At 65.5% G+C, this 112642-nt stretch carries 108 protein-coding genes (2 of these 108 cut by a window edge); 77 read left to right on the top strand and 31 right to left on the bottom strand.

The annotated features are described in order from the left end of the window. The 8 genes from QTI24_RS03250 to QTI24_RS03285 form a co-directional block, all read left to right on the top strand. Nucleotides 1–64 carry the final stretch of an aliphatic sulfonate ABC transporter substrate-binding protein gene (locus QTI24_RS03250; RefSeq protein WP_286598285.1) on the top strand. The gene continues 902 nt to the left of window position 1, outside the view, so the window shows 64 of its 966 coding nt (coding positions 903–966); the start codon falls outside the window, past its left edge; the stop codon is at nt 62–64. Nucleotides 65–69: 5 nt separating this feature from the next. After that, nucleotides 70–894 (top strand): ATP-binding cassette domain-containing protein, encoded by an 825-nt coding sequence (locus QTI24_RS03255; protein WP_286598286.1) that lies wholly within the window; start codon nt 70–72, stop codon nt 892–894. A gap of 45 nt (nt 895–939) precedes the next feature. Continuing rightward, nucleotides 940–1155 carry a TOBE domain-containing protein gene (locus QTI24_RS03260; protein WP_028250350.1) on the top strand — a complete coding sequence of 72 codons (216 nt, stop codon included), beginning with the start codon at nt 940–942 and terminating at the stop codon, nt 1153–1155. Nucleotides 1156–1162: 7 nt separating this feature from the next. Further along, the gene (locus tag QTI24_RS03265) at nt 1163–2209 is read left to right on the top strand and encodes a methionine ABC transporter ATP-binding protein (protein ID WP_286598288.1); all 1047 of its coding nucleotides are present in this window, start codon (nt 1163–1165) and stop codon (nt 2207–2209) included. Further along, a complete protein-coding gene (locus QTI24_RS03270; RefSeq protein ID WP_286598289.1) occupies nt 2202–2867 on the top strand; it encodes a methionine ABC transporter permease in 666 nt (221 codons plus the stop codon). Before QTI24_RS03265 ends, QTI24_RS03270 begins: the two co-directional genes overlap by 8 nt. Before the next feature lie 54 nt (nt 2868–2921). Further along, nucleotides 2922–3728 (top strand): MetQ/NlpA family ABC transporter substrate-binding protein, encoded by an 807-nt coding sequence (locus QTI24_RS03275; RefSeq protein ID WP_286598290.1) that lies wholly within the window; start codon nt 2922–2924, stop codon nt 3726–3728. Nucleotides 3729–3824: 96 nt separating this feature from the next. Next, entirely contained in the window at nt 3825–4739 is a 915-nt protein-coding gene (gene epsC, locus QTI24_RS03280; RefSeq protein WP_286598292.1) for a serine O-acetyltransferase EpsC, read from the top strand. Between the two features lie 44 nt (nt 4740–4783). Then, a complete protein-coding gene (locus QTI24_RS03285; protein WP_286598294.1) occupies nt 4784–5335 on the top strand; it encodes an NADPH-dependent FMN reductase in 552 nt (183 codons plus the stop codon). A gap of 36 nt (nt 5336–5371) precedes the next feature. On the opposite strand, the gene QTI24_RS03290 is transcribed toward QTI24_RS03285, so the two are convergent. After that, nucleotides 5372–6019 carry an FMN-dependent NADH-azoreductase gene (locus tag QTI24_RS03290; protein ID WP_286598295.1) on the bottom strand — a complete coding sequence of 216 codons (648 nt, stop codon included), beginning with the start codon at nt 6017–6019 and terminating at the stop codon, nt 5372–5374. Nucleotides 6020–6144: 125 nt separating this feature from the next. On the opposite strand from QTI24_RS03290, the gene QTI24_RS03295 reads away from it, so the two are divergent. From QTI24_RS03295 to QTI24_RS03325, 7 genes are all read left to right on the top strand, one after another. Further along, a complete protein-coding gene (locus QTI24_RS03295; RefSeq protein WP_286598296.1) occupies nt 6145–7062 on the top strand; it encodes a LysR family transcriptional regulator in 918 nt (305 codons plus the stop codon). Nucleotides 7063–7214: 152 nt separating this feature from the next. After that, nucleotides 7215–7793, top strand: a complete 579-nt coding sequence (locus QTI24_RS03300) for an RBBP9/YdeN family alpha/beta hydrolase (RefSeq protein ID WP_286598299.1) — start codon at nt 7215–7217, stop codon at nt 7791–7793. Next, nucleotides 7790–8791, top strand: coding sequence for a sulfate ABC transporter substrate-binding protein (locus QTI24_RS03305; protein WP_286598300.1), 1002 nt, complete (start codon nt 7790–7792; stop codon nt 8789–8791). Before QTI24_RS03300 ends, QTI24_RS03305 begins: the two co-directional genes overlap by 4 nt. Continuing rightward, the gene (cysT, locus tag QTI24_RS03310) at nt 8792–9685 is read left to right on the top strand and encodes a sulfate ABC transporter permease subunit CysT (protein WP_286598301.1); all 894 of its coding nucleotides are present in this window, start codon (nt 8792–8794) and stop codon (nt 9683–9685) included. Next, nucleotides 9682–10581 (top strand): sulfate ABC transporter permease subunit CysW, encoded by a 900-nt coding sequence (gene cysW / locus QTI24_RS03315; protein ID WP_286598303.1) that lies wholly within the window; start codon nt 9682–9684, stop codon nt 10579–10581. The genes cysT and cysW overlap by 4 nt, the downstream gene beginning before the upstream one ends. 12 nt (nt 10582–10593) lie before the next feature. After that, a complete protein-coding gene (locus tag QTI24_RS03320; protein WP_286598304.1) occupies nt 10594–11685 on the top strand; it encodes a sulfate/molybdate ABC transporter ATP-binding protein in 1092 nt (363 codons plus the stop codon). Then, a complete protein-coding gene (locus QTI24_RS03325; RefSeq protein WP_286598305.1) occupies nt 11670–12200 on the top strand; it encodes a disulfide bond formation protein B in 531 nt (176 codons plus the stop codon). Before QTI24_RS03320 ends, QTI24_RS03325 begins: the two co-directional genes overlap by 16 nt. Here QTI24_RS03325 and QTI24_RS03330 read toward each other — a convergent pair. Next, nucleotides 12170–12862 carry a P-loop NTPase family protein gene (locus QTI24_RS03330; RefSeq protein WP_286598307.1) on the bottom strand — a complete coding sequence of 231 codons (693 nt, stop codon included), beginning with the start codon at nt 12860–12862 and terminating at the stop codon, nt 12170–12172. The two genes, QTI24_RS03325 and QTI24_RS03330, sit on opposite strands and share 31 nt — an antisense overlap. Nucleotides 12863–13060: 198 nt before the next feature. Between QTI24_RS03330 and QTI24_RS03335 the strand changes: the two genes are divergently transcribed. Beyond that, nucleotides 13061–13378 (top strand): helix-turn-helix transcriptional regulator, encoded by a 318-nt coding sequence (locus tag QTI24_RS03335; protein ID WP_286598308.1) that lies wholly within the window; start codon nt 13061–13063, stop codon nt 13376–13378. Further along, nucleotides 13375–14745 carry a type II toxin-antitoxin system HipA family toxin gene (locus tag QTI24_RS03340; RefSeq protein ID WP_286598309.1) on the top strand — a complete coding sequence of 457 codons (1371 nt, stop codon included), beginning with the start codon at nt 13375–13377 and terminating at the stop codon, nt 14743–14745. The genes QTI24_RS03335 and QTI24_RS03340 overlap by 4 nt, the downstream gene beginning before the upstream one ends. Nucleotides 14746–14748: 3 nt before the next feature. On the opposite strand, the gene QTI24_RS03345 is transcribed toward QTI24_RS03340, so the two are convergent. Together QTI24_RS03345 and QTI24_RS03350 are read right to left on the bottom strand one after the other, a co-directional pair. Then, nucleotides 14749–16041 (bottom strand): esterase/lipase family protein, encoded by a 1293-nt coding sequence (locus QTI24_RS03345; protein WP_286598310.1) that lies wholly within the window; start codon nt 16039–16041, stop codon nt 14749–14751. 8 nt (nt 16042–16049) lie between these two features. Beyond that, nucleotides 16050–16679, bottom strand: a complete 630-nt coding sequence (locus tag QTI24_RS03350; RefSeq protein ID WP_286598311.1) for a hypothetical protein — start codon at nt 16677–16679, stop codon at nt 16050–16052. Between the two features lie 229 nt (nt 16680–16908). Here QTI24_RS03350 and smc point away from each other — a divergent pair, with 229 nt between their 5' ends. The 5 genes from smc to def all read left to right on the top strand — a co-directional run bounded on the left by smc (nt 16909) and on the right by def (nt 24709). Further along, entirely contained in the window at nt 16909–20424 is a 3516-nt protein-coding gene (gene smc / locus QTI24_RS03355) for a chromosome segregation protein SMC (protein ID WP_286598312.1), read from the top strand. 13 nt (nt 20425–20437) lie between these two features. Then, nucleotides 20438–21535 (top strand): cell division protein ZipA C-terminal FtsZ-binding domain-containing protein, encoded by a 1098-nt coding sequence (locus tag QTI24_RS03360; protein ID WP_286598313.1) that lies wholly within the window; start codon nt 20438–20440, stop codon nt 21533–21535. Between the two features lie 8 nt (nt 21536–21543). Then, entirely contained in the window at nt 21544–23637 is a 2094-nt protein-coding gene (gene ligA, locus QTI24_RS03365; protein ID WP_286598315.1) for an NAD-dependent DNA ligase LigA, read from the top strand. A gap of 74 nt (nt 23638–23711) precedes the next feature. Next, nucleotides 23712–24110: a hypothetical protein gene (locus QTI24_RS03370; protein WP_286598316.1), complete on the top strand. Its 399-nt coding sequence runs from the start codon at nt 23712–23714 to the stop codon at nt 24108–24110. 59 nt (nt 24111–24169) lie between these two features. After that, on the top strand, nt 24170–24709 hold the full coding sequence (def, locus tag QTI24_RS03375; protein WP_286598317.1) for a peptide deformylase: 540 nt from the start codon (nt 24170–24172) through the stop codon (nt 24707–24709). A gap of 21 nt (nt 24710–24730) precedes the next feature. On the opposite strand, the gene QTI24_RS03380 is transcribed toward def, so the two are convergent. After that, a complete protein-coding gene (locus QTI24_RS03380; protein ID WP_286598318.1) occupies nt 24731–25135 on the bottom strand; it encodes a DoxX family protein in 405 nt (134 codons plus the stop codon). A gap of 158 nt (nt 25136–25293) precedes the next feature. On the opposite strand from QTI24_RS03380, the gene QTI24_RS03385 reads away from it, so the two are divergent. The 3 genes from QTI24_RS03385 to QTI24_RS03395 are packed head-to-tail and all read left to right on the top strand — an operon-like array spanning nt 25294 to nt 28405. Further along, nucleotides 25294–26325: an amino acid ABC transporter substrate-binding protein gene (locus tag QTI24_RS03385; RefSeq protein WP_286598320.1), complete on the top strand. Its 1032-nt coding sequence runs from the start codon at nt 25294–25296 to the stop codon at nt 26323–26325. Beyond that, a complete protein-coding gene (locus QTI24_RS03390; RefSeq protein ID WP_286598321.1) occupies nt 26322–27350 on the top strand; it encodes an amino acid ABC transporter permease in 1029 nt (342 codons plus the stop codon). Before QTI24_RS03385 ends, QTI24_RS03390 begins: the two co-directional genes overlap by 4 nt. Next, nucleotides 27341–28405, top strand: coding sequence for an amino acid ABC transporter permease (locus tag QTI24_RS03395; RefSeq protein WP_286598322.1), 1065 nt, complete (start codon nt 27341–27343; stop codon nt 28403–28405). The genes QTI24_RS03390 and QTI24_RS03395 overlap by 10 nt, the downstream gene beginning before the upstream one ends. Here QTI24_RS03395 and QTI24_RS03400 read toward each other — a convergent pair. From QTI24_RS03400 to map, 3 genes are read right to left on the bottom strand one after another with little or no spacing between them, the layout of a single operon-like run. Further along, complete coding sequence (locus QTI24_RS03400; RefSeq protein WP_286598323.1) at nt 28402–28806, bottom strand: PPC domain-containing DNA-binding protein; 405 nt, start codon at nt 28804–28806, stop codon at nt 28402–28404. The two genes, QTI24_RS03395 and QTI24_RS03400, sit on opposite strands and share 4 nt — an antisense overlap. A gap of 10 nt (nt 28807–28816) precedes the next feature. Further along, complete coding sequence (locus tag QTI24_RS03405; RefSeq protein ID WP_286598324.1) at nt 28817–31405, bottom strand: [protein-PII] uridylyltransferase; 2589 nt, start codon at nt 31403–31405, stop codon at nt 28817–28819. 26 nt (nt 31406–31431) lie between these two features. Beyond that, nucleotides 31432–32256 (bottom strand): type I methionyl aminopeptidase, encoded by an 825-nt coding sequence (gene map, locus QTI24_RS03410; RefSeq protein ID WP_286598326.1) that lies wholly within the window; start codon nt 32254–32256, stop codon nt 31432–31434. 127 nt (nt 32257–32383) lie between these two features. Between map and purL the strand changes: the two genes are divergently transcribed. After that, a complete protein-coding gene (gene purL / locus QTI24_RS03415; RefSeq protein WP_286598328.1) occupies nt 32384–36412 on the top strand; it encodes a phosphoribosylformylglycinamidine synthase in 4029 nt (1342 codons plus the stop codon). Nucleotides 36413–36559: 147 nt separating this feature from the next. Here the strand turns inward: purL and QTI24_RS03420 are convergent, their stop codons facing one another. The 5 genes from QTI24_RS03420 to QTI24_RS03440 all read right to left on the bottom strand — a co-directional run bounded on the left by QTI24_RS03420 (nt 36560) and on the right by QTI24_RS03440 (nt 40163). Continuing rightward, nucleotides 36560–37345: a peptidylprolyl isomerase gene (locus QTI24_RS03420; RefSeq protein ID WP_286598329.1), complete on the bottom strand. Its 786-nt coding sequence runs from the start codon at nt 37343–37345 to the stop codon at nt 36560–36562. A gap of 112 nt (nt 37346–37457) precedes the next feature. Then, on the bottom strand, nt 37458–37721 hold the full coding sequence (locus QTI24_RS03425; RefSeq protein WP_286598330.1) for a BolA family protein: 264 nt from the start codon (nt 37719–37721) through the stop codon (nt 37458–37460). After that, a complete protein-coding gene (locus QTI24_RS03430; RefSeq protein WP_286598331.1) occupies nt 37718–38257 on the bottom strand; it encodes a septation protein A in 540 nt (179 codons plus the stop codon). Before QTI24_RS03430 ends, QTI24_RS03425 begins: the two co-directional genes overlap by 4 nt. A gap of 8 nt (nt 38258–38265) precedes the next feature. Next, nucleotides 38266–38685: a peptide-methionine (R)-S-oxide reductase MsrB gene (gene msrB / locus QTI24_RS03435; RefSeq protein WP_286598333.1), complete on the bottom strand. Its 420-nt coding sequence runs from the start codon at nt 38683–38685 to the stop codon at nt 38266–38268. Next, nucleotides 38682–40163: a protein adenylyltransferase SelO gene (locus QTI24_RS03440; RefSeq protein ID WP_286598334.1), complete on the bottom strand. Its 1482-nt coding sequence runs from the start codon at nt 40161–40163 to the stop codon at nt 38682–38684. Before QTI24_RS03440 ends, msrB begins: the two co-directional genes overlap by 4 nt. Before the next feature lie 195 nt (nt 40164–40358). Here QTI24_RS03440 and QTI24_RS03445 point away from each other — a divergent pair, with 195 nt between their 5' ends. The 20 genes from QTI24_RS03445 to QTI24_RS03540 all read left to right on the top strand — a co-directional run bounded on the left by QTI24_RS03445 (nt 40359) and on the right by QTI24_RS03540 (nt 61538). Continuing rightward, on the top strand, nt 40359–42002 hold the full coding sequence (locus QTI24_RS03445; protein WP_286598335.1) for a 3-(methylthio)propionyl-CoA ligase: 1644 nt from the start codon (nt 40359–40361) through the stop codon (nt 42000–42002). 171 nt (nt 42003–42173) lie between these two features. Beyond that, complete coding sequence (locus tag QTI24_RS03450; protein ID WP_286598336.1) at nt 42174–43412, top strand: branched-chain amino acid ABC transporter substrate-binding protein; 1239 nt, start codon at nt 42174–42176, stop codon at nt 43410–43412. An 81-nt stretch (nt 43413–43493) separates the two neighbouring features. Beyond that, complete coding sequence (locus tag QTI24_RS03455; protein ID WP_286598337.1) at nt 43494–44447, top strand: branched-chain amino acid ABC transporter permease; 954 nt, start codon at nt 43494–43496, stop codon at nt 44445–44447. 2 nt (nt 44448–44449) lie between these two features. After that, nucleotides 44450–45745, top strand: a complete 1296-nt coding sequence (locus tag QTI24_RS03460) for a branched-chain amino acid ABC transporter permease (protein WP_286598338.1) — start codon at nt 44450–44452, stop codon at nt 45743–45745. After that, on the top strand, nt 45742–46512 hold the full coding sequence (locus QTI24_RS03465; RefSeq protein ID WP_286598339.1) for an ABC transporter ATP-binding protein: 771 nt from the start codon (nt 45742–45744) through the stop codon (nt 46510–46512). Before QTI24_RS03460 ends, QTI24_RS03465 begins: the two co-directional genes overlap by 4 nt. A gap of 1 nt (nt 46513) precedes the next feature. Then, complete coding sequence (locus QTI24_RS03470; RefSeq protein ID WP_286598341.1) at nt 46514–47209, top strand: ABC transporter ATP-binding protein; 696 nt, start codon at nt 46514–46516, stop codon at nt 47207–47209. A 188-nt stretch (nt 47210–47397) separates the two neighbouring features. Further along, complete coding sequence (locus QTI24_RS03475; RefSeq protein ID WP_286598343.1) at nt 47398–49503, top strand: 3-hydroxyacyl-CoA dehydrogenase NAD-binding domain-containing protein; 2106 nt, start codon at nt 47398–47400, stop codon at nt 49501–49503. Between the two features lie 19 nt (nt 49504–49522). Next, nucleotides 49523–50992, top strand: coding sequence for a M20 family peptidase (locus tag QTI24_RS03480; RefSeq protein WP_286598345.1), 1470 nt, complete (start codon nt 49523–49525; stop codon nt 50990–50992). Nucleotides 50993–51023: 31 nt separating this feature from the next. Continuing rightward, on the top strand, nt 51024–52199 hold the full coding sequence (locus QTI24_RS03485) for an acetyl-CoA C-acyltransferase (RefSeq protein ID WP_286598347.1): 1176 nt from the start codon (nt 51024–51026) through the stop codon (nt 52197–52199). Nucleotides 52200–52348: 149 nt separating this feature from the next. Then, nucleotides 52349–52789, top strand: coding sequence for a PaaI family thioesterase (locus QTI24_RS03490; protein ID WP_286598349.1), 441 nt, complete (start codon nt 52349–52351; stop codon nt 52787–52789). A gap of 29 nt (nt 52790–52818) precedes the next feature. Then, a complete protein-coding gene (locus tag QTI24_RS03495) occupies nt 52819–54651 on the top strand; it encodes an acyl-CoA dehydrogenase (protein ID WP_286598350.1) in 1833 nt (610 codons plus the stop codon). Next, entirely contained in the window at nt 54651–54848 is a 198-nt protein-coding gene (locus QTI24_RS03500; protein WP_286598352.1) for a hypothetical protein, read from the top strand. Before QTI24_RS03495 ends, QTI24_RS03500 begins: the two co-directional genes overlap by 1 nt. A 10-nt stretch (nt 54849–54858) precedes the next feature. Then, a complete protein-coding gene (locus tag QTI24_RS03505; RefSeq protein ID WP_286598354.1) occupies nt 54859–55143 on the top strand; it encodes a Dabb family protein in 285 nt (94 codons plus the stop codon). 13 nt (nt 55144–55156) lie between these two features. Beyond that, complete coding sequence (locus tag QTI24_RS03510; RefSeq protein ID WP_286598355.1) at nt 55157–55951, top strand: SDR family oxidoreductase; 795 nt, start codon at nt 55157–55159, stop codon at nt 55949–55951. After that, nucleotides 55948–56406 carry a PaaI family thioesterase gene (locus QTI24_RS03515; RefSeq protein WP_286598356.1) on the top strand — a complete coding sequence of 153 codons (459 nt, stop codon included), beginning with the start codon at nt 55948–55950 and terminating at the stop codon, nt 56404–56406. The genes QTI24_RS03510 and QTI24_RS03515 overlap by 4 nt, the downstream gene beginning before the upstream one ends. Nucleotides 56407–56428: 22 nt before the next feature. Beyond that, entirely contained in the window at nt 56429–57445 is a 1017-nt protein-coding gene (locus QTI24_RS03520; RefSeq protein WP_286598357.1) for an NADP-dependent oxidoreductase, read from the top strand. A 22-nt stretch (nt 57446–57467) separates the two neighbouring features. Further along, nucleotides 57468–59108: an isovaleryl-CoA dehydrogenase gene (locus QTI24_RS03525; protein WP_286598358.1), complete on the top strand. Its 1641-nt coding sequence runs from the start codon at nt 57468–57470 to the stop codon at nt 59106–59108. A 23-nt stretch (nt 59109–59131) separates the two neighbouring features. Next, entirely contained in the window at nt 59132–60070 is a 939-nt protein-coding gene (locus QTI24_RS03530) for a glutathione S-transferase family protein (RefSeq protein ID WP_286598360.1), read from the top strand. A 100-nt stretch (nt 60071–60170) separates the two neighbouring features. Beyond that, nucleotides 60171–61073, top strand: a complete 903-nt coding sequence (locus QTI24_RS03535; protein ID WP_286598362.1) for an SDR family oxidoreductase — start codon at nt 60171–60173, stop codon at nt 61071–61073. A 105-nt stretch (nt 61074–61178) separates the two neighbouring features. After that, nucleotides 61179–61538 (top strand): DUF1428 domain-containing protein, encoded by a 360-nt coding sequence (locus tag QTI24_RS03540; protein ID WP_286598363.1) that lies wholly within the window; start codon nt 61179–61181, stop codon nt 61536–61538. Between the two features lie 12 nt (nt 61539–61550). Here QTI24_RS03540 and QTI24_RS03545 read toward each other — a convergent pair whose 3' ends face one another. Together QTI24_RS03545 and QTI24_RS03550 are read right to left on the bottom strand one after the other, a co-directional pair. Then, on the bottom strand, nt 61551–62582 hold the full coding sequence (locus QTI24_RS03545; RefSeq protein WP_286598364.1) for an aldo/keto reductase: 1032 nt from the start codon (nt 62580–62582) through the stop codon (nt 61551–61553). Between the two features lie 39 nt (nt 62583–62621). After that, nucleotides 62622–63803, bottom strand: coding sequence for an MFS transporter (locus QTI24_RS03550; RefSeq protein WP_286598366.1), 1182 nt, complete (start codon nt 63801–63803; stop codon nt 62622–62624). A 79-nt stretch (nt 63804–63882) separates the two neighbouring features. Here QTI24_RS03550 and QTI24_RS03555 point away from each other — a divergent pair, with 79 nt between their 5' ends. The 8 genes from QTI24_RS03555 to QTI24_RS03590 all read left to right on the top strand — a co-directional run bounded on the left by QTI24_RS03555 (nt 63883) and on the right by QTI24_RS03590 (nt 71666). Next, nucleotides 63883–64803, top strand: a complete 921-nt coding sequence (locus tag QTI24_RS03555) for a LysR family transcriptional regulator (RefSeq protein ID WP_286598368.1) — start codon at nt 63883–63885, stop codon at nt 64801–64803. Continuing rightward, on the top strand, nt 64800–65423 hold the full coding sequence (locus QTI24_RS03560; protein ID WP_286598370.1) for a paraquat-inducible protein A: 624 nt from the start codon (nt 64800–64802) through the stop codon (nt 65421–65423). The genes QTI24_RS03555 and QTI24_RS03560 overlap by 4 nt, the downstream gene beginning before the upstream one ends. Nucleotides 65424–65452: 29 nt before the next feature. After that, nucleotides 65453–66127 carry a paraquat-inducible protein A gene (locus QTI24_RS03565; RefSeq protein WP_286598371.1) on the top strand — a complete coding sequence of 225 codons (675 nt, stop codon included), beginning with the start codon at nt 65453–65455 and terminating at the stop codon, nt 66125–66127. After that, nucleotides 66124–67758 carry a PqiB family protein gene (locus QTI24_RS03570; protein WP_286598372.1) on the top strand — a complete coding sequence of 545 codons (1635 nt, stop codon included), beginning with the start codon at nt 66124–66126 and terminating at the stop codon, nt 67756–67758. The genes QTI24_RS03565 and QTI24_RS03570 overlap by 4 nt, the downstream gene beginning before the upstream one ends. Before the next feature lie 5 nt (nt 67759–67763). Then, nucleotides 67764–68390 carry a PqiC family protein gene (locus QTI24_RS03575; protein WP_286598373.1) on the top strand — a complete coding sequence of 209 codons (627 nt, stop codon included), beginning with the start codon at nt 67764–67766 and terminating at the stop codon, nt 68388–68390. Nucleotides 68391–68410: 20 nt separating this feature from the next. Then, nucleotides 68411–68953 carry a methylated-DNA--[protein]-cysteine S-methyltransferase gene (locus QTI24_RS03580; protein ID WP_286598374.1) on the top strand — a complete coding sequence of 181 codons (543 nt, stop codon included), beginning with the start codon at nt 68411–68413 and terminating at the stop codon, nt 68951–68953. 84 nt (nt 68954–69037) lie between these two features. Further along, nucleotides 69038–70243, top strand: a complete 1206-nt coding sequence (locus QTI24_RS03585) for a multidrug effflux MFS transporter (protein ID WP_286598375.1) — start codon at nt 69038–69040, stop codon at nt 70241–70243. Between the two features lies 1 nt (nt 70244). Further along, the gene (locus tag QTI24_RS03590; protein ID WP_286598376.1) at nt 70245–71666 is read left to right on the top strand and encodes an MFS transporter; all 1422 of its coding nucleotides are present in this window, start codon (nt 70245–70247) and stop codon (nt 71664–71666) included. Nucleotides 71667–71690: 24 nt separating this feature from the next. Here the strand turns inward: QTI24_RS03590 and QTI24_RS03595 are convergent, their stop codons facing one another. Then, on the bottom strand, nt 71691–73145 hold the full coding sequence (locus QTI24_RS03595; protein WP_286598377.1) for an alpha/beta hydrolase: 1455 nt from the start codon (nt 73143–73145) through the stop codon (nt 71691–71693). A 66-nt stretch (nt 73146–73211) separates the two neighbouring features. Then, nucleotides 73212–74654 carry an aminotransferase-like domain-containing protein gene (locus tag QTI24_RS03600; protein WP_286598378.1) on the bottom strand — a complete coding sequence of 481 codons (1443 nt, stop codon included), beginning with the start codon at nt 74652–74654 and terminating at the stop codon, nt 73212–73214. A gap of 45 nt (nt 74655–74699) precedes the next feature. Between QTI24_RS03600 and QTI24_RS03605 the strand changes: the two genes are divergently transcribed. Then, nucleotides 74700–76298: an MFS transporter gene (locus QTI24_RS03605; protein WP_286598380.1), complete on the top strand. Its 1599-nt coding sequence runs from the start codon at nt 74700–74702 to the stop codon at nt 76296–76298. A gap of 5 nt (nt 76299–76303) precedes the next feature. Here QTI24_RS03605 and QTI24_RS03610 read toward each other — a convergent pair whose 3' ends face one another. Then, nucleotides 76304–77407, bottom strand: a complete 1104-nt coding sequence (locus tag QTI24_RS03610) for an SMP-30/gluconolactonase/LRE family protein (protein WP_286598382.1) — start codon at nt 77405–77407, stop codon at nt 76304–76306. A 193-nt stretch (nt 77408–77600) separates the two neighbouring features. Here QTI24_RS03610 and QTI24_RS03615 point away from each other — a divergent pair, with 193 nt between their 5' ends. From QTI24_RS03615 to QTI24_RS03640, 6 genes are all read left to right on the top strand, one after another. After that, nucleotides 77601–80132 carry a hypothetical protein gene (locus QTI24_RS03615; RefSeq protein ID WP_286598383.1) on the top strand — a complete coding sequence of 844 codons (2532 nt, stop codon included), beginning with the start codon at nt 77601–77603 and terminating at the stop codon, nt 80130–80132. A gap of 19 nt (nt 80133–80151) precedes the next feature. Continuing rightward, nucleotides 80152–82023: a GMC family oxidoreductase gene (locus QTI24_RS03620; protein WP_286598384.1), complete on the top strand. Its 1872-nt coding sequence runs from the start codon at nt 80152–80154 to the stop codon at nt 82021–82023. Nucleotides 82024–82084: 61 nt separating this feature from the next. After that, a complete protein-coding gene (locus QTI24_RS03625) occupies nt 82085–82516 on the top strand; it encodes a hypothetical protein (protein ID WP_286598385.1) in 432 nt (143 codons plus the stop codon). A 4-nt stretch (nt 82517–82520) separates the two neighbouring features. After that, nucleotides 82521–83819, top strand: coding sequence for a hypothetical protein (locus tag QTI24_RS03630; RefSeq protein WP_286598386.1), 1299 nt, complete (start codon nt 82521–82523; stop codon nt 83817–83819). Next, nucleotides 83801–85279 (top strand): Dyp-type peroxidase, encoded by a 1479-nt coding sequence (locus QTI24_RS03635; protein ID WP_286598387.1) that lies wholly within the window; start codon nt 83801–83803, stop codon nt 85277–85279. Before QTI24_RS03630 ends, QTI24_RS03635 begins: the two co-directional genes overlap by 19 nt. Next, nucleotides 85276–86502 carry a catalase family protein gene (locus QTI24_RS03640; RefSeq protein ID WP_286598388.1) on the top strand — a complete coding sequence of 409 codons (1227 nt, stop codon included), beginning with the start codon at nt 85276–85278 and terminating at the stop codon, nt 86500–86502. The genes QTI24_RS03635 and QTI24_RS03640 overlap by 4 nt, the downstream gene beginning before the upstream one ends. 82 nt (nt 86503–86584) lie before the next feature. Here the strand turns inward: QTI24_RS03640 and QTI24_RS03645 are convergent, their stop codons facing one another. The 4 genes from QTI24_RS03645 to QTI24_RS03660 form a co-directional block, all read right to left on the bottom strand. After that, on the bottom strand, nt 86585–87259 hold the full coding sequence (locus QTI24_RS03645) for a glutathione S-transferase (RefSeq protein WP_286599256.1): 675 nt from the start codon (nt 87257–87259) through the stop codon (nt 86585–86587). Further along, a complete protein-coding gene (locus QTI24_RS03650) occupies nt 87226–88572 on the bottom strand; it encodes an MATE family efflux transporter (protein WP_286599258.1) in 1347 nt (448 codons plus the stop codon). The genes QTI24_RS03645 and QTI24_RS03650 overlap by 34 nt, the downstream gene beginning before the upstream one ends. A 143-nt stretch (nt 88573–88715) precedes the next feature. After that, nucleotides 88716–89294: a DUF2239 family protein gene (locus tag QTI24_RS03655; RefSeq protein WP_286598389.1), complete on the bottom strand. Its 579-nt coding sequence runs from the start codon at nt 89292–89294 to the stop codon at nt 88716–88718. A gap of 61 nt (nt 89295–89355) precedes the next feature. Continuing rightward, nucleotides 89356–89853 carry a hypothetical protein gene (locus tag QTI24_RS03660; RefSeq protein WP_286598391.1) on the bottom strand — a complete coding sequence of 166 codons (498 nt, stop codon included), beginning with the start codon at nt 89851–89853 and terminating at the stop codon, nt 89356–89358. Between the two features lie 100 nt (nt 89854–89953). Here QTI24_RS03660 and QTI24_RS03665 point away from each other — a divergent pair, with 100 nt between their 5' ends. From QTI24_RS03665 to QTI24_RS03675, 3 genes are read left to right on the top strand one after another with little or no spacing between them, the layout of a single operon-like run. Then, nucleotides 89954–92308, top strand: a complete 2355-nt coding sequence (locus QTI24_RS03665; protein ID WP_286598392.1) for a Tex family protein — start codon at nt 89954–89956, stop codon at nt 92306–92308. Between the two features lie 47 nt (nt 92309–92355). Further along, nucleotides 92356–93426, top strand: a complete 1071-nt coding sequence (locus tag QTI24_RS03670) for a patatin-like phospholipase domain-containing protein (protein WP_286598393.1) — start codon at nt 92356–92358, stop codon at nt 93424–93426. Nucleotides 93427–93469: 43 nt separating this feature from the next. Then, nucleotides 93470–93691 (top strand): hypothetical protein, encoded by a 222-nt coding sequence (locus QTI24_RS03675; protein WP_286598394.1) that lies wholly within the window; start codon nt 93470–93472, stop codon nt 93689–93691. A 9-nt stretch (nt 93692–93700) separates the two neighbouring features. Here QTI24_RS03675 and QTI24_RS03680 read toward each other — a convergent pair whose 3' ends face one another. Genes QTI24_RS03680 through nthA form a run of 3 tightly spaced genes read right to left on the bottom strand, consistent with a single transcriptional unit; the run spans nt 93701 to nt 95357 of the window. Beyond that, the gene (locus QTI24_RS03680; protein WP_286598395.1) at nt 93701–94066 is read right to left on the bottom strand and encodes a nitrile hydratase accessory protein; all 366 of its coding nucleotides are present in this window, start codon (nt 94064–94066) and stop codon (nt 93701–93703) included. Further along, complete coding sequence (gene nthB, locus QTI24_RS03685; RefSeq protein WP_286598396.1) at nt 94063–94725, bottom strand: nitrile hydratase subunit beta; 663 nt, start codon at nt 94723–94725, stop codon at nt 94063–94065. Before nthB ends, QTI24_RS03680 begins: the two co-directional genes overlap by 4 nt. After that, nucleotides 94725–95357 (bottom strand): nitrile hydratase subunit alpha, encoded by a 633-nt coding sequence (gene nthA, locus QTI24_RS03690; RefSeq protein ID WP_286598397.1) that lies wholly within the window; start codon nt 95355–95357, stop codon nt 94725–94727. The genes nthB and nthA overlap by 1 nt, the downstream gene beginning before the upstream one ends. Nucleotides 95358–95444: 87 nt before the next feature. On the opposite strand from nthA, the gene QTI24_RS03695 reads away from it, so the two are divergent. Next, complete coding sequence (locus QTI24_RS03695) at nt 95445–96431, top strand: tripartite tricarboxylate transporter substrate binding protein (protein ID WP_286598398.1); 987 nt, start codon at nt 95445–95447, stop codon at nt 96429–96431. A gap of 9 nt (nt 96432–96440) precedes the next feature. Here QTI24_RS03695 and bla read toward each other — a convergent pair whose 3' ends face one another. Beyond that, nucleotides 96441–97307: a class A beta-lactamase gene (gene bla / locus QTI24_RS03700; protein ID WP_286598399.1), complete on the bottom strand. Its 867-nt coding sequence runs from the start codon at nt 97305–97307 to the stop codon at nt 96441–96443. 98 nt (nt 97308–97405) lie between these two features. Between bla and QTI24_RS03705 the strand changes: the two genes are divergently transcribed. Further along, nucleotides 97406–98281 carry a LysR family transcriptional regulator gene (locus QTI24_RS03705; RefSeq protein ID WP_286598400.1) on the top strand — a complete coding sequence of 292 codons (876 nt, stop codon included), beginning with the start codon at nt 97406–97408 and terminating at the stop codon, nt 98279–98281. A 7-nt stretch (nt 98282–98288) separates the two neighbouring features. Here the strand turns inward: QTI24_RS03705 and gbd are convergent, their stop codons facing one another. Beyond that, on the bottom strand, nt 98289–99425 hold the full coding sequence (gene gbd, locus QTI24_RS03710; protein WP_286598401.1) for a 4-hydroxybutyrate dehydrogenase: 1137 nt from the start codon (nt 99423–99425) through the stop codon (nt 98289–98291). 157 nt (nt 99426–99582) lie between these two features. Here gbd and QTI24_RS03715 point away from each other — a divergent pair, with 157 nt between their 5' ends. Continuing rightward, nucleotides 99583–100518: an alpha/beta hydrolase gene (locus QTI24_RS03715; RefSeq protein WP_286598402.1), complete on the top strand. Its 936-nt coding sequence runs from the start codon at nt 99583–99585 to the stop codon at nt 100516–100518. Further along, nucleotides 100515–101384, top strand: coding sequence for a YbgC/FadM family acyl-CoA thioesterase (locus tag QTI24_RS03720; protein ID WP_286598403.1), 870 nt, complete (start codon nt 100515–100517; stop codon nt 101382–101384). Before QTI24_RS03715 ends, QTI24_RS03720 begins: the two co-directional genes overlap by 4 nt. Nucleotides 101385–101417: 33 nt before the next feature. Here the strand turns inward: QTI24_RS03720 and QTI24_RS03725 are convergent, their stop codons facing one another. The 3 genes from QTI24_RS03725 to ygfZ all read right to left on the bottom strand — a co-directional run bounded on the left by QTI24_RS03725 (nt 101418) and on the right by ygfZ (nt 104631). Continuing rightward, entirely contained in the window at nt 101418–102524 is a 1107-nt protein-coding gene (locus QTI24_RS03725) for an OmpA family protein (protein ID WP_286598405.1), read from the bottom strand. Between the two features lie 666 nt (nt 102525–103190). After that, on the bottom strand, nt 103191–103706 hold the full coding sequence (locus QTI24_RS03730) for a DUF1697 domain-containing protein (RefSeq protein WP_286598407.1): 516 nt from the start codon (nt 103704–103706) through the stop codon (nt 103191–103193). Nucleotide 103707: 1 nt separating this feature from the next. Next, on the bottom strand, nt 103708–104631 hold the full coding sequence (ygfZ, locus tag QTI24_RS03735; protein ID WP_286598409.1) for a CAF17-like 4Fe-4S cluster assembly/insertion protein YgfZ: 924 nt from the start codon (nt 104629–104631) through the stop codon (nt 103708–103710). A gap of 86 nt (nt 104632–104717) precedes the next feature. On the opposite strand from ygfZ, the gene mltG reads away from it, so the two are divergent. The 6 genes from mltG to QTI24_RS03765 all read left to right on the top strand — a co-directional run bounded on the left by mltG (nt 104718) and on the right by QTI24_RS03765 (nt 109305). Further along, entirely contained in the window at nt 104718–105737 is a 1020-nt protein-coding gene (gene mltG, locus QTI24_RS03740; RefSeq protein ID WP_286598410.1) for an endolytic transglycosylase MltG, read from the top strand. Then, nucleotides 105734–106393, top strand: coding sequence for a dTMP kinase (tmk, locus tag QTI24_RS03745; RefSeq protein ID WP_286598412.1), 660 nt, complete (start codon nt 105734–105736; stop codon nt 106391–106393). The genes mltG and tmk overlap by 4 nt, the downstream gene beginning before the upstream one ends. Then, the gene (locus QTI24_RS03750; RefSeq protein WP_286598413.1) at nt 106390–107403 is read left to right on the top strand and encodes a DNA polymerase III delta subunit-related protein; all 1014 of its coding nucleotides are present in this window, start codon (nt 106390–106392) and stop codon (nt 107401–107403) included. Before tmk ends, QTI24_RS03750 begins: the two co-directional genes overlap by 4 nt. Then, nucleotides 107400–107774 (top strand): PilZ domain-containing protein, encoded by a 375-nt coding sequence (locus QTI24_RS03755; RefSeq protein WP_214685382.1) that lies wholly within the window; start codon nt 107400–107402, stop codon nt 107772–107774. Before QTI24_RS03750 ends, QTI24_RS03755 begins: the two co-directional genes overlap by 4 nt. Nucleotides 107775–107839: 65 nt before the next feature. Next, on the top strand, nt 107840–108646 hold the full coding sequence (locus tag QTI24_RS03760) for a TatD family hydrolase (protein ID WP_286598415.1): 807 nt from the start codon (nt 107840–107842) through the stop codon (nt 108644–108646). Beyond that, nucleotides 108643–109305, top strand: a complete 663-nt coding sequence (locus QTI24_RS03765) for an ankyrin repeat domain-containing protein (RefSeq protein WP_286598416.1) — start codon at nt 108643–108645, stop codon at nt 109303–109305. Before QTI24_RS03760 ends, QTI24_RS03765 begins: the two co-directional genes overlap by 4 nt. Nucleotides 109306–109332: 27 nt before the next feature. Here QTI24_RS03765 and QTI24_RS03770 read toward each other — a convergent pair whose 3' ends face one another. Further along, complete coding sequence (locus tag QTI24_RS03770) at nt 109333–110691, bottom strand: class II 3-deoxy-7-phosphoheptulonate synthase (protein ID WP_286598418.1); 1359 nt, start codon at nt 110689–110691, stop codon at nt 109333–109335. Nucleotides 110692–110839: 148 nt separating this feature from the next. Between QTI24_RS03770 and QTI24_RS03775 the strand changes: the two genes are divergently transcribed. The 3 genes in view from QTI24_RS03775 to QTI24_RS03785 are tightly spaced (at most 26 nt apart) and all read left to right on the top strand, a layout consistent with a single transcriptional unit that may run on beyond the window. After that, nucleotides 110840–112084: a glycerophosphodiester phosphodiesterase gene (locus QTI24_RS03775; RefSeq protein ID WP_286598419.1), complete on the top strand. Its 1245-nt coding sequence runs from the start codon at nt 110840–110842 to the stop codon at nt 112082–112084. Continuing rightward, nucleotides 112063–112590: a hypothetical protein gene (locus tag QTI24_RS03780; protein WP_286598420.1), complete on the top strand. Its 528-nt coding sequence runs from the start codon at nt 112063–112065 to the stop codon at nt 112588–112590. The genes QTI24_RS03775 and QTI24_RS03780 overlap by 22 nt, the downstream gene beginning before the upstream one ends. 26 nt (nt 112591–112616) lie before the next feature. Beyond that, nucleotides 112617–112642, top strand: partial view of a hypothetical protein gene (locus tag QTI24_RS03785; RefSeq protein WP_286598421.1) — the 5' end (the start) only. The gene runs 106 nt beyond the window's last position; the window shows 26 of its 132 coding nt (coding positions 1–26); the start codon lies at nt 112617–112619; its stop codon lies beyond the right edge, outside the window.

Genomic DNA, 112642 nt, shown 5'->3' on the forward strand with positions numbered 1-112642 from the left:
CGAGAAGCTGCTGCCCAGAAAAATCGATGCGCTCGACGTAGCGCTGTTCACCCCGGGAGCCTGAAGACCATGAGCGCCATCCTCCAGCAAAGCAACGAAGAGGGACCGGGCGGTGTCCGCCTCGATATTCGCGGCCTGTCCAAGTCCTACGGCGAACGCGAGGTGCTGCGCAACACGCAGCTCTCGATCGAGCCTGGTCAGTTCATCGCCATCGTGGGTCGCAGCGGTTGCGGCAAGAGCACCTTGCTGCGGCTGATCGCAGGTCTCGAAGAGGCTTCCGACGGCACGCTTTACACCGACGGCAAGGCCATCGACGGTCTGCATGACGACACGCGGATCATGTTTCAGGAGGCGCGCCTGCTGCCGTGGCGACGCGTGCTCGACAACGTGACGCTGGGCCTGCCCTCGGAGAGTCGCCCGCGTGGCGAGGAAGTGCTGGCGCAGGTCGGACTCGCGGAGCGATCGGGCGAATGGCCGGCGCGACTGTCGGGCGGACAGCGGCAGCGCGTGTCGCTGGCACGGGCGCTGGTGCATCACCCGAGATTGCTGCTGCTCGACGAGCCGCTCGGCGCGCTCGACGCGCTCACGCGGATCGAGATGCACCGGCTGATCGAGAGGCTCTGGCAGCGCCATCGCTTCACCGCGCTGCTGGTCACGCACGACGTGCAGGAGGCCGTGGCGCTGGCCGACCGCGTGATCCTGATCGAAGACGGCCGCATCGCATTGGACGAAACCATCTCGCTGGCACGGCCGCGCTCGCAGGGAGATCCGGCTTTCGCGGCCATCGAGAAGCGCATCCTCGACCGCGTGTTGCAGAAGCCTGAGAACCCGGAACCCGCGAACGACACTCGCTGGGCCGATGGGCCGGCACACGTCCTTCGCTGGGCGGTGTGAGAGCCACCGATTACTGACCGTTCTTTTTCAACCAAGGAGTTTTCCATGTCCATCCAAGCCATCAACGTCCGCAACCAGTTCAAGGGCAAGGTGCGCGAAATCATCCGCGGCGACGTCGTCTCCGAAGTCGACGTCGAGACCGCATGGGGCATCGTGACCTCGGTCATCACCACGCGCTCGGTCGACGAGCTGCAGCTCAAGCCCGGGTCCGACGTGGTTGCATTGGTGAAGTCGACCGAGGTGTCGATCGCCAAGCTTTAAAATGGGGATGATCCAACTCTCAGATATTCACCAGATTTACGACGGCCCGAGCGGGCCGGTCGAAGCCCTCAAGGGCATCGATCTCAAGGTGGCGCCGGGCGAAGTGTTCGGCGTGATCGGGCGCAGCGGGGCGGGCAAGAGCTCGCTGGTGCGCACCATCAATCTTCTCAACCGGCCCGTGCGCGGGAGTGTCCGCGTCGATGGGCGTGAGCTCACCGCGCTGGACGACGCCGAGCTGCGTACCGCGCGCCAGGGCATCGGCATGATCTTCCAGCACTTCAATCTGCTGGCTTCGCGCACCGTCTACGACAACGTGGCCTTGCCGCTCGAACTCGCAGGCCTGCGCCCGTCGGACATCCAGGCCCGCGTCGAGCCCTTGCTGGAACTGGTGGGCCTCACCGGCTTGCGCGACCGTTACCCTGCGCAGATCAGCGGCGGCCAGAAGCAGCGCGTGGGTATCGCGCGTGCGCTGGCGAACCGGCCGAAGGTGCTGTTGTCGGATGAGGCCACCTCGGCGCTCGACCCCGAGACCACGCGTTCGATTCTCGCGCTGCTGCAGCAGATCAACCGCGAGTTCGGCCTGACCATCGTGCTCATCACGCACGAGATGCAGGTCATCAAGCAGCTCGCGCAGCAGGTCGCCGTGATCGACCATGGCCGCATCGTGGAGCAGGGCGCCGTGCTCGATGTCTTCACGCGCCCCCAACATGAAACCACGCGCAGCCTGCTCGACGACATCGCACCGCAGGCTCTTCCTGAAAGCGTGCTGGCGCGGATCCGCACCTTGATGCTCGACGGCGGCGGCAGCGAGGCGCCGCAGCTGTTGCGCCTGGCTTTCGCGGGCGACGATGCGGCCGACCAGCCGCTGCTGTCGCAGGTGATCCGCCGTTTCGGCGTCGACCTGTCGATCGTGCATGGTCAGGTCGACGAAATCCAGGGGCGGCCTTTCGGCTCTCTGGCCGTGCTCGCACGCGGCGCGGGTGAATCGGTGGCAGCGGCCGTCGCGTATCTGCGCGGCGCCGGCGTGGTGGTGCAGGAGGTGGCGCATGTTTGACGTCTTCACCGGCCCCATGCTGGAACTCTTCGCGACCTCGCTGTGGGAAACCACCGTGATGGTCGGCATCTCGGGCCTGATCGGCGCGGCAGTGGGTGTGCCGCTCGGCGTGTACCTGCATCTCACGGATGCGGGCGGCGTGCTGGAGAATCGGCCAGCCAATCGCATCGTCGGCGCCATCGTCAACGCGGTGCGCTCCACGCCTTTCATCATCCTGCTGGTGGCGATCATTCCGCTCACGCGCCTGTTGACGGGCTCATCGATCGGCACGGCCGCAGCGGTGGTGCCCCTGAGCATCGCGGCAGCGCCTTTCGTGGCGCGGCTGGTCGAGACCTCGCTGCGCGAAGTCGATCGCGGCTTGGTCGAAGCCGCGCAGGCCATGGGCGCGACCACACGCCAGATCGTCTGGAAGGTGCTGCTGCCCGAAGCCTTGCCCGGCATCGTGGCCGGCGTGACGATCTCCTTCGTGAGTCTCACCGGCTATTCGGCGATGGCGGGTGCGATCGGCGGCGGCGGCCTGGGCGACCTCGGCATCCGCTACGGTTACCAGCGCTTCCTGCCCGAGGTGATGCTGGCCGTGGTGATCGTGCTGATCTTCTTCGTGCAGGCGCTGCAGAGCGGTGGCGACTGGCTGGTGCGCAGGCTCAGCCACAAGTAGTTTTTCTCCACAGACCTACAGGTCTTTTTCTCTCTCCCACAAGGAACACGTTTCATGAGTCAATCCAAACGCAAGCTTCTCCAGTCGGTCGTCGCACTGGCGATCGCGTCGGGCTTTGCGGCCGTGCCGGCCTTCGCGCAGGACAAGCCGATCAAGATCGGCGTCACCGGCGGCCCGCACGCTCAGATCTTCGAGCAGGTCAAGAAGGTCGCCGAGAAGGACGGCCTCAAGATCCAGGTCGTCGAGTTCAGCGACTACGTGCAGCCGAACGCCGCCCTGGCCGCGGGCGATCTCGATGCCAACAGCTACCAGCACAAGCCGTACCTCGACCAGCAGGTCAAGGACCGCAACTACAAGCTCGTGGACGTGGCCTACACGGTCAACTTCCCGATCGGCATCTACTCGAAGAAGGTCAAGAACCTGAAGGACCTGAAGGAGGGCGCGCGCGTCGGCATCCCCAACGACCCGACCAATGGCGGCCGTGTGTTGCTGGTGTTCCAGGACCAGGGCCTGATCAAGCTCAAGCCAGAGGCCGGCCTCAAGGCCACGCCACTCGACGTGATCGAGAACCCGAAGAAGATCAAGTTCGTCGAAGTCGATGCTGCCCAGTTGCCGCGCTCGCTGGACGACCTGGATGCCGCGGGCATCAACACGAACTACGCGCTCTCGGCTGGCCTCAACCCGGGCAAGGACGCGATCGCGAAGGAAGGCGCGAAGAGCCCCTACGTGAACATCCTGGTCGTGCGTGATGCGGACAAGGGCAAGCCCTGGGTCGCCAAGCTGGTGAAGGCCTATCACTCGGACGAAGTGCGCAACTTCATCCAGAACGAGTTCAAGGGCTCGGTGCTCGCGAGCTGGTAAGACTGTGCACGGTAGGGAAACCTGCCGTCCGACCCGGTCGTAGAGGGTTTTGTGCGATGCTGCGCGGTCGAACCCCCACTCACCGGAGGACATCGCATGTCTCAATTCGACGTCAGCGACATCGTCACCGCGCTGCACGCCGCACGCGACGAATGGCGCGATTCGCAGAAGCGCTCGCGCGAGCCCGGCAGCCGCGAATTTCCCTCGCGCGACGCGCTGGCAGGCATCGTGGAGTCGCTGAAGGGCGCGCTCTTTCCGATGCGCCTCGGCCCGCCTGACCTGCGGCACGAAAGCGAGGATTTTTTCGTCGGCTATACGCTGGATTCGGCACTGCAGTCCCTATGGGTGCAAGCCTCCCTCGAACTTCGCTACACGGCGCGCCATCAGCCGCGCGCTGCCGAGGAGATCGATGCGCAGGCCACTGCCGCGGTGCGTGAATTCGCGGCCGCGCTGCCGGGCATCCGGCGCCTCCTCGATGGCGATGTGCTCGCGGCTTTCCAGGGAGACCCGGCGGCACGCAGCGTCGATGAAGTGCTGCTGTGCTATCCCGGCATCCTCGCGATGATTCACCATCGCCTGGCACATCGGCTCTACGGGCTCGGGATGCCGCTGCTGGCACGCATCACGGCCGAACTGGCGCACAGTCAGACCGGCATCGACATCCATCCGGGGGCACAGATCGATGCCGGGTTCTTCATCGATCACGGCACGGGCGTCGTGATCGGCGAGACCGCGGTGATCGGCAAGCGCGTGCGCATCTACCAGGCCGTGACGCTGGGCGCGAAGCGTTTTCCCACCGACGTCGAAGGCAATCTGCAGAAGGGCCAGGCCCGCCATCCTGTGGTGCAGGACGACGTGGTGATCTATGCCGGCGCGACCATCCTCGGCCGCGTCACGCTGGGCAAGGGCGCGACGATTGGCGGCAACGTGTGGATCACCGACGACGTGCCGCCGGGCGCGAGCGTGTCCCAGGCCAGCCTGCAGAACGCGCCACTGCGTCGGACGACATGATCGAGCTTTGCTAGCCTCTCCAACCCCGCTTCCAAGGAGTTTCCATGAGCCAGACCAAGATTGCTGTCGTCATCGGCAGCCTGCGCAAGGATTCGTTCAATCGCAAGCTCGCACTCGCGATTGCGCATCTCGCTCCCAAGGATTTCACTTTCGAGCATGTGCGCATCGACGACCTGCCGCTCTATGACCAGGACCAGGACGGCAACCAGGCGCCGCCGGTCAAGCGTCTCAAGACGGAGATCGCGGCCGCCGATGGCCTGCTGTTCGTCACGCCCGAGTACAACCGCTCGATTCCGGGCGTGCTCAAGAACGCGCTCGACAATGCATCGCGGCCTTACGGCCAGAGCGCATGGGCCGGCAAGCCGGCGGGCGTGGTGGGGATTTCGGTTGGCGCCGTGGGCACCGCGGTAGCGCAGCAGCATCTGCGCACCATCCTGGCCTACCTCGATGTGCCGACGCTGGGCCAGCCGGAGGTCTTCCTTCAGAACAAGGAAGGGCTGTTCGACGACAAGGGGCATGTCGCCGAAGGCAGCAAGCAGTTCCTGCAGGGTTGGGTGGACAAATACGTGGCCTGGGTCAAGAGTCACAAGGGGTGAGCCCTCGCCGGAATCGGCAAAGGCTCACCTGGAGGGTCAGGCTGCCAGGATGGCTTGATCCTGGTTCGCTGCCTGGCCAATGGCTGCGGCAATGTCGGCACGGGCCGAGCCAATCGCAGCGGCCTTAGGCGCATCGCCCATCGCCACGCCTTCGGCGCGCACGAAGCGCACGTCGGTCACGCCGAAGAAGCCGAAGACCACCTTCAAGTAGCTCTCCTGGTGTTCCATCGCCTGACCGCCTTCGCTGGTCGAGTAGATGCCGCCGCGGGTCGACGCGACGATCAGGGTCTTGCCGGTAGCCAGGCCGACCGGGCCCTTGTCGGTGTACGTGAAGGTGCGGCCGGCTTGTGCGAGACGGTCGATCCAGGCCTTGAGCTGGGTCGGCACCGTGAAGTTGTAGAGCGGGGCGCCGACAACGATCACGTCCGCGGCCAGGAACTGGCTCACCAGGCGTTCGGAGACTTCGTTTTCGCGACGCTGGGCTTCGGTCGGCTCGGCTTGCACGCCGACCTTGATGCCGAGGGCGTCGGCATTGAAGTGATTGGGGGTGTCCACCGCGAGGTCGAGGTATTCGACGGTCGTGTTGGGGTGGCTTTTGCGCCATTCGGCCACCACTTCGGCGGTGAGCTGGCGGGAAACGGAGTTGGTTCCCAGGACGCTGGAATCGACGTGCAGCAGTTTCATGATCAACTTTCTTGAAAAGTGCCGGCACTAATCGGTCGGCGTGGGAAGAATTCTATTTTTGTAGCGATTCTTTGATAAGTCGGCAAAAATGGCCTAATTCGTTCCATGAATAGGACAATGAGGCGATGCAAGACCTGAACGACATGGTGTTTTTCGCCGAGGTGGCTGAGCGAGGCGGCTTTGCCGCGGCCAGTCGGGCCTTGGGTATCCCGAAATCACGACTCTCGCGGCGCGTGGCCGAACTGGAGGCCGAACTCGGGGTGCAACTGATGCAGCGCAGCACCCGGCGCTTGTCTCTGACACCCGCCGGCGAGATTTACTTGCGGCATTGCGCCGCGATGCGCGATGCGGCGCAGGCGGCGGCCGAAGCGGTCGCGCAGGTGCAGACCGAACCGAGCGGCACGGTGCGCCTGAGTTGCCCCGTGACGTTGGCGCAAAGCAGTGTCGGCCCGCTCATGCCACGGTTCATGGCGCGCTATCCGGCAGTGCGCGTCGAGATGCGCGTACTGAACCGGCCGGTCGATCCGGTCGAGGAGGGCGTGGATCTCGCGCTGCGCGTGCGGCCCGAGATCGAGGACAGCGCCACACTGGTTGCAAAGACCTTTGGCATCAGCCGGGGAATCCTGGTCGGCAATCCCGAACAGCTGCAGCGCCAGGGGCCGGTGCTGGTACCGGCGGACCTGCACAAGATCGACACAGTGGCGATGTCCACGGGCGACGGCCGGGCCAACTGGCGGCTGGAAGGCCCGGCGGGCAAGGTGATCGTGCATACCCACACGCCGCGATATATCGCCGACGACCTGCTGACGCTCAAGTTCGCGGTCGTTCAGGGGACTGGCGCTTCGGTGCTCCCCGACTACATGTGCCGCAGCGAACTCAAATCCGGAGTGCTGGTGGAGGTGCTGCCGGGCTGGGGGCCCGCACCGGGCATCACCCACGTCATGTTTCCGGCCCGCCGCGCGCTGGTACCGGCGGTGCGGCGTCTGATCGACTTTCTGGTGGAAAACCTGGACAGCGATGAGCCTCACGACCTTGCCGGCTGAGTCCTTATGCGAAAAACACCATATTCAAACAAGTAGATATTCGTTTGTCATTGAAGCAATGCTTTGGAGAATCGCCGGTCCCCCTCCTATCCAAGAGCGACCATGGCGACCCTGCGATTCGGCGACATCGCCCCCAACTTCATCCTTCCCGCGTGACACGACCGACCATCGTCATCGTGCCGGGCTGGCGCGACTCCGGTCCGGGTCATTGGCAAAGCCTGTGGGCCGAGCGGATGCAGGGCGCGGTGCGCGTGGAGCAGGACGACTGGATCACACCGGTTCGCGCGGCGTGGGTCGCCTCGCTCGAAAAGCTGGTGCTCGAAAGCCCAGGCCCTGTGGTGATCGCCGCCCACAGTCTGGGTTGCATCGCGACCACGCACCTGTCCGAAGCCGCTGCGGCGCGCATCAGTGGCGCACTGCTGGTGGCGCCGGCCGACCCTGAACGCCGTGCCGTCCTGACCGATTTCGCACCCGTGCCCTATGCGAAGCTGCCGTACCGGAGCATCGTCGTGGCGAGCAGCAACGACCCCTATTGCCCCGTGCGCCTGGCCGGCGCGTATGCCCGCGCCTGGGGAAGCGAATTCGTTCGGATGCAGAATGCCGGCCACATCAACATCGATTCCGGGCATGGCGACTGGCCTCTGGGCCTGGCACTGCTCCAATCCTTGACGGACGAGCCGACCACACTCCTGGACGGCCGTCGCAATTTCGAACCTTTGGCAACTCTATGACTTCCAGAATCAAGACGATCCTCGGCGCTTTGGTGCTCGCTGCCAGCAGCGCCGCTTCGGCCCAGACCAGCCTCCTCAACGTCTCCTACGACGTGGCACGCGAGTTCTACAAGGACTACAACGCCGCTTTCGTGGCCCACTACAAGAAGACCACGGGCAAGGACGTCAAGATCGACCAGTCGCACGCCGGCTCCAGCGCCCAGGCGCGCGCCGTGGCGGACGGCCTGGAAGCCGACGTGGTGACGATGAACACCACCACCGACATCGAATTCCTCGCCAATGCCGGCGTCGTTGCCAAGGATTGGGCCAAGCGGTTTCCGTACAACGCCGCGCCCACCACCTCGACCATGCTGTTCCTGACGCGCAACGGCAACCCGAAGAGCATCAAGGACTGGGACGACCTGATCAAGCCCGGCGTGCAGGTCGTTATCGTCAACCCGAAGACGGGTGGAAACGGGCGCTACGCCTACCTCGCGGCCTGGGGTTACGTGAAGAAGAAGGGCGGCACCGACGCGCAGGCGGCGGAGTTCGTCGGCAAGCTGTTCAAGAACGTGCCGATCCTCGCTCGGGGTGGCCGCGATGCGACGACGGCCTTCTTGCAGCGCAACATCGGCGACGTGCTGATCACCTTCGAATCCGAAGTGGTCTCCATCGATCGCGAGTTCGGCGCGGGCAAGGTCGATGCCGTGTACCCGTCGATCAGCATCCTGGCCGAAAACCCGGTCGCGGTGGTCGATCGCACGGTCGCCAAGAAGGGCACCGGCGACCTCGCCAAGGCCTACCTCGACTACCTCTACTCCGATGAAGCGCAGGAGATTGCCGCCAAGCACGCGCTGCGCCCGCGTTCGGAAGCCGTGCTCAAGAAGTTCGCTTCGACCTTCAAGCCGGTGCAGCTCTTCACGGTGCAGGAACTGTTCGGCAGCCTGAGCGAAGCGCAGAAGGTGCACTTCAACGACGGCGGCCAGTTCGACAAGCTCTACACGCCTGGCGCGAAGTAAATGAGCGGTGCCATTTCCACGGCGCTGCCGTCCTCGGCGGCGCCGCTTGCGCGCGCGGGGACCAAAGGTGTGTCCCGGCGCGTGCTTCCGGGCTTTCACCTGACGCTCGGCTACTCGCTGCTGTACCTCAGCCTGATCGTCCTGATCCCCTTGTCGGCGCTGGTCTTCAAGACCTTCACGATGAGCTGGGAGCACTTCTGGGTGGCAGTAACTGCGCCGCGCGTCATGGCGTCCTATCGGCTGACCTTCGGTGCCTCGCTGTTCGCTGCGCTGGTCAACCTCGTGTTCGGCCTGCTCGTCGCGTGGGTGCTGGTGCGCTACAAGTTTCCGGGCAAGCGCATCGTCGATGCGCTGGTGGACCTGCCGTTCGCACTGCCCACCGCGGTGGCCGGCATCTCGCTGACCGCACTGCTCGCCGGCAACGGCTGGGTGGGTCAGTTCCTCGAACCGCTGGGCATCAAGCTAGCCTTCACGCCGGCGGGCGTAGTGATTGCGCTGATCTTCATCGGCCTGCCCTTCGTGGTGCGCACGGTGCAGCCGGTGCTTGAAGATACCGAGAAAGAACTCGAGGAAGCCGCGACAAGCCTCGGCGCGACGCGCCTTCAGACCTTCATGAAGGTGATCCTGCCGTCGATCATGCCGGCGTTGCTGACCGGCTTCGCGATGGCTTTCGCACGTGCGATCGGCGAGTACGGTTCGGTGATCTTCATTGCCGGCAACATGCCGATGATCTCGGAGATCACGCCGCTGATCATCATCGGCAAGCTCGAACAGTACGACTACGCGGGTGCGACGGCCGTGGCGCTGGTGATGCTGGTGATCTCCTTCGTCCTGCTGCTGGTTATCAACGGGCTGCAGGCATGGCAGCGCCGTCGCTCGGGAGCCTCGACATGAGCGCGAACGCCAGGACCATTCGCCGAGAAAAGGCGGGGACGACAGAGTCGGCATGGGTGCGCTGGACGCTGATCGGCATCGCGATGGCCTTCATGTTCCTGTTCCTGGTGCTGCCGCTGGCTGCCGTCGCAGCCGAGGCGTTGCGCAAGGGCTTCGGCGCCTACGTCGATGCGTTGAAGGAACCCGATGCGTGGAGCGCCATCCGCCTGACCCTGCTGACGGCAGCGATCGCGGTGCCCATGAACCTCGTCTTCGGCATCGCGGCCGCCTGGGCGATCGCGAAGTTCGAATTCCGCGGCAAGGCCTTTCTCACGACCTTGGTGGATTTGCCCTTCGCGGTGTCGCCGGTGGTGGCGGGCTTGATCTACGTGCTGGTGTTCGGCGCGCAGGGCTGGTTCGGGCCGTGGCTCGCGGCGCATGACATCAAGATCATCTTCGCCGTGCCAGGCATCGTGCTCGCGACCGTGTTCGTGACCTTTCCCTTCATCGCGCGAGAGCTGATTCCGCTGATGCAGGCGCAAGGCACCGAGGAGGAGCAGGCAGCGATCGTGCTGGGCGCGACCGGATGGCAGACCTTCTGGCGCGTGACGCTGCCCAACATCAAGTGGGGGCTGATCTACGGCGTGATCCTCTGCAACGCGCGCGCCATGGGCGAGTTCGGTGCGGTGTCGGTCGTGTCGGGCCATATCCGCGGGCAGACCAACACCATGCCGCTGCATGTGGAAGTGCTTTACAACGAATACCAGTCCGTCGCCGCCTTCGCGGTGGCCTCGCTGCTCGCGATCCTGGCGCTGGTCACGCTCGTCATCAAGTCCTTCGTCGAATGGCGCCACGAGCGCGAGATGAAGGCCATCGCCGACCTGCCGCCCGAACGACCGACGGCCGTCGCGACCTGAAAGAGAGAAATCATGAGTATCGAAATCCGCAACGTCAGCAAGCAGTTCGGCGACTTCCACGCGCTGCGCGATGTGAGCCTCGACGTCTCGTCGGGTGAGTTGGTCGCGCTGCTCGGCCCCTCGGGCTGCGGCAAGACCACGCTGCTGCGCATCATCGCGGGGCTGGAGACTGCCGACACCGGCAGCATCCTGTTCTCGGGCGAGGACACTACCGACGTGCATGTGCGCGAACGCCAGGTGGGCTTCGTCTTCCAGCACTACGCGCTGTTCCGCCACATGACCGTGTTCGAGAACGTGGCTTTCGGCCTGCGCGTCAAGCCACGCAGCGCGCGGCCGAGCGAGGCGCAGATCAAGTCCAAGGTTCACGACCTGCTCAAGCTGGTCCAACTCGACTGGCTGGCCGACCGCTATCCGTCGCAGTTGTCCGGTGGCCAGCGTCAGCGCATCGCGTTGGCGCGTGCGCTGGCGGTGGAGCCGAAAGTGCTGCTGCTCGACGAGCCTTTCGGCGCTCTCGACGCCAAGGTGCGCAAGGAACTGCGCCGCTGGCTGCGTCGCCTGCATGACGAACTGCACGTGACCAGCATCTTTGTCACGCACGACCAGGAAGAGGCGCTCGAAGTCGCCGACCGCGTGGTGCTGATGAACAGCGGCAAGGTCGAACAGGTCGGATCTCCGCAGGACGTGTGGGACCATCCCGCGAGCCCCTTCGTCTACGGCTTCCTCGGCGACGTGAACCTGTTCCACGGCCGCGCCCACGAGGGCGAAGTGCACGTCGAGGGCATCCGCATCGAGACGCAGGAGAGCGCGTTTGGAGATGGCAAGGCGCTGGCCTATGTGCGTCCGCACGACCTGCACATCGAACGCTACACGGCGGGCGCGACCGGCATCGTCGCGACCTTGAGCCGCGCCATCGTCGTCGGCCCCATCGCGCGGCTGGAACTCGAACCGGTCGAATCGAATCCAGATAATCCGGGCTCCGGAACCATCATCGAAGCGCAACTCCCTGCGCAACAGTTCCGGGACCTGGGCCTGAAGGAAGGCGACACCGTCGTCGCCACGCCGCGCAAGGCCCGGGTGTTCGTTGAAGAATGGGTTTCGCCTTGATCGATTGGTATTTTGGTGCGCCTCGGCGCGCGTTCGCTCTGATATTCGCTGCCTGCGTGGCGATGCTCGCCTTCGGGATGTACTTGCAGCATGTTGTCGGCCTCGAGCCGTGCCCGATGTGCATCGTGCAGCGTTACGCGTTGGTGTTGGTCGCGATCTTCGCGGGCCTCGCGGCTGCCAGCAATCGCAGGGGACTGCAGGTGACCGGATCGCTGCTGGGGCTCATCATGGCCGTCGGCGGCGCCTACACCGCCGCGCGCCAGAGTTGGCTGCAATGGCACCCGCCGGAAGTCGTGTCCTGCGGACGCGACATCTACGGAATGATCGAGACTTTCCCGCTGCAGCGCGCCCTGCCGATGATTTTCCGCGGCGCCGGCGATTGCTCTCAGATCGACTGGACCTTCCTCGGGCTGTCGATCGCGAACTGGTCCTTCATAGCCTTCACCGTGTTCGCGGTGTTGTTGCTGGCTCTGCTGTTCCGTCGTCAGAGCGGAAGCGTGTCGAAGGCCGCGTAGGCGGTTGCGAGCCAGGTCTTCACGCGCTGGCGTTCCAGCAGTCCCAGCGCGTGCGGTCCTTCGCGGTCGTTGACCGCCTTCCAGAAACTCGTGTTGCGCGCATCGATCTTGCGCATGCTGGCGTCGTGCAGCCGGGGCAGGGCAATCACGCGAGCGCCGTTCGCCGTCGCCTTGCTGAGCGACTGCGATCCGAGCAGCAGACCGAAGTCGCTTCCTCGGCCGTAGTTCTGCACGACGATGTAGTTCGGTCGATCGCCGAAGGTGTCGATCAGCACGCCCAGCAGGTCGCTCGAATCCTTGCCGTCGTCGAGCACGTGCCAGAAGTTGACCGCCACGCCAAGTTCGGCGAACACGTCGAACAGGTCGGACTCCTTGATCCAGCGCGACAGCGGCGCCAGCGTCTGCGCTGCCAGGTCGACGATCACGCTTTGCTGCGGATTGGTTTCGAAACCGTTCACGACCGTGTCGAGGCCCTCGAAGCTGTCCACCACCACCGGCGAGGCGAAGCCTTCATAGAAGCGGGTGAAGGAACTGTGCGAGCGATCGGTGTCGAAGCCGACGAAGGGCCGGCTGTGATCGATGAAATACTGCGCCAGAACCCGTGCCGTGACCGACTTGCCGACACCGCCCTTTTCGCCGCCGATGAAATTGATGGAGCTCATGAGGTTCCTGGGTGAATGGGTTGGAATGTGCGAATCATTCTAGGGGCCGAGTTATCGAGACAGCGCTCGTTGCGCACTTTGCCCATTAAAATATGCGAAATTCGAATGTGGGCATCGTGATACGCAAACAGTCTTGACTTGATCCCTCTATCTGCGCAACATGATTTACATAATTAATACTTGCACAATGTAATGGGCATGACCAATCTCGCCGAAATCGGCCGCTTCTTGCGACAGGCGCGCAAGGAGCGGGCCATGACGGCGTCCGAACTGGCGCTGAAAGCCGGCGTTTCCCGAAACACCCTCGGCGCGCTGGAGGCCGGGCGCGGCAATGTCGAACTGAACACCTTGCTGGCGCTGCTCAGGACGCTCGAGCTGGAAATGCAATTCGTGCCCCAGGCGGTCGCAGCCTTGACCCGCGGCGACATCGACACCAGATTCACGGGCCTGCAGGAGGAGGTCGACAGCCTGATGCCAAGGTCTCGGAGAAGCCCGCAGGCCAGGCCGATCCGATGAGCGTCGTACGGTCGCTGCGCATCCGGCGGGGCAGGACGGATGTCGGCTCTCTGTTCGGGCTGGACGATGGGCGGGTGTACTTCAGGTTCGACGACGAGTACGCGAAGAACCCGAAGCGTCCCGTCCTGTCGCAGCTTTACGTGGTTGCGCCGGCCATTGCGGGCAGCAGCGAAAGAATGGCGCAGGCGATCGCCGAGGCCGAGGCCGCCACCGTCGCGCAATTGCTGGACCCGGCCCTTGACGTGAACCGCGGCGACGGCAAGTTCGGCCTGCCGCCCTTCTTCCAGAATCTGCTTCCCGAGGGGCCGCTGCGCAAGCAACTCGTCGGAGACATCGGTCTGGAACCGAATGACGAGCTCGGCCTCCTGGCCGCCTGCGGAGGCGATCTTCCCGGCGATGTCTGGGCGGACGCGGAGACGCTGGAGGAGAGCGCACTCGGGCGCCTGATCGGCCAGAGCCGCGACAGCTACGAAATGAGTTCGGGGCAGGTGCCGACGCCGCAACAGACCTCGATCTCGGGCGTGCAACCCAAGATGGCGCTGGTGCACGGCGGGCCGGGGCGCTATGTGATGCGCTCCAGGCAATCGGACGAAAAGCATTTCATCGGCAAGCTGCCGACGGCCGAATACGACCGGCTGCCCGAGGTCGAATACAGCTCACTGAAGCTGGCTGCGGCAGCCGGCGTGAACACCTGCGAGGCCTCTCTGCAACCGCTGTCGGCCATCGCGGACCAGTTGCCCTATGCACTCCAGAAAGACGAACGCAACTTCCTGCTGGTGTCCCGTTTCGATCGCGACGTCGACACCGAGACCCGGCGCCTGCACATGGAGGATTTCGCGCAGGTCACGGGCACGCCGTCCGAGTACAAGTATTCGGGCACCTACGCAGCCATCGGCCTGCTGCTCAAGCGTCGCTCGGCCAAGGGGGAGGCCGACGTGGCCGAACTGCTGAGGCGCATCAAGGTCTCGGAGCTGCTCGGCAATTACGACGCGCACCTGAAGAACTTCAGCCTGATCTACCCGCCGGGCCAGATCTGGCCCGAACTGTCGAAGGCCTACGACATCGTTGCCTATGGCGTGTACTTCAAGGGTTCGGGGCACGGCCTGCAGTTCTTCCCCGGCCAGAAGGACCGGACCCTGTTGACGCCTGCAACGCTGCGCCAACTTGCCAACGCGTGGGACATCCCTGAAAAGCGGCTTTCCGAGGTTGTCGCGAACTGCGTCGATCAGGCCATGAGGACATGGCCCGTCCTGTCGAAGGAACTGCCGCTCACGCCTGCTCACCGGGCGCGACTGGCCGAGCACATCGAATCCAATGCCAGCGTCGTGTCATGGCGCAGGCGCCATCCCGACGCGGTGTGGTTCTAGGCTTCAGTGGGTGGCCGGGAGCCGGTTCGCCTCATCGCGCATGCGCTGCATGAGTTTGTCGATCATCTCGCTCGACCGAAGAATCGAGACGTGACCCTCGTCGAAGCCGAAGACGTAGTTCGCGCGGGCCTGAATGTCGGGCGCCAGCACGCTGTCCAGCGATACGGAGCCGTCGTTGTTGCCGGCGACGAAGCGCGAAGGGCCGCCGAAGCCGAAGAACAGCGTGTACCGGATGTCGGCAGGCCGTGGATTGACCATCAGTTCGCTCAGGTATGGCGAGTTCGGGGCCATGTCGAGCCATGAGCCGGGAACGCGCGTCGGCCCGATGTCCGCCCACCGTGCGGCCGAATGGCCCAACCACGGCGTGGAGATCGTCACCACGTGATGCACCGGCGGCGTGCGGCCTTCGCGCACGATGATGTTCAACGCCCCACGGGCCACCAGCCCTCCCATGCTGTGCGCGACGACGATGCTGGTGGGGAAGCCATATCGGTAGTGAAGTTCGTCGACGGCGTTGTTCAGGAACAAGGCTGAAAGGCCGATGGAAAAGCCCGACGGATAGAAGAAGACCCACGGCTGGAAGCGCGTTCGATCCAGCTTGTCGATGACGTATTCCCAGTTGCGGGGCGATCCGCCGACCCCGTGCACGAAGATCACTGGAATCCGCTTCGGGTCGTAGGGTTCGAGCATGAAGAGGCCGGCGCGGCCTTCCTCGATGAATCGCAGGGGCTGGAACAGGCCTTCGCGCACCCGGTTCGGTGCGAATCGGCCTTCGTCGATGGTGGCCTGTGCGCCGAATCCCTCGTTGCGCCGACGCACGAGTGCGGCATAGGCCTCGTCGAAGACGGGGGGCAGGGTTTTGGCGGTTGCTGTGGCTGGAATCCGGATGCGGCCAAGGCCCTTCGCCGAGGTGGGCGGATCGTCGACCGCCTCAATGCCCAGCGCGGTGCCTTCGTAGAGCACCGCGGGCTCGCCGGCTGCGTAGACCATGTCGCGATCGACGTCCTCGAAGGCGAGGATCCCGTACTGCGCTGGCGGGCCTGCGAGGTGATAGACACCCCGGCTTCTCGGAATCACGTCGAGGAAGACGGGTTCCGGCTTGGCACCGAGCCGGTACAGCACGACCACGATGGGGCCGCGAGCCTCTTTCTCGGTCTCGACGATTCCGGTGAAGTACATCGCGTCGCCCAGCCGCCTCATTTGCTGGTCGGCCTGGAGGAGCCCGCAACCGCTCGCCATGACGCAAAGCGCCATCAGCGCGATACGCAGTGCACGCGAAAGGGCTTGGGCTGGCATCGTCGGCATCAGTTCTTGGGCACCATCGAGAAGAACGGCCCGAGACTACCCAGAAACCAGTTCTGGCTGAAGTCGAGCGCGGCGCGGCGGTATTTTTCGTCTGCCTGTGCGGCGAGCAGGTCAAGTCGTGCGACCACCTTGGACAACTCTCGATCCACCACCAGGTTGCGCCCGCGTTCGCTGATCTCGGTCGCCAGCAGCAGGGGCTGTCCGTCGGGACCGGTCTTGGAGCCGATGAGCCAGAGAGAGATTTCCACATTGCGTGCGGCACGAAAGCTGTTCTCGGCGTTCACCCCATCGAGCATGGTCTGGTCCCAGGTGTTGCCATTGGCCTGCTTGAGCAGGGACGCCCAGCCCACCACCAGTGCCGCGACGCGGTCACCCTCATAGGCCTTCGGTACGGTCGTCTCGAAGGCCAGCCGGATGGCGTCGATGCCCGTCGCGCCTCGCAGTTGGGGCAGGGCGGTTTCCTGCGAGATCGAATCCCAGGTTCGTTGGACGGCGTCGTCCGAACTGGCGGCCCACTTTCGCCATTCGCGCGGATTGCGCCGGTACAGCGACACCTGTACCCGGCGGACGGACTGGAGGTTGTCGCGCAGCGCGAGGTGGCGATGCGATTGCTGCCCGTCTGCAGCCATTCGTTGTTGGCGTAGGGTTCGGCGCGTTCGGTGGATGCGCATCCGGCCCCGCCCATCGCCGCGACGGCCGCGGCAAGCAGCAGGCCACGGCGTCGGAAGGCAGGGAAAACGGGGGTCTCGCTCATGGCTCGCACGTTATCATCCTCGCCTCAGGTGGCGGCCGATCTTCCGGGTCCAGGCCAGCGAAATCTCCTTACAAATCAACACCTTGCCTTAGGGCTGACCCGCCGTGCGTCTTAATTCCATCAAGCTTTCCGGCTTCAAGTCGTTCGCCGAACCCACCAATTTCCTGTTGCCGGGCCAACTCGTGGGTGTGGTTGGCCCCAACGGTTGCGGCAAGTCGAACATCATGGACGCCGTGCGCTGGGTGCTCGGCGAATCGCGCGCCTCCGAGTTGCGCGGCGAGTCGATGCAGGACGTCATCTTCAACGGCACGACCACGCGCAAGCAGGCGAGCCGTTCGAGTGTGGAACTGGTGTTCGACAATGCCGACCATCGCGCTGGCGGCCAGTGGGCCCAGTTCGCGGAAATCGCGGTCAAGCGCGTGCTGACCCGCGACGGCAACTCCAGCTACTACATCAACAACCAGCCGGTGCGCCGGCGCGACGTGCAGGACGTGTTCCTCGGCACCGGCCTCGGCCCCCGCGCCTACGCGATCATCGGCCAGGGCACGATCAGCCGGATCATCGAATCCAAGCCCGAGGAACTGCGGCTCTTCCTCGAAGAGGCTGCCGGCGTCTCGAAATACAAGGAGCGCCGCCGCGAAACCGAGAACCGCCTCGGCGACACGCGCGAGAACCTCACGCGCGTCGAAGACATCCTGCGCGAACTCAACAGCAACCTCGAAAGGCTGGAAAAGCAGGCCGAGGTCGCCGCGCGCTACAACTCGCTGACCGGCGATGCCACGCGCAAGCAGCACCAGCTGTGGTTCCTGAAGCGCACCGAAAGCGAATCCGACCAGAGCCGCATCAAGGCGGACGCCGAGAAGGCCATCAACGACCTCGAATCGCGCACGGCCGACCTGCGCCATATCGAGGCCGAACTCGAAACCGTCCGGCAGGCGCACTACGCGGCCGGCGACCAGGTCAACCAGGCGCAGGGCAAGCTGTACGAGGCCAGCGCGGAGGTCGGCCGACTCGAAGGCGAGATCCGCTTCGTGGTCGAAGGTCGCCAGCGTGTCGAACAGCGCCTCGTGCAATTGCGCGAACAGATCGCGCAGTGGAGCGCCCGCCGCGAGGATGCCGAGGCCGAGATAGAGACCCTGGCCGGCCAGGGCGTGAACGCCGAAGAGCAGGCCGAATTGCTGGCCGCCCAGCTCGAAGAGCACGACGCGCGCATGCCCGAGCTGGAGGACGCGCAACAGCGCGCGCAAGATGAGGCCAACGCCCAGCGCACGACGGTCGCTCAGGTGCAGCAGCAGATCCAGGTGCTCGCGGCCGACCAGCGCAACATCGAAGAGCAAAGCCGTCAGCTCAATCAGCGCGCAGAGCGTCTGCGCAGCGACCAGAACGCGCTGGCCGCGCCCGACGAAGCGCGCTTGCGAGATCTCCAGGAGCAACTCGCCGCAGCGCAGGAGGCGTCCGCCGAAGCCGACGCGCGATTGCAGGACTTGCAGGAAGCGGTGCCGCAACTCGATGACGATCGCCGCACGCGCCAGCAGGCCGTCAATACCGAGGGCGCCCGCCATGCGGAGCTCTCGGCACGGCTCGAAGCACTCAAGGCACTCCAGGAAAAGGTCAAGACCGACGGCAAGCTCGCGCCCTGGCTTGCCAAGCATGGACTCGAAAGCCTGCAAGGCCTCTGGAGCCGCATCCACATCGAGCAGGGCTGGGAAAACGCCCTCGAAGCCGCATTGCGCGAGCGACTGGGCGCGCTCGAAGTCAGCCGCCTCGACATGGTCCGCGCGTTTGGTGGTGACGCGCCGCCGGCCAAGCTGGCCTTCTACACTCCGCCAGTGGCTGGCGTGCCGCCGGGCGCGGCCACGATGCCGCGTCTGTCGGAACTGCTGCGTCTCAGCGATGCCGGCCAGCAGGCCTTGCTGGGCGAATGGCTGCATGGCTGCTTCACGGCGGAGACGCTGGAGGATGCACTCGCGCAGCGTGAGAAGCTTCAGCCCGGCGAGGTGATGTACGTCAAGAGCGGGCATGCGGTCACTGCGCACAGCGTGAGCTTCTATGCCCAGGACTCCGAGCAGGCCGGTCTGCTGGCCCGCCAGCAGGAGATGGAGAACCTGGAGCGCCAGTTGCGCGCCCAGACGCTCATCGCCGATGAGTCGCGTACCGCGCTCGCGCGCGCCGAGGCGGCCTACGGTGACGCCACACAGCGCCTCGTCACGGCGCGCCGCGAAGCCGCCGACACGCAGTCGCGCGCGCACGAGCTTCAGGTCGAGACACTGCGCCTGTCCCAACTGGCCGAGCAGACGCGGGCGCGCAGCGAGCAGTTGTCGAATGACCTCGGCGAGGTCAACGCACAACTCGAGGAACTGCAGGAACGGCGCATCGCCGCCGAGTCGCGTTTCGAAGAGCTGGACATGCAGCTCGCCGACAGCCAGGAGCGCCACGCGCAGCTGGACGAGCGCGTGATCGAGGCAGGCCGCGCTCTGGCCGCGAGCCGCGAGCAGCATCGCAGCCTGGAGCGCCAGGCACAGGAAGCGACTTTCTCGCAGCGCACGCTCGAAGCGCGCCGCGGCGAACTCAGCCGCGCCATCGAAACGGCCACGCAGCAGACCGTCTCGCTGAACGAGGAAGACGAACGCGCCCGCGCCGAACTCGGTCGCCTGTCCGACGCGGCGGCGCAGGCCGGTCTGCAGGATGCTCTGTCGCTCAAGCTCGAACGCGAATCCGCGCTCGGCGCCTCCCGCAGCCAGTACGACGACCTTACGCTCAAGCTGCGCGCCAGCGACGAGCGCCGCCTCCAGCTCGAACGCGAACTCGACCCGCTGCGTCAGCGCATCACCGAGTTCCAACTCAAGGAGCAGGCGGCGCGCCTGGGCTTCGAGCAGTACCAGCAATTGCTGACCGATGCAGAGGCCGATCTCGAAGCGGTTGCGCTGTCGATCGAAACCGACAAGGTGCGGCTCACCGGCCTGCAAAGCGAGATCGATCGCCTGAACCGCGAAGTGGCATCGCTCGGCGCCGTCAACCTCGCGGCGCTCGACGAACTGAACGTGGCGCGCGAGCGCAAGACCTTCCTCGACTCGCAGTCGGCCGACCTGAACGAAGCCATTGGCACTCTGGAAGATGCGATCCGCAAGATCGACGCCGAGACGCGCGATCTGCTCGGCGGCACCTTCAAGATCGTCAACGAGCACTTCAGCCGCATGTTCCCCGAGCTGTTCGGTGGCGGTAACGCCAAGCTCATGATGACCGGCGACGAAATCCTCGACTCCGGCGTGCAGGTGATGGCGCAGCCTCCGGGCAAAAAGAACCAGACCATCCATCTGCTGTCGGGCGGCGAGAAGGCGCTGACCGCCATCGCGCTGGTGTTCGCGATCTTCCAGCTCAACCCCGCGCCGTTCTGTTTGCTGGACGAAGTGGATGCGCCGCTGGACGACGCCAATACCGAGCGCTACGCGAAGCTCGTGACGGCCATGAGCCGCGAAACCCAGTTTCTCTTCATCAGCCACAACAAGATCGCGATGGAAATGGCCGAACAACTCATTGGCGTGACCATGCAAGAGCAGGGCGTGTCGCGCATCGTCGCCGTGGACATGGAATCGGCCGTCTCGATGGTCGAAGCAGCCTGAGTCGACGCGATCCATGAGCAGCCTCACCGTCGCCCTCGCCATTCTTGGCGGACTTGTCCTTGCCACCGTGGTCGGCTACAACGCCTGGACCTCGCATCGCAATGCACCGCGTCAGCCGGATGCCAAGGACAGCGAGCCGCCCGACTCCGAAATCCCGCAGCAAAAGGGCGACCATGAGCCAGTGCTCCACGTCGACCCGCACCAGGTGCCCGGCAACGAGCGGCACGAGCCGCTGTTCGACCCCGACCTGCCTGCGCCGACAGCGCTGGCAGTGCCCGCGGCAGACCGCCGCGGCGGCCTCGATCCGTTGATCGACGTGATCGCACCGGTGTCGCTCGACGGGCTTGCCTCGGGTGATGCCGCGATCGCCGCCATGCCCGCCACGCGCCGCGCCGGCAGCAAGCCGGTCGCGGTCGAAGGCCTCAACGAACACACGGGCGAATGGGAGCCGGCGGTGCCCGGCCAGCGCTACGGTGCCTTCCAGGTGGGCGTGCAGTTGGCCAATCGCACGGGCGCGCTCAACGAGATCGAATACTCCGAATTCGTCGTCAAGGCGCAGGCCTTTGCCGATGCAGTTAACGGAGCGCCGGAATTTCCGGAAATGCTCGACGAAGTGGGGCGGGCCCGCGAACTCGACCAGTTCGCGAGTTCGCACGATGCGCAGCTGGGTTTCGTGCTGCGTGCGCGGCATGCCGCGTGGAGCCCGGGCTACGTTCAGCAGAACGCCGCGCGGCTGGGGTTCGTGGCCGGCATCATTCCGGGGCGCATGGTGCTTCCAGCGGGCGAAGTGGGACTGCCACCGATCCTGGGCCTGTCTTTCGACACGCAGGCCGCGTTGGCCGACGACCCGGCGCAATCCGCCATCCGCGAACTGACGCTGAGCCTCGACGTGCCGCAGGTGGACCGCAGCGAGCGGCCCTTCGAGCGCATGCGCGAAGCCGCCGCCACGCTCGCGCGCGAGATGGATGGCGTCGTCACCGACAGCGATGGCCAGCCCTTGCGAGACGAGACCATGGATGCGATCGGCGGCGACCTCGAACAGCTTTACGACACGCTGGATTCGCGCGATCTTTCCGCTGGTTCTCCGCTGGCACGTCGACTCTTCAGCTAGAGGTTCCCATGACGACGAAGCACGAAGACGCGGCTCGCGAGGCTGCCGCATTGAGCGACCAGCTGCATCGCCACGCTCATCTCTACTACGTGCTCGATGCGCCGGAATTGCCGGACGCGGAGTACGACAAGCTCTTCCAGCGCCTGCAGGCGATCGAGGCCGAATACCCCGACCTGCGTACGCCCGATTCGCCGACACACCGCGTGGGCGGCAAACCGCTCGATGGATTCATCAAGGTGCGCCACAAGGTGCCGATGCTGTCGATCCGTACCGAGACCGACATCACGCCCGCCGGCGCCAGCGCCTTCGACGCGCGCGTGCGCAAGGAGCTTGGCCTGGCCGAGGACGCCCCCAAGGTCGAATACGTCTGCGAGCTCAAATTCGACGGGCTGGCCCTCAACCTTCGCTACGAGAACGGCGTTCTGGTGCAGGCTGCGACGCGTGGGGACGGCGAGATCGGCGAGGAGGTCACGCAGAACATCCGCACGGTCCAGCAGATTCCGCTGCGCCTGCAGGGCAAGGCGTCGGAGATTCCGCCGGTGGTGGAAGTGCGCGGCGAGGTCTACATGCGGCGCGACGACTTCGATTCCCTCAACGAGCGCCAGCGCGAGAAGATCGCGGCAGGCCAGAAGAACGAGAAGGTGTTCGTGAACCCGCGCAACGCAGCGGCCGGCGCGGTTCGCCAATTGGACCCTGCGATCGCGGCCAGCCGGCCGCTCAGCTTCTTCGCCTATGGTCTCGGCGAAGTCACGCCGCCCGATCAGGGCGGCCCCGATTGCCCGACGCAGTTCGACTGGCTCCAGCAGTTCCACGCCTGGGGCTTTCCGGTTGCGACACAGACCACGCGTGCCCGCGGTGCGATCGAGTTGATCGCATTCCACGAGACGACAGGGCGCCAGCGCGATGCGCTGCCCTATGACATCGACGGCGTGGTCTACAAGGTGGACAGCCTCGAGCTGCAGCGGCAACTCGGCTTTGTCTCGCGCGAGCCGCGCTGGGCCGTGGCGCACAAGTACCCGGCGCAAGAACAGCTCACGGAGGTGCTGGCGATCGAGGTGCAGGTGGGCCGCACCGGCAAGCTCACGCCGGTCGCCAAGCTGGCGCCGGTGTTCGTGGGCGGCGTCACGGTGACCAATGCCACGCTGCACAACGAGGACGAGGCGCGGCGCAAGGATGTGCGCGTCGGTGACACGGTCATCGTGCGGCGCGCGGGCGACGTCATTCCCGAAGTGGTCGGCGTGCTGCCCGAAAGTGCGGCCAGGCCCGACGACCAGCGCGGCGCGGCCTTCACCATGCCTCGCCAGTGCCCGGTGTGCGGCTCCGATGCCTTGCGCGAGGAGGGCGAAGTCGACTACCGCTGCACCGGCGGCCTGTTCTGCGGCGCGCAGCGCAAGGAAGCCATCCTCCATTTCGCGGCGCGACGCGCGCTCGACATCGAGGGCCTCGGCGACAAACTGGTCGAGCAACTCGTCGATACCAGTCTGATCCGCACGCTGCCCGACCTGTACAAACTCGGCTTCAGCACGCTGGCCGGCCTGGACCGCATGGCGGACAAGTCGGCGAAAAACATCATCGATGCGCTGGAGGCCTCGAAGAAGACCACGCTGCCGCGCTTCCTGTTCGGCCTGGGCATCCGGCACATCGGCGAGAGCACCGCCAAGGATCTCGCCAAGCATTTCGGCAAGCTCGACGCGATCATGGACGCGACCGAGGAGCAGCTTCTTGAAGTCAACGATGTGGGGCCTGTGGTCGCGACCAGCCTGCGCACCTTCTTCGACCAGGCGCACAACCGGGAAGTCGTCGAGCAGCTCCGGGCCTGCGGAGTGCATTGGGAAGAGGGCGAGCCCGCCGCGCGCGCGCCGAAGCCGCTGGCGGGCAAGACCTTCGTGATCACCGGTTCGCTTCCTACGCTGAGCCGTGACGAGGCCAAGGACAAACTGGAGTCCGCCGGCGCGAAGGTGGCCGGCTCCGTGAGCAAGAAGACCGACTACGTGGTGGCAGGCACCGAGGCCGGCAGCAAGCTCGACAAGGCGCGCGACCTGGGCGTGGCGGTGATCGACGAGGCGCAGATGCTCGAGATCCTCGAAAAGGGTCTACCGTAGGGCCTTTGGGATTTGCCCTGTCAACAGCGGCGCTCGCGGTCCGTTGAACGGCTGGATGACCCCAGGAGGCTCGAATGGTCCGAATTCGCTCTCTGTCCGCCGGCATCGCCATCGGTGCCGCCGCTTTTCTGGGCGGCTGTGTGGCCCCTGGCCCGTACTACGCCGCCGGCGGCTATCCGTACTACGTCGAACCGGGACCGGTGGTCGTGTCGCCCTCGGTCTATGTCGGCGCGGGCTGCTGCTGGGGCAACTACTGGGGGGGCGGCTATTGGGGGCGCCCGGCCTATTGGGGTGGTTACTATGGGCGGCCTTACTACGGCTACTACGGGCGCGGGGGCTACTACGGGCGTGGGGGCTACTACGGGCATCCGGGCTACTACGGGCATCCGGGCTATTACGGCCGGGGCGGTTACTACGGCGGTAACTATGCGCGCGGCGGGGGCTACTACGGAGGCCGCGGCGGAAGGCGGTAGCGGCGCGCGGCAGACTGCCGCCCCGGTCCTCGGAGCCGCGCCACCGCGATAATCCCGCGATGGCCATTCGTGAAATCCTCAAGATGGGCGACCCCCGCCTGCTGCGCGTTGCGCGGCCGGTTGCTGCCTTCGATACCGACGAACTGCACCTGCTGGTGCGCGACATGTTCGAGACCATGCATGTCGTCAATGGCGCCGGTCTGGCCGCGCCCCAGATAGGGGTCGACCAGCAGGTCGTGATCTTCGGGACCGACACAGTCAATCCGCGCTATCCGGACGCGCCGGTCGTGCCGCGAACGGTGCTCGTGAACCCCATCATCACACCGATCGGCGTCGAGGAAGAAGAGGGCTGGGAAGGGTGTCTGTCGGTGCCGGGCCTGCGCGGCGTGGTGCCGCGCTTTGCCAACATCCGGTACACGGGCTTCGACCCGTTTGGCGACCCGATCGACCGCACCGTGAGCGGGTTCCACGCCCGGGTCGTTCAACACGAGGTGGACCACCTGCTGGGCAAGCTCTACCCGATGCGGATGCGCGATTTCTCGCGCTTTGGCTACACCGAGGTCCTGTTTCCAGGACTCGATGCGGGCGAGGACGACTGACGCCCCCCGCCGCCAGTCCCTTCAGTTGTACTTGCCGCTGGTGCCGCCGACGCTAAAGCGACCGGCGCCGAGGAGGGCGACTGCCAAGGCGGCAAACAGGAACAATCCCTGCAACTCCAGGGCCCAGCCGCCAGACTTGCCGAGCGATCCGATGTCCTTGAGGTGCACGAGCCAGATGGCGACCAGCATGTTGATGACCGTGATCCACGCCGCCGGACGCGTGTAGATGCCTACGATCATCAGGACCGGTGCAACGATTTCGCCGATAAAGACCAGATAGGCCAGCGCAGCGGGCAGCCCATGTGAAGTGAGCATGCCTGCGATGCCGCCGACCCCGCCTGTGATCTTGGCGATGCCGTGCAGCAGGATCAGGATGCCGAGGGCGAGGCGCAGAACGAGTTTGCCGGTGTCGTCGGAACGGATCATGAGAAAGCCTTTCAGTTGAAAAATCAGGCGCGATTGTGGTCGATAAGGAGGGCGTTCCGGCGAATTTGCTTCCGACCGAAGGTTCTTTGGCAGACTCCGGCGGCCGCCCGTAAACTGCCCGCTGCTTCCATTTCGAAGAGAGAGAAGAGGATCCCCGAATGAATCAATGCTTCCGTCCGGCACTTGCCGCTGCCGCCGCCGCCCTGGCCTTCGTGGCCGCACCGGCCTTTGCGGGCAAGACACTCGACGCGGTCAAGCAACGCGGCACGGTCAAGTGCGGCGTGACCAACGGCGTGGCCGGTTTCTCGGCGCCCGACACGCAGGGCAACTGGTCGGGGCTGGATGTCGACACCTGCCGCGCCATCGCGGCAGCAGTGCTGGGCGATGGCAAGAAGGTGGAGTTCGTGCCGCTGAACTCGCAGCAGCGCTTCTCGGCCCTGCAGGCCGGCGAGATCGACATCCTGGCGCGCAACACCACCTGGACGCTGACGCGCGACGCATCGCTCGGCTTTCATTTCACGACCATCACTTACTACGACGGCCAAGGCTTCCTGGTGCCGAAGAAGATCAAGGTGACGAGCGCCAAGCAACTCAAGAACGCCACCATCTGCACCCAGTCGGGCACCACCAACGAGAAAAATGTCGCCGACTATTTCAAGGCACAGAACATCCCGGTCAAGACGGTCGTGTTCGAGAGCTTCGAAGCCTCGTTCAAGGCCTTCTTCGCCGGCCGTTGCCAGGCCTTCACCACGGACACCTCGGCGCTCGCGGGCCTGCGCAACAAGGAGGCGCCCAACCCGGACGACTACGTCATCCTTCCCGAACTCATCTCGAAGGAGCCCCTCGCACCGCTGGTGCGCCGTGGCGACGACGAATGGTTCGCCATTGCCAAGTGGGTGCCCAATGCGCTGATCGAGGCCGAGGAGTACGGCGTCACCCAGGCCAACATCGACGAGCTCAAGGCAGGCAGCAAGGACCCTGCGCAACAGCGCCTGGTCGGCACCGGCGATGACCTGGGCAAGCTGCTGGGCCTGGACAAGGATTGGTCCTACCGCGCGATCAAGGCGGTGGGCAACTACGGTGAAATCTTCGAGCGCAATGTCGGACCGAAGTCGGTGCTCAAGCTGCCGCGCGGAACGAACAATCTGTGGAACAAGGGCGGGCTGATGTACGGATTGCCGGTGCGATGAGCGCGGCGCCGGGCCGCTCGGACATCGGTCCGGCGCCCGATGGGCGCCGCGGCGTCTGGCTGGCCTGGGCGGCACAGGCGTTGCTGATTGCGGTGGTGGCGGGCGGCGCTTTCTGGCTCGTGCACCATGCGCTCGAAGTGCTGCGCGCGCGCGGTGTGCGATCCGGGTTCGACTTTCTCCTGCAGCCTGCCGGATTCGAGATCTCCGAAGGCTGGCTCGACTTCCACGCGGGCCAGCCCTTCTGGCGAGCCTTTCTTGCCGGACTGATCAATACCATTCGCGCGGCGGTTCCCGCAGCCGTCATTGCGGTCCTGCTGGGGACGCTGATCGGCATCGGCCGTCTCGCTCCGCATGTGCTCGTGCGGGGCCTGTGCGGTGCCTACGTCGAGACGGTGCGCAATGTTCCGCTGCTGGTGCAATTGCTGATGCTGTACTTCGCGCTGACGCAGCTGCTGCCTGATTCGACGGAGCCGCTCGAACTGTTGCCGGGCTTCTGGCTCAGCAAGGGAGGGCTCTCGATGCCGTGGCCGGTCGCGGATGAGGGCGCCGTGTGGCCCAGCCACTTCGAATGGCCCGAGCGCGGCAGCTTCAACGTGAGCGGCGGCGCGGCATTGAGTCCGGAATACCTCGCGGTCGTGATCGCGCTGGCGCTCTACACCGCGGCCTTCGTTGCAGAGATCGTGCGTGCCGGGATCACCTCCGTGTCGCAGGGCCAGAAGCTCGCGGCGCAGGCGCTCGGCCTGTCGTCGTGGCAGCAACTGCGGCTGGTGGTGATGCCGCAGGCCTTGCGCGTGATCGTGCCGGCGCTGACCAATCAGTTGTTGAGCCTGACGAAGAACTCGTCGCTGGCCGTGGCGGTGGGCTATCCGGAGCTGGTATCGATCGCCAACACCTCGCTCAACTCGACGGGTCGCGCCTTTGAATGCATTGCCGTGATCATGGTGGTGTATCTCGCGCTGTCGCTTGTCATCTCGGCCGGAATGAATCGCTACAACACGCGCGTCGCGCTGAGAGGATGGCGTTGATCGGCGCGACACGCCCGGCCATCGCATGGCGCAAGGAGCTGTGGGGCTCGCCAGTTCGCGGGGTTTCGACGATCGTGCTGATGCTCCTGTTCGCCTGGGCCGGCTATCACGCGGTGGACTGGGCGGTGTTGCACGCCGTGTTCCGTCCCGACGCGGAAGCCTGCCGCGCGGTGCAGCATGGCGCCTGTTGGGGTGTGATCGCCGAAAAGTGGCGGCCGATCCTGTTCGGCCGCTATCCCTATGAGGACCAGTGGCGACCGGCGATCGCCGTCACCGTGCTGTCGCTGACCACCATACTCAGCGCCTGGCCGCGTACTTGGCGGTGGTGGTTGTTTCCGTTGTGGGTCGTGGTGCTCGCGTTCTTCGTCGCGATGATGCGTGGCGGCGTCCTCGGCCTGGAGCCGGTGCCCACCAATCGCTGGGGCGGCTTGCCGCTGACCATCGGGCTGGCGGTGGTCGGGCTTGCCCTTGCCTTTCCGCTGGCGCTGCTGCTGGCGCTGGGCCGGCGGTCGCAATGGCCGGTGGTGCGCACCCTTTGCGCGACGTACATCGAGCTGGTGCGCGGCGTGCCGCTGATCTCGGTCCTGTTCATGGCCTCGTTCCTCCTGCCGCTGTTGTGGCCCGCGGGATGGCAGCCCGACGTGCTGCTGCGTGTGCTCGCGGGACTTTCGCTGTTCGTCGCGGCCTATCTGGCCGAGATCATCCGCGGCGGCCTGCAGGCGGTGCCGCGCGGACAGACGGAGGTCGCGATGGCGCTCGGCTTCGGCCGCTGGCCGGTGCAGCGCGACATCGTGCTGCCGCAAGCGCTGCGCCTCGTCGTGCCGGCGCTGACCAACAACGTGGTCGGCACGCTGAAGGACACCTCGCTCGTCACGGTGGTGGGCCTGTTCGAGCTGACGGGCGCGCTGGGCCTCGCGCTCGGTGGCGACCCGACGTGGCGGCCCTTCTACCTCGAGGGCTACCTGTTCATCGCGCTGGTCTACTGGGTGCTTTGTTTCGGGTTGTCGCGCTACAGCGTGTGGCTGGAGCGGCGGCTGGCGGCAGGGCGCGACTAGCGATCTTCGGCTTTGCGGATGGTCAGTTCGGCGTAGCCGGTGGCCGCATCAAACTCTCGAGTCAATCGCCATTCCGGCAGCCACGCCACCAGCACTTCGGCGGTCGTTCGCACCACGCAGCCGGGCGCGACATGGCCGCCGAATATCTGGCCTTGCGCGTCGGCGACGCTCATGTGCAGGTGCGATCCGTCGGGAGACAGGGTGCCGGAGAGTGTGAGGATTTCCAGGTCACCCGCGAGCGCCTCCGGCGTCTCGACGCCGGCAAAGCGCAGGCGTGCGGCGCTCAGGCTGCCAATGCCCGCAACGACGAATGCGGCTGCACAGCCGTGCAATGCCAGCGCTGCATCGAGCGTGCGGCGCAGGTCGTCGCCGGGATTCAGGCGCAGCGGCGTCGCGTCCAAGTCCTGCTCCTCAGGCTGCCAGCGCGTCGAGCAACTCCGTCTCGATCGCCAGTTGGGCCCGCTGCCCTTGCAGCTCGGGCCCGCTGATCAAGAACGTGTCCTCGACACGCTCGCCGAGCGTCGTGATCTTGGCGAGTTGCAGGTTCAGATGGTGGCGCGCCAGCACGCGCGCCACTGAATACAGCAGGCCCGCCCGGTCGCTCGCCGAGATGTTGAGCAGCCAGCGCTGCGCCTTCTCGTCGGGCAGCAGGCTGATGCGAGGCTTGATCGGGAAGCTGCGCACCCGGCGGGATACGCGGCCCTTGCTCGGTGCGGGCAGGGGGCCCGCTTCGGTCAGCGTCTTGGTCAGGCCGGCCTCGACCATGTTGATCAGGTCGCGATAGTGCTCGGGGATGAAGGTGGTAACCACCTGGAAGGTATCGAGCGCGAAGCCGTTGGTCGCCGTGTGCACCTTGGCATCCAGAATGCTGAACGACGACTGGTCGAAATAGCCACAGATGCGCACGAACAGGTCGGGTTGGTCGGGCGTGTAGACCACCACCTGCAACCCTTCGCCCACCGGCGAAAGCCGGGCGCGCACGATGGGCGGGGTCTGGGGGTCGATCGGCACGCCCGGATGCGGCACGTGGCGAGACAGCTGCTTGGCGTGCCAGGCGATCTCCGACGCGTCGTGACGCATGAAGTAGCCGACGTCGAGCGTCTCCCACAGCGCCTTGTGCGCATCCAGCGGCTCGGCATGCAGCGCGAGTTGGACCAGGGCCTCGCGCTTGCGCGACTCGGTCTCCGCGCCGGGGTCGGGCATGCGCCCGCCGAAGGCGCGCAGGGTGTAGCGGTAGAGGTCTTCGAGGAGCTTGCCCTTCCACGCGTTCCACACGCGCGGCGAGGTGCCCCGGATGTCGGCGATGGTGAGCAGGTAGAGGGCCGTCAGGTAGCGCTCGTTGCCGACCCGCTTGGCGAAGGCGCCGATCACCTCCGGGTCGCCCAAGTCCTGCTTCTGCGCGACCTGGCTCATCACCAGGTGCTCCAAGACCAGGAACTCGATGAGCTTGGCGTCTTCGCGCGGAATCTCGTGCTGCCGGCAAAAGCGCCGCACGTCGCGTGCGCCCAGCGTCGAATGGTCGCCGCCGCGGCCTTTGGCGATGTCATGGAAGAGCGCCGCGATGTACAGGATCCAAGGCTTGTCCCAGCCGGCGGCGAGCTGCGAGCAGAAGGGGTACTCGTGCGCATGCTCGGCAATGAAGAAGCGGCGCACGTTGCGCACCACCATCAGGATGTGCTGGTCGACCGTGTAGACATGGAACAGGTCATGCTGCATCTGCCCCACGATGCTGCGGAACACGCGCAGGTAGCGGCCGAGCACCGATGTCTGGTTCATGAGCCGGAGTGCATGCGTGATGCCGCGTGGCTCCAGCAGCATGCGCATGAAGGTCATGTGGTTCACGCGGTCGTTGCGGAACTTGCTGTCCATGACATGGCGCGCGTTGTAGAGGGCGCGCAGCGTCCGGGCCGACAGGCCGTTGACGCCGATGGTCTTCTGGTAGAGCAGGAAGGTTTCGAGGATCGCGTGCGGATCCTTCAGGTAGAGGTCGTCGCTCGCGACCTCGATCAGTCCGGCCTTTTCGAAGAAGCGCTCGTTGATGGGCGTCGGCTCCTCGGCCTGCGGCTGCAGCCGATCGGCGATGTTGAGCAGCAGGATCTGGTTGAGCTGCGTGACCGCCTTGGCCGCCCAGTAGTAGCGGCGCATCAGCGCCTCGCTCGCCTTGCGCTGCGATTCGCCGACGTACCCGAAGGTGGCGGCCACGGCGGTCTGCAGGTCGAACACCAGACGGTCTTCGCGCCGGTTGGCCGTGACGTGCAGACGCGCGCGGATCAGGCACAGCAGCGCCTCGTTGCGCTTGATCTGCTGGATCTCGAAGGTGGTGGCCAGGCCGTTCTTGGCGAGGTCGTCCCATCGGTTGCCGAAGCCAGCGGCCTTGGTCATCCACAGGATGGTCTGCAGGTCGCGCAGGCCGCCGGGAGATTCCTTGCAATTGGGTTCGAGTGCGTACGGCGTGTTCTCGAACTTCTGGTGCCGGTGCCGCATCTCCTGCGACTTGGCGGTGAAGAAGGCCTGCGGGTCCATGGCCGCAAGGAAGTTCTTGCGAAACGCGGTGTAGAGCTTCTTGTCGCCGACGACCAGGCGCGATTCGAGCAGCGAGGTCTGTACCGTCACGTCCTTGGCGGCCTCGGCCAGGCATTCGGCGACCGTGCGGACGCTGGAGCCGATCTCGAGTCCCGCATCCCAGCAGTGGCCGATGAAGGCTTCGAGCCGCGCAGGGTCGATGTCCGCCCCGTGTCCCTCGGGCAACAGCAGCAGCACGTCGACGTCCGAGTAGGGGAAGAGTTCGCCCCGTCCGAAACCGCCGACCGCGACCAGCGCAAGCTGGTTGCCGAATCCGGCGTCCGACCACAGCGCGCTCAGGGTCTCGTCGGCCAGGGCGGCGAGTTGGCGCAGCACCGTGTGGACGCTGCGCGCGGGCGCACGCGCGCTGCGCAGCTGATCGAACAGGGCCAGCTTGTGCGTCCGGTAGGCGTCACGCAACGATGGGATGTCCACCATGAGCGCCCTGAAAGGCCGGCGCTGCGTCAAGCCGCGGCGCTGACGAACGCGGGGGTCGGCGGGCTGCCTGCCGACAGCGTGAGGACTTCGTAGCCGGTGTCGGTGACCAGCACCGTGTGTTCCCACTGCGCCGACAGCGAATGGTCGCGTGTGACGATGGTCCAGCCGTCGTACTGACCGCCCTTGGCGTCTTCCTTGATGTCGCGCTTGCCGGCGTTGATCATCGGCTCGATGGTGAAGGTCATGCCGGGCTTGAGTTCCTCGAGCGTGCCGGGCTTGCCGTAGTGCAGCACCTGCGGCTCTTCATGGAAGCCGCGGCCGATGCCGTGGCCGCAGAACTCGCGCACCACCGAGAAACCGTTGCTCTCGGCAAAACGCTGGATCGCGAAGCCGATGTCGCCCAGGCGCACGCCCGGTTTGACCTTGACGATGCCGTGCCACATTGCCTCGTAGGTGAAGGCGCACAGGCGCTTGGCCGCGATGGAAGCGTCGCCGACGATGAACATGCGGCTGGTGTCGCCGTGCCAGCCGTCCTTGATGACGGTGATGTCGCAATTGACGATGTCGCCCTTCTTGAGCGGCTTGTCGTTCGGGATGCCGTGGCACACCACGTGGTTGACCGAGGTGCAGATCGACTTGGGGTAGGGCACGCTGCTGGCGCCCATGTAGTTGAGGGGGGCCGGGATCGCGCCCTGGACCTGTGTGATGTAGTCGTGGGCGAGCTTGTCGATTTCGTTGGTGGTCACGCCGGGCTTGATGTGCGGAGTGATGTAGTCCAGCACTTCGGAGGCGAGGCGGCAGGCCACGCGCATGCCGGCCACGCCTTCGGCGTCTTTGTAGGTAATGCTCATGCCGGGAATTATCCCATTGGAGCCGTTAAAATTCAGGGTTAGCGCGGATGGCCCCAGTCAGCGGCCGCCGCCTCGATTTCTTCATTCTCAACGCGGCCGCCCGGCCGATCCGACTGTGACGTTGCCCGTGAATCCGCTTTCCCATTCCGCGCCCCCTGTGGTGACTTTCTTCGAGGGCGGCAGCGCGCTCAGCGAGTTCCGGGCCCGCCAGCTCCTGCCCCGGCTGCAGGCCGTCGATCCGCGCATCGAGGGCCTGAGCGCCCGCTTCGTGCATCTGGTCGTCACCGAGACGGCATTGGACGCGGCCGGACGCGAGCGTTTCGCCGCGCTGCTGGGTTATGGCGAGCCCTTCGTCGCCCCGGCCAGGTCCGGGCCGACCATCGTCGTCACCCCGCGGCTGGGCACGGTGTCGCCCTGGGCCTCCAAGGCGACCGACATCGCGCACAACTGCGGACTCGCGCTGCGCCGCGTCGAGCGCGTCACCGAATACCACCTGACCCTGAAGGCGCCGCTGCTCGACAAGGCCCTGGGCAAGGCCGCCACGCTGGAAGGCGACAAGCTCGCCGCCGTTGGCGATCTGCTGCATGACCGAATGACTGAATCGGTCCTGGCCCAGCTGGACCAGGCCGCCAATCTCTTCGCCGAGTTGCCGGCCCAGCCGATGGCGCAGGTCGACGTGCAGGGTGGTGGCCGCGCCGCGCTGGTCGAGGCCAACAAGAACTTCGGACTCGCACTGGCGGAGGATGAGATCGACTATCTGGTCGACGCCTTCACCCGGCTCGGCCGCAATCCGAGCGACGTCGAGCTGATGATGTTCGCGCAGGCCAACAGCGAGCACTGCCGCCACAAGATCTTCAACGCCGACTTCATCATCGACGGTCAGTCGCAGCCGCAGAGCCTGTTCTCGATGATCCGGCACACCGAGCGCCAGAACCCGCAGCACACGGTCATCGCCTATGCCGACAACGCCTCGGTGATGGAAGGCACGCAGATCGAGCGCTTTGTAGCCGCCTCGGAGTCGGGCAGCTACGAAAAGCAGAACGCCCTGAGCCACGTGCTCATGAAGGTCGAGACGCACAACCACCCGACGGCCATCTCGCCTTTCCCGGGCGCATCGACCGGCGCAGGCGGCGAGATCCGCGACGAGGGCGCCACCGGGCGCGGCTCGAAGCCGAAGGCGGGCCTGACCGGCTTCACCGTCTCGAAGCTCTGGCCGGAAGAGGGCAGCTATGGCAAGCCGGGCCACATCGCGAGCCCGCTGCAGATCATGACCGAGGGGCCGCTGGGCGGCGCCGCTTTCAACAACGAGTTCGGCCGGCCCAATCTTCTGGGCTATTTCCGCGAGTACGAGCAGGCCATCGAGAGCGACGGCGACATCGTGCAGCGCGGCTATCACAAGCCCATCATGATCGCGGGCGGGCTCGGCAGCATCGACGCCAAGCAGACCAAAAAGATCCAGTTTCCGGCCGGTGCCTTGCTGATCCAGCTGGGCGGGCCCGGCATGCGCATCGGCATGGGCGGCAGCGCGGCGAGTTCGATGGCGACGGGCGCCAATGCGGCCGAACTGGACTTCGATTCGGTGCAACGCGGCAACCCGGAGATCGAGCGCCGTGCGCAGGAAGTCATCAACCATTGCTGGCAGCAGGGCGACGCCAACCCCATCCTCGCGATTCACGACGTGGGCGCCGGCGGCCTGAGCAATGCCTTCCCCGAGCTCACCAACGACGCCGGGAGGGGCGCACGCTTCGACCTGCGCGCCGTGCCGCTCGAGGAATCGGGCATGGCGCCGAAGGAAATCTGGTGCAACGAAAGCCAGGAGCGCTACGTGCTGGCCATCGCACCGGAATCGCTCGAGCAGTTCCGCGCCTTCTGCGAACGCGAGCGCTGCCCGTTCTCTGTGGTCGGCGTCGCGACAGAGGCTCGCCAACTGCTCGTGGCCGACGAAGGTGCCGAAGCGCAGCCAGTCGACATGCCGATGGACGTGCTGCTCGGCAAGCCGCCCAAGATGCTGCGCGACGTGAAGACCGTCGAGCGCCGCTTCAAGCCACTGAACCTCACGGGCGTCGACCTGCAGAAGGCCGCGATCGACGTGCTGTCGCATCCCACCGTCGCATCCAAGCGCTTCCTGATCACGATCGGCGACCGCACCGTGGGCGGGCTCAGCCATCGCGACCAGATGGTCGGCCCCTGGCAGGTGCCCGTGGCTGATTGCGCAGTGACGCTGGCCGACTACAAGGGCTTTGCGGGCGAGGCGATGAGCATGGGCGAGCGCACCCCGCTCGCGGCCATCGATGCACCTGCCTCTGGCCGCATGGCGGTGGGCGAGGCCATCACCAATCTGCTGTCAGCGCCCATCGAGCTGTCGAGGGTCAAGCTCTCGGCCAACTGGATGGCCGCTTGCGGCGAGCCGGGCGAGGACGCCGCGCTCTACGAGACCGTCAAGGCAGTGGGCCTTGAACTGTGCCCGGCGCTCGGCATCTCGATCCCGGTCGGCAAGGACTCGCTGTCGATGCGCACGCAATGGCAGGATGGCGGCGAGCAGAAGAAGGTCACGTCGCCGGTCAGCCTGATCGTGAGCGCCTTCGCCACGCTGGCCGATGTGCGCGGCACGCTCACGCCGCAGCTCGACGCCAACGAGCCCGATACCACGCTGGTGCTCGTCGACCTCGGCCGAGGCCAGCACCGCATGGCCGGCAGCATCCTGGCGCAGACTCTCGCGCAGAGCGGCGATACGGTGCCCGACCTGGACGATCCGCAAGATCTGGTCAAGCTGGTCGCGGCGGTCAATGCGCTGCGCGCCGAGGACAAGATCCTCGCAATGCACGACCGCAGCGACGGAGGCCTGTTCGCAGCTGCGTGCGAGATGGCCTTTGCCGGACACGTCGGCGTGGCGCTCAATGTCGACCTGCTGGTCACCGAGGGCGACGGTATCAGCGACAGCCGTGCCGAATACGGAGATGCGAAGAACTGGGCCGGCCAGGTCAGTGCCCGCCGCGAGGAACTCACGCTCAAGGCGCTCTTCAACGAAGAGCTCGGCATGCTGCTCCAGGTGCGGACGGCCGAACGCAACGAGGTCATGCAGACACTGCGTGCCCACGGCCTCAGCACGCACAGCCATTTCGTCGGCAAGACCCGCCCCGCCAGCTCGACCATGGACGCCGGCAAGGGCAAGGTGGAGGTGTGGCGCGACGCCAAGTCCGTCTTCAGCGCCAATCTCAGCGACCTGCATCAGGTCTGGGATTCGGTCAGCTGGAAGATCTGCCGCGAGCGCGACAACCCCGAATGTGCCGATGCCGAACACGCCGCGGCCGGAGATCCGCAAGACCCTGGCGCGCACGTGGTGCTGGCGGCCGGAGTGGCCGAGAACGTTGCGGCGCCCTTCCTGAATCTCGCCAGGCCCAAGGTCGCCATCCTGCGGGAGCAGGGCGTCAACTCGCACGTCGAAATGGCCTACGCCTTCACCGAAGCAGGCTTCGAGGCCTACGACGTCCACATGACGGACCTGCAGACGGGCAGGGCAGACCTGGCCGATTTCAAGGGCGTGGTCGCCTGCGGCGGCTTCAGCTACGGCGACACGCTGGGCGCCGGCATCGGCTGGGCGCGCAGCATCACTTTCAACCCGAAGCTGGCGGATCAATTCAAGGGCTTCTTCGGTCGGGCCGACACCTTCGGCCTCGGCGTCTGCAATGGCTGTCAGATGTTCGCCGAACTGGCCGACATCATCCCCGGCGCCGAAGCCTGGCCGCGCTTCACGACCAATCAGAGCGAGCGTTTCGAGGCCCGGCTGTCGATGGTCGAAGTGCTCGATTCGCCCAGCCTCTTCTTCGCCGGCATGGCCGGCAGCCGCCTGCCGATCGCAGTGGCGCACGGCGAGGGCTATGCCAACTTCAAGCACCGTGGCGACCCGGCCAAAGCGATCGCCGCGATGCGCTTCGTCGACAACCTCGGCCAGGCGACCGAGCGTTATCCGTTCAATCCGAATGGCAGCGCAGGCGGCCTCACCTCCGTGACCACCGCCGATGGACGTTTCACCGCGCTGATGCCTCACCCCGAGCGCGTGTTCCGAAACATTCAAATGAGCTGGACATCAAGCGACAAGAGCGAATTCAGCCCCTGGATGCGGATCTGGCGCAACGCGAGAAAATGGGTGGATTGAGCACCAGCGCCCAACGAAAAAGCGGCCCAAGGGCCGCCTTTTTCTTGTTCGAGAAACACCGCTGAACCGGCTTAGCCGGGCTGCTGGTGTTTCCCCCGGCGAGGGGGTGGCGGCTACACGAAGTGAGCCAACCTGGGGGAGTGCCAGTTACTCGACCTTTGCCTTCGCGCGCAGGTCTTCCTGATACTTCTGCAGGCGCTGCTGTTGCAGCTGTTGCGTGATCTGCGGCTTGACCTCTTCGACCTTCGGCAGTTGCGCCTGGCGAATGTCATCCACGCGGATGATGTGATAGCCGAACTGCGACTTGACCGGCGCGGCAGTCGTCTCGCCCTTCTTGAGCTTGATCATCGCTTCCGAGAACTCGGGGACGAAGCTCGCAGGCGCCGCCCAATCCAGGTCGCCGCCGTTCGCACCCGATCCCGGATCCTTGCTTTGCTTCTTGGCGATGTCTTCGAACTTCGCACCCTTCTTGAGTTCGGCCAGAATCTTCTTGGCTTCGTCTTCTGTGGCGACCAGGATATGGCGGGCCTTGAATTCCTTGCCGCTGTTGGCTGCGACGAACTTGTCGTATTCGGCCTGCACGTCGGCGTCGGAGACGGCGTTGGTCTTGCGGAAGTTCTCGAACAGCTGGCGGATCAGGATGGCCTGGCGGGCCAGTTCGAGCTGGTTCTTGTAGTCGTCCGTGGCGTCCAGGCCTTGCTTCTGGGCCTCTTGCATGAAGACTTCACGCGCGATCACTTCTTCGCGCAGCTGGCTCTGCATTTCCGGCGTGACCGGGCGACCCGCCGCAGCGAGTTGCTGCGCCAGCACGTCCATGCGTGCCTTCGGCACCGGCTTGCCGTTGACGATGGCCGCATTCTGCGCAAAGGCAGCGACGGGCAGGGCGCCAACGAGTACGGCGGCCGCGACGGCCTGCAAGATGTGTTTCTTCATAGAGGGAGCCTCGGTCCTGGAGGAGAAAACGCGCAGTTGTTTTGGAAAGCGCTTGTATTGAAAGGGGGGAGTTTTTCGCCGCACAGAGGAGGCGGGGAAAGATCAAAGCGCTTCAAAGCGTCTCGATGGCAATCGCGTGAAGGCCCTGTGCGATGAAAAGTTGCAGCGCATCATACACAAGCCGATGGCGCGCCACGCGGGGCTTGCCGGCGAACAGCGGGGAGGCGATGCGCACCCTGAAATGCGTGCCATAGCCCTCCGGTCCTGCACCAGCGTGACCGGCGTGCGAGGCGCTTTCGTCGATCACTTCGAGCACGGTGGGCTGAAGTGCATCGCGCAGACGCACCTCAAGATCCTTGGAGGTCGGAAGGCTCATGCTGCGGGCTTGTCAGACTTGAGGTACGGAGAGATATAGAGGCCCTGTGCGACCAGGAAGACGATAGGGAACACATAGCCCCACAGCTTGAAGTTGACCCATGCCTCGGTGCTGAAATACGCCGCCACATAACCGTTGATGACGGCCATGAAGAGGCAATACGCGATCCACGCCACGTTGAGGCGTCCCCAGATGTGCGTCGGCAACTCCAGTTGCGCGCCCAGCAGCATCTTGAGGAAGTTCTTCCTGAATCCCCACAGCGCCACGGCCAGCGCCAGCGCCATCGCGCCGTAGAGCACGGTCGGCTTCCACTTGATGAAGCGATCGTCGTGCAGCACGAGTGTGAGCGTTCCGAATAGCAGGATCAACACCAGCGTGGCCTTCTGCATTGGCAGCAACTTGCGCTCGGTGAACCAGATGATGGCCATCTGGATGACTGTGCCTGCCATCAGCACGCCGGTTGCGGTGTAGATGTCGTAGAGCTTGAAAGCGCCAAAGAACAGCAGGATCGGGAAGAAGTCGAGGATCAGTTTCATGTTTGAGTTCAGTCCGTCTCGCGCTTTTGAAAATCCAGCGAGGCCGAGTTCATGCAGTAGCGCAGGCCGGTTTCGGTCGGGCCGTCAGGGAACACATGCCCCAGATGGGCGCCGCAATTCGCGCACACATTTTCGGTGCGCACCATGCCGTGCGAACGGTCGACGATGTTTCGGATCGCGCCCGGCACGGCTTCCTGCGAAAAGCTGGGCCATCCGCAGCCGGCGTCGAACTTGGTCGCTGACTCGAACAGCTTGGCGCCGCAGCAGATGCAGTGGTAGGTGCCGTCTTCCCAGTGGGCTTCGTATTTGCCGGTAAAAGGGCGCTCCGTGGCAGCGTGGCGCGTAACCTCGAAGGCGCCGCGCTCGGCACCTTTCTCGGCGAGGATGGCATTCCATTCGGCGTCGGTCTTCTGGATGGGAGAAGTCATGATGAGCAGCTGATCTCGATGGTGGAGGCCCAGTCGGGCGGGAATCCGGCGAAGGCGTCGTGGCCGGGGTGCTCTTCAAATGGGGTTTCGAGCAGCGCAAGCAAGGTGGAGACGCCGGCAAAGTCCTTTTGCTGCGCCGCTTCGATCGCCTGCTGACCCAAGTGGTTCCGCAGCACGAATTTGGGATTGGTCTTGAGCATCAGGTCTGCCGACTGCGCCGCGGGAGTCTGCGCGCGGCGCTCTGAAAACGATTGCAGCCAGGTATCGCAGCTCGTCCGGTCGATGAAGAGATCGCGTACCGAGTCCGGATTGTCGCCTGCGACGTGCCCGGACAGACGACGCCAGAAGATCGTGTAGTCGACCTTTTCCTGTGCCAGCAGCTTGAGCACGCCCTCGATCAGTGCGCGATCGGAATCCACAGTGTCGACAAGCCCGAGCTTGGAGCGCATGCGAGCCTCGAATTCGCTGGGGAAGACGCTCTTGTACGACTCCAATGCCGCGACCGCGACTTCCTGATCGCCGATCAGCGGCAGCAGCGCCTGTGCGAGGCAGAAGAGATTCCAGTACGCCACATTGGGCTGCTGGTTGTAGGCATATCGGCCGGCCGTGTCGCTGTGGTTGCAGATATGGCGCGGATCGAAGCCGTCGAGGAACTGGAAGGGCCCGTAGTCGATGGTGAGCCCGAGGATGCTCATGTTGTCGGTGTTCATCACGCCATGGCAAAAACCGACCGCCTGCCATTGAGCGAGCAGCGCTCCCGTGCGTTCGCTCACCGCCTCCAGCAGCGCGGCGTAGGCGTTGCCATTGAAGCGTGATGTCGCGCGGCAGGCAGGGTAGTAGCGGTCGATGACGTAGTCGGCCAGGGCGCGGAGTTCGTCGTCGCGCTGGTTGGCGGCGAAGTGCTCGAAATGCCCGAAGCGAACGAAGCTGGGCGCTACGCGCGTGACGACGGCGGCAGTCTCGAGTTCCTCGCGGCGCACGCGGGCGTCCGAGCCGGTCACGCACAGCGCGCGCGTGGTCGGAATGCCCAGCGCATGCATCGCCTCGCTGCACAGGAACTCCCGGATGCTCGACCGCAGCACGGCCCGTCCGTCACCCATGCGGGAGTACGGCGTCAGGCCGCTGCCCTTGAGCTGAATTTCCAGCCCGCCGGCGGTTTCGCCCAGCAGGATGGCCCGGCCATCGCCAAGCTGGCCGGCCCAGACGCCGAATTGATGGCCGCTGTAGACGGTCGCCAGCGGCCGCACTCCAGCGATCGCCACGTTGCCCGTGAAGGCCGCCAGCCCTTCGGCCGAATACAGCCAGGATTCGTCCAGGCCGAGTTCGCGCGCGACTGCCGCGCTGCGGCCGACCCAATAGGGCTCGGGCAATGGTCTGGGGTCGAGTTCGGTGAAGAATCCAGGGCCCAGCGCTGAAAACCCCGGGGTCCAGCGCAGGCCAAGGTCAACGACATCCGCTTCGTCTGCAAGCATGCTCATGGGGGAGGATTGTCCCGCACGGGCGCCAACCCCGTCCCATACGGGCCAACTGTCGTTTTCGGACCGAGCACTCCGGGTTTCTGACATTGTGTGACGAGCCGAAACTAAGCGAACCTCATGGTCGTCACGGGGCAACCGATGGTCACATCGCATTGGCCCTCAATTTTTGAAGTCCATTTCCACAGGAGCCAATAGATGCTGGGTTTGATGCAGGACCAACCGTTGCTGATCTCGTCGCTGATCGAGTTCGTCGAACGTCACCACGGCGACGCCGAGATCGTGTCGCGGCGGGTCGAGGGCGACATCCACCGCTCGACATGGCGGGAGATCGCCGCGCGGTCGCGCCAGGTTGCCAACGCCCTGGACGACGAGCAACTGCTCTTCAGCGACCGCGTCGCCACCCTGGCCTGGAATGGCTATCGCCACCTCGAGCTCTATTACGGTGTGAGCGGATCCGGCCGCGTCCTGCACACCATCAATCCGCGGCTCCATCCCGATCAGATCGCCTGGATCGCGAACCATGCGGAAGACCAGATCCTGTGCTTCGACCTGACCTTCCTGCCGCTCGTGCAAGCGGTACACGCCAAGTGCACCACTGTCAGGAAATGGATCGCCCTGTGCGATGCCGACAAGCTGCCGGCCGACAGCGGCGTGCCCAACCTGGTGAGCTACGAAGCCTGGATGGGCCAGCGCTCCACGGAATACCCGTGGCCGAGCTTCGACGAGAACTCCGCATCGAGCATGTGCTACACGAGCGGCACCACGGGCAATCCCAAGGCGGCGCTCTACAGCCATCGCTCTACGCTGCTGCACGCCTACGCCGCCGCGCTGCCGGACGTGATGACGCTGTCGGCCCGCGACTCGGTGCTGCCGGTCGTGCCGATGTTCCACGTCAATGCCTGGGGCATTCCGTACTCGGCCGCGTTGGTCGGCGCCAAGCTGGTGTTTCCCGGCCCGGCGCTCGACGGCAAGTCGGTTTATGAGTTGCTCGAATCCGAGAAGGTGACTTTCGCGGCCGGCGTGCCGACCGTGTGGCAGATGCTGTTGGGCCACCTGCAGGCCAACGGGCTCAAGTTCTCGACGCTCAAGCGGACGGTGATCGGTGGCTCCGCCTGTCCGCCGGCCATGATCAACGCTTTCCAGCAGCAATACGGGGTGGAGGTGCTGCATGCCTGGGGCATGACCGAGATGTCGCCGCTCGGTACGCTCTGCACGCTGAAGAACAAGCACCTCGACATGTCGCCGGAGCAGCAGACCGCAATCCGCATGAAGCAGGGGCGCGCGATTTTCGGTGTGGACATGAAGATCGTCGACGGCGACGGCAAGGACTTGCCTTGGGACGGCAAAGCGTATGGCGACCTGCTGGTCAAGGGCCCGTGGGTGGTCAAGGAATACTTCAAGGGGGAGGGTGGCGACCCGTTGATCCAGGATGCGCAGGGGCGCAGCTGGTTCCCCACCGGTGACGTCGCGACCATCGATGTCGACGGCTTCCTGCAGATCACCGACCGCAGCAAGGACGTGATCAAGTCCGGCGGCGAGTGGATCAGCTCGATCGACATCGAGAACATCGCGGTGGCGCATCCGGGCGTCGCGATGGCGGCCTGCATCGGCGTCGCGCATCCCAAGTGGGATGAGCGGCCGATCGTCGCGATCGTGAAAAAGCCGGGCGCCGAGGTCTCGCGAGACGAACTGCTGGCCTTCTATCAAGGCAAGACAGCCAAGTGGCAGATTCCCGACGACGTGGTGTTCGTCGAGGCGATCCCGATCGGCGCGACCGGCAAGATCCTGAAGACCCGGCTGCGCGAGCTGCTGCGTGACTACAAGCTGCCCGGCGTCTGAGCTGGATTTCGGAAGAATCCTACCGGCCGGTAGCACCATCCAGATGCGCTCTGTCGCATGGGTGATAGAAACGGCCCTCGCGGCCGATTTCTTACGGGCAATCCCTGACGGGCGAGGTTCCAAAGGCTTGTAACCTCGCCTCGCACTGACAGTATGACCAGGAGATACGGAATGAAATTCGCTCTGAAAATTGCAACCGCCGCCGTCCTCGCAGCCACCGCCACAGGCGCTCTGGCTCAAAAGGGTGAAACCGTGAAGATCGCCTGGCTCGACCCGCTGTCGGGCTTGATGGCCGCGGTCGGAACCAACCAACTCAAGACCTTCCAGTTCCTGGCCGAAGAGTTCAACAAGAAGAACGCCGCCGGCGTCAAGTTCGAGATCATCGGCATCGACAACAAGCTCAGCCCGCAGGAAACCACCAGCGCGCTGCGCTCGGCCCAGGACCAGGGTGCGCGCTACGTCGTGCAGGGCAACGGCTCGGGCGCCGCGCTGGCGATCATCGACGCGCTCGAAAAGAACAACGCCCGCAATCCGGGCAAGGAAATGCTGTACGTCAACTACGCTGCAGTCGATCCCGACCTGACCAACAGCAAGTGCAGCTACTGGCACTTCCGCATGGATGCCGACACCTCCATGAAGATGGAAGCGCTGACAACCTTCATGAAGGACCAACCGGACGTCAAGAAGGTCTACCTGCTGAACCAGAACTACTCGCACGGCGTGCAGGTCGCGAAGTTCGCCAAGGAAAACCTGGCCCGCAAGCGTCCTGACGTGCAGATCGTCGGCGAAGACCTCCACCCCCTGGCGCAAGTGCGCGACTTCGCGCCGTACGTCGCCAAGATCAAGGCCTCGGGCGCAGATACGGTGATTACGGGCAATTGGGGTTCCGATCTGGCACTGCTGATCAAGGCGGCCAACGACGCCGGCCTCAACAACGTCAAGTTCTACACCTACTACGGCACCGTGAGCGGCACGCCGACGGCCATGGGCGCCGCCTCGGCCGGCAAGGTGTATCAGGTCGGGTACGGCCACTACAACATGGGCGGCGAAATCGAGCGCCTGGCCGTTGCCTTCAACAAGAAGTTCAAGGAAGACCTCTACACCTCGGCGGCCTACACGACGCTGCAGATGCTCACCGACGGCTTTGTCAAGGCCAAGTCGACCGATCCGGTCAAGGTGGCTGCGGCGCTGGAAGGTTTGAGGTTCAAGAGCTTCAATGGGGACGTCGAGGTGCGCAAGGCTGACCACCAGTTGCAGCAGGGTCTCTACATCACCAAGTGGGACAAGGCGGGCGGCAAGTACCCGATCGACTCAGAAGGCACGGGCTACACCTTCGTGCCGGTCAAGTACTACGAGCCCTACGTCGCCAGCACGCCCACCTCGTGCGAAATGAAGCGGCCGAGCCCCTGATTCCCCTGCGGAAAACAGACCGGTCGAGGCCCGACTTCAAAACTCGGGCCTTTTTCTTTTCTTACGTGACCTCGAGGACCGATGAACGTCGAATTCTTCGTCATCTCGCTGCTCAACGGCGTGAGCTACGGCTTGCTGTTGTTCATGCTGAGTTCTGGCCTGACACTGATCTTCAGCATGATGGGCGTGCTCAATTTCGCGCACACCAGCTTCTACATGCTCGGGGCCTACGTGGCCTACACGCTCTCCGGCATCATCGGCTTCTGGCCGGCACTGTTCATCGCGCCGCTGCTGGTGGGCGCGCTGGGCGCGGCCTTCGAACGCTACAGCCTCCGGCGCGTGCACAAGTTCGGGCATGTGCCTGAACTGCTGGTGACCTTCGGTCTGTCCTTCCTCATCCTCGAAGTGGTGCAACTGGTCTGGGGGCGCTCCACGGTGCCTTACGGGCTTCCGACGCAGCTGCAGGGTCCACTCTTCACGCTGTTCGGCACCCAGTTTCCCAAGTCGCGCTCGTTCATCATGCTGGTCGCCCTGCTGATGCTGGTGTCGGTGTGGCTGCTGCTGACGCGCACCCGCATCGGGCTGGTCATCCAGGCGGCCCTCAAGCACCCCGAGATGGTCGAAGCGCTCGGGCACAACGTGCCGCGTGTCTTTATGCTGGTGTTCGGCGGCGGCGCCGCGCTTGCCGGGCTCGCGGGTGTGGTCGGCGGCAACACCTACGTGACCGAGCCGGCGATGGCGGCATCGGTGGGCTCGATCATCTTCGTCGTGGTCGTCGTGGGCGGCCTCGGCTCGCTTGCGGGCGCTTTTCTCGCGTCGTTGTTGATCGGGATCATTCAGACCTTCGCGGTGGCGATGGACCAGTCCATGGCCTCCGGCCTGCGTGCCATCGGCGTTGCGGTGAACGAGAGCACCTTCGGCTATCCCTTGCTCAATCTCACGATCTCGCAGGTGGCGCCGATCCTTCCCTACCTGTTCCTCGTTCTGATTCTGATCTTCAGGCCCAAGGGCTTGCTCGGCACGCGGGAAGACTGACCATGACCACGCAGTACTACCGCTTCAAGCCCTGGAACATCGGGCGCTACTTCATCTGGTCGCTGTTCGCGATCGTGCTGATCGTCGCGCCGATGATCTTCAAGACCAGCCTCGCGCTGACGATGCTCTCGCAGATGGGCTATCTCATCATCATCTGCCTGAGCTACAACATCCTGCTCGGACAGGGCGGCATGCTGAGCTTCGGGCATGCCGTCTATACCGGGCTCGGCTCCTTCATCGCCATCCACGCGATGAACCTGGCGGGCAAGGGCGGCTGGCCGATTCCGCTGGTGCTGATCCCGGTGGTGGGCGGCTTGGCCGGCATGTTCTTCGCGATCCTCCTGGGCTTCGTCACCACCAAGAAGTCTGGCACCACCTTCGCCATGATCACGCTGGGCATCGGCGAACTCGTGGCCTCGATGGCACTGATGTTCCCCGGCTTCTTCGGCGGAGAGGGTGGCGTGACCACCGACCGCGTCTACGGCAGGCCCTTCTTCGGCATCACCTTCGGGCCGCAGATCCAGGTCTACTACCTGATCGCCGTGTATTGCTTCATCTGCACCGCGCTCATGTATGCCTTCACGGGCACCCCGCTCGGACGCATCCTGAACGCGGTGCGCGACAACCCGGAGCGCGTGGAGTTCATCGGCTACAACACGCAGCGCGTGCGCTACTTCGCCTTCATCATCGCCGGCTTCTTCGCGGGCATCGGCGGCGGGCTGGCAGCGATCAACTTCGAGATCGTGAATGCCGCCGACAGCCTGAACGCCATTCGCTCTGGCGGCTACCTGCTCTTCACCTTCCTTGGCGGGGCCGTGTTCTTCTTCGGTCCGATCATCGGCGCGGTGCTGCTGGTGTTCGCTTCAGTGCTGCTGTCGGAGCTTTCCAAGGCCTGGCAGCTCTACTTCGGTCTGGTGTTCGTCTTCATGGTGATGTTCGCACCCGGCGGCATCGCGAGCCTGATCATGATGAACCTGCGCGTCGCGAAGTTCGGCAAGTTCAACCGGCTCTGGAAGTTGTATATCGGCCTGCTGCTTGCGGCCATTCCGGTGGTGGTCGGTGCCGCCGCCCTGATCGAAATGATCTATCACATCCAGCTCAATTCGGCCCTGGGCCCGGAACTCAACTTCTTCGGCGTGCCGCTCGATACCTCCGGCTTCGCAAGCTGGGCCGGTGCCGTGGTGATCCTTGCCATCGGCCTTGCCGTGCTCGAGGTCGTGCGGCGCCGCTTCGTGCGCGTCTGGGGACAAGCGCAGGAAGAGATTGAAGCCGAAATCAAGCGGAGGGAGCTCGCATGACTCACGCACTTGAGCTCAAGGGACTTCGCAAGAATTTCGGAAAGACCGAAATCATTCGCGGGGTCGACCTGGCCGTCGAGGCCGGCGAGCGCATCGGCATCATCGGGCCCAACGGGGCCGGCAAGTCGACGTTGTTCAACCTCATCAGCGGGCGGCTCGCACCGACCAGCGGCGAAGTGCTGCTCAACGGGCAGCGCATCGACGGCAAGAAGCCGTTCGAGATCAACCGGATGGGGCTGTCGCGCAGCTTCCAGATCACGAACATCTTTCCGAAGCTCAGCGTCTTCGAGAACCTGCGCTGCGGCGTGCTGTGGAGCCTGGGCTATCGCTACAGCTTCCTGCGATTCCTGTCGAACCTCGACGACGCCAACGAGCGAACGGAGGAGTTGATCCACCAGGTCGGCCTCGACAAGAAGCGCGACGTCCACGCGGTGAACCTTACCTATGCCGAACAGCGCGCACTGGAAATCGGGGTGACCATCGCCGGCGGCGCCAACGTGATCCTGCTCGACGAACCGACCGCCGGCATGAGCAAATCCGAGACGGCGCACTTCATCGCGTTGATCAAGCAAGTCACCGTCGGCAAGACGCTGCTGACGGTGGAACATGACATGGGTGTGGTGTTCGGTCTCGCCGACAAGATCGCGGTGGTGGTTTACGGCGAAGTCATCGCCTTCGACACCCCCGCCGCCGTACGCGCCAACCCGCGTGTGCAGGAAGCCTATCTCGGCTCGTCAGTTGCCGACGCACAGGGCGCTGGACATTGACATGCTGAAACTTCAAGACATCCACGCCTATTACGGCAAGAGCCATGTGTTGCATGGTGTTTCGTTTGACGTCGGCCCCGGCGAAATCGTCGCCTTGCTGGGGCGCAACGGCTCGGGCCGCTCGACCACGGCCAAGGCCATCATGGGCCTGGTGCATGCCGAGGGAACGCTGCGCTGGAAGGAGCAGGACATCCTGCGCCGGAAGGCCTACGAAATCGCGCACCTCGGCATCGGCTATGTGCCCGAGAACCGGGACGTCTTCCCGAAGCTCACGGTGCACCAGAACCTGCTGCTGGGCCAGAAGGGTGGCGGGAAGGGCAGCCGCTGGTCCTTCGACGACATGTACGGCATGTTCCCGCGCCTGAAGGAGCGCCAGCACACGGAGGCCGGCGTGCTCTCCGGCGGCGAGCAGCAGATGCTGACCCTGTGCCGTACGCTGATGGGCGACCCCGACCTGATCATCATCGACGAGCCGACCGAGGGCCTCGCGCCCAAGATCGTGGAGCTGGTGGGCCAATACTTGCGCACCCTCAAAGACAAGGGCATCTCGGTGCTGCTGATCGAACAGAAGCTGACCATCGCCATGCAGATCTCCGATCGTGCGCTGGTGATGGGCCATGGCAGCATCGTGTTCGACGGAACGCCGGACAGCCTCAGGGCAGACGCCTCGACCCGCAAGGAATGGCTGGAGGTCTGACCACCTCCAACTGCTTCCTGCATTTGTCTCGACAGCGACTTGGGGCCGTTGCCTGGTCACAGGAAACGCCTAGAATTTCACAAAAAAAGAACACTCGTGCTTTTTAAGTGCGAGGGCGCCGGCGCCGAGTGTGTGCGTCGCGCCCTCGAACCCTTTTTTCGATCCTCTCCATCCCAAAGGAACGCAGCATGACGGCTGAATACAAAGTGCTCGGCGATGTCGCCGTGATCACGATGACCAATCCCCCGGTCAATGGCCTCGGTTTCTCGACGCGCATCGGCATCACCGACGGGCTCTCGAAGGCCATCGACGACCCGGCCGTCAAGTCGATCGTCATCACCGGCGCAGGCAAGGCCTTCTCCGGCGGCGCCGACATCAAGGAATTCGGCACGCCCAAGGCGCTGCAGGAGCCCAATCTGCTCAGCGTGATCCTGGCGCTCGAGGCATCGCCCAAGCCCATCGTGGCGGCGATCCACTCCGTCTGCATGGGCGGCGGCCTCGAACTCGCCCTGGGTTGCCACTACCGAGTGGCCGCACCCGGTGCCAGCGTCGCTCTGCCCGAAGTCAAGCTGGGCCTGCTGCCCGGCGCCGGCGGCACGCAGCGTCTGCCGCGTGTACTCGGCGTGGAAACCGCACTCAACATGATCGTGAGCGGCGAAGCGGTCAAGAGCGAGATGCTCGCCTCGCTGCCCGGCCAGAAGCTGTTCGACAAATTGGCCGCATCGCCCGAATCCGTGTTCGACGAGGCGATCGAATTCGCGAAGTCGGTGGCCGGCAAGACGGGCGCCGAACTGCCGCTGGTGCGCAACCTGCCGTGCAAGCACCCGCAAGGCGATGCCTACTTCCAGTTTGCCAAGAACATGGTTGGCGGCATGTCGAAGAACTACCCCGCGCCCCTCAAGTGCGTCGATGCCGTGCAGGCTGCGACCAAGATGAAGTTCGACGACGGCATGGCCGAAGAGCGCCGCCTCTTCACCGCGCTGATGTTCACGCCCGAATCGATGGCGCTGCGCCATCTGTTCATGGCCGAGCGCGCGGCCTCACGCATTCCCGATGTGGCCGACGACACGTCCCAGCGCACCATCAAGGCTGTCGGCGTGATCGGCGCCGGCACCATGGGCGGCGGCATCTCGATGAACTTCCTGAACGCGGGCATCCCCGTGAAGATCCTCGAGATGAAGCAAGACGCGCTAGATCGTGGCATCGCTACGATCAAGAAGAACTACGAAGCACAGGTCAAAAAGGGCAAGCTCAAGCAGGACAAGTACGAGCAACGCATGGCACTGTTGAGTACCACGCTGAACTACGACGACCTGAAGGACGCCGACCTCATCATCGAAGCCGTGTTCGAAGAACTCGGCGTCAAGGAAAAGGTCTTCAAGGAACTCGATCGCGTCGCCAAGGCTGGCGCCATCCTGGCTTCCAACACCTCGACGCTCGACGTCGACAAGATCGCCGCTTTCACCAAGCGTCCGCAGGACGTGGTCGGCATGCACTTCTTCAGCCCGGCCAACGTGATGAAGCTGCTCGAAGTCGTGCGCGGCAAGGAAAGCGCCAAGGACGTGCTCGCCACCGTCATGTCCACGGCCAAGAAGATCAAGAAGACCGCCGTCGTCTCCGGCGTGTGCGACGGCTTCATCGGCAATCGCATGATCGAGCAGTATTCGCGCCAGGCCGGCTTCCTGCTGGACGAAGGCGCGACGCCCCAGCAAGTGGACAAGGCGATCGAGAAGTTCGGCTTCGCGATGGGTCCGTTCCGCATGGGCGACCTCGCCGGCAACGACATCGGCTGGGCCATCCGCAAGCGTCGCGCGACCGAGATCGCCGACATGAAGTACAGCCGCACGGCTGACAAGCTCTGCGAACTGGGCCGTTTCGGCCAGAAGACCGGAGCAGGGTGGTACGACTACCAGGCGGGCAAGCGCGACGCGATTCCGTCCGATCTGGTCAACAAGATGGTCGAGGACCACCGCAAGGAAATCGGCATCACGCCGCGCAAGATTTCCGATGAGGAGATCGTTCAGCGCCTGGTGTACGCCCTGGTCAACGAAGGCGCGCGCATCCTCGAAGACGGCATTGCTTCCAAGTCCGGCGACATCGACATGGTGTACTTGACCGGCTACGGCTTCCCGATCTGGCGCGGTGGCCCGATGCACTACGCATCGCAGGTCGGCCTGTACAACGTGGCCGAGTCGATGAAGCGCTTTGCCAGGAATCCGCGCGACGACGCGAGCTTCTGGCAGCCCGCGCCGCTGATCCAGAAGCTGGTGGCCGAAGGCAAGTCGTTCAGCTGACCGGAGGCGAGACCGCTCTATGCTGAAACGCGTTTCTCTTGCGTTGCTGCTGGTGCTCCTCGCACTGGTGGCGGCGGTGGCGGTCAACACCTGGCGCACGCCGTCGCGGCAGCTCGCCGTGGCGCCCGCGCCCGCATTGCCCATTGACAAGGAGGCCGCTGCGAAGCGCCTGTCCGGTGCGATTCAGTTCCGTACGGTGTCCAGCCTCGAAGACCCGGCCGCGAACAACGTGGAGTTCGACAAGCTGCACGCCTACCTGGCGCAGCAGTTCCCCAAGGTCCATGCCACGCTCAAGAAGGAAGTGGTCGGCCAGAAGGCGCTGCTCTACACATGGGCCGGCTCGGACCCCGCGGCCAAGCCTGTCGCACTGATGGCGCACCAGGACATGGTGCCCATCGCGTCGGGCACCGAAAAAGCCTGGTCGGTCGATCCTTTCGCCGGCGAGATCAAGGATGGTTTCGTCTGGGGCCGCGGCACGCTCGACAACAAGGGCAACCTGATGGCGCAGATGGAAGCCATCGAGATGCTGATCGGCAGCGGCTTCCAGCCCGAGCAGACGGTCTACCTCGTGATGGGCGACGACGAGGAGGTGAGCGGCCTGCGTGGAGCGCTGCCCATCGCCGAACTGCTCAAGTCGCGTGGCGTGCGCCTCGATTGGGTGCTCGACGAAGGCCTGCTCGTGCTCGATGGCGTGCTGCCCGGCCTGTCGAAGCCGGCAGCGCTGATCGGCCTGGCGGAGAAGGGCTACGGCACCTTCTTCCTGTCGCTCGACACGGCGCCTGGCCACTCGTCGATGCCGCCGGCGCACAGCGCCATCGGCACCATGAGCGCGGCACTGGCGCGGTTGGAGGCGACCCCGATGCCCGGTGGAATCCAGGGCGTGGCGGGCGAGATGTTCGGCACGCTCGCGCCGGAGATGAGCGGCATCAACCGCGTGATGCTCTCCAATCTCTGGCTCACACGGCCGCTGGTCGAAAGCCAGCTCCAGAAGAGCCCGAGCAGCAACGCGATGCTGCGCACGACCACCGCGCTCACCATCGTGCGCGCCGGCAACAAGGACAACGTGCTGCCGGGACGCATCGAGGCCGCAGTCAATTTCCGCATCCTGCCGGGTGACACGATCGACAGCGTGGAGGCGCATCTCAAGCGCGCCTTGGGCAACGACGCGATCCAGGTCAAGCGCTATCCTGGCAACTCGGAGCCTTCGCCGGTCTCTCCGACCAACAGCACCGGCTACCGCTCGATCGAGCAGGCCGTGCGGCAGGTGTTTCCGGACGCCCTCGTGGCACCCGGCCTGATGACCGCTGCCACCGACTCGCGCCATTTCAGCATCGTGAGCGATGCGGTCTACCGCTTCTCGCCGTTCCGCGTGAAGAGCGAGGATCTCCCGCGTTTCCACGGTACCAACGAGCGCGTCTCGATCTCGAATTACGCCGAGATGATCCAGTTCTATCACCAGCTGCTGCGCAACACCGCACAGCCACAGTAACCGTCATTCCTCTTCTTCAAAGGACCACACCATGACCAGCGCCGTCATCGTTTCCACCGCCCGCACGCCGCTCGCCAAGAGCTGGAAGGGTGCTTTCAACATGACGCACGGCGCCACGCTCGGCGGCCATGCGGTGCAACACGCCGTGCAGCGCGCCGGCATCGATCCCGCGTCGGTGGACGACGTCATCATGGGCTGTGCCACGCCCGAGGGCGCGACCGGCTCCAACATCGCGCGCCAGATCGCATTGCGAGCCGGCCTGCCGATCACCACGTCGGGCATGACCATCAACCGCTTCTGCTCGTCGGGCCTGCAGACCATCGCGACCGCGGCGCAACGCATCATCGCGGGCGAAGGCGAGGTCTACGTGGCCGGTGGCGTCGAGAGCATTTCCTGCGTGCAGAACGAAGCCAACAAGCACATGCTGGCCGACCCTTGGCTCGTCAAGCACAAGCCAGAGATCTACTGGAACATGCTGCAGACGGCTGAACAGGTCGCCAAGCGCTACAACATCGGCCGCGACGCCATGGACGAATACGGCGCAGCCAGCCAGCAGAAGGCTACCGCCGCGCTGGAAGCCGGCCGCTTCAAGGACGAGATCGCCCCGATCACGGTGCTGGCCGGCGTAGCCGATCCGGTGATGGGCCTGCGCACCAAGGAAGTCACGATCGAGAACGACGAAGGCATCCGCGCCGGCACCACCAAGGAAGGCATCAGCGGCATCCGCTCGGCCATCCCCGGCGGCCTGATCTCGGCCGGCAATGCCAGCCAGTTCTCTGATGGTGGCGGCGCCTGCGTGCTCGTCGATGAAAAGTACGCCGAGCAGAAGAGCCTGAAGCCGATCGGCCGTTTCCTCGGCTTCGCGGTCGCGGGCTGCGAGCCTGACGAAATGGGTATCGGCCCCGTCTTCGCGATCCCGAAGGTGCTCAAGCGCCTGGGCCTCAAGGTCAGCGACATCGACCTCTGGGAACTGAACGAAGCCTTCGCGGTGCAGGTCATCTACTGCCGTGACAAGCTCGGCATCCCGGCCGAACTGCTGAACGTCGACGGCGGCGCGATCGCGGTCGGCCACCCCTACGGCGTGAGCGGCCAGCGTCTCACGGGCCACGCTCTGATCGAAGGCAAGCGCCGCGGCGCCAAGAAGGTTGTCGTCACGATGTGCATCGGCGGCGGCATGGGCGCAGCGGGCGTGTTCGAAGTCCTCTGAAATGAAGTTCTCCCTCAGGCTCGCGCACTGCGTGTCGCTCTCCACCCCCTTTCCGGGGGCAACCCCGGCGGCCCGGCAAAGCCGGCTCGGCGGAGTTTCTGGATTTGGCTGCGCCGGTTTCATTCGCGAAAGCGTGGCGGAGAACTGATATGGCGTCGCGAGCGCAGGTCACGCCCGAGCGATTTCTTTCGATGGGCAGGCAGGCGCTGGCGTCGCAGCCTTTCAGCGTGCTGATCGGCGCCGAGATGCACGCGCTGTCGCCGGGCTTCATCGATCTGCAACTGCCTGTGACCGACAAGGTCCGGCAGCAGGACGGCTTCGTCCACGGCGGCGTGGTGAGTTACCTGGCCGACAACGCGCTGACCTTCGCGGGGGGAACCGCGATGCAGGTGCCGGTGGTCACCGCCGAGTACAAGATCAACTACGTCCGGCCGGCCATCGGCGAGCGCCTGATCGCGCGCGCCAGGGCCGTGCACGTGGGCAAGTCGCAGGCCGTGTGTACCTGCGAGGTCTTCACGGTCACTGGCGGCGAGGAAAAGCTCTGCGCCATCGCGCAGGGCACCATTGCACGGTTGCCTTCCATTCCATAGATCCCACAGATCGCGCAGCGAACAGATCCATGAGCCTTCGTCCCACCCTCGATTTCCTTCTCTACGACTGGCTCCATGCCGAGTCGCTCAGCGAGCGCGAGCGCTTCGCCGACCATTCGCGCGAGACCTTCGACGCGGTGCTCGACACCTGCGAGCGCATCGCGCGCGAGAAGTACGCGCCGTACAACCGCACCGTCGACACGCAGGAGCCGCACTTCGATGGCGAAAAGGTCATCCTGCCGCGCGCCACGCACGACGCGCACAAGGCCTTCGTCGAATCCGGCATGCTGAGTGCGGCGCAGGATTACGACATCGGCGGCATGCAGTTGCCCTACACGTTGTCGGCCGCAGCCAACAGCTTCTTCGCCATGGCCTCGGTCAGCATCGGCTCGAACATGCTCACCAGCGGCAACGCCAACCTGCTCATGGTGCACGGCACCGAGATGCAGAAGGACGTGTTCGCCAAGAACGAATTCGCGGGTCGCTGGGCGGGCACGATGTGCCTGTCGGAGCCGCAGGCCGGCTCCAGCCTCAGCGACGTCGCGACGCGCGCCGTGCCCGATGGCGCCGATTTCCAAGATGACCCGCTCGGCCCGCGCTACCGCCTCACCGGCAACAAGATGTGGATTTCGTCCGGCGACCATGAGCTGACCGAAAACATCGTGCACATCGTGCTGGCGAAGATTCCCGACGAAAACGGCAAGCTGATTCCAGGCACTCGCGGCATCTCGCTCTTCATCGTGCCGAAGAAGATGGTCGACACACAAGGCCGCCTGACCGGCGAGCGCAACGATGTCGCGCTTGCGGGCCTCAATCACAAGCTCGGCTGGCGCGGCACGACCAACACGCTGCTCAATTTCGGCGAAGGCAAGTTCCCGGTGAGCGGCAAGGCCGGCGCCGTGGGCTACCTGGTCGGCCAGCCCGGCAAGGGCCTCCATTGCATGTTCCACATGATGAACGAGGCACGCATCGGCGTCGGCACCGCGGCCACGATGCTCGGCATGGCCGGCTATCACGCCTCGCTCGACTACGCGAAGAACCGCCCGCAAGGCCGGCCCGCGGGCCCTGCCGGCAAGGACTCGGCCAGACCGCAGGTCCGCATCATCGAACACGCCGACGTGCGCCGCATGCTGCTCGCGCAGAAGGCGTACTGCGAAGGCGCACTGGCACTGGAGCTCTATTGCGCGCGGCTGGTCGACGAACAGAAGACCGGCGACGCACAGGCTGCCGATGACGCACGCCTGCTGCTCGAAGTGTTGACGCCCATCGCCAAGAGCTGGCCCAGCGAATGGTGCCTCGAAGCCAACTCGCTGGCGATCCAAGTGCACGGCGGCTACGGCTACACGCGCGATTTCCCGGTGGAGCAGTACTGGCGTGACAACCGCCTCAACATGATCCACGAAGGCACGCATGGCATCCAGGCGGCCGACCTGCTGGGGCGCAAGGTGCTGATGGAAGACGGCCGCGGCCTGCAACTGCTGGCCGGACGCATGACCGACACGATGCGGCGCGCTGCTTCGGTGCCTGCGCTGGCCGGCCATGCGAAGGCGCTGGCCGAAGCCCTGCAGCGCATCGCCTACGCGACGAAGGCCGCGTGGTCCACCGGCAATCCGCAGGAGGCTCTCGCCAACGCCGTGCCCTACATGCAGGCCTTCGGCCACGTGGTGCTGGCCTGGATCTGGCTGGACGTTGCACAGCATGCGCTGGAGCGCGATGCGGCGAAGGCGTCGCCGGCCACGGCGGGGCGCGTCGCCGCGGCCGATTACTTCTTCCACTACGAACTGCCGAAAATCGGCGCCTGGCTCAACGTCGTCGAGAGTCGCGATCCGACCTGCACGGCGCTGCCCGAGGAGGCATTCTGATGGCTGAAGCCAACCCGCATGCCGCGCTGGAGAAATGGATCTGGATCCTGATCTACGGCGGGCTTTTCATGATCATCATCGGTATCGCGACCGGACGCTCCGAAGAGACCCTCGGCTGGTCGCTCGCCGTGCCCGGCGCGGCGCTCACAGCGGTCGGCATCGTGCTGATCTACGTTCGTTCCCGCCACAAGGATTGAAGGACACGCCATGATCAAGCACATCGTGATGTGGAAACTCAAGAAGGCCAGCGACGCCGCCCAGTTCAAGGCCAAGCTCGACAGCTGCAAGGGCCTCGTGCCCGGCATGCGCGAATTCGAGGCCGCTGTCCGCACCGAAGGCCTCGAAGCCAACTGCGATGTCGTGCTCGTCTCGTGCTTCGACGACAAGTCGGCATTGCAAGCCTACCTGGAGCACCCGACGCATGTCGAGGTGTCTGCAGTCCTCGGCGGCCTGCGCGAATCGCGCAGCGTGCTCGACTACGAAACCCATTGATCCCGGAGAAACCATGACTGCACGCAGCATCCAGAAACTTTTCGATCTCACCGGTAAGGTGGCGCTCGTCACCGGCGGCTCGCGCGGCCTCGGCCTGCAGATGGCGCATGCGCTCGGCGAGGCCGGCGCGAAGATCATGCTGAGCTCGCGCAAGGCCGACGACCTCGAGCAGGCTGCCGCCGAACTTCAGGCCGCGGGCATCGATGCGCGCTGGATCGCGGCCGACTGCTCGAAGGAAGAGGACACGCGCCGGCTGGCCACCGAGACGCTCGAACGCATGGGCGCCGTCGACATCCTCGTGAACAACGCCGGCGCGAGCTGGGGTGCTCCGGCCGAGGATCATCCGGTCGAGGCCTGGGACAAGGTGATGAACCTCAATGTGCGCGGCTATTTCATCCTCGCGCAGCAGGTAGCCCGCGCCTACATGATCCCGAAGAGGTCGGGGCGCATCATCAACATCGCGTCCATCGCCGGCCTCAACGGCAACCCGCCCGAGATGCAGACGCTGGCCTACAACACGTCCAAGAGCGCGGTGATCGGCTTCACGCACACGCTGGCGGCCGAATGGGGCAAGTACAACATCAACGTCAACGCGATCTGCCCCGGCTTCTTCATGACCAAGATGGCCGCCGGCCTGATCAAGTCGATCGGCGAGGAGAAGATGGCCTCGCACGCGCCGCTGGGCCGTCTGGGCGACGACGAAGATCTGAAGGGCGTCACGTTGCTTTACGCAAGCGACGCCGGCAAACACATCACGGGCCAGTGGCTGGCGATCGACGGCGGCGTCAGCGTGGTGCTCGGAGCATGACCACGCCGGACAACATCAATCTGCTGTCCTACGTGGACCGCATTCCCTTCGCGCGCCACCTGGGCTTCGAGATCGCCAAGTTCGAAGGCGGCGAGTCAGAGCTTCGCTACACCGCGAAGCCCGAGCACCTGAACACCTTCGACGTGACGCACGGCGGCGCCTGCATGACGATGCTCGACATCGCCATGGCCGCGGCCGCACGCAGCGACACGCCGGAGATCGGCGTGGTGACCATCGAGATGAAGACGACCTTCATGGCGCCTTCCGTCGGCCCGTTGGTGGCACGCGGCAAGCTGCTTCACCGCACCGCGACGCTCGCGTTCACCGAGGCGAAGATCTACGACGCACAGGAGCGCGTCTGCGCGCACGCGACCGGCACCTTCAAGTACGTGAAGCGCCGCCTGCCGACCGGCCCGGCCAGCGCCAACGAAATGCGACCCCCGTCCACCGATTGACTGCATTCATACCGAGAGCACCATGCCCACCAACAGACAACAGATCCTCGACAACCGCCCCGAGGGCGAAGCCGTCGCCAGCAACTTCAAGCTCGTGACTACCGAGACGCCCGCGCTCAAGGACAACCAAGTGCTGGTTCGCCATCACTACATGAGCCTCGACCCCTACATGCGCGGCCGCATGAACGACGCCAAGAGCTACGCGCAGCCGCAGCCCCTCGGCCAGGTGATGCAGGGCGGCACCGTCGGCGAAGTGGTCGAGAGCAAGCACCCCAAGTACGCGGTGGGCGACAAGGTCGTCGGCTTCGGCGGCTGGCAGGAATACAGCGTGGTCGATGCCTCGCAGCCAGGCGCGTTGAAGAAGGTCGATACGACCCATGTGCCGCTGTCGCACTACCTCGGCGCGGTCGGCATGCCCGGCGTCACGGCCTGGTACGGCCTGGTGAAGATCATCAACCCGAAGGCAGGCGAGACGGTGGTCATCACGGCTGCCAGTGGTGCGGTCGGCAGTGCCTTCGGTGCGCTGGCCAAGGCGCGCGGCTGCAGGGTTGTCGGCATCGCGGGTGGCCCGGACAAGTGCAAGTACGTCACCGACGAACTGGGCTTCGACGCTTGCATCGACTACCGCCAGCATCCCGACGTCAAGACCATGAGCGCGGCGCTCAAGGAAGCCTGCCCGAACGGGATCGACGGCTACTTCGAGAACGTCGGTGGCTATATCTTCGACGCGGTGCTGCTGCGCACCAACGCCTTTGCGCGCATCGCGCTGTGCGGAATGATCGCGGGCTACGACGGACAGCCGCTGCCGCTGGCCAACCCGGCGCTGTTCCTGATCAACCGGCTCAAGCTCGAAGGCTTCATCGTCAGCGAGCACATGGAAGTCTGGCCCGAGGCTTTGGCCGAACTTGGCGGCTTGGTCGCGAGCGGAAAGCTGCGGCCGCGCGAGTCGGTTGCGCAAGGCATCGAATCGGCGCCCGAAGCCTTCCTGGGCCTGCTCAAGGGCAGGAACTTCGGCAAGCAACTCGTCAAACTGATCTGACCAAGCCATACGGAGGCCGGATATGGATACGACTCACGAGGTCTTCAACCAGCCGGCTCCGCTGAGCGGCTACAACCTCTTCGAGACCAACCGGCCGCTGCGCGATGCGTTGAAGTTCAATGCGCCGCAATTGCAGCTTGCGCCGCTGGAGCATTTGGGTGCGCAGATCGGCACCGCGGAAATGCAGACGCATGCACGGCTCGCGAACACGCACACGCCGGTGCTGCACACGCACGACCGCTTCGGCCGGCGCATCGACGAGGTGGAGTTTCATCCGAGCTATCACGCGCTCATGACGACGGCTGTGGGCGCGGGCCTGCACGGCACGCCGTGGACCGGCGATTCGCCGTCGTGCCACGTACGGCGCGCGGCGGGCTTCATGCTCTTCACGGAACTCGAGCCGTCGATCCTCTGCCCGATCTCGATGAGCTACGCGGTGACGCCGGCGTTGCGCGGCAATGCGGCCATTCACGCCGACTGGGGGCCGAAGCTGGCGAGCCTCTGGTACGACCCTGTCCTGAAGCCATGGCACGAGAAACCCGGCGTGACCATGGGCATGGGCATGACAGAGAAACAGGGCGGCTCGGACGTGCGTGCCAACACGACGCGGGCCGTCCGCGCCGGCAGCGACATCTGGGGCGAGCGCTACGAGATCACCGGCCACAAGTGGTTCTTCTCCGCGCCGATGTGCGACGCCTTTCTGGTGCTCGCGCAGGCGCCGGCCGGGTTGTCGTGCTTTTTCCTGCCGCGTGTGCTGTCGGACGGGAGCCGCAACACCATCCACATCCAGCGGCTGAAGGACAAGCTCGGCAACAAGGCCAATGCGAGTTCCGAAGTCGAATTCCACGGCGCGAGTGCCTGGCTGGTCGGGGAAGAGGGCCGCGGCATTTCGCAGATCCTCGAGATGGGCACGATGACTCGGCTCGATTGCGCGCTCGGCACCAGCGGACTGATGCGGCAGGCGTTGAGCCTTGCGCTGAACCACACCACGCAACGCCAGGCCTTCGGCAAACGGCTGATCGAGCAGCCGCTGATGAAGAACGTGCTGGCCGATCTGGCGCTCGAAAGCGAAGCGGCGACCGCGCTCGCCATCCGCCTCGCACGGGCCTTCGACCATCCGGACGAGGAACACGAACGCCTCATGGCGCGGCTGCTCACGCCGGTCGCCAAGTTCTGGATCTGCAAGCGTGGCAGCCTCTTCGCGCAGGAGGCGATGGAATGCCTTGGCGGCAATGGCTATGTGGAAGAGGGCGGCGAAGGCGTGATGGCCCGCGTCTACCGCGAGATGCCGCTCAACTCCATCTGGGAAGGCGCCGGCAACATCATGGCGCTCGACCTGCTGCGCGGCCTGCGCAAGGGCGATGCCATTGCTGCGCTGGCGCGCGAACTGGCGCCGGCGCGAGGCAGCGACGCAGCGTTCGACCGTCTGGCCAAGGCGCTGCCGGCACGCATCGAGGCGATGGCGACCGAGACCGAGGCGCGCCGTCTGGCGCAGGACGTAGCGCTGGCGGTGCAGGGCGCATTGCTCGCACAGACTGCGCCGGCCGCCGTCGTCGGCGCCTTCTGCGCATCGCGCCTCGGCGGCGACTGGGGCCACGCCTTCGGCACGCTCGGCGCCGGCGTCGATTTCGATGCGATCATTGCGCGCGCGCAGCCTCATTGATCCCGCACCCGCGAAGGACTTCCATGGCAGACCTGATCCTCCACCACTACGCGACCTCGCCGTTCTCCGAAAAGATCCGGCTGATCCTCGGCTACAAGAAGCTGGCCTGGAAGTCGGTGATCATTCCGCAGATCATGCCCAAGCCCGATCTCGTCGCGCTCACGGGCGGCTACCGCAAGACGCCTGTGCTTCAGATCGGCGCCGACATCTATTGCGACACCGCGCTGATTTGCGACGTGATCGAGCACCTGGCGCCGACGCCGTCGATCTATCCCGAGCCGGGCAAGGGCCTGTCCCGGCTCGTCGCGCAATGGGCCGACACCTCCCTGTTCTGGGCCTCGATGGCCTACAGCTTCAGCGGCAAAGGCGCGGCAGACGTTTTCGGCAAGGCGCCGCCCGAACTCGCCAAGGCTTTCGGCGACGACCGCAAGGCGATGAGCGGCAACATGGTCCGGCTACGCCCCGGAGATGCCGCGGCGGCCTACAAGTCCTACCTGCGGCGCCTGTCCGACATGCTGGACGACACCGACTGCCTGCTCGGCGCGTTCCCCACAGTGGCGGACTTCGCCTGCTATCACCCGCTGTGGTTTACTCGCAAGCGCACGCCTTCGATGGCCGGCATCCTGCAGCTCACGCCGGCGGTGGTCGACTGGCTGGACCGCATGGCCGGCATCGGGCACGGCACGATGGAGACCTTCGATGGGACGCAGGCCATCGAAGTGGCGGCCGCGTCGGAACCGCACACACTGCTGTCCGACAGCACTTTCCAGGACGAGCACGGTATCGCGCTCGGATCGCGCGTCACGATCGCGGCCGAAAGCTTCGGGCCGGAGCCGACCGAGGGCGAACTGATCGCCGCCTCGCGCACGCACTACTCGCTGCGCCGTACAGGCGATCGCATCGGCACGGTGCACGTGCATTTCCCGCGAATCGGCTACGTGCTCAAGCCCGTCGAGAGTTGATGCGCGGACGACGCAGCGCGGGCACCTTTGCGACTGCATGTTTAGCGATTCCGTCATTCAATAGCGTCTCCGCAGAACAGAGACGAAAGGACACGCGCAAATGATTCAGGATTTCAAGGGCACGACGGCCGTTCTCACCGGTGCAGGCTCCGGCTTCGGCCTCGAATGCGCGCGCATCGGCGCAGCACGCGGCATGAACCTCGTGCTGGTCGACGTGCAGCAGGACGCGCTCGACAAGGCACAGGCAGAGATGGAAGCCGCCGGCGCACAGGTGCTCGCGCGCAAGGTCGACGTGGCCAATGCTGCGCAGATGGAAGCGCTGGCCAAAGACGTGCAGCAGCGTTTCGGCGCGCCGCATTTCGTCTTCAACAACGCCGGCGTGGGCGCGGGCGGCCTCGTGTGGGAGAACACAGTCGCCGATTGGGAATGGGTGCTCGGCGTCGACCTGTGGGGCGTCGTGCATGGCGTGCGCCTGTTCACTCCGATGATGCTGGAGGCCGCTGCCAAGGATCCGGCCTACCGCGGCCACATCGTCAACACCGCCAGCATGGCGGGCCTGCTGACGCCGCCCAACATGGGCATCTACAACACGGCCAAGGCGGCCGTCGTGAGCCTGACCGAGACGCTCTTCCAGGACTTGAAGCTCGTCACTGACCAGGTCGGCGCCAGCCTGCTGTGCCCTTACTTCGTGCCCACGGGCATCACGCAGAGCGAGCGCAACCGTCCGGGCTCACTGCCCACCGGCGAACTCACCAAGAGCCAGTTGATCGGCCAGGCCATGAGCAACAAGGCCGTGAGCAGCGGCAAGGTAACCGCCGCCGAAGTGGCGCAGAAGGTCTTCGAAGCGATCAGCGCGAATCAGTTCTACGTGTTCAGCCATCCCAAGGCCCTGGGCAACGTGAAGAGCCGCATGGAGAACATCGTGTCGATCACGAATCCCGCCGATCCCTTCCTGGAGCGGCCAGAGATCGGTGCGAACCTGCGCGCGCAATTGCGCTCGTAATCCCGCACCGGCCATTGGGGGTTTGGGTAGGCTCTGGAAGAGGGCCTGCTTATACTGAACTTCTCGGTTCTGTATCGTCAACCCAAGCTTCAAGGAGACCCTTGCATGGCCTACGTCGATGGATTTGTTGTTCCCGTTCCCAAGAACAATATCGAGAAGTATCGCGAGATAGCCACGAAGGCCGGCAAGGTCTGGCGCGAACACGGCGCGCTCGAATACCGCGAATGCGTTGCCGACGATGTGAAGCCGGGCGAGGTCACATCGTTTCCGCAAAGTGTGAACCTGAAGGACGACGAGACCGTCGTCTTCGCCTACATCGTCTTCAACTCGCGCGCCCACCGCGACGAGGTCAATGCCAAGGTCATGAGCGATCCCCGCCTCGCCGAGATGATGGACATGAAGAGCATGCCTTTCGATGGCAAGCGCATGTTCTGGGGTGGCTTCGAGACCCTGGTCGCGCTCTGAGCGCCCTGGACACTACACAGCCACCGGGCTGCGCTCTGCAAACTGGCCGTTCCAGTAAGGGTAGTAGGGACAGGGCGGCGTCACCGCGCTGGCCGCATCGAGCCGGGCGATCTGCTTCGTCGTGAGTTGCCAGCCGAGCGCGCCGAGGTTCTGCTTCAGTTGCGCTTCGTCACGCGCGCCGATCAGCACGCTCGACACCGTCGGCCGCTGCAGCAGCCAGTTGAGGGCGATCTGCGGCAGCGTCTTGCCTGTTTCCTCCGCCACCTGGTCCATCGCATCGACCACGCGATAGAGCCGTTCCTGCTCGACCGGCGGCGCGAAGCCAGCCGTCTCGTGCAGGCGGCTGCCGTCGGGCAGCGGCTGTCCGCGGCGGATCTTGCCGGTGAGGCGGCCCCACCCGAGCGGGCTCCACACGATCGCACCGACGCCCTGGTCGATGCCGAGCGGCATCAGTTCGTATTCGTAGTCGCGGCCGATCAGCGAGTAGTAGGTCTGGTTCGCCACGTAGCGCGACAGCCCCAGCCGGTCCGACGCGGCAAGCGACTTCATCAGCTGCCAGCCCGAGAAGTTCGATGCGCCGATGTAGCGCACCTTGCCGGCGCGGACGAGGTCGTCGAGTGTGCGCAGCACCTGATCGACCGGCGTCATCGCGTCGAAGGCGTGCAGTTGCAGCAGGTCGATGTAGTCCGTGCCCAGACGCTTGAGCGCGGCATCCGTCGCCTGGATCAGGTGATGGCGCGAGGCGCCGACGTCGTTCGGCCCATCACCCGCGCGCAGTGCGAGTTTGGTCGAAAGGATGACCTTGTGGCGTCTGCCTTCGATGGCTGCGCCAAGGATCGATTCGGATGCGCCGCTCGAATACACATCCGCCGTGTCGAAGAGGTTGACGCCCGCGTCGAGGCAGATGTCGATGATGCGGCGCGCGCCCGCGACGTCCGTGTTGCCCCAGGCGCTGAAGAGCGGGCCTTCGCCGCCGAAGGTGCCGGCGCCGAAGCCGAGGGCCGGCACCTTGAAGCCCGAACTGCCGAGAAAGCGTTGTTCCATGATGGTGGTTCCTTGTGAGAGATGTGAAATGCGGGTGGTTCAGGCGCTGGCCGTCGCACAGTCGGGGAGGGGCGCGCGCAGGTCGAGCGCACGGCTCCACAGCGCGATCGCCAGGCCGACCAGCGTGAGCAAAGCGGCGACCCAGCCCAGCGCAGCGAGACCCGGTCCGCGCTCGATCACCACGCCGCCAACCCACGCACCGAGCGCGTTGCCGAGATTGAAGGCGGCGATGTTGAGGCTGGACGCGAGGTTCTGTCCCGCGCCGGAGGCCTTCTCCAGCACGCGCAACTGCAGCGGCGCCACCGTCGCGAACGATGCGATGCCCAGAAGAACGACGAAGACGACTGCCGTCACCGGCGTGTGGATGACCCACTGCATCGCGCCGAGCACCACGGCCAGCGCCATCAGCGTGCCCAGCAATGCCGGCATCAGCGAGCGATCGGCCAGCCTGCCGCCCAGCAGGTTGCCCACCGCAAGCCCGCCGCCGAAGATCAGGAGGATCGGCGACACGGCTGCCTGGGACACGCCCGTCACTTCGGTGAGCAGCGGCTGGATGTAGGTGAACACCGCGAACAGTCCGGCAAAGCCCAGCACTGTCATGGCAAGCCCCAGCAGCACCTGCGGCCGGCCCAGGACGGCCAATTCCTCGCGCAGCGGCGAGGGCCGGTCGTCGGCCTTGCCGCGCGGGACGAAGACCGCCAGCACCGTGACTGCCACGACGCCGATCAGCGCCACGGCCCAGAAGGTCGCGCGCCAGCCATAGTGCAGGCCCAGCCAGGCGCCGGCCGGTACGCCGAGCAGCGTAGCGGCGGTGAGGCCCGTGAACATGATGGCGATGGCCGAGGCACGGCGTTCCGGCGGCACGAGGCCCGTGGCGACGACCGAGCCGACCCCGAAGAAGGTACCGTGCGCGAGCGAGGTGACGACGCGCGCCGCCATCAGCATCTCGTAGTTGGCGGCCAGAGCGCAGGCGATGTTGCCCAGCGTGAAGACCGCCATCAGCGCGAGCAGCACCGTCTTGCGCGGAATTCTGCGGGTGGCGATGGTGAGCAGCGGAGCACCGACCGCGACCCCGAGCGCGTAGCCCGAGATCAGCAGGCCGGCGGCCGCGATGGAGACATGAAGATCCGTCGAAACCTGCAGCAGCAGGCCCATGATGACGAACTCGGTGGTGCCGATCCCGAAGGCACCGGCGGTGAGGGCGAGAAGAGCTACAGGCATGATGTCCCGTACTGTGCGGGCACGCCTGTTGATTGACTAGAATCCCGATTGGACACACAACTGTGAGTTGAATTCACATATGCCCCGTATCGAAGTGAATCGTTCCGGTGAAATGGAAGCCTTCGTTCAGGTGGTGGATCGCGGCAGCTTCTCGGCCGGAGCCCGCGTGTTGGGCATGACGCCCTCGGCCATCAGCAAGCTCATCGGACGGCTGGAAACGCGCCTGGCGACGCAGTTGGTGCACCGCTCGACCCGCAAGCTGCAACTCACGCCCGAAGGCCGAAACTTCTATGAGCGCAGCGTGCGCGTGCTGGCCGACATGGACGAGGCCGAGCGTTGCGCCGCCGCCGGGGCCATGCCGCGCGGGCGCGTGAGCATCAACGCCAGTGTTCCTTTCGGCCATCAGGTGCTGATTCCTCTCGTGCCGCGCTTTCTCGAACTGCATCCGCAGGTCACGCTCGACATCGTGCTGACCGACCGCGTGGTCGACCTGATGGACGAGCGCACCGATGTCGCGATCCGCTGGGGCGAACTACCGGCGTCGGATCTGGTCGCGCGCCGGCTCGGTGCGACCGCGCAGGCCATCGTCGCCTCGCCCGCCTACCTTCAACGCTACGGCACCCCGCGCACGCCGCAGGAACTGGAAGCCCACAACCGCCTCGGCTTCAACTACCGGCGCACCGTGCCGGACTGGCCGCTGCGCGTCGACGGCCGCGTGATCGACATGCCCATCGCGGGCAACGTGCGTTGCGGCGATGGGGAGACGCTGCGTGCGCTGATCGTGGAAGGCGTTGGCCTGGGGAGGTTGTCGCTGTATCAGGTGCAATCCGACATTGATGCGGGCCGGCTGGTGACGGTGATGGAGGAGTTCAATCCGGGCGATGAGGCGCCGATCCACGCCGTCTATCTGGGCAAGGCAGGCCGGCTGCCGGCGCGGGTGCGAGCCTTGCTTGACTTCCTGGTCGCCCACGTCGCGGACAATGGGCGGCCCAAGCCATGACAGAAGTACCTGACGCCATCGTTTGCGAAGGCTGCGACGCGGTCTACCGCCGCGTGCCGCTGCGCCATCGAGAAGTCTCGCATTGCCCGCGCTGCGGGACCGAGCTCGACCGCCATGCGGGCGACCAGAGCGCGCGCGTGCTGCCGCTCACGGTCGCCTGCTTGATCCTGTTTGCCATCGCCAACCTGTTTCCGATCGTCGAGATCGAGCTGCAAGGTCTGAGCAGCCAGACCACGCTCGCGGGCGCCGTGGTGGCGCTCAGTTCCGAGGGCATGTCGCCGGTTGCGCTGCTGGTGCTGGCGACCACGATCCTCTTTCCGCTGATGCAGCTGTGCATCCTGTTCTATTTGCTGGTGCCGATGGCGTATGAACGCCGGCCGGCCGGATTCGTCATCCTCGTGAATGCGCTGCAGGCGCTGCGGCCCTGGGGCATGGTGGAAGTGTTTCTGTTGGGCGTGCTGGTGGCGATCATCAAGCTGAGCAGCATGGCGCAGGTCATACCAGGCCCGGCCCTTTGGGCCTTTGCCGGGCTGACGGTGCTGCTGACGGCAGTGCTGTCCTTCAATCCCCGGACCTTCTGGGAAATGGCTTTCGAGCCGCGAGTCGGGCAGAGCGAATGAGTGCCGCGCCGGACCGCTCCACGAAGCCAATGACGGAACCGACACCACCGTTCCGGACGGGCGCTCAACTCGGGCTGATGAGCTGCCACCATTGCGGCACCGTATGGGAAGGGGCCGAGGAGGGCGAGCACTGCGCGCGGTGCTCGACCCTCCTGCACACCCGCAGGCCCGACAGCTTCAACCGTACCTGGGCGTTCCTGATCGCGGCCGCCATCCTTTATCTGCCGGCCAACATGCTGCCGGTGATGATCACCAAGAGCCTGTTCGGCACACAGCAGGACACCATCCTGAGCGGCGTCATCTACTTCTGGGTGTCCGGTGCCTACGGGTTGGCGGCGCTCATTTTCATCGCGAGCTTTCTGGTGCCGTTGTTCAAGCTGACGGCGCTCACCTTGTTGAACTTCATGGCCCAGCGCGGCAGCGACTGGCGCCAGCTGGAGCGCGCCAAGCTCTACCGCATCCTCGAAGTGATCGGACGCTGGTCCATGCTCGACGTGTTCGTGGTGGCGCTCCTGGCCGGCCTGGTTCGAATCCACGGCTTTGCCGAGATCACCGCCGGGGTGGGCATCGCGGCCTTCGGCGCGGTGGTGGTGCTGACCATGCTGGCGTCGCTCAGCTTCGATCCGCGCCTGACCTGGGACACGCGGGCCGCGAAGGGCAAGAAGCAGCCGGACGGAACGAAAAGAGGTGAAAGAGTCGTATGAGCGAAGAAGACAAAGTGGCCGAGAACCCCCCATTGACCCGGCCCAAGGTCGTAAGGCGGCGGAACTGGCTGCCATCGATGATCTGGTTGATCCCCGTCGTGGCGGCCCTCGTCGGCGTGACACTGGTCGCGCGCATTCTGATGGAGCGTGGCCCCGAAGTGGTGCTGACCTTCAAGACCGCCGAAGGCCTCGAAGCGGGCAAGACGGCGGTCCGGTACAAGGACGTGCAGATCGGAACGGTGCAGAGCATTCGCCTCGCCAATGACCGCTCCCACGTTCGCGTGCTGGTGCAGCTCAAGAAGGAAGCCAGCGGCTTCACTGCACAGGACACGCGCTTCTGGGTGGTGCGCCCGCGCCTCGACACCACCGGCATTTCAGGCCTCGGCACCTTGCTTTCGGGTGCGTACATCGGCGCCGATGCAGGCACCTCCGAAGAGACCGCTGGCGAGTTCACCGGGCTGGAGGTGCCGCCCATCGTCACGCGCGACGCATCGGGGCGGCAGTTCCTGCTGCGGGCACGCGATGTCGGATCGCTCGACATCGGTTCGCCGGTGTACTTCCGCCGCATCAAGGTCGGCCAGCTCGCGGCGTACGAACTCGACGGCGACGGCCGCGGCGTCACGCTGCGTGTCTTCGTCAATTCGCCGTACGACAAGTTCGTCGGCGTCAACACGCGCTTCTGGCACGCCAGCGGCTTCGACGTGGAGCTGAATGCCAGCGGCCTGAAGGTGCGCACGCAGTCGCTGGCGACCGTGCTGCTCGGCGGCCTCGCCTTCCAGGCGCCCGACGACGCGGCGGGTCCGGTCGCGCAGGAGAACACCGCCTTCGCCCTGGCGGCCGATGAAGCCTCGGCCATGAAGGAGCCGGACGGGCCTTCGCAGACGATGCTGCTGTATTTCAACCAGTCGTTGCGCGGCCTGTCGCCCGGGGCGGCCGTCGACTTTCGCGGTGTCGTGATCGGCGAGGTCAAGTCGATCGGCGTCGAATTCGACCGCGACGAGCGCGAATTCAAGATGCCCGTGGTGGTGCAGATCTACCCCGACCGCATGCGGCGCAGGGCCATCGGCGCGACGATCGATTCGCGTTACTCGCCGCTGGATCGGTGGCAGTTCCTCGTCAGCAAGGGCTTGCGCGCCCAGCTGCGTACGGGCAATCTGCTGACGGGGCAGGTGTACGTCGCCATCGACTTCTTCCCCGAAGCCAAGCCGACCAGGATCGACCCCAGTCGGACACCGCTCGAACTGCCGACGACCCCCAACAGCCTGGACGAACTCCAGTCGCAGGTGTCCGACATCGCGCGCAAGCTCAACAAGGTGCCGTTCGATGAGATCAGCGCCGACTTGCGGAAGGCGCTGGGCACGCTCAACAAGACCCTCGCCACGACCGAGCAGCTCGCCAAGAGCCTCAACAACGACGTGACGCCGGAGATGACCGCGGCTATGAAGGACGTGCGTCGCACGCTCAAGTCAGCCGAGAGGACGATCGCCGACGATTCGCCGCTGCAGCAGGACATGCGGCAGACCCTCCAGGAAGTCACGCGCGCCGCGGCTTCGCTGCGGATCCTGACCGACTACCTGGAGCGCCATCCTGAATCACTGATCCGTGGCAAGCCGGAGGACAAGCAGAAATGAGATCGATGAACTCCCGATGCGTGGCCGCCACTCTCGGCGCTGCGTTGCTGATGCCAGGCTGCGCGACCAGCAGCGGGCCGCAGTACTACAGCCTGGCCGAAACTGCAGCGCCCGTCCGGACGGCTGTCGCAGCCGGCGGCACGACACCTGTCTATATCGAACTCGCGCCCATCGCGATGCCCGAGCGCTTTGCACGGCCGCAGATGGTGGTTCGCAAGAAGGGTTCGCCGGAAAGCCCGGCGGTCGACATCCTGGAAGACCACCGCTGGTCGTCCTCTTTCGACAGCGAGCTGCGGGACGCACTGGGCAGCAGCATTGCCAGCCGCCTCGGGGCGGTCGACGTGACCAAGACCGGCCGCCTGCGGGGCCAGCCGGCGACCCGCATCGCCGTGCAACTGGGGCAGTTCGATGCGGCGGAAGGCAGCCGTGTCGACGCCAGCTTTACCTGGACCGTTCGCCGCACCGACGAAGGGCCGGCGACCGGGTGCCAGCTGTCGCTGTCGGAACCTGTCGGCAGCGGCTTCGACGCATTGGCGCAGGGTGCGCAGCGCGTGACCGCGAAGCTGGCCGATGCCATTGCCGCCAGCGTCTCGGCCATCAAGGCGAATCAGGTGCCGTCCTGCGCGGCTTGACGAACGCATCGGCGGCAGCCATGAGTACGACCGGGTTCGCGTTGTTTGCCACCGCCATCGGCGCATGTGGCATCGCTTGGGGCCCGCGGGGCATCGTCGGCGTCCAGTTGCCCGAATCGGACGAGGGCGCCACGCGCCATCGAATGGCACGGCGCTTTCCACAGTTGCAGGAAATCGAGCCGCCGCCCGAAGTGCATCGGGCCACGTCGGCCATCTGTGCACTGCTGGACGGAGAGCCGCTCGACCTGTTGGAGATCGAACTCGATCTGGAAGGCGTCAGCGACCTCCATCGACACGTCTATGCCATCGCACGCCGCATCCCGCCCGGGCGCACCCGCACCTACGGCGACATCGCGGCCGAGCTCGGCGACAAGGGGCTGGCGCGCGCCGTGGGGCAGGCGCTGGGCCTCAATCCATTCGCGCCCGTCGTGCCCTGCCACCGCGTGCTGGCGGCCGGCGGCAAGTGGGGCGGCTTCTCCGCGCACGGCGGCGCGGCCTCGAAACTGCGCATGCTCGCAATCGAGGGTGCCAGGCCGGACAGCGACACCGAATCGCTCTTCTGACGGCAAGCTCAAGACCCGAGACCTAGCACAGCGCGTCGCTTCGCGCTGCCTGCGGCCCATTGCCGCCTTGGCGACAATGGGGCGATGACTTCATCGCGCTTCTTCAGGATCGCGCTCGTGCTGGGCCTGTTGTCGGCCATCGGCCCGTTCGCGATCGACATGTACCTTCCCGCGCTGCCGGAGATCGGCAGCAGCCTGGGCGCCGGCATCGGCCCCGTGCAGATGAGCCTCACGGCGTTCTTCCTCTCGCTGGGCGTGGGCCAATTGCTCTATGGCCCCGTGTCGGACATGGTGGGACGCAAGCCGCCGCTCTACTTCGGTCTCGTCCTTTTCGCGCTGGCGAGCATCGGTTGCGCGCTTGCGACCGACATCGAGATGCTGATCGCGCTGCGCTTCCTGCAGGGCCTCGGCGCAGCGGCAGGCATGGCCATCCCGCGCGCGGTGGTGCGTGACCTGCACACCGGTAACGACGCGGCGCGGCTGATGTCCTTGCTGATGCTGGTATTCAGCGTGTCGCCGATCCTGGCGCCGCTGGTCGGCAGCGCGGTGATCGCCTTCACCGGCTGGCGCGGCGTGTTCTGGGCGGTGACGGTCGCGGCCGTGGTCGGTCTGGCGACCGTGGCATCCGTGCTGAAGGAAACGCGGCCCGCCGAGCAGCGCGTGGAAAGCAGCCTGGGCAGCGCGCTCAAGGCCTACGGCGTGCTGCTGCGCGACACGCACTACCTCGGGCTGGTGTTCATCGGCGCTTTCGCGATGGCGGGCTTCTTTACCTACCTGGCGAACTCGTCCTTCGTGATGATCGACCACTACGGCCTGTCGCCCACGCTCTACAGCGTGGCGTTCGGCGTCAATGCCGCGGCCTTCTTCGGCGCCGCGCAACTCAACGGACCGCTGTGCGAGCGCTTCGGCATCGTGCGCGTGGTCAAGTCCAGCGTGAGTGCCTGCGGCATCGTCATGACGCTCATGTTCGCCTACTACCTGAGCGGGGGCGATCGGCTGGCCGTGCTCATCGTGCTGTACTTCATTGCCAGCGCCCTGATGGGCTTCGTCATTCCGACCACCTCGGTGCTCGCGCTCGAAAAGCACGGTGCCATCGCCGGCACGGCCTCGGCCTTGCTCGGCACCCTGCAGATGCTGACGGGCTCGCTGGTGATGGCGGTGGTCGGCGCCTTCACGAACGGCAAGCCGTTGCCCATGGTCGCCGGCATGGCGGCAGGTGCGCTCATTGCCGTGGTGCTCACATGGTTCACGCTCGGCGGGCGTCAGAGGGAAGTCTGTGCGGCGGGATGAGATGGTGACGGCACCGACGTCCGTATCCGTTGTCACCGAGGGGCTGCCCCAGCCGCAACGCTGGCACGCGATGCTGGTGATCATCCTGGGCATCGCAGTGGCGGTGCTCGACGGCACCATCGTCAACCTCGCGCTGCCCGGCATCGCGCGCGAGCTTCATGCGGACGCGGCGCATGCGATCTGGGTGGTCAACGCCTACCAGATCGCCACGCTGGTCATGCTGCTGCCGCTGGCCTCGCTGGGGGATCTCATCGGCTATCGGCGTGTGTATCTGGTGGGCATTGCGCTGTTCGCGGTGGCGTCGCTCTTTGCGACCTTCGCCAACTCGCTCGGCATGCTGATTGCCGCGCGGGCGCTCCAGGGACTGGGAGCGGCCGGGATCATGAGCGTCAACGCGGCACTGGTGCGGCTGATCTATCCGCGGGACCAACTGGGCCGGGGCATGGCGATCAACTCGATGGTGGTGGCGACCGCGTCGGTCGCCGGGCCCACGGTGGCGGCGGCCATCCTGTCGGTCGCCTCGTGGCCGTGGCTGTTCGCGCTCAATGTGCCGCTGGGCGCGCTGGTGCTCGCGCTGGGCTTGCGCGCATTGCCGGCCAACCGGGACAAGGCTTCGGCGGACTCCCGCTTCTCGGCATTCGACGTGCTGCTCAACGTGCTGATGTTTGCATTGATCTTCGTCGGCGCCGATCGGCTGGGCGTGCGCGGCGATGCGGGGCAAGGCGCCAGCCCCTGGGCTTGGGCACTGCTGTTGTCCGGTATCGCGGTGGGCTTTGTCTATTTGCGGCGGCAACGCACGCTGACGCTGCCGCTGTTTCCCGTCGACCTGTTGCGCATTCCGGTGTTCGCGCTCTCGATGGGAACGTCCATCGGCGCTTTCTGCGCCCAGATGCTGTCGTTCATCGCGCTGCCCTTCCTGCTGCTCGAGACCTATGGACGCTCGCATTTCGAAGCCGGATTGCTGATCACGGCGTGGCCGCTGGCGATCGTTGTCATGGCACCGATCGCAGGCCGGCTCATCGGCCGGTATCCGGACGGCCTGCTGGGCGGCATCGGCCTGGCCCTGCTGGCCACCGGCCTGGTGCTGCTCGCGGCGTTGCCCGCGCATCCCGCCAATGCCGACATCGTGTGGCGCATGGCCCTGTGCGGCGTGGGCTTCGGCTTGTTCCAGTCGCCCAACAATCACACCATCGTGACTTCGCCGCCATCCCATCGCAGCGGCGCGGCGAGCGGCATGCTGGGCACTGCGCGTCTGACCGGCCAGACATTGGGCGCGGTGCTGCTGGCTGCGATATTCAGCATCTGGAGCCCGCACGACGGCAAGGGCCAGGTCATCGCGCTCGGGCTTGCAGCGTGCTGCGCCGCCGTGGCCGCCGTGTTCAGCTTGCTGCGAACCCGTCAGCCGGTGGCCGGCCACGCCTGAGCCGTCTGCGCCTGCTTGCCTCTCTTAGTTGGCCGGGATCACTTCGATGATCCGATCGGCCATGTAGGGGAAGAATGGATTCGACGACAGGCGCGTCAGCGAATCCAGGCTGACGATGAGCGCGCCGCGCTCGCCGCGAACTGCAAGGGCACCGAGGTTCACCCCGAAGTCCTCGCTCATGTCGGGGCTTATTCCGTACAACGAATCGGTGACGGGAAAGGGCAGCGCCAGATGCGACAACGAGAACACTTCCGCCGGAAACTCGAGATCGAGCAGCCGCGTCTTCTCTGTCACCGCGCCGGCCTCGGTGACGCGCTCCACCACCTGACGGCTGTTCGGCCCGGTGTTGGTGATCAGCGTCGACCGGAACTGTCGCGGCGCCGGCGTCAGCACGCGATTCGGCTGCAGGTCGCTCCCCGATCGCAGCATCGGACCGAACTTGACGCTGCGGTTCAGGTCGAACAGCACCAACTCGCTGCCATTGCTCGGCAGCCGCGCATACAGGCCGGTCACGATTGCGCGTGTGCTCACCGTGAAGTCGATCAATGACTGGAAGGTGAGGATCGGCGGCAGTTTCGCGAGGCGGCCGGCACTCTCTTCGCGCGCAATGTGGGAGCGCAGGTCGCGCGTGAGGAGCGAGGACTGCCGCGCCCCGTTGACCGGGAAGGAGTTGTACTTGAACGGATTGAATTCCGGCACGACGCCCAGCCACGCCGCCTTGGCGAACGCCGGGAACATGGCCGGCCAGCCGAGCACGCCTGCAAAGCGGGAGAGTTCGGTGATGCCGATCATCGGCCCGATCAGGATGATCCGGTCCGGTCGCGCCAGGCTCGAATCGTCCAGGCCGTCGAGCGCGAACTTCATCGCCAGCGCACCACCGTTGGAGAAGCCGACGATGTGCAGTGGCAGCGGCGCTGCCGCACGGCGGCGCGCTTCCCTCGCCGCGAGGCGCGTTGCCTCCGACCAGTCTTCCCATTGCACGCGCGTGAGCCCGGCGGGCACTGTGCCGTGGCCCGGCATGCGGATCGCGACGACCACGAAGCCGCGGTCGCGATAGAGATTGGCGACGTGGCGCAGGCTGAAAGGTGAATCTGTCAATCCGTGCAGCAGGACGACAGCACCTCGCGGCGCACCTTGCGGTTCGAGCACATAGGACCGGTTCCAGTCCTGCACGAAACGCCCCGGATAGACCAGTCCGCCGTCGTAATAGCGATTACCGGGCACGCGCGCCTCGGGAGGCAGCTTGTCGGTGACCTCGGTGCGTACCTCCGCGAAGACCTTGTCCTCGGCGGCCAGATAGCCGGCCCAGTCGGACTTGGCGAGTTCTGCGCGGGAGAGTTCGTGCGGCACATGCGTGTGCCAGAGTTCGAGGGGAGGGCCGCGCTGCACGTCGTAGGTGCGCAGCGCGATTGCGGTGATGAAGACCACGCCGATCACCAGCGCCGTGCGCTTCAGAATCCTCGCCAGCCGGGGTAGCATTTCCGTCCTCTCACTCGTGGCTCGATCGGGCGATCGACCCTGTGTCGCTCACCGGCGTGCAATCTATCACGAGGCTTCGGGCGCAAGCTCGCGCACCCAGGTGGCGCTCGCAATGCCCCCCAGCGTTGCCACCGCCTGTTCGGTTCGCGCATCCCACGCATGGCCATAGTTCAGCCGCAGGCAGTTCGTGAAGCCGCGTTGCGCCGAGAAGATCGGACCCGGCGCAACGCTGATGCCCTGCGAAAGTGCCTGGCGATGAACTTCGAGCGCATCGACCTGCTTCGGCATCTCGACCCAGAGGAAGTAGCCGCCCGCCGGACGCGTGGCCCGAGTCCCCGGCGGAAAGTGCTCGCCGATGGCTTGCGCCAGGCAGGTCTGCTGCTCGGCGAGCGTGCGGCGCAGCTTGCGCAGGTGCTTGTCGTAGCCGCCCTTTTCGAGATAGGCCGCCAGCCCGGCCTGCGCGGGTGCCGACGCGCCGAGCGTGGTCGTCAGCTTCCCGCGTGCCACTGCGCGTGCGAAGCGTCCGGGCGCGGCCCATCCGATGCGGTAGCCGGGCGCCAGGCACTTCGAGAACGACGAGCAATGCATGACGATCCCTTCGGTGTCGAAAGCCTTCGCCGGTAGCGGGCGCTTGTCGCCGAAGTAGAGCTCGCCGTAGACGTCGTCCTCGATGAGCGGCACGTCGTGGCGCGTCAGCAGTTCGACCAGCGTCTTCTTCTTTGCGTCCGGCATCAGGCTGCCCAGCGGGTTCTGGAAGTTCGTCATCAGCCAGCATGCCTTCGGGCGGTGCCGCTCGATGGCGCGTTCTAGCGCGTCGAGGTCCATGCCTTCGCGCGGATGCGTCGGTACTTCGATCGCTTCCAGGCCGAGGCGCTCCAGTGCCTGCAGAGAGGCGTAGAAGGTCGGCGATTCGATCAGCACCGCATCACCGGGGCGCGTCACCGTAGAGAGGCACAGATTCAATGCCTCGAGCGCGCCGTTGGTGACGACGATCTCGTCGGTATGGACCTGCAATCCGTCGGCCAGGTACCGCAGCGCGATCTGCCGGCGCAAGCGCGCGTTGCCGGGCGTGAGATCGTCCACCGTACTCCACGGATCGAGGTTCTGGATGCTGGACGCCATGATCTGGCCCAGCCTTCGCAGTGGAAAGAGAAGAGGGCTCGGGAAGGCGGAACCCAGCGGCACCACGTTCCGCACCATCGACGATTCGAGGATCTCGAACACCCGTTCGCTGACGTCGAGCGGGACCGCGTCGTCCTCCGGTTGCGATGCGACTTCGGGTTCGGGCGGAAGATGCCGGGCGCCGTCGGCCACGTAGTAGCCCGAGCGCTCACGCGCACGGATGAGGCCCTGGGCCTCGAGCAGGTAGTAGGCCTGGAACACGGTGGATGGACTCACGCCACGGCTGGCGCGGGCCTGACGGACGGACGGCAGACGGTCACCCGGATGGAGCACACCGGTTCGGATGGATTCCGCGATCTCGGCGGCCAGTGCTTCATAGCGTGTCATGCGGCGGGATTGTCGGGCACGGGACTGCGCTCCATACTCAAGAGCATGACCCAGCTCGGCAAGCCACCCGGGGACGACAACCAGATTCGCCACGGTTGCGAACAGGCGGGCTGCCCACCGGCCTCCAAGCCCTGGGTGCTCGCCGCGGCGATCATCGGTTCGAGCATGGCCTTCATCGACGGCACGGTGGTCAATGTCGCGCTGCCCGCCATTCAGGCGGATCTGCACGCGACGGCCTTCCAGGCGCAGTGGGTCGTGGAGTCCTACGCGCTATTCCTCGCTGCACTGCTGCTCGTCGGCGGCTCGCTCGGCGATCACTTCGGGCGCCGCAAGATCTTCGCGATCGGTGTCGCGCTCTTCGCGCTCGCCTCGGTGGGCTGCGCGCTGGCCGGCGACGTGCAGCAACTGATCCTGGCGCGGGCCGTGCAAGGCATCGGCGGTGCGTTGCTGGTGCCCGGCAGCCTGGCGCTCATCAGCGCTTCGTTTGCGGAGAAGGAACGCGGTCGCGCCATCGGCACATGGTCGGGGTGGAGCGGCATCACCGCCGCGATCGGGCCGGTCGCCGGCGGTTTCCTCGTCGATCATTACTCGTGGATCTGGGCCTTTCTTGTCAACGTGCCGATGGCCGTGATCGTGCTGCTGATCGTGTGGCGGCATGTGCCCGAAAGCAGGGGAGGCGATGCCGCCGCGGAGCTCGATCTCTGGGGCGCGGCGCTCGCGACCATCGCGCTGGGCGGTGTCGTCTATGGGTTCATCGAAGCGCCGACGCAAGGGTGGACATCGCCGGCCGTGTCGGGCGCGCTCGTCGCCTGTGTGGTGGCGAGCATTGCGTTCGTCGTCGTGGAGCTTCGCGTGCGGTCGCCGATGCTGCCGCTCTCCATGCTGCGCATCGGAAACTTCGGTGGCGCCAATCTGCTGACGCTGCTGCTGTATGCGGCGCTCGGCGGCGGCCTGTATTTCTTCCCGCTCAACATGATCCAGGTGCAAGGCTATTCGGCCACGGTCGCGGGGGCTGCGCTACTGCCGTTCATCCTGATCATGTTCGCATTTTCGGGCTGGGCCGGACAACTGGTCGATCGCTTCGGATCGCGACTGCCGCTGGTCGTGGGGCCGAGCATCGCGGCGGTGGGCTTCGCGCTGTTCGCGGTGCCGGGCGTGGGAGCCAACTACTGGACCGCGTTCTTCCCGGCGGTCGTGGTGCTGGGCCTGGGCATGACCATCACAGTTGCGCCGCTCACGACCACGGTGATGAACGCGGTCGGGCCCGAGTCGGCCGGCATTGCATCGGGTGTGAACAACGCGGTCTCGCGCGCGGCATCGGTGCTGGCGATCGCGGTGTTCGGGGTGGTGATGGCCTGGGCATTCGATACACGGCTTGGCGAGGGCTTGCGCGACATCGGCGCTTCCGCAGAGACCACCGTCTTCCTCGAAGCGCAGCGCAGCCAGCTTGCGGGCGCGATGCTGCCTGCGGGCGTGGATGCCGCCGCGGGCGCGGCGCTCAGGCAAACGGTGAATGCGTCATTCGTCTCGGGGTTTCGATGGGTGATGTTGATTTGTGCGGGGTTGGCGCTGATGAGTGCGCTGAGCGCGTGGGTGCTGATCGGGCGCCGACCGCGAACGGCGCCCGTTTCCGCCGACGGGTGACCGGCTCAGACCGCCCCATGCGCCTCCACGAACAACGCATACAGCGAATGGCTGCTCGTCATGTAGAGCCGATTTCTTTTCGGCCCCCCGAACTCCAGATTCGCACAACGCTCCGGCAACCGGATGAACCCGATCGGCTTGCCCTGCGGATTGAAGACCTTCACCCCATCCATCTCCTCTGACTTGCCAGTCGGCAGGTACGCCTTCATGCCGCCGCCAATGTCTGTCGGCTCGCTCGCGACGGCGCCCGTGTAGCCCCAGCCGCACCACAGGTTGCCGTCCCGGTCGACGCGAAAGCCGTCGAACGCACCTGGGCCTTCCGCATCGATCAGCTTGGTCTTGTTGGCCAGGCCGCCATCGGCAGCCACGTCGTAGCTCCACATGCTTCGGTTCGGTGTGCCTTTCCACTCGACCACGTAGAGCTTTTTCTCGTCGGGCGAAAACGCCAGTCCGTTGGGATTCACGAGATCCGTGATCATCGCGGTGAGCTTGCCATCCGGCGCAAGGCGGTACACATTGGTCGTCGCCTGTTCGGGCGTGGCCCTGGATCCTTCCCATTCGCCGTTGATGCCGAAGATCGGGTCGGTGAACCAGATCGTGTCGTCCGACTTGACGACGATGTCGTTCGGCGCGTTGAGCCGCTTGCCTTCGTAGCTGTCGGCCAGCACGGTCATCCGGCCATCCTTCTCGGTTCGCACGATACGGCGGGTGACGGAGTGTTCGCACGAGACCAGGCGCCCCTGGCGGTCGCGGGTATTCCCGTTGGCATAGTTGACGTTGGTCTTGTGCACGCTGAACTTGCCGGTCTTCTCGTCGTACTTCATGAGCCGGTTGTTGGGGATGTCGCTGCACAGCAGGTAGCCACCTTCGGGAAAATAGACCGGGCCTTCGGCCCAGCGCATGCCGGTGCCGAGCTGCTCCACCGTGCTGCTGTAGATGCGGTACTTGGTGAAGCTCGGGTCCAGGATCATCACGGCCGGGTCCGGGTAGCGCTGCTGAGGCTTGAAGTCGAAGGATTGCGCGCAGGCCAGTCCGCCCAGCGCGGCCAGGCCGGAGCCAGCGGCGGCTTTCAGAAAGCCGCGACGAGCGACCCTTGTGTGTTCTTGCATGCGGTGTCTCCTCGAATGATGCCCAGTTCGGGCCGGCGAATGATGTCACCGCCGCCGCTCCATGACCAGCCAGCCTCGCGCGCCTACGCCCTTCGCGTTAGCGCGCATGGCCGATAGCCAAGGCATCGACCCCCCTCCAAACTGCGCACTCGATTGCCCGTTCACCCAAGGTGTCGACGTAGGAGGAATGGCAATGACCCAAGCTTGCTGGCACGCCGCAAGGCTGCTGCCGCTTTTCGCGTGCGCGGTTCTTGCGGCCTGCTCCAAGGGGCCGCAGCCCGGTGAAGTGCTCGACGAAGCCCGGGTGGCGGGCCGGGATGCAGCGTCGTTCCCCCATGCCTCGGAGGACTACTTCCACGACATGGACGGAGGCATCGCGCTGTCGCCCGAGGAAATCAAAGGCCGCAACATGTGGCTGGTCTGGAGCGGCGGCAACGATCGCTTCTGGAACCAGATGACCGACTACACCTTCGGCGCCTTCGACCTGCTGAAGATCATCAGCTCGCATCCGAGCCTCGGCTATTCGCGTGTCAATCGCTGGAAGACCTTCGGCCTGGTGAACGAACCGTGCTTCGAGAATGCCGCCGGCCCCGACAAGGCCCGGCGCGGCCTCTGGCTCGACGTGCGCAGCAAGGACTGCGCGCCCGATCCCTTCGAGAACGAAAGCAAGTACCCCGGCGTGGCGATTGGCTCGCGCGGCAAGCCGCTGGGCGACGGCACGACGCAGCCTGTCGGCTCCTTCTACGGATGGAACACCGGCATCTCCGGCCTGCGCCTGTTCCCCAATCCGGCCTTCGACGAGAAGGCGGCCAAGGAATGGGACGCGGAGAAGTACTACACCGACCCGCGCTACTACAACCGCAAGGACCTGGTGCGGCCGTACCGCGTCGGCATGTCGTGTGGCTTCTGCCATGTGGGGCCGAGCCCGGTGAAACCTCCTGCCGACCCCAACAATCCGAAGTTCGAGAACCTGAGCTCATCGGTGGGCGCCCAGTACATGTGGGTGGACCGGCTTTTCATCCACAACGCGAACAAGCCCGAAGGGCGCAAGAACTACATGTACCAGCTTGCCCACACGTACCGGCCGGGCACGATGGACACCTCGCTGGTCTCGACCGATGGAATCAACAACCCGCGGACCATGAACGCGGTCTACGATTTCGTGGGTCGCCTCGAGATGGCCAAGCGCATCGGACAGGAAAGGCTCGCCGGTGGCGAGCTCGACAACAAGCAGTTCAACGACTTCGTCAGCAGCGGGCCGCTGACAGAGTTCTTCACCAAGGCCGACGGCACGGTCCGCACGCCGCGCGTGCTCAAGGACGGCGCGGATTCCGTCGGGCTGCTGGGTGCGCTCAATCGCGTGTACCTCAACATCGGCCTGTTCAGCGAGGAATGGCTGCTGCACTTCAACCCGGTGATCGGAGGCAAGACCATCTCGCCGATCAAGATCGCATCGGCGCAGAAGAACTCCAGCTATTGGCAGGCGACCGAGTTGGGAACGGTGAACACGGCGCTGTTCTTCCTGAAAGCCGCGCAGCCCGATCACCTGAAGGACGCGACGGGCGGGGACAAGTACCTCACTGCCGATGCCGCCACGCTGGAGCGCGGCAAGGCCGCCTTCGCCGACACTTGTGCGCGCTGCCATTCGAGCAAGGCGCCGCCGCTGCCGGCCTCGCTCGACATCAACCCCGCGCGCTGCGCCGGTCCCGGCTACGTCGAATGCTTCAAGCGCTACTGGAACTGGACCCAGACGCCCGAATACAGGACGCAGATGCGCAAGATCGTCCAGGCGCCGGACTTCCTGCAGAGCAACTACCTGTCGACCGAGGCACGCATTCCGGTGACGCTGCTGCGCACCAACGCGTGCAGTCCGCTCGCCACCAATGCGCTGCGCGGCAACATCTGGGACAACTTCTCCTCGCAGACCTACAAGAGCTTGCCATCGGTCGGCACGGTCACCTTGCGCGATCCGTTCACGGGTGAGGCCAAGCCCTATGCAATGCCGGCCGGCGGGCGCGGCTACACGCGCGTGCCTTCGCTGATCAGTGTCTGGTCGACCGCGCCTTTCCTGCTGAACAACACCGTCGGCGAGGCGGACCCCGACGGCAATCCGTCGGTCGAGGCCCGCATGAAGGTCTTCGACGATGCGATTCAGCAGATGCTGTGGCCCGAGAAGCGAAAGGCGGATGCGGTGCTGGGCAACAAGGTCGAGGGCACGATCGACCGCACGACGGAGCGCAGCGTGGTGACCATTCCGACCGGCTTCGCGCCGGACGCGTTGCTGCCTTTGCAGGGCGCGCTGACTCGCTGGCTGCCGTGGCTCGTGAAGGAAGGCGGCGACATCGTGCTCGGCCCCATCCCCGAAGGCGTGCCTGTGAACCTCCTCGCCAACCTCAAGCTGCGCGCGGAGTCCGATGGACTCGGCGACAAGGCCGAGCATGTAAAGGACGCGGGCGAACTGCTGCTGAAGCTCAAGCACGCGCTGGCCAGCGCACCGGCCGGCGCCAGTGATGAAGAGTTGCGCAAGCACTTCGTGAATCTTCGTGAGCCGATGCTCGAACTGAGCAAGTGCCCGGACTTCGTGGTCAACCGCGGCCATTACTTCGGCACCGCCCAGTTCAATCGCCAGGACGGACTGAGCGCCGACGAGAGAGCCTTCGGCCGCGAGCCGGAACTGAGCGACGATGACAAGCGCGCGCTGGTTGCCTTCCTGAAGACCTTCTGACAAAGATCCGATCGCGCCCATGCCAGGACCCGAATCGATCGACTGGGACTACGTCGTCGTCGGTTCGGGTGCGGGCGGGGGCACCCTCGCAGCCCGCCTGGCCGAAGCAGGCATGCGCGTCTTCTTGCTCGAGGCCGGCGGCGATCCGCGCGCAAACGCCGCGCGCCTGCCCGACGACTACGACGTACCGGCGTTCCATGCCTTCGCCTGCGAGAACGCGGCGATGAGCTGGAATTTCCGCGTACGCCACTACGAGGACGAAGACCAGCAGGCGAGGGACTGGAAACACGAGGTGGGGCAGGGCGTGCTCTATCCGCGTGCCGCGGCGCTGGGCGGCTGTACCTCTCACAACGCGATGATCTTCATGCTGCCGCATGCCTCGGACTGGAACTACATTGCGCGCCTCACCGGCGACTTGTCCTGGCGCGCGACGAACATGCGCCGGTACGCGCTGCGCGTGGAGGACTGTCGGCACAGGCCGCTGTGGCGTGCTTTGCGGCATATCGGACTGGACCCCACGGGCCATGGCTGGCATGGCTGGCTCAAGACGGAGAAGTCGATCCCGCTCACCGTGCTTGGAGACGACGGGCTGGTGCGCGTGCTGCGCGACACCGCCAGGACCTTCACCAGCAGTCTGCCGACACCTCTGCTCAGCACCTTGCGCTGGGTGCGTCGTGGCTTGGGGGACCCCAACGCGTGGCACATGCGATCCGGCAGCTTCGAGGGCATCTGCTACACCCCGCTCGCGACCTCGGACCGTCGGCGCATCGGCGTGCGGGAACGGCTGCTCGACGTCGCCGAGCGGCACCCCACCCGCCTGCACATCGAACAGGAGGCGCTCGCCACCCGCGTGCTCTTCGATGCCGACGGCGGGGCCAATGGCGTCGAGTACCTGAAGGGCGCACGCCTGTATCGCGCCCATGCGCAGCCGAGCGATGTGCCTGGCGAACGACGTCAGGTGCGGGCGCGGCGCGAGGTGATCCTTTGTGGCGGCGCCTTCAACACGCCGCAACTGCTGATGCTGTCGGGTATCGGACCGGCTGCCGAACTGATTCCGCATGGCATCCCCGTACGGGTCGACCTGCCGGGCGTCGGGCGCAATCTGCAGGACCGTTACGAAGTGGCAGTCACCCATCGCATGCGCGAACCCTGGGAAGTGCTCCAAGGCGCGCGCTTCGATCGGGACGACACGCTGTGGCGGCACTGGCAGGAAGGAAAGGCCGGCATGTACGCCTCCAACGGCGCGGCGCTCGGCGTGGTGCAGAAGTCGAGCGCCGCGACCCGTGGGAAGGCCGAGCCGGACCTTTTCTGCATGGCGCTGCTGGCGCGATTCGAGGGCTACTTCAGCGGGTTCTCGAAATGGATACGCGACCACCCGGATCGACTGACCTGGGCCGTGCTCAAAGCCCACACGCAGAACCGCGCCGGCACGGTGCGACTGAAGTCCGCCGATCCCCTCGATATGCCGCTGGTCGACTTCCACTACTTCGAGGAGGGCAGCGACTCATCAGGCGAGGACCTGCAAGCCGTGATCGAAGCCATCCGCTTCGTGCGTCGGATGACCGCGCCGCTGATCAAGAGCGGATGGATCGTCGAGGAACTGGCGCCCGGCCCCGCGGCACAAAGCGACGAGGCACTGGCCGACTACGTGCGCAGCACGGCATGGGGACATCATGCGTCGTGCTCGTGCCCGATCGGCAACGCCAGCGAAGGGGGCGTGCTCGACAGCACCTTTACCGTGCATGGCGTGAAGCGGCTTCGTGTCGTCGACGCATCGGTGTTCCCGCGCATACCGGGTTTCTTCGTTGCGGCGCCGATCTACATGATTGCGGAGAAGGCCGCCGAAGTCGTATTGCAGCATGCATATCGCACACCCCTTTCGGCAAATTGACGGGTCCTGGCGATTGGCTGACACTTTGTGAACGACGGGGTTTCCCCAGAGGAGAGGGCGTATGGCCTATGACGCGCAGCAACTGCTCGACATGTCGCAGCAACAACTCGACGACTTGTTCCGCGCCAGCCCGGCGGGCGACATTCCCTCCGGCGAGGCCGAAGGCACGGCCATCATCGCGCCAGGCACGACCTACTCGTTGGCCATCGCGAAGATCATCAATCACTTCGGATGGCAGGGAAAAGTGTTCGATGCCGAGAACGGCGTACTGAAGAACAAGATCACGGTGATCGGCGTGGAGGCCATCGTCGCCGAGGTCAGCAAGGGCGAGAGCTGGCTCGACGGCAAGGAATGCATCGTCCTCGACTACTCCGACACTTCGCTGGTGGCCCGCCGGATCCGCGACGAGATCCGCCTCATCTCGCCGGACTTCTATCTGGGCAAGGTGTATCTGGGCAAGGACCGGTTGATCGACTTCTGCCTCAAGTTCTGATGCGGTGACTCCCCAATCCCACTTCATGGTGGTCGCGCCGCTGGCCGCAGGCCGCGAGGCCGGTCTGCGGGAATTGCTGGACACCATGAACGTGACGCCCGGCATGGCCGATCCGGCGAATGCGTTGTTGCCTTTCGGCGAGTTCGAGGGTCTGCACTTCGCACGCTTCGCGCTGCTGCCCGACACGACGATGAGCGACCTGGAAGCCTTCGATCTGCCGCGCCCCCATGTGCCGATGTACCTGTGCTTTCTCGGCGAATGCGATGGCCCGGCGGACGAGCAACTGGCCGAGTTCGTGGAGCGCGCCGGCGACGGGCTGCGCCAGCTGTTCTCACATTGCGAAGACTTCGGCACCGGCGCGGACCTGCTGGCAAAGCTCAAGGCGCACAGTGCGCCGGCGGCCGCAGGCTACGTGAACTGGATCGGACGCACCGTGAAGCACATCCAGCAGAACAGCGCCCTGCAACGTCTGTTGTCGTCACGCGTGCCGCGCGACGCTGCGGCAGCCGCCATCGACCCGCAGGCGATGCGACGCGAACTGCTGGCTTTCGTGCAGGACGAGATGATCGCCGGGCGGCTCGTCCTCACATCGACCGAACGCACGCCGACGGGCTGGCACATTGGCAATCTGATGCATGCCATCGGCGTGCCGTTGATCGGGCTGGTGCTGCTGCCGCTATGGATCGTGCTGTTGCCCATCGTCATCCTGCTGCTGCGCCGGAACGAGAAGAGCGATCCCGAGTTCTGCCCGCGACCCGACCGGGCCGCGGTGCGCGAGATGCAGCAACTCGAAGACCACGACCTGACCAACAGCTTCACCGCGCTCGGCCCCGTCAAGCCCGGTCTGTTTCGACGCTATCTCGTGCAGGTCATCCTGCTCCTGATCGACTACGCAAGCCGACACGTCTTCGGGCGCGGGCATCTGGCGCGGGTACAGACGATTCACTTCGCGCGCTGGGTCTTCATCGACAACAAGGTGCGTGTGCTGTTCGCCAGCAGCTACGACGGCAGTCATGAGAGCTATATGGACGACTTCGTCAACAAGGCCGCGTGGGGCCTCAACCTGGCGTTCAGCCACGGCTTCGGCTGGCCGCGCACGGACTGGCTCGTGAAAGGTGGCGCGCACCACGAGTTGCGCTTCAAGTACTACCAGCGCCGGCATCAAGTACCCACGCAGGTCTGGTACAAGGCCTACCCCGGCCTCACCCTGACCGACCTGGACCGCAACCAGCGCATCCGCGAAGGATTCGACATGCATTCCATGAGCGACGAGCAGGCGCGTGCATGGCTGAGGCTGCTATGACCGTGCAACCGGTCGACTACGACGACATCCAGGGCCTCGTGCGCTTCGGCTATCCGCGCCTGAAGCAGGCGTGCTTTCTGCTGCTGCGTGTGACCCATCCCGAGGCCGCGCGCGCCTGGATCGCACAAGCGCCCGTGACCAGCGCAACGAAGCTCGAGTCGCCACCGGAGACCGCGCTGCACATCGCCTTCACCAGCGCCGGACTGCGTGCGCTCGAGGTGGCGGAGGACATCATCGAAGGCTTCTCGTCGGAGTTCATCGTCGGCATGAGTAGCGATTCGAGCCGCGCGCGCCGGCTCGGCGACCTCGGCGACAGTGATCCCGGATGCTGGCAATGGGGCGGTTCGCCGGCCGAGATGCCGCATGTGCTGGTGATGCTCTATGCCATGCCCGGTGGGCTGGCGGAATGGGGAAGCAAGGCCATGTCGCAGGCCGAGGAAGGTTTCGAGCAGCTGGCCTTGCTCACGACCTCCGACCTGGATGGCGTCGAGCCCTTCGGCTTTGCCGATGGCATCTCGGAGCCCACGATCGACTGGGAGCGCGAGCGACCGGCGCGCGACGTGGAGCTGTCGGACTACACCAATCGCTCGTGCCTCGGCGAGTACCTGCTGGGCTATCCGAACGAGTATGGCGAATACACCGACAGGCCCTTGCTCGACGGACTGCGCGACCCCGATGCCATCCTGGCGCGCGCGGAGGACGCGCCCGAACGGGCCGACCTCGGCCGCAACGGAAGCTACCTGGTCCTGCGCCAGTTGAAGCAGAACGTCGCGGATTTCTGGCGCTTCATCGACGAGCAGGCGCAAGGCGACCCCGTGCGCGGCAAGCAACTGGCCGAGGAGATGGTCGGGCGAACGATGGAGGGCGAGCCGCTCATGGGCCACCCTGAGGAAGCCATCGACGGAGAAAGCGACCCACGCAACACGTTCACCTATCGCAGCGACACCAAAGGGTTGCGCTGCCCCATCGGCGCTCACATCCGGCGCAGTAATCCGCGCAACGCCGACCTGCCGCCGGGCGAGCCCGGCTTCATTTCATGGGCAGCGCGCACCTTGGGCTTCGACGCCGAGGGGCTTGCCAACGATCTCGTCTCGTCGACCCGGTTCCATCGTCTCTTGCGTCGTGGACGCGAGTACGGCGTGCCGCCGCACGAAGAGACGGGCCTTCACTTCATCTGCCTCGGCGCGAACATCGCGCGGCAGTTCGAGTTCGTGCAGTCCGCGTGGCTGTCGGGCGTGCGCTTCGCCGGCTTGTCCAATGAAAGCGACCCGCTCATCGGAAATCATCTTCCACGCGAGGACGGCACCACCACCGACACTTTCTCGATGCCGGTGGCCTCCGGGCCCGACAGGCGGGTGTGTGGCCTCCGTCAATTCGTTACCGTGCAGGGCGGCGCCTATTTCTTCCTGCCCAGCCGTCGCGCGCTGCGCTATCTGTCCAAGGTCAAGGTGCAGCCATGAACTCGAACGCCAGCCGCCCCACGCCGAGGGCCAACACGGGCTCCGTGCTGCGAAACTTCATCAGCGATTCGGGAATGGCATTCATTCGGCTGGAGCGGCGCTTCGACCCGTTCTTCAGGCCTGCCTTCGACGCTTTCCTGCGCGATCCGCTGGCACGACTCACCACCGCCATGATCAACAGCCGGCGCTCGAACGAAGGCCTGCGCATCGCCGAAGAAAAACTCATGCCCGACGAGGACAGCTTCACCGACTCGATCGTCAAGAGCTTCACTCGCCAGATGAGCGACCTGTGGAAACCCGGCGGCTTCGAGCGCGGAGGCAACACCAAGACGCAAGGCATCGTGCGTGGGGAATTCATCGTCCACGACGACATCCCCGAGCACATGAAGCGCGGCATCTACGCGAAGCACCAGACCTTTCCTGCGTGGGTGCGCTTTTCCGGGCCCGGTCCCTACATCACGCCCGATATCGACGACGTGGGCTTCATGAGCATCAGCATCAAGCTCATGGGTGTGCCCGGCCCGAAGCTGATGGACGAGGAGAAGCACACGCTCGACATGTTCGCCGTCTCCACGCCCACCTTCGTCACGCCCGACGCCAAGTGCAATGCGGCCTTGCAGATCGAGAGCGTGAAGAACGCGCAGATCTTCTACTTCGTGAACCTGCGCGACCCGCACTTCCTCGACCTGATCATGCAGTCGCTGTTCATCAAGACGCAGAGCAGCCCTTTCGAGGCGCCGTACTTCAGCTGCGTTCCGTACCTGATGGGGGAGGGCCAGGCGATGCAGTATTCGGTCTGGCCCACGACGACGAAGCGCACGCCGATACCGCGCCTGCCGATGCGGCCGCCTGACGACTACCTGCGCAATACCATGGTTGCGTCGCTGGCGGAAGGCGACGTCGAACTCGATATCCGCTTGCAGATGCAGACCGACCCGCATCTGATGCCGATCGAGAACGCGGGCGTGCTGTGGCCGGAGAAGCTGTCGCCACGGGTCAGCGTCGCCACGCTGCGGCTGCCGCGCCAGAAGTTCGATTCACCGGCGCAGATGGAGTTTGCCAAGCGGCTGTCGTTCAACCCTTGGCACACGGTTCCCGAGCATCGGCCGCTGGGCAACCAGAGCCGTGCACGCAAGCGGATGTACTGGGAGCTCTCCCAGTTGCGGCACAACATGAATGTGGTGCCGCACTACGAGCCGACGGGGGATGAGGTGTTCGAGTAGGGAGGCGGAAAGCTAGTCTGCGTTCTCGATGCGTGGCCGCGTTCGGTGTTGACCGGCTTCTCCCACCATGCCCTGTTGGAGTTCATGGGGGAAAGCGGATGCCGGAATCGCCGGCGCGCCACGGTGGATACTTGTCCATCACTTGCCCGAAGACCGGCGCGTTCAACCGCGCAGTGAGCCATTCGCGCAATCTTGGCCACGGCTGTGCATGGAACCAAGCCGCATCCACCTGCGCGAACTGCCGAACAAATGGCGCAATCGCGATATCCGTGAGGGCAAATTTGTCGCCATGCAGACACCGCGAGGCCTGGAGACGCGCATCCAGTCGCGCGAGGAAGAGGGCGCCTTGCTCGCGGTGGGCGGGCGCATCGCGTCCGGGATGGCGTTCGGGGTACTTGTAGCCGTCCAGGTGACGCTTGAAATCTCCATCGCATTCCGCGACTAGCGAAAGCATGTCGTCCAGCGTCCCGCGCGCAGGGCGCAGCCAGCCATCCGGATCGTCGCGACGAAGCGCCCACAGCATGATGTCCAGGCTCTGCTCGATCACGCTGCCGTCCACATCGACCAGCACCGGCACCGTGCCCTTGGGCGAGGCTGCAAGCAGTTCGGCCGGCTTGTCGCGCAGAACGACCTCGCGCAGTTCGCAATGCTGGCCGCTCGCAGCAATCGCCATGCGCGCCCGCATTGCATACGGGCAGCGTCGGAACGAATACAGGACCGGCTTCAGATCAGGCGGCGAATCGTCTTCTTGCGCCATACGAAGCGGTAGTAGCATGCCTGCATCGCCAGCATCGCGGTGAAGGCGACGGGGTAGGCGATCCAGATGCCGTTCAGACCCATGCGATGGCTCAGCCACCACGCGACCGGCACCTCGATCAGCGCGATGGAGAAGATCGAAATGCCGGTGGGCACCAGCACCGACCCGCTGGCGCGCATGATCCCCGAGAGCGCGGCACCCATGCCGAAGATCACCGTGCTCCACAGCATGATGTGCAGCAGCGTCTGCGCCACTTCGATCACGGGCTCGCTCGTGATGAAGAAGCCCATCAGCGGCCGGGAGAACAGGTAGCCCAGCACGACCAGCGAGCCGGTGAGCACCACGTTCATCAGCAGTGCGGTCCGCGTGATGGCGCCCAGGCGCTGCACCTGCCCCGCGCCGATGGCCTGCGCGCCAAGGATGGAAGCCGTGATGGCGATCGAGATGGCCGGGAACTGCACATACGCCACGACCTGGTTCACCGCGCCGTACGCTGCAGTCGCGTTGGAGCCGTAGGCATTGACGAAGGACAGCAGCGCGATCTCGGCCAGCGAGACCACGATCATCTGCACCCCGGTCGGCACGCCGACCTTGAGCACCGCCTTGAGCAACGCCGGCCGCACACGCAGGTGCCGCATGAAGTCGGCGTCGGGGGCCAGCACGCTCTTCTTGCGCCGCAGATGGAAGCCCAGCCAGGCCGTCGCGACGACGAAGGAGATCACCGTGGCGCAAGCGCCGCTCGCCACCCCGAGTTGCGGCAGGCCGAACCAGCCCTTGATCAGCGCCGGCGTGATCGCCAGGCCGAGCACGGTCGAGATCATCAGCGTGTAGAGCGGCGTCACCGTATCGCCCACGCCGCGCAGCATGGCCGTCGACAGCAGGAACACGAAGAGGCCCGGCATCGCGATCAGGATGATTCGCGCATAGCTCGTGGCGTCGGCCAGGATGTCCGGCGGCGTGCCCAGCAAGCGCAGCATCGGCTCGGTGAAGGCGCCGCCGAACAGCGCGACGGCGAGCCCGAGCAGCACGCCGACCGTGAGCGTGGTTCCCGCCACGGCGCGTGCCTTGTCAGGCTCGCGTGCGCCCCAGGCCTGGCCGATCAGCACCGATGCGCCGGCGCCCAGACCGATGGTGAAGGCGATGAAGAAGAACATCACCGGAAAGAAGCTGGACACGGCCGCGAGCGCGCCGACGCCGATCATCTGCCCGAGGTAGACATTGTTGAGCGTGCCCGACAACGACTGCAGGATGTTGCTGAGCAGCATCGGCGCGAGGAAGAGCAGGAAGGTCTTCCACAGCGGCCGCGACGCCATGGCGGCCGCGCGCGGGTTGGCATGCGAGGCGATCGGCGGCGGCACCGGGTCGACGACCGATGCGGGCGGCGCGGCGATCTCGCCGGCGTGCTGGATGTCTTCGGCGTCGATCATGCCGGCTGCGGATGCCTGGGACGGCGGCTTCATGCGGCGCTCCATGCGGCGGCCGCGAGCCTGTCCAGATGCGCGCGCAGGTCTTCGGGCCAGGGGCCGATCAGCGTGTCGAAGCGCGCTCGCTCGCCCGCGAAGAGTGCGCGGGTTGCTTCCTCGAAGCCGGGCAGGTCGCCTGCGATCGCCGTCATGAAGCGATAGGTGGCTTCGCAGGCTGCGCGCTGCGCATCGCGGTCGGCGTGCACGTGCCGCGCCTCGTCGACCAGGCGGCGCAAGGCCACAGACGCGCCACCGGGCTGGCGCCCAAGCCACTCCCAATGCCGAGGCAGCAGCGTGACCTCCCGCGCTACCACACCGAGCTTGGGGCGGCCGACGCTGCGCGTCGCGTGTTCGTCGGGCGGGGCGGCTTCCACCGCCTGCGCGGCGGGCTCGTCACGCAGATCGAGGTCGAGCCGCTCGCCGGTGCAGTCGTCGAACACGAAGGTCGGCACCTCGTCGCTGCGGTCGCCTTGCTTGCGAAGTTGCGCAATGACCTGCGAGCGCGGACCGGAGGCGATGCGCCGGAAACCGACGAAGGCGGTAAGGGTGGATTCGGGTGTGGAGGAGGACATGGGGCGCGAATAATACCCGGACAAAAAGCGATTTTCAATCTACCCGGATGAAAATTCTGCTTCAGGAAGTCCGGCGCATGCTGCGCCACCAACGGCGGGCGCTGTTCTTGAGGGAGCGCAAGGCCCGCCAGGGAGCGCTCTGCCGGACGATCGTCAGCAATGCATCCTTCCACGCCTTCCAGCGCGGGTACCAGCGCGCGAACACGGGAATGCGCATCAGAGCCGGCTCGAGGAGTTGGAAGAGCCATGCCAGAGTCGCCGTCCCGACCAGCTTGGCGGCCAACAGCAAGCTGACGGCGCTTTTCGCATGACCCTCGCCCAATAGGAACAAGCCGAGCAGCTTGACCGGCAGCAGCAGCAACATCGGTGCGAGGAAGGCGAGCACCGCCGCCCAGGGTGGCAGGGCGCGCAGCCCACTTTCGAGGTGCGCCCAGATGGCCAGTCGCGAGAGCTTTCCCAGTGCGCGGGCCAGTGGCTCCCAGCCCCACTCCTCGAACAGCAGCACTGGCACGAGCACGAGTGCGGCGAGGGCGCGAAGGAGTTTCTTCAAGATACGCATTGGCGACGATTGTGGCCCTGGGGCCTATGGCAAACTTCCGCGCTTTATCCGCAAGGCGCCCCGATGGCGGCGCCGCAGGCCTCAGGGACGCTCTTCAGACATGCAGAAAATCATTCGCCAGCTCGCCGCAGAGATCAAGGTCGGCGAGCATCAGGTGAAGGCCGCCGTCGATCTGCTCGACGGTGGTGCCACCGTGCCCTTCATCGCGCGCTACCGCAAGGAAGCCACCGATGGCCTCGACGACATCCAGTTGCGCGAACTCGAGGCTCGACTGTCCTATCTGCGCGAACTCGAAGACCGCCGTGCGGCAGTCCTGAAGAGCATCGACGAACAGGGCAAGTTGACGCCGGAACTCCGCGCCGCGATCGACGCCGCGCCGACCAAGCAGGAACTGGAAGACCTCTACCTGCCCTTCAAGCCCAAGCGCCGCACCAAGGGCCAGATGGCGCGCGAGGCCGGTATCGAACCGCTGGCCGACAAGCTCTTTGCCGACCCGACGCTGAACCCGTCCGATGAGGCCGCCGCCTTCGTGAAACCTGCTGCCGACGGCCTGGACTTCTCGACGGTGCCCCTGGTGCTCGACGGCGTGCGCGACATCCTCTCCGAGCGCTGGGCCGAAGACGCCGCACTGGTGCAGCGCCTGCGCGAATGGCTGTGGGCCGAGGGACTCTTCAAGTCCGGCCTGATGGCCGGCAAGGACGAGAACAACGCCGATATCGCCAAGTTCCGCGACTACTTCGACTACGACGAGCCCATCGGCCGCGTGCCATCGCACCGCGCGCTGGCGGTGTTCCGCGGGCGTGCGCAGGAAATCCTCGACGCCAAGCTGGTGCTGCCGGTCGAGCCCGAGCCGGGCAAGCCCTCCATCGCCGAAGGCAAGATCGCACTTCACCTGGGATGGAGCCATGCCGGCCGTCCGGCCGACGACTTGCTCCGCAAGTGCGTGGCATGGACCTGGCGGGTCAAGCTGTCGCTGTCGACCGAGCGCGACCTCTTCACGCGCCTGCGCGAAGAGGCCGAGAAGGTCGCGATCAAGGTCTTCGCCGACAACCTGCGCGACCTGCTGCTCGCCGCACCGGCTGGCCAGCGCGTGGTGATGGGCCTGGACCCGGGCATCCGCACCGGCGTGAAGGTGGCGGTGGTCGATGCGACCGGCAAGCTGGTCGAGACCGCGACCGTCTTCCCGCACGAGCCTCGCAAGGACTGGGAAGGCTCGCTGCACACGCTCGGCAAGCTCTGCGCGAAGCACGGCGTGAACCTGATCGCCATCGGCAACGGCACCGCGAGCCGCGAGACCGACAAGCTGGCCGCCGACCTCATCAAGCTGCTGGCGAAGATGACGGCGCAGGCCGGTGCGCCGGACGTGAACGTCGACAAGGTGGTGGTAAGCGAGGCGGGCGCCTCGGTCTACTCGGCGAGCGAATTTGCCTCGCAGGAGATGCCAGACGTCGACGTGAGCCTGCGGGGTGCCGCGAGCATCGCGCGCCGACTGCAGGACCCGCTGGCCGAGCTGGTGAAGATCGATCCCAAGTCGATCGGCGTGGGCCAGTACCAGCACGACGTGAACCAGAGCGAACTCGCGCGCACCCTGCATGCGGTCGTCGAGGATTGCGTGAACTCGGTCGGCGTGGACCTCAACACCGCGAGCGTGCCGCTGCTATCGCGCGTGTCAGGCCTGTCGGCGAGCGTGGCCAAGGCCGTGGTGCGCTGGCGCGAAGCCAACGGCGCGTTTGCGAGCCGCCAGCAGTTGCTGGACGTGAGCGGCTTCGGCGCCAAGACCTTCGAGCAGAGCGCGGGCTTCCTGCGTATCCGCGGCGGCTCGAATCCGCTCGACCTGACGGGCGTGCATCCGGAAACCTATCCGGTGGTCGAGAAGATGATCGAAACGACGGGCAAGCCCGTCGCCGAGCTGATGGGTCGCGCCGAGATGCTGAAGACGCTCAAGCCCGAACTTTTCGCGAATGAAAAGTTCGGCGTCATCACTGTCAAGGACATCCTCGGCGAACTCGAGAAGCCCGGCCGCGACCCGCGCCCCGACTTCAAGGTCGCGCGCTTCAACGATGGCGTCGAGGACATCAAGGACCTGGTCGAGGGCATGGTGCTCGAAGGCACGGTGAGCAATGTGGCGCAGTTCGGCGCCTTCGTCGATCTCGGCGTGCATCAGGACGGCCTGGTGCACGTGAGCCAGCTCTCGCACAAGTTCGTCAACGACGCACGCGAGGTCGTGAAGACCGGCGACATCGTCAAGGTCAAGGTGATGGAAGTCGACGTGGCGCGCAAGCGCATCGGCCTGTCGATGAAGCTCGACGCAGCGCCTTCCCGGCGCGACGGTCCGCGCGAGAACCGCTTCGAAGGGGCAGGGCGCGGGCAGCAGGGCCCGCGGCGCGACAACTCGCCGCAGCCGGCAGGCCAGATGGCGTCGGCCTTCGCGAAGCTCCAAGGCTTGCGCAAGTAAGTGGAAACCGTGGCCGGCGGCGCACGATTCTTGCCAGTGGATGCGGCATGAAAGCGCTTTGCATCTACGCCGGGCCGGCCGCCCGCGAACACATCGCCGCGCAGGGCCTGCGTCCGCAGGACGTGCGCACCATTCCCGGTGCGGCCGGTGGACCCAAGGGCCTGATCCTCGGGCCGATCGACCGCTTTCTCTTCGGTGATTGGCTGCCGCAGGCCGTGCAGCCCATCGACCTGGTGGGTGCATCGATCGGCGCATGGCGGCTGGCCAATGCCTGCCTTGGCAATGCGCGGAAGGCTTTCGAAGAGTTCGAGCACGGCTACATCCACCAGCATTTCGAAGTGCCGGCGGGCCAGAAGCGCCTGAGCGCAAAACAGGTCAGCGCGCAATTCGGCGAAGGATTGCGCAGCTTCTATGGCGGGCGCTCGGCCGAAGTGCTGGGGCATTCGCGCTACCGGCTGCACGTGATCACCTCGCGCGGCCGCCACATCCTCGGACGGGAAGGGCGGGCGCGCACGCCGATGGGCTACCTTGGCGCCTTCATCACCAACAGCGTGCACCGCAAGAGCCTCGGCGCGTGGCTGGAGCGCGTGGTGTTCTCGACACCGGGCGCGACGCTGCCTTTCGGCACGCGGGACTTCCGCACACGGCAGGTCGATCTGCGCGAAGGCAATTTCGAGCTCGCGCTGCAGGCCTCGTGCTCGATCCCTTTCATGCTCGAAGCCGTGCACGACATCCCGGGCGCCCCGCCGGGCGCCTACTGGGACGGCGGCATCACCGACTACCACCTGCACCTGGACTACGGCAACGCGGACGGCATCGTCCTGTACCCACATTTCCAGAAGGCCGTGGTGCCGGGCTGGCTCGACAAGGGACTCAAGTGGCGTCACAAGCCCACCGGCTTCCTCGACCGCATGGTCGTTCTGGCGCCGAACCCGGAATGGGTCAAGGGCCTGCCGAACGGCAAGCTGCCCGACCGCAATGACTTCGTTCGCTACGGCAACGACGCCCCGGCGCGAATCAAGTCCTGGAGCACCGCGGCGCAGGAGTCGCGCCGGTTGGCGGACGAATTCGCGGAATGGCTGCACGGCGGCAGCGAGCGCGACGTCCTGCCGCTGTGAGGCTTCGGCACGGCTAAAGTGGAGGCCATACCGGAGACATCTCATGAACGCGACCCGAATCATCGGATTGATCCTGATCGTGGCAGGCATCGCCGCCTTGGGCACGGGCGGCTTCAGTTTCACCAAGGAGACGCATCAGCTCAAGCTCGGTCCGGTCGAGCTGTCGGTGAAGGAAAAGCAGAAAGTGAACTTCCCGATCTGGGCCGGCGTTGCTGCCATCGTGGTCGGCGGAGCGTTGCTGGTGTTTGGCGGCAAGAAGGGTTGATCGCGTGGCTCAGCGAAAGTCCTGATCGCAAAGCTCGATCGGCTGGCCGTGCGGCGTGCGGTCGGCGGCGCGGTCCCAGGCATCGCGGTAGCGCGTCAGTTCTTCGCCGGAGCTGGCACCCTTGCTCGCGACGAGCGATTCCAGCGCCGCCAGCCAGTGGCGGTAGTAGGTGTCGCCCAGGTCCCCATCGCCGGAGGCCTGCGCGGCGGTGATCTGTCGGGCCAGCGTATCGGCCCACTCGGGCCAGGTGAACAGTCCGCGCTGATGCAGGGACACGGCCATCGCGAAGGCATGCGCCTCCCACGGTTCGCGGAAGACCGGTTCGATGCCGTCGTCCGTCGGCATGCCGGGCAGCAAGGGCGTCGATGGCGTCATGCGGCGGACTCCAGATAGCTTTCCCACGCATCCACCGACACGCTGAGTCCTGCCTCGGTGCCGGCTCCCCACAGTGTGTGGCCGTCGAAGACGACCGTGTAGAGCCATTGCGGCTGCTCGCCCAGGCCTTGCGCATGCGCGTCGGCGAAGACGTGCATGCCATGCAGATGCTCGACGGTGCCGACCTTGCCTTGCACGTAGCCGGGCAGGCGGGTGTGATGGTCGACGTGGCCGGTCCGGGTCCGCACGCGCTGGCCGACTGCGAAGCGCGCCGGTGCGGTTGCGGGCCTTTCGGTGGCCGAGCCTTTGGCGAGCGCGGCAGGCACATCGGCCGCATGGAGCACGCGCTTCACGGGCTGCGGCGGATGCAGCATGCGGCCCGCGGCGACTTCGTCCGGCAGCACTTGCGAGCGCTCGGCCATCAGTTTCTCGAGTGCGGCCAGCCAGATCTGGTAGTAACTCAGCCGGGCGTAGTTCGGCAGCGTCTCGCGCGCGCTGCGGCTGATATCGATGTTCCATGAGCCGGTGCCGCCCATGGCAAGCGTCAACGCCAATGCATGCGCTTCCCACGTCGCATGAAACGGCTCTCCCTCCGGCTCCGGCACGATCGCTCCGGGCATGTCACGCCCGCCAAGGTCTGCATGGGTGGTGTAGTTCATCACGCAGCCTCCGGGGCGCGGGCGAGGCCGGTGCCGATCATCGAATCGCGCGTGACCAGTTCGGCCAGTTGCTCTTCGCTCCAGCCCTCGGTGCCGGCCGGGCGTTGGGGGATCACGAGGTAACGAACTTCGGCGGTGGAGTCCCAGACGCGGATCGCGGTCGATTCCGGCAGTTGCACGCCGAATTCGGCCAGCACGCCGCGCGGGTCCTTGACCGCCCGCGAGCGGTAGGGCGCGCTCTTGTACCAGGTGGGCGGCAAGCCCAGCACCGGCCACGGATAGCAGCTGCACAGCGTGCAGACCACCATGTGATGACGATCGTCGGTGTTGGCCACGGCGACCATGTGCTCGCCCTGTCGGCCGGTGAAGCCGAGCGAGGCGATCGCGGCGGTGGCGTCCTTCATCAGCCAGTCATGGAACACCGGATCGGCCCAGGCCCTTGCGACCACGCGCGCGCCATTGCGCGGGCCGATCTTCGTCTGGTAGGTGTCGATGAGCACGTCGAGCGCGGCCGGGTCGATGTAGCCCTTTTGCGTGAGCACGGTTTCGAGTGCGCGGACCCGAAGGTCCATCTCGCCGAGCTCGCTATGGTCGTCGTCGTGATCGTGGTGATGGTCGTGATCGTGTGCCATGGCGCATGCTAGCGCGGCGGGCAAACCCTGAGGAGCGGCGCATGGGCCACCTTACAGAATGCGCACTCGAAACAAGGGAGATCTTCGATGCCAGCTATCCGCCTGACCCGCCGCGCCTTCAACCTGTCGACCGCTGCCGCAGCGGTGTCGATCGCGGCGCCTTCATTGGCCCAGTCCGCATGGCCGAACAAGCCGATTCGCATCGTCGTGCCCTACACGCCGGGCGGCTTCACAGACCAGATGGCGCGGTTGATACAGCCGGGACTGCAGAGCCGGCTCGGGCAGACCATCGTCATCGACAACAAGCCGGGCGCCAACAGCCTGATCGGTGTCGATGCCGTCGCCAAGGCAGCGCCGGACGGCAGCACCTTCGGCGTCGTGATCGCGGCCTATGCGGCCAATACGACGCTCTACCCGAAGCTGCCCTACGACCCGCGCAAGGACCTGGTCGGCGTGTCGCTGATGGGCGTGTCGCCGCTGCTCGCGGCGGTCAACAACGACGCGCCTTTCAAGACCGCCAAGGAACTGATCGACTACGCACGCGCCAACCCGGGCAAGGTGAGCTTCGGCTCGTCGGGCAACGGCTCCGCCGCGCACCTGACGAGCGAGCTGTGGAAGTCGCTCACCAAGACCTACATGATCCACATCCCGTACCGGGGCGCGGTCCCGGCGCTGACCGACCTGATGGGCGGGCAGATCCAGCTCTTCTTCGACGCGCCCACGGGGCTCATCAACCAAGGCAAGGCCGGCAAGGTGCGCCTGATCGGCGTGGCGAGCGAGCGGCGGTTGCCGGTCCTGCCCGAGGTGCCGACCTTCATCGAGCAAGGCTTCCCCGGGTTCACCGGCAGCACCTGGGCCGGCATGCTGGCCCCGGCGGGTACGCCGCGCGAGATCGTCAAGCGGATGTCGGACGAAGTGGCGCGCATCATCAAGAGCGACGAGACCAAGGCCAAGCTGGAGGCCATGGGCACCTTCCCTGCGGGCAGCACGCCGGAAGAGTTCGATGCCTTCATCGCGGCGGAGACCGCCAAGTGGGCGCAGGTCATCAAGACCGCCGGCGTCAAGCCGGACTGAATCCGGGCCTCAGGCGGCCTTGGCGAATGCAGCGCCGACCGAGGCGATCGTCGCATTGCGGGCCTCCATCGAAGCGGTGCTTTGCGTGAGGTACACGGCAGCCAAGATCGGCCCGCGACCGGGTGGACGCAGGATTGCGATGACGTTGGCCGTGCCCCGGTCTCCCGAGCCGGTCTTGTCGCCGACCACCCAGTCCGCCGGAACGCCGGCGCGCAGGCGCTGGCCGCCGGTCTGGTTGGCGTCGAGCCAGCGCAAGAGCTGGGCGCGCGATGGCTGCGAGAGCGCATCGCCCAAAAGAATCTTTTGCATGTCGCCGAGCATGGCAGCCGGCGTGGTGGTGTCGCGAGGGTCGCCGGGGCGGGCCTCGTTCAGTGCGGTCTCGGTGCGGTCAAGGCGTGTGCGCTTGTCGCCGAGTGAGCGCGTGTAGCGCGTCAGGCCGGCCGGGCCGCCAATGCTCGCGAGCATCAGGTTTCCCGCCGTGTTGTCGCTGCGCGTGATGGCGGCTTCGCAGATCTCCGCCACCGTCATCCCTGCGCTGCCAACGTGCTTTTCGGTAACCGGGGAGTAGTCCACCAAGTCACGCTGACTGAAGACGACGCGGCGATCCAGCCGCTCTTTCTGCTGGTCGACGCGAGCCAGGATCGCCGTGGCGGCCAGGAACTTGAAGGTGCTGCACATGGGAAAGCGCTCGTCCTCGCGATGGCCGGCGCGTATGCGGCTGCCGGTGTCGAGCACCGAGATGCCGAGGCGGGCGCCGCTGGCCTTTTCGATCTCCGCGAAGCGTTGGGAAAGCTCGGCCTTGTCGCCCGCATGGGCGAGGGTGGCGACACCGGACAGGCAAGCCATCAGGCCGGTTGAAAACAGTCGTCGATCCATTCATCGTTCTCCTTGAAAGCGGCGTACTTTCCGCGCATCTGGCCGATGGCACAAACGATGGTATTTTCTGGATCGCAAAAGAAAATCTTTCGGCTCGAATGGCGCGTCCTCATCTCCCCCTCAACGCCTTGCGCGCCTTCGAATGCTCCGCACGCCATCTGAGCTTCACTCTGGCGGCGAGCGAACTCAACGTGACGCAGGCGGCCGTGAGCCAGCAGGTGCGCGGACTAGAAGCCCGCCTCGGCGTCGCCTTGTTCCGTCGCCTGCCGCGCGGCCTCGCGCTCACGGATGAAGGCCACGCATTGCTGCCCGTGCTGGCGGATGCCTTCGGCCGCATCGAAGCGGTCATCCAGCAGTTCGACAACGGGCACTTCTTCGAGGTGCTCAGCATCGGCGTGGTGGGCACCTTCGCGGTCGGCTGGCTGATGCCGCGGCTGCGGCTGTTTCGCGAGAGCTGCCCGTTCATCGATCTGCGCCTGATGACGCACAACAACGTGGTGGACCTGGCGGCGGAAGGTCTTGATTTCGCGATCCGCTTCGGCGACGGCAACTGGCCGGGCCTGCACGCCGATCACCTGCTCTCGGCGCCGCTGGCGGTGCTGTGCGCGCCATCCGTGGCCGCGCGAGTGCGGCGGGCGCAGGATCTCGTGCATGAGACGCTACTGCGCTCCTACCGCGCCGAGGACTGGCCGGGTTGGTTCGCCGCCGCGGGTATCGACGCACCGGCGATCCGTGGACCCGTGTTCGATTCATCGCGCCTGATGGTCGAGGCCGCGATGCAGGGCGCGGGCGTGGCGCTCGCGCCGGCCTCGATGTTCGAGCGCGAGCTTCAGGACGGCCGGCTCGCACGACCGCTGTCCATCGAGGTCAAGACCGGTGACTACTGGTTGACCCGTCTCCGGTCGCGAACGTTGAGCCCGTCTATGAAGCTGTTCCGCGACTGGCTGCTGGGCCAGACCGGCACAGCCTCCTGAGCGTGCGTTACATCGACGCTTCGAGCATCTGCCGGTAGTCGTCGCGCGTGGCGAGCCGCGGATTGGTCTTGTGGCAATGGTCCGCCATCGCGCCGTCGATCACCTTCTCGAAGATGTCAGGCGTCACGCCGACTTCGGCGAGCCCCTTGGGCAGATCGAGCCGCGCGCACATGTCGCGGATCGCATCGCCCAGGTCGCCAGCGGAATCCAGGTGCATGGCCTGCGCCATGCGCTGCAGGCGCCGGTCCTTCTGCACCGATTCGGCGCCGGCGTTGAAGTGGATCACGGCCGGCAGGAAGAGGGCGTTGAGCGTGCCATGGTGCAGCCGCGGATCGACGCCGCCCAGGCTGTGGCTCAGCGAATGCACGCAGCCCAGGCCCTTCTGGAAGGCCATCGCACCCTGCATCGAGGCGCTCATGAGGTTGAGCCGCGCCTCGCGGTCGCTGCCGTCCTTGGTGGCGCGCTCGATGTAGCCCCAGGCGCGCTCGAGCCCGTCGAGACCGATGCCGTCCGCTGGCGGATTGAAGGCGGCCGACATGAATGTTTCCATGCAATGCGCGATGGCATCCATGCCGGTTGCGGCGGTCAGCCGGGGCGGCAGGCCGAGCGTGAGTTCGGGGTCGCAGATGGCGGCCTTGGGCATGAGAAACCAGCTGTGGAAGCCGAGCTTGCGGTGGTCGTCGACGATCACGATCGCGCCGCGCGCCACCTCGCTGCCGGTGCCGCTGGTGGTGGGCACGGCGATCAGGGGCGCCACGCGGTCGGTGATCTTCGGCGAGCCGCCTTCGATGGTGGCGTAGGTCTTGAGCGGGCCTTCGTGCGTGGCTGCAATCGCGACGCCCTTGGCGCAGTCGATGGCGGAGCCGCCTCCGACGGCGATCAGCCCGTCGCAGCGGCCTTCGCGGTACAGGGCGGCGGCGGCACGCACCGCGGCTTCGGTCGGGTTGGATGGCGTCTGGTCGAAGACGGCCGCCGGCAGATCGCCGAGGGCATCGAGTGCCTTCTGCAGGATGCCTGCGGCGCGCACGCCGGCGTCGGTCACGACCAGCGGACGTGTGATGCCGATGCGCTCGCATTCGCTGCGAAGCAGCTGAATGGCGCCGAAGTCGAACTGGATCTGGGTGAGGTACTGGATGAGGGCCATGGGGTGGTACGGAACGTGGGCGGACGTAGTGCGGACGGTACGATGCGAGCCTTCGAATCTAACAAGCACGGACCAACTTGGACAAGAAAAAAACCCTTGCGGTTGACGCCATCGAGACAAACGGCGCGCGGCGGCTTGCCAGAGAAAGCCTGACGCGATGATCGGGCTCACCCCCAAGATGGCCAGCGTGGTCGACCGCATGGCGCGCGCCGGACGTCCGCCGTTGCATGCGCTGACCCCCGCCGAGGCCAAGGCCGCCTACGAGAAAGGTGCCGGTGTGCTCGAAGTGCCCAAGCCGCAGCTCGCGCGCGTCGAGGATTTCAGCTTGCCCGCACGCGACGGGTATGCCATGCCGGCGCGTCTGTATGCGCCTTCGAACGAAGCGCTTCCGGTGCTGCTGTTCTTTCACGGCGGCGGTTTCACGGTCGGCAGCATTGCCACCCACGACATCCTGTGCCGCGTGCTGAGCGAAAAGAGCGGCTGCGCCGTGGTGTCGGTGGACTACCGGCTGGCGCCGGAGCACAAATTTCCGACGGCGTCGAACGATGCCTGGGACGCGCTCGAGCACCTTGCGAAGAACGCGGGACGGTGGGGCCTCGACGGCACGCGCATCGCTGTCGGCGGCGATAGCGCGGGGGGCACCCTGGCGGCCGTCTGCGCCATCTTCGCGCGCGATGCGGGCATTCCGCTCGCGCTGCAGATGCTGATCTACCCCGGCACCGCCGCGCACCAGGACACGCCTTCGCACAGAAGATTCGCCGAAGGGCCTCTGCTCGGGGAAGCACTCATCAGCTGGTTCTTCGGCCTGTACGTGAACTCCCCGGCCGATCGCGACGACTGGCGCTTCGCGCCGCTCAACGCCGATGACGTGGAAGGTGTCGCGCCGGCATGGATCGGCCTCGCCGAATACGATCCGGTGGTGGACGAAGGCATCGCCTACGCCGACAAGTTGCGCGCGGCCGCCGTGCCGGTCGATCTGGAGATCTATCGCGGCGTCATCCACGAATTCGTCAAGATGGGACGCGCCATCCCCGAAGCCCTCCAGGCCCACACCGACGCAGCCCGCGCATTGAAAGAAGCCTTGCAACCATGACCGAAACCATCAAGAAATCCGACTTTCGATTCTTCCACCGCCTGCGCGTGCGATGGGCCGAGGTGGACATGCAGAAGATCGTCTTCAACGCGCACTACCTGATGTACTTCGACACCGCGATCGCCGACTACTGGCGCGCGATGGCGCTACCGTACGAAGATGCAATGCAGGCGCTCGGCGGCGACCTCTACGTGCGCAAGGCCACGGTCGAGTTCAACGCATCGGCACGGGTGGATGACCTGCTGGACGTCGGCATGAAATGCATGCGCGTGGGCAACTCGTCGATCCTCTTCATGGGCGGCCTGTACCGTGGCGATGAACTGCTCGTGACCTGCGAGCTGGTGTACGTGTTTGCTGATCCCGCCACGCAGACTTCCAGGCCGGTGCCGCCGTTGTTGCGCGAGGTTCTCGCCGCGTTCGAGGCCGGCGAATCGATGCGCGAAGTCGTCACGGGCCACTGGGACTCGCTCGGCGATTGCGCGGGCAAGGTGCGCCGCGACGTGTTCATCGAAGAGCAGCGCATTCCCAAGGAGCTCGAATGGGACGAGCACGATGCGACCGCCGTGCACGCCGTCGCGCGCAATCGCCTGGGACAAGCCGTCGCGACGGGTCGGCTGGTGACAGAGGCGCCCGGCGTCGGGCGCATCGGACGCATGGCGGTGCACCGGACCCTGCGCAGCGGCGGCCATGGCGCGGCGGTGCTGCGTGCGCTCGAAGCGGCTGCTGCGGCGCGAGGGGATCGCGAGGTCACCTTGCATGCGCAGCGCAGCGCGGAAGCCTTCTACGCGCGCCTGGGCTACCTGCCGTACGGCGATCCTTTCGAAGAAGCCGGCATCGCCCACATCGAGATGCGTCGCAAGCTCTGACACGCCGCGTTCCCGCTTCGCCGGCCGCGAACCCTAGCCCCCTTGCTCGCCCGAGGCGCGGATGTCCACTCGGCGATTCGGCTCGAAGCAGGCAATGAGCGCAGTGCGGTTCCTGGCCTTGCCCTGGGCCCTGCAATCGGCTTCTGTGACCTTGAGCTCCGAGAAACCACGGCCTTCGGTCGTGATGATGTTGGCCGGCACGCCTTGGGCGACCAGGTAGTCGCGCACGGAGTTGGCCCGTGCCACGGACAGGCGCTGGTTGAACTCGGCGCTGCCGATCGGATCGGTGTGCCCGACGATGGAGATCGCGCGCAGCCGGATGCCCGAGGCCTTGAGCTCCGCGAGCGTGTTGTCGATGCGGGTGCGGCCGGTAGGCGTCAAGTCCGACTTGGCGAACGCGAACGTGCCGTCGGCTTTGAGCTCGAAGGCGCGCGCCGCTGGCGGTGGCGGTGGGGGCGGTGGTATCGCCGCTCGCGGGGCGGGCGGCGGCGCCGCCTGCGCTACTTGGGGGGCGGGCCCGAAGGGGATCTGCAGGCCCACCGAGAAGATCCAGTCGTTCATGCTCGAGCGGCTTGCAAGCCTGGTGTTGTTCACGCTGTCGACGTAGCGGTAGCGTGCGTCGGCCACCAGTCGGCCCCAGGAAGAAAACGGCCAGACGATGCCGACGCCCGCGTTGGCCATGAAACTCGTGTGGCTGTCGTTGCCGAAGAACGTCTCCACCTTGTTGTCGATGGCACCGATGCCGCCCACGAGATAGGGGTGCACGCTGCTCGATGTCCAGCGGTTGACGCCCTGGCGGCCCAGGAAGAACCACTGCGCGTCGAGCGTGCCGCTCCAGTTCTTGTATTTGTCAGTGCTGTTGAAGACGCCAAAGGCGGTGCCAAACTTGCTATCGAGTTCCTCGTACATCGCGCGCAACTCGATGTTCCAGTTGGGGCTGATTGGCTTGCCGATGGATACGCCTCCGCCCCAGCCGTTGTCGGCGTTGCGGTCGCCGTCCGGATGGACGTAGGCGCCGAAGGGCGTGATGTACCACCGGTTGTCGTAGTACTGGTCCGCTGCGAAAGTGGTCTGCGCAAGGCAGGCACCATACGGAAGAGCAAGCACGCAGCAAGCTGCAAGGGTGCGTCGGTCGAACATGAAAGCCTCCTCACGGAGTAGTTGGAAGGCCAGTGTTGGTGAGAGCTTCAATCGAAGCCAATAAGCCGAAAGATAGATGGGGCCATCCGGAAATCGGCGTATACGCCACTGGCCTTGACCCTGATGCGCGGACGGGATGGGACTTGATTCTCAAGTGAACTCCCTCTTCCATAGGGATCAGGTGTCCGCGAAATCGGGTCAACTTTTAAAGCGAGGCGTCACGCTCTCAGTGCACGTTCCGTTTCAATTTTCAGCATAAGTGGCGCGTCGGCAACGTTGAACGGTTGATGTCCCAGGAAGTGGTGTAAGTCTTTTTACTCGCTGCGCGGCAAGGCGGCTGCAATTGCCCCGTTTGGGCCCGCGGACCCAGGCGCGGCGTTCCAGCGAGGGTGCGGGCGTCGTGTGCCAGGTGGGCGAGGGCGTCAAGCAGGCCCAACCTGTGCGATCAGGGCAACACGACTCCCTGGACAGGCCGTCAAGCTCAAGCTCGACGAGCTGATCACCAGGCGCTACCGCATCGAGGAAGCCCCGCAGGCCTTCGACGACCTGGCACAAGGCCGCAATGCGCGCGGCGTGATCGTCTTTGACTGATGCTCGTTGCGCGCCGGCATTCTTGCGGCGCCGGCAAGGGTCGCTGCAGCTGAATGGCCGAAGTGCGCCTCGGCTTCAGGCTGCAGCGCATTTCCTGACCGTGTCCCAGGTCCGGGTGGTCACATCCGTGCCGAAGGTCTTTTCGATCAGCGCCATGAATACGGGACCCTTTGGACCGGGAACGTAGGCGCTGAAGATCTCCTGGTTCTTCATGCAGAGGATGCGCGCATCGTCCTTCTCCAGCGGGAGAGACAGCCTGGCAGGATGCGCGGTGCGCAAGAAGGTGACAACCCGCTTGGCGCCTGCCGGCAAGTCGAACGCTGCGTACGGATCCGCATCGAGCAGATCGCGTAACGACTGGGACGAGCGCACGATGGTTTGAAATGCCCGGTCGAGATGCTGCGTCATCGCCGCTTCGACCTTGCGTTCCAGCGCAGGCGCCGATACGGCGCGCGTGTCGAACACGACGTTGCCGCTGGCAAGCACCGTCTTGACGTTGGTGAATCCGGCGCTTTCGAAGCAACGCTTCAGCTCTGGCATCTTCGCGTTCATCGGGCTCACGCCGCGAAGCAATGCGACGTAGCGTGGCACTTCAGATGTCTTCCAGCAGCGCGTAGGGCAGTGGTTCCACCGTCAACGAGGGGCCATCGGCCGAGCGCGCATGAAGGCCGCCGGCATCGATCGCGGCGATCTGGATCGAGATCAGCGCGGCCCAGCCACCGTCCGGCGACGGGGCGGCCTGTGCCACCTTGCCGACGGGTTGTTCCCGATCATTGGCGGCAAAGACTTCCTGGCCAGCCGCGACCTCGTCGCTGGCCTGCACGAGATAGGTGCGTCGCTTCAGCGTCCCTCGGAACTGGCTGCGCGCGACGACCTCCTGGCCCGGGTAGCAACCCTTCTTGAAGTTCACGCCGCCGACCGATTCGTAGTTGATCATCTGTGGCACGAAAGCGTCGACCACGGGCGTAGTCAAAGTGACGATCCCGCTGCGGACTTCGCCCCATTGCCAAAGCGACGGGTCCAGCGTGGTGCCGTGGGGCGGGGCGCTGCCTGCGGGCGCGATCCACAAGGCACGCGGAATGCCGTCGGACGGATAGAGCGTCACCGCGCTCGCGTCACCCACCATGCTGTGGCGACCCGGGGGCGACCCGGCATCGATACCGTTGGCTGTCAGTGCCGAGCCGGCCAAGCCGTAAAGCACATATTCATCGCTCGCATCGCTCAGCTTTGCCTTGGCACGCAGCACGAACATCGAAAGGCGCTTGAGCGTGGCGGCGAGGATGTCCCGGCTGCACACCAGCAGGATGCGCTCGGGCTGCGGCCGGATGCCGATGAAACTCGCGATCGCACGCCCCTTGGCCGTGCACAGGGCGGCCAGGCGCGCTTCCGAATCGTCGAGCAATGCGAAATCCTGGGTCAGCTGGCCATGCAGGAAGCTGGCGGCATCGGGACCCTCGGCGCGAATGACACCGAGGTGGGAGAGGGCGGTCACGCCATTCAGAACGACAGAGGTCATCGCTGAATTATCATGGCCGACCCCGTTCCGCTCGGTCCGCAGGGCTTCATTCCACAACTTTCAGTTCGCTTCCTTCGTCGGATCCCGTGCGCCGCTTCTTTCTCACGCTCTTTCTGCTGGCTGCCTTCGTCGTACTGGGCCTCGGCGCCGCCGGCCTCTGGTGGGTCAACCAGCCGCTCAAGCTGCCGGCACCCAACGTCGACCTGTCGGTCGAGCCCGGCACCACGCCTCGCGGCATCGCGCAGGCCGTCGCCGATGCCGGTGTGGACGTGCCGCCCCAGCTTCTCTATCTGTGGTTCCGCTTCTCGGGCCAGGACCGGCAAATGCGCGCCGGCAGCTACGAACTGGAGCGAGGCATCACCCCGCGAACGTTGCTCAACGTGCTCGTCCGCGGCGAGGAAGCGACGCGAAGCCTGGTGCTGGTCGAGGGCTGGAATTTCCGGCAGGTGCGCGCCGCGCTGGCCAAGGCCGAGCAGTTGAAACCCGATACGGTCGGGCAGACCGACGAGGAAGTGATGACGAGGCTCGGAAGGCCGGGCCTGCATCCCGAAGGCCGCTTCTTCCCTGACACCTACACGTATTCAAAGGGTTCGACCGACTTCGCCTTGCTGCAGCGCGCCATGCGCGCGATGGACAAGAAGCTCGAAGCCGCCTGGGCGGCCCGCACCGCCGACTTGCCGCTCAAGACGCCGGACGAGGCACTGATCCTCGCCAGCATCGTCGAGAAGGAAACGGGCAAGGCGCAGGACCGATCGGAGATCGCCGCGGTCTTCATCAACCGGCTGCGCATCGGGATGCCGCTGCAGACCGATCCGACCGTCATCTACGGGATGGGCACGCGCTTCGAAGGCAATCTGCGCAAGAAAGACCTCCAGACCGACTCGCCCTGGAATACCTATCTGCGCAACGGACTGCCGCCCACGCCGATCGCGATGCCGGGCAAAGCGGCGCTGCTCGCGGCCGTGCAGCCGGCGCAAAGCAAGTCGCTGTACTTCGTCTCCCGCGGCGACGGCACCAGCCAGTTCAGCAGTTCGCTCGACGAGCACAACCGTGCGGTCAACCGCTACCAGCGGGGCGCCGACCCGAATCAGCGGAGCGGGCAATGAAGGGACTCTTCCTGACACTCGAAGGCATCGACGGTGCCGGCAAATCCAGCCACATCGACGCACTCGAGGCGCTGTTCAAGGCGCAGGGCCGTGAGGTGACTCGCACCCGCGAACCGGGCGGCACGCCGCTGGCCGAGACCTTGCGGTCGCAGATCCTCGAACAGCCGATGGACGCGCTGACCGAATCGCTGCTGGTCTTCGCGGCGCGGCGCGACCACGTCGTGCGCGTGATTGAACCGGCGTTGGCGCGCGGCGACGTCGTGCTCTGCGATCGCTTCACGGACGCGACCTTTGCCTACCAAGGGGCAGGGCGAGGGTTCGATCCGGCCGTGCTTTCGACGCTCGAACAATGGGTGCAGGCGCAACCGGATTCCGGCACGCAGGCGCTCCTGCAACCCGACATCACCGTGTGGTTCGACCTGCCGCCCGAAACGGCAGCCGAGCGACTGGCCGGCGCGCGCCTGCCGGACAAGTTCGAGTCGCAGCCGGTCGAGTTCTTCCGGCGGGTTGCAGCGGGCTATGCGCAGCGCGCAGCCGCTGCGCCGCGCTTCGTTCGCATCGATGCGAACCAGTCGCGGGAGCACGTCTGGCAGCAGATCGAAGCGGCGCTGGCCGAGCGCGGGCTCGTGGCCTCCGACAGCGGAGGTGCGCCATGAACGCGGAGTCGCTTTCGCCCTGGTTGCGCAAGCCGCTCGCGGACCTGCTGCGCCAGCGCGGCCACGCGTGGCTGCTGCAAGGGCCATCGGGACTCGGCCAATACGAACTCGGCCTGGCGCTCGCGGCAGCGTGGCTGTGCGAGCAGCCGGAAGAAGCCGGTGGCGCCTGCGGGCACTGCCCGAGTTGTCACGCGATCCAGGTGCGTACGCACGCCGACCTGTGCGTGCTCATGCCCGAAGTGGCGATGCAGGAACTGGGCTGGCCGCTGGACGAAAAATCACAGGCCGACATCGACGACAAGAAGCGCAAGCCCAGCCGCGAGATCCGCGTCGAGGCGATGCGCGACGCCGTCGGCTTTGCCCAGCGCACTAGCGCACGGGGCCGCGGCAAGGCAGTGCTGGTCTATCCGGCGGAACGGATGAACACGATCACCGCGAACGCGCTCTTGAAGACGCTGGAAGAGCCCGTCGGCGATGTCCGGTTCGTGCTTGCCAGTGAAGCGGCGTGGCAACTGCTGCCGACGATCCGCAGCCGCTGCCTCGGTTTCACCTTGCCGTGGCCCGAGGGCGACGAGGCGCGCGCCTGGCTGATCGGGCAGGGCATTCCGGCGCCGGATGCCCCCGGGCTCCTGCGCGCCGCCGGCGGCCGGCCCAGCGATGCGCTGCGGCTGGCCGGGCAGGGCCAGTCGCCCAAGGCCTGGAGCCTGTTGCCAAAGGCCTTGTCGCGCGGCGACGTGAGCGCCCTGGCGGACCACGCGCCGGCCCAGGCCATCGGCGCGCTCCAGAAGCTTTGCCATGACCTCATGGCGACCGACAGCGGCGCCGCGCCCCGTTTCTTCGAAGCTTCCGATTTGCCGCCAGCACCGTCCAGGGTGGCACTGGCCCGCTGGTCGAAGTCGCTGGCGAATGCGGCAAAAACCGCAGAACACCCCTTCAATGCGGGCCTGATGCTCGAGGCGCTTGTGAGCGAGGCGCGAACCACCCTAAACTCGGGACGCCGTCGCCCATGAACACTCCAGCAGCCCCCACCCCGTCCGCGCCCGCCCGACCCAGCGTCATCCAGTTGGCCATCAAGGAAAAAGGCGCGCTCTACGCGGCCTACATTCCGCTGTTCGCCGAGGGGGGGATCTTCATTCCGACCTCGCGCGAGTACCGGCTCGGCGACGACGTCTACGTGCTGCTCACGCTGCCCGAGGATCCGCAACGTTATCCGGTCGCCGGCAAGGTCGCCTGGATCACGCCGGCGCGCGCCGCGGGCAATCGGGCGCCGGGCGTCGGCATCCGCTTCCCGTCCGATGACAAGTCGCGCCAACTCAAGGCCCGCATCGAAGAGGCGTTGGGTGGCACGATGGCATCCGATCGCCCGACCCAGACCATCTGAGTCCCGTCCCCTGCGACGCGGACCGCACGCGGTGCGGATGCACCGCCATTCTCGAGAATTCCGCGATGTTCACAGACTCCCACTGCCACCTGACTTTCCCCGAGTTCGCGGACCAGATGCCGCAAATCCGCGCCGCGATGGCTGCCGCCCAGGTCGACCGGGCACTCTGCATCTGCACCACGCTGGAAGAATTCGCCGATGTGCAGGCCTTGGCGTCCGGTTATGACAACTTCTGGGCCTCCGTAGGCGTCCATCCGGACAACGAAGACATCGCCGAGCCCACCGTGGAGGATCTCGTGAGCCGTTCGGCGCTGCCGAAAGTGGTGGCCATCGGCGAGACCGGCCTGGACTACTACCAGATGGAAGAACGCAAGGGCGGCCGAAGCATCTCCGATCTGGAATGGCAGCGCGACCGCTTCCGCGTCCATATTCGCGCCGCCCAGCAGACTCGGAAGCCGCTCGTGATCCATACGCGCCAAGCCTCGGCCGACACGCTGGCGATCCTGAAGGAGGAGGGCGAGGACGGCACCGGCAAGGCAGCCGGCGGCGTCTTCCATTGCTTCACTGAAACCGCCGAGGTGGCTCGCGCCGCGCTGGACCTCGGTTTCTACATCTCCTTCTCGGGCATCCTGACCTTCAAGAAGGCGCAGGATCTCCGTGACGTGGCGGCTTTCGTCCCGCTGGATCGGATGCTGATCGAGACGGACAGCCCTTACCTCGCGCCGGTGCCATACCGCGGCAAGACCAACAACCCGTCGTATGTGCCCTACGTCGCGCAGCAGATCGCCCAGCTGCGCAACTTGCCGGTCGAGACGATCGCGAAGGCGACCAGCGACAATTTCGAGACCCTGTTCGACGGGGTAAAGTCATGATAAATCACTTGAAGAAGTTTCTGTATCTTGCTGTTTTTGCAGCATCTTTATCAACTCAGGCCGGATCGTTCGAAGATTTCTTTCGGGCCGTGCGCTCCGATAACGCGGGCGGCGTGAAGAGCCTGCTCGACCGCGGATTCGACCCCAACACCCGCGACGATAAAGGCCAGACGGGCTTGCTGATCGCAGTGCGCGAGCCGTCGCCGAAAGTGATCCAGGTGTTGCTGGCTTCGCCGAAGACCGACGTCGAGGCGCGCAATGCCAAGGATGAGAGTCCGCTGATGCTCGCGGCCATCAAGGGCCAGCAAGACCTCGTGACCCAATTGATCGAACGAGACGCAGACATCAACAAGCCCGGCTGGACGCCGCTGCATTACGCGGCGACCAACGGCCACACGGCCATCATGCAGTTGCTGCTGGACAAGGACGCCTTCATCGATGCGCAATCGCCCAACGGCTCCACGCCCTTGATGATGGCCGCGATGTATGGGTCGACCGCAGCGGTGAAGCTGCTGCTCGACGAAGGCGCCGATCCGCTCATGAAGAACCAGCTCGGAATGACCGCCACCGACTTCGCCCAGAAGGCGAATCGTCCCGATGCGGTGCAGTTGCTGGGTGCAGCAGTGCGGGGCAAGAAACCCAGCGACGGGAAGTGGTGAAGCGCTTTTCCCGGCCTCCGGCTCGTGCTATCTGCGCGCAGCCTTGAGCACGTCTGCAATCATGAAAGCCAATTCCAGGCTCTGCGACCCATTCAGGCGAGGGTCGCAGGCGCTGCGATAGCGCGCCGACAATCCCTCGTCCGTCAACGCTTGCGCGCCTCCGCGGCATTCCGTGACGTCCTGGCCCGTCATCTCGAAGTGCAGGCCCCCCGGATACGTGCCCTCCTGGCCATGCGCGGCAAAGAAGCCTCGTAGTTCCTGGAGGATGCGTTCGAAGTCGCGCGTCTTGTAGCCGTTGGTCGAGGTCACCGTGTTGCCGTGCATGGGGTCGCAGCACCACACCGGCGTGCGGCCAGCGCGGTGCACGGCGCGCAGCAGCAGCGGCAGTCGCTCGGAGACCTTGTCGCTTCCCATGCGTGCGATCAACACAAGCCGGCCGGGCTCCTGATCCGGGTCGAGCACGTCCATGAGTCGCAGCACGTCATCCGGGCTGGCCGACGGTCCCAGCTTGACGCCGATCGCGTTGCCGACGCCGCGCAGGTACTCGACATGGGCACCGTCGATCTGGCGGGTGCGCTCGCCCAGCCAGAGCATGTGGGCCGAGCCTCCGTACCATTGGCCGGTCCGCTCGCTGAAGCGGGTCAGCGCTTCCTCGTATTGCAGGTGCAAGGCCTCGTGCGAGGTGTAGAACTCCACCGCATGCAGCTGTGGTGCCCGTGAGGCGTCGAACCCACAGGCCTCCATGAACGCCAGCGACTGGGTGATTCGATCCGCGAGTTCCTCGAAGCGCTCGCCCTGAGGGCTCGATCGGACGAAGTCCGCGGTCCACCTGTGCACCTCGTGCAGGTCGGCAAAGCCGCCCTGGGCCAAGGCGCGCAGCAGGTTCAGCGTGGTCGCGGAATGAGAGTAGGCGGTGAGCAGGCGATGGGGATCCGGCTGCCGCGCCTGTGCCGTGAACGCACTTGCGTTGATGATGTCTCCGCGGTAGGAGGGCAGCGTCGCTCCCTCCTGCGTTTCCAGGTCGGAGGAGCGCGGCTTGGCGAACTGGCCGGCAATGCGCCCCACCTTCACCACGGGGCAGGCCGCGGCGTAGGTCAGCACGACGGCCATCTGCAGAATCACGCGGAAGGTGGATTCCACAGGCTCCTGTCCGAACTCGTCGAAGCTCTCGGCGCAATCGCCGCCCTGCAACAGGAAGGCCTCGCCCCGGGATACGGCCGCGAGGCGTTCGCGCAGCTGCGAGATCTCGCCGGGAAAGATGAGCGACGGCAGGGCAGAGAGGCGCCGCTCAGCCTCCTGCAGCGCATCCGTGTCGGGATACGACGGCATCTGCAGTGCGGTGCGACCTCTCCAGGAGGACGGGCGCCAATCTTGCAACTGGATCATGGATGGAACTCCGTGCCTCGCCGATTAGACCAGAGCAGCCAGCGATAGCGACAGGGTGCGACTTCCTCCAGCCGGCGCTACCATGGGTTCACGCGGTTGTCACAAACGGCGCATACCGTTCGCGCCACATCAAAGAGGAGAACCCTTCATGCGCCCTCTGAAGAACGCCTGTGTCGCTCTGCTTGGCATCGGAACGCTGATCGCAGCCACCACGACCGTGGTGGCCCACGAAGAGAACGGGCGCCGTCGCGCCGACAACGCGCCGCTGGTGATCGGACACCGGGGTGGCGCCAACGGCTATCTGCCCGAACACACGCTGGAAGCCTATTCCCTCGGCATCGCGCTCGGCGCCGACTACATCGAACCCGATCTGGTCGCCACAAAGGATGGTCACCTGATCGCGCGCCACGAGCCCAATCTGATCGACACCACCAACGTCAAGAGCCTGCCCCGGTTCGCCGACCGCCGGCGCACCGTCATGGTCGACGGCGTTGCAACGGACGGCTTCTTTGCCAGTGACTTCACGCTCGGCGAGATCAAGCAATTGCGGGCCGTCCAGTCGTTCCCGGAACGCGACCAGTCGTTCAACGGCAAGTTCCAGATCCCGACGCTGGCCGAGGTCATCGACCTGGCAAAGCGAAAGTCGCGGGAAGAGGGGCGTCGCATCGGGATCTATCCCGAGACCAAGCATCCGACCTACCACCAGAGCATCGGGTTGCCCCTGGAGGATCGTCTGCTGGGCGTGTTGAGCGCCGCGGGCTGGAACAACCGCAATGCGCCCGTCTTCATCCAATCCTTCGAGACCGCCAACCTGCGTTACCTGCGCGGCAAGACCAGCGTGCGGCTGATTCAACTGGTCGATGCCAACGACGTGAAGCCCGACGGCTCGCTGGATTTCAGCAAACCCTATGACAAGCCGTACGACTGGGTGGTTTCCAACCGCGACGGCCTCTTCAAGGATCTGTTGACACCGCACGGCCTGCAGGAAGTCAAAGGGTATGCGGACGGCATCGGCCCTTGGAAGCCCTATCTCATCTCGAGCGCGTGCAAGTCGGTGCAGGGCGGTGCATGCGTCGACGTCACGGGCGATGGCCTCGTCGACGATCGTGACCGGGTCCTGCTGCCGTCCACCGACGTGATCGCCAATGCACATCGCCTGGGCCTGCTCGTCCATCCCTACACGTTCCGTAGCGAACAGAAGCGGCTGACCGGCAGTTTCGAAGGCAATGCGGTCAACGAATACCTCGCGTTCTACGAGGCCGGAGTCGATGGCCTGTTCAGCGACTTCGCTGACACCGCCGTCGCCGCACGCGCGATGTTCCTGCTCAAGCACGACCCCGACTACGCGGCTTGCCTCGTCAATGCACGCAAGTGCGAAAGAAGCAACGACTGACCTGGAGCTGTCCGCGCGTACGCAAGCGCCTGATTGGCGTGCCTGCATTGAGGGAGAATCGATGCATGCGCATGTCAATCCAAGAACTCGCATCGGCCGCCGAACAGCGGCGTTCAGAGCGACATCGGCGACAACAGGAGGCGTTCGAGGGGATCGATCTCGATGTGCTCGAAGAAATGCATCGGATGCCATCGATCGATGCCGACCTTCGTGCGGATTTGGCCGACTGGATCGTGCAGGTCAAACGGCAGGTGAAGGTCGATCTCGACCAGAAGGAGGTGAACGCGAGTTCACTGGAGCGTCTGGCGCTGCCCGTCATGGTGGTCGTTTTCGGGGTCGGGAACTGGGTTGCTCAAACGCTGGAGCTGAGCAGGTCGACCTTGGTCCTGCTGCAGATCGTGGCCTTCGGCGTCTGCGCTACGCTGTGGTGGATCGCCAGGTCAGAGGCGCTCGAGGCCATCAAGAGCGTCAGGAAGCGCCAAGCCTTTCTTGGCAAGGTGGAGTAAAATCGCTCCATTCATAGGAGGTTTCTATGAGCCAGGAAAACATCCTCGTTCT

This window comes from Variovorax sp. J22P240 (assembly GCF_030316855.1).
Taxonomy (GTDB): domain Bacteria; phylum Pseudomonadota; class Gammaproteobacteria; order Burkholderiales; family Burkholderiaceae_C; genus Variovorax.

What these genes read in the sequence shown, in the direction of transcription:
- gbd (WP_286598401.1), bottom strand. Translation starts at nt 99,425, where the DNA reads ATGGCCCTCATCCAGTACCTCACCCAGATCCAGTTCGACTTCGGCGCC.
- QTI24_RS03475 (WP_286598343.1), top strand. Translation starts at nt 47,398, where the DNA reads ATGACGGCTGAATACAAAGTGCTCGGCGATGTCGCCGTGATCACGATG.
- QTI24_RS03760 (WP_286598415.1), top strand. Translation starts at nt 107,840, where the DNA reads ATGTTCACAGACTCCCACTGCCACCTGACTTTCCCCGAGTTCGCGGAC.
- QTI24_RS03770 (WP_286598418.1), bottom strand. Translation starts at nt 110,691, where the DNA reads ATGATCCAGTTGCAAGATTGGCGCCCGTCCTCCTGGAGAGGTCGCACC.
- QTI24_RS03405 (WP_286598324.1), bottom strand. Translation starts at nt 31,405, where the DNA reads ATGGTGGACATCCCATCGTTGCGTGACGCCTACCGGACGCACAAGCTG.
- QTI24_RS03620 (WP_286598384.1), top strand. Translation starts at nt 80,152, where the DNA reads ATGCCAGGACCCGAATCGATCGACTGGGACTACGTCGTCGTCGGTTCG.
- QTI24_RS03665 (WP_286598392.1), top strand. Translation starts at nt 89,954, where the DNA reads ATGCAGAAAATCATTCGCCAGCTCGCCGCAGAGATCAAGGTCGGCGAG.
- QTI24_RS03470 (WP_286598341.1), top strand. Translation starts at nt 46,514, where the DNA reads ATGCTGAAACTTCAAGACATCCACGCCTATTACGGCAAGAGCCATGTG.
- QTI24_RS03420 (WP_286598329.1), bottom strand. Translation starts at nt 37,345, where the DNA reads ATGAAGAAACACATCTTGCAGGCCGTCGCGGCCGCCGTACTCGTTGGC.
- QTI24_RS03370 (WP_286598316.1), top strand. Translation starts at nt 23,712, where the DNA reads ATGGTCCGAATTCGCTCTCTGTCCGCCGGCATCGCCATCGGTGCCGCC.
- QTI24_RS03430 (WP_286598331.1), bottom strand. Translation starts at nt 38,257, where the DNA reads ATGAAACTGATCCTCGACTTCTTCCCGATCCTGCTGTTCTTTGGCGCT.
- QTI24_RS03650 (WP_286599258.1), bottom strand. Translation starts at nt 88,572, where the DNA reads ATGGCGTCGCGGCCGCTGTGGAAGACCTTCCTGCTCTTCCTCGCGCCG.
- QTI24_RS03530 (WP_286598360.1), top strand. Translation starts at nt 59,132, where the DNA reads ATGGCAGACCTGATCCTCCACCACTACGCGACCTCGCCGTTCTCCGAA.
- QTI24_RS03395 (WP_286598322.1), top strand. Translation starts at nt 27,341, where the DNA reads ATGGCGTTGATCGGCGCGACACGCCCGGCCATCGCATGGCGCAAGGAG.
- ligA (WP_286598315.1), top strand. Translation starts at nt 21,544, where the DNA reads ATGACGACGAAGCACGAAGACGCGGCTCGCGAGGCTGCCGCATTGAGC.
- QTI24_RS03445 (WP_286598335.1), top strand. Translation starts at nt 40,359, where the DNA reads ATGCTGGGTTTGATGCAGGACCAACCGTTGCTGATCTCGTCGCTGATC.
- QTI24_RS03775 (WP_286598419.1), top strand. Translation starts at nt 110,840, where the DNA reads ATGCGCCCTCTGAAGAACGCCTGTGTCGCTCTGCTTGGCATCGGAACG.
- nthB (WP_286598396.1), bottom strand. Translation starts at nt 94,725, where the DNA reads ATGAACTACACCACCCATGCAGACCTTGGCGGGCGTGACATGCCCGGA.
- QTI24_RS03455 (WP_286598337.1), top strand. Translation starts at nt 43,494, where the DNA reads ATGAACGTCGAATTCTTCGTCATCTCGCTGCTCAACGGCGTGAGCTAC.
- QTI24_RS03465 (WP_286598339.1), top strand. Translation starts at nt 45,742, where the DNA reads ATGACTCACGCACTTGAGCTCAAGGGACTTCGCAAGAATTTCGGAAAG.
- QTI24_RS03290 (WP_286598295.1), bottom strand. Translation starts at nt 6,019, where the DNA reads ATGAAACTGCTGCACGTCGATTCCAGCGTCCTGGGAACCAACTCCGTT.
- QTI24_RS03695 (WP_286598398.1), top strand. Translation starts at nt 95,445, where the DNA reads ATGCCAGCTATCCGCCTGACCCGCCGCGCCTTCAACCTGTCGACCGCT.
- QTI24_RS03765 (WP_286598416.1), top strand. Translation starts at nt 108,643, where the DNA reads ATGATAAATCACTTGAAGAAGTTTCTGTATCTTGCTGTTTTTGCAGCA.
- nthA (WP_286598397.1), bottom strand. Translation starts at nt 95,357, where the DNA reads ATGGCACACGATCACGACCATCACCACGATCACGACGACGACCATAGC.
- QTI24_RS03385 (WP_286598320.1), top strand. Translation starts at nt 25,294, where the DNA reads ATGAATCAATGCTTCCGTCCGGCACTTGCCGCTGCCGCCGCCGCCCTG.
- QTI24_RS03600 (WP_286598378.1), bottom strand. Translation starts at nt 74,654, where the DNA reads ATGACACGCTATGAAGCACTGGCCGCCGAGATCGCGGAATCCATCCGA.
- QTI24_RS03360 (WP_286598313.1), top strand. Translation starts at nt 20,438, where the DNA reads ATGAGCAGCCTCACCGTCGCCCTCGCCATTCTTGGCGGACTTGTCCTT.
- QTI24_RS03750 (WP_286598413.1), top strand. Translation starts at nt 106,390, where the DNA reads ATGAACGCGGAGTCGCTTTCGCCCTGGTTGCGCAAGCCGCTCGCGGAC.
- tmk (WP_286598412.1), top strand. Translation starts at nt 105,734, where the DNA reads ATGAAGGGACTCTTCCTGACACTCGAAGGCATCGACGGTGCCGGCAAA.
- QTI24_RS03550 (WP_286598366.1), bottom strand. Translation starts at nt 63,803, where the DNA reads ATGCCTGTAGCTCTTCTCGCCCTCACCGCCGGTGCCTTCGGGATCGGC.
- QTI24_RS03640 (WP_286598388.1), top strand. Translation starts at nt 85,276, where the DNA reads ATGAACTCGAACGCCAGCCGCCCCACGCCGAGGGCCAACACGGGCTCC.
- QTI24_RS03705 (WP_286598400.1), top strand. Translation starts at nt 97,406, where the DNA reads ATGGCGCGTCCTCATCTCCCCCTCAACGCCTTGCGCGCCTTCGAATGC.
- QTI24_RS03480 (WP_286598345.1), top strand. Translation starts at nt 49,523, where the DNA reads ATGCTGAAACGCGTTTCTCTTGCGTTGCTGCTGGTGCTCCTCGCACTG.
- msrB (WP_286598333.1), bottom strand. Translation starts at nt 38,685, where the DNA reads ATGACTTCTCCCATCCAGAAGACCGACGCCGAATGGAATGCCATCCTC.
- QTI24_RS03720 (WP_286598403.1), top strand. Translation starts at nt 100,515, where the DNA reads ATGACCGAAACCATCAAGAAATCCGACTTTCGATTCTTCCACCGCCTG.
- QTI24_RS03305 (WP_286598300.1), top strand. Translation starts at nt 7,790, where the DNA reads ATGACTTCCAGAATCAAGACGATCCTCGGCGCTTTGGTGCTCGCTGCC.
- QTI24_RS03715 (WP_286598402.1), top strand. Translation starts at nt 99,583, where the DNA reads ATGATCGGGCTCACCCCCAAGATGGCCAGCGTGGTCGACCGCATGGCG.
- QTI24_RS03335 (WP_286598308.1), top strand. Translation starts at nt 13,061, where the DNA reads ATGACCAATCTCGCCGAAATCGGCCGCTTCTTGCGACAGGCGCGCAAG.
- QTI24_RS03520 (WP_286598357.1), top strand. Translation starts at nt 56,429, where the DNA reads ATGCCCACCAACAGACAACAGATCCTCGACAACCGCCCCGAGGGCGAA.
- def (WP_286598317.1), top strand. Translation starts at nt 24,170, where the DNA reads ATGGCCATTCGTGAAATCCTCAAGATGGGCGACCCCCGCCTGCTGCGC.
- QTI24_RS03540 (WP_286598363.1), top strand. Translation starts at nt 61,179, where the DNA reads ATGGCCTACGTCGATGGATTTGTTGTTCCCGTTCCCAAGAACAATATC.
- map (WP_286598326.1), bottom strand. Translation starts at nt 32,256, where the DNA reads ATGAGCATTACCTACAAAGACGCCGAAGGCGTGGCCGGCATGCGCGTG.
- QTI24_RS03350 (WP_286598311.1), bottom strand. Translation starts at nt 16,679, where the DNA reads ATGGCTGCAGACGGGCAGCAATCGCATCGCCACCTCGCGCTGCGCGAC.
- QTI24_RS03670 (WP_286598393.1), top strand. Translation starts at nt 92,356, where the DNA reads ATGAAAGCGCTTTGCATCTACGCCGGGCCGGCCGCCCGCGAACACATC.
- QTI24_RS03555 (WP_286598368.1), top strand. Translation starts at nt 63,883, where the DNA reads ATGCCCCGTATCGAAGTGAATCGTTCCGGTGAAATGGAAGCCTTCGTT.
- QTI24_RS03325 (WP_286598305.1), top strand. Translation starts at nt 11,670, where the DNA reads ATGGGTTTCGCCTTGATCGATTGGTATTTTGGTGCGCCTCGGCGCGCG.
- QTI24_RS03625 (WP_286598385.1), top strand. Translation starts at nt 82,085, where the DNA reads ATGGCCTATGACGCGCAGCAACTGCTCGACATGTCGCAGCAACAACTC.
- QTI24_RS03565 (WP_286598371.1), top strand. Translation starts at nt 65,453, where the DNA reads ATGACGGAACCGACACCACCGTTCCGGACGGGCGCTCAACTCGGGCTG.
- QTI24_RS03270 (WP_286598289.1), top strand. Translation starts at nt 2,202, where the DNA reads ATGTTTGACGTCTTCACCGGCCCCATGCTGGAACTCTTCGCGACCTCG.
- QTI24_RS03725 (WP_286598405.1), bottom strand. Translation starts at nt 102,524, where the DNA reads ATGTTCGACCGACGCACCCTTGCAGCTTGCTGCGTGCTTGCTCTTCCG.
- QTI24_RS03330 (WP_286598307.1), bottom strand. Translation starts at nt 12,862, where the DNA reads ATGAGCTCCATCAATTTCATCGGCGGCGAAAAGGGCGGTGTCGGCAAG.
- QTI24_RS03500 (WP_286598352.1), top strand. Translation starts at nt 54,651, where the DNA reads ATGGCTGAAGCCAACCCGCATGCCGCGCTGGAGAAATGGATCTGGATC.
- QTI24_RS03635 (WP_286598387.1), top strand. Translation starts at nt 83,801, where the DNA reads ATGGCTGAGGCTGCTATGACCGTGCAACCGGTCGACTACGACGACATC.
- QTI24_RS03535 (WP_286598362.1), top strand. Translation starts at nt 60,171, where the DNA reads ATGATTCAGGATTTCAAGGGCACGACGGCCGTTCTCACCGGTGCAGGC.
- epsC (WP_286598292.1), top strand. Translation starts at nt 3,825, where the DNA reads ATGTCTCAATTCGACGTCAGCGACATCGTCACCGCGCTGCACGCCGCA.
- QTI24_RS03675 (WP_286598394.1), top strand. Translation starts at nt 93,470, where the DNA reads ATGAACGCGACCCGAATCATCGGATTGATCCTGATCGTGGCAGGCATC.
- cysT (WP_286598301.1), top strand. Translation starts at nt 8,792, where the DNA reads ATGAGCGGTGCCATTTCCACGGCGCTGCCGTCCTCGGCGGCGCCGCTT.
- QTI24_RS03390 (WP_286598321.1), top strand. Translation starts at nt 26,322, where the DNA reads ATGAGCGCGGCGCCGGGCCGCTCGGACATCGGTCCGGCGCCCGATGGG.
- QTI24_RS03660 (WP_286598391.1), bottom strand. Translation starts at nt 89,853, where the DNA reads ATGCGTATCTTGAAGAAACTCCTTCGCGCCCTCGCCGCACTCGTGCTC.
- QTI24_RS03585 (WP_286598375.1), top strand. Translation starts at nt 69,038, where the DNA reads ATGACTTCATCGCGCTTCTTCAGGATCGCGCTCGTGCTGGGCCTGTTG.
- QTI24_RS03320 (WP_286598304.1), top strand. Translation starts at nt 10,594, where the DNA reads ATGAGTATCGAAATCCGCAACGTCAGCAAGCAGTTCGGCGACTTCCAC.
- bla (WP_286598399.1), bottom strand. Translation starts at nt 97,307, where the DNA reads ATGGATCGACGACTGTTTTCAACCGGCCTGATGGCTTGCCTGTCCGGT.
- QTI24_RS03345 (WP_286598310.1), bottom strand. Translation starts at nt 16,041, where the DNA reads ATGCCAGCCCAAGCCCTTTCGCGTGCACTGCGTATCGCGCTGATGGCG.
- QTI24_RS03680 (WP_286598395.1), bottom strand. Translation starts at nt 94,066, where the DNA reads ATGACGCCATCGACGCCCTTGCTGCCCGGCATGCCGACGGACGACGGC.
- QTI24_RS03495 (WP_286598350.1), top strand. Translation starts at nt 52,819, where the DNA reads ATGAGCCTTCGTCCCACCCTCGATTTCCTTCTCTACGACTGGCTCCAT.
- QTI24_RS03515 (WP_286598356.1), top strand. Translation starts at nt 55,948, where the DNA reads ATGACCACGCCGGACAACATCAATCTGCTGTCCTACGTGGACCGCATT.
- QTI24_RS03490 (WP_286598349.1), top strand. Translation starts at nt 52,349, where the DNA reads ATGGCGTCGCGAGCGCAGGTCACGCCCGAGCGATTTCTTTCGATGGGC.
- QTI24_RS03260 (WP_028250350.1), top strand. Translation starts at nt 940, where the DNA reads ATGTCCATCCAAGCCATCAACGTCCGCAACCAGTTCAAGGGCAAGGTG.
- QTI24_RS03285 (WP_286598294.1), top strand. Translation starts at nt 4,784, where the DNA reads ATGAGCCAGACCAAGATTGCTGTCGTCATCGGCAGCCTGCGCAAGGAT.
- QTI24_RS03275 (WP_286598290.1), top strand. Translation starts at nt 2,922, where the DNA reads ATGAGTCAATCCAAACGCAAGCTTCTCCAGTCGGTCGTCGCACTGGCG.
- QTI24_RS03615 (WP_286598383.1), top strand. Translation starts at nt 77,601, where the DNA reads ATGACCCAAGCTTGCTGGCACGCCGCAAGGCTGCTGCCGCTTTTCGCG.
- QTI24_RS03580 (WP_286598374.1), top strand. Translation starts at nt 68,411, where the DNA reads ATGAGTACGACCGGGTTCGCGTTGTTTGCCACCGCCATCGGCGCATGT.
- QTI24_RS03450 (WP_286598336.1), top strand. Translation starts at nt 42,174, where the DNA reads ATGAAATTCGCTCTGAAAATTGCAACCGCCGCCGTCCTCGCAGCCACC.
- QTI24_RS03605 (WP_286598380.1), top strand. Translation starts at nt 74,700, where the DNA reads ATGACCCAGCTCGGCAAGCCACCCGGGGACGACAACCAGATTCGCCAC.
- QTI24_RS03525 (WP_286598358.1), top strand. Translation starts at nt 57,468, where the DNA reads ATGGATACGACTCACGAGGTCTTCAACCAGCCGGCTCCGCTGAGCGGC.
- QTI24_RS03595 (WP_286598377.1), bottom strand. Translation starts at nt 73,145, where the DNA reads ATGCTACCCCGGCTGGCGAGGATTCTGAAGCGCACGGCGCTGGTGATC.
- QTI24_RS03755 (WP_214685382.1), top strand. Translation starts at nt 107,400, where the DNA reads ATGAACACTCCAGCAGCCCCCACCCCGTCCGCGCCCGCCCGACCCAGC.
- QTI24_RS03655 (WP_286598389.1), bottom strand. Translation starts at nt 89,294, where the DNA reads ATGTCCTCCTCCACACCCGAATCCACCCTTACCGCCTTCGTCGGTTTC.
- QTI24_RS03460 (WP_286598338.1), top strand. Translation starts at nt 44,450, where the DNA reads ATGACCACGCAGTACTACCGCTTCAAGCCCTGGAACATCGGGCGCTAC.
- QTI24_RS03570 (WP_286598372.1), top strand. Translation starts at nt 66,124, where the DNA reads ATGAGCGAAGAAGACAAAGTGGCCGAGAACCCCCCATTGACCCGGCCC.
- QTI24_RS03505 (WP_286598354.1), top strand. Translation starts at nt 54,859, where the DNA reads ATGATCAAGCACATCGTGATGTGGAAACTCAAGAAGGCCAGCGACGCC.
- QTI24_RS03575 (WP_286598373.1), top strand. Translation starts at nt 67,764, where the DNA reads ATGAACTCCCGATGCGTGGCCGCCACTCTCGGCGCTGCGTTGCTGATG.
- QTI24_RS03545 (WP_286598364.1), bottom strand. Translation starts at nt 62,582, where the DNA reads ATGGAACAACGCTTTCTCGGCAGTTCGGGCTTCAAGGTGCCGGCCCTC.
- cysW (WP_286598303.1), top strand. Translation starts at nt 9,682, where the DNA reads ATGAGCGCGAACGCCAGGACCATTCGCCGAGAAAAGGCGGGGACGACA.
- QTI24_RS03560 (WP_286598370.1), top strand. Translation starts at nt 64,800, where the DNA reads ATGACAGAAGTACCTGACGCCATCGTTTGCGAAGGCTGCGACGCGGTC.
- QTI24_RS03255 (WP_286598286.1), top strand. Translation starts at nt 70, where the DNA reads ATGAGCGCCATCCTCCAGCAAAGCAACGAAGAGGGACCGGGCGGTGTC.
- QTI24_RS03645 (WP_286599256.1), bottom strand. Translation starts at nt 87,259, where the DNA reads ATGGCGCAAGAAGACGATTCGCCGCCTGATCTGAAGCCGGTCCTGTAT.
- QTI24_RS03610 (WP_286598382.1), bottom strand. Translation starts at nt 77,407, where the DNA reads ATGCAAGAACACACAAGGGTCGCTCGTCGCGGCTTTCTGAAAGCCGCC.
- QTI24_RS03265 (WP_286598288.1), top strand. Translation starts at nt 1,163, where the DNA reads ATGATCCAACTCTCAGATATTCACCAGATTTACGACGGCCCGAGCGGG.
- QTI24_RS03425 (WP_286598330.1), bottom strand. Translation starts at nt 37,721, where the DNA reads ATGAGCCTTCCGACCTCCAAGGATCTTGAGGTGCGTCTGCGCGATGCA.
- QTI24_RS03590 (WP_286598376.1), top strand. Translation starts at nt 70,245, where the DNA reads ATGGTGACGGCACCGACGTCCGTATCCGTTGTCACCGAGGGGCTGCCC.
- QTI24_RS03510 (WP_286598355.1), top strand. Translation starts at nt 55,157, where the DNA reads ATGACTGCACGCAGCATCCAGAAACTTTTCGATCTCACCGGTAAGGTG.
- QTI24_RS03485 (WP_286598347.1), top strand. Translation starts at nt 51,024, where the DNA reads ATGACCAGCGCCGTCATCGTTTCCACCGCCCGCACGCCGCTCGCCAAG.
- QTI24_RS03295 (WP_286598296.1), top strand. Translation starts at nt 6,145, where the DNA reads ATGCAAGACCTGAACGACATGGTGTTTTTCGCCGAGGTGGCTGAGCGA.
- ygfZ (WP_286598409.1), bottom strand. Translation starts at nt 104,631, where the DNA reads ATGACCTCTGTCGTTCTGAATGGCGTGACCGCCCTCTCCCACCTCGGT.
- QTI24_RS03380 (WP_286598318.1), bottom strand. Translation starts at nt 25,135, where the DNA reads ATGATCCGTTCCGACGACACCGGCAAACTCGTTCTGCGCCTCGCCCTC.
- QTI24_RS03340 (WP_286598309.1), top strand. Translation starts at nt 13,375, where the DNA reads ATGAGCGTCGTACGGTCGCTGCGCATCCGGCGGGGCAGGACGGATGTC.
- QTI24_RS03440 (WP_286598334.1), bottom strand. Translation starts at nt 40,163, where the DNA reads ATGAGCATGCTTGCAGACGAAGCGGATGTCGTTGACCTTGGCCTGCGC.